This window comes from Actinomadura fibrosa (genome assembly GCF_900659615.1).
Lineage (GTDB): Bacteria > Actinomycetota > Actinomycetes > Streptosporangiales > Streptosporangiaceae > Spirillospora > Spirillospora fibrosa.
Window position 1 is genome coordinate 1 of the sequence record NZ_CAACUY010000011.1, and the last position, 100,306, is coordinate 100,306.

The 100,306-nt window shown below is 73.4% G+C and carries 87 protein-coding genes and 1 pseudogene; 50 read left to right on the forward strand and 38 right to left on the reverse strand.

Features of this window, described 5'->3' with window-relative positions; genetic code table 11:
• Both E1300_RS06645 and E1300_RS06650 read left to right on the forward strand, forming a co-directional pair.
• Positions 1 to 299, forward strand: a 299-nt coding sequence (locus E1300_RS06645) for a hypothetical protein (protein WP_370784475.1), incomplete at its 5' end; no start/stop codon positions are given.
• 124 nt (positions 300 to 423) lie between these two features.
• A complete protein-coding gene (locus E1300_RS06650) occupies positions 424 to 1,329 on the forward strand; it encodes a hypothetical protein (protein WP_131755994.1) in 906 nt (301 codons plus the stop codon).
• 19 nt (positions 1,330 to 1,348) lie between these two features.
• On the opposite strand, the gene E1300_RS06655 is transcribed toward E1300_RS06650, so the two are convergent.
• The 3 genes from E1300_RS06655 to E1300_RS06665 all read right to left on the reverse strand — a co-directional run bounded on the left by E1300_RS06655 (position 1,349) and on the right by E1300_RS06665 (position 7,462).
• Positions 1,349 to 3,463, reverse strand: a complete 2,115-nt coding sequence (locus tag E1300_RS06655; RefSeq protein ID WP_131755995.1) for a hypothetical protein — start codon at positions 3,461 to 3,463, stop codon at positions 1,349 to 1,351.
• A gap of 48 nt (positions 3,464 to 3,511) precedes the next feature.
• A complete protein-coding gene (locus E1300_RS06660; protein WP_242618975.1) occupies positions 3,512 to 4,396 on the reverse strand; it encodes a hypothetical protein in 885 nt (294 codons plus the stop codon).
• A 141-nt stretch (positions 4,397 to 4,537) separates the two neighbouring features.
• A complete protein-coding gene (locus tag E1300_RS06665) occupies positions 4,538 to 7,462 on the reverse strand; it encodes a SpoIIE family protein phosphatase (protein ID WP_131755996.1) in 2,925 nt (974 codons plus the stop codon).
• Positions 7,463 to 7,958: 496 nt separating this feature from the next.
• Here E1300_RS06665 and E1300_RS06670 point away from each other — a divergent pair, with 496 nt between their 5' ends.
• The 7 genes from E1300_RS06670 to E1300_RS06700 all read left to right on the forward strand — a co-directional run bounded on the left by E1300_RS06670 (position 7,959) and on the right by E1300_RS06700 (position 17,055).
• Entirely contained in the window at positions 7,959 to 11,060 is a 3,102-nt protein-coding gene (locus tag E1300_RS06670; protein WP_207399523.1) for a M14 family metallopeptidase, read from the forward strand.
• 552 nt (positions 11,061 to 11,612) lie between these two features.
• The gene (locus E1300_RS06675) at positions 11,613 to 12,254 is read left to right on the forward strand and encodes a sigma-70 family RNA polymerase sigma factor (RefSeq protein WP_131755998.1); all 642 of its coding nucleotides are present in this window, start codon (positions 11,613 to 11,615) and stop codon (positions 12,252 to 12,254) included.
• Between the two features lie 169 nt (positions 12,255 to 12,423).
• Positions 12,424 to 12,849: an SSI family serine proteinase inhibitor gene (locus E1300_RS06680; protein ID WP_131755999.1), complete on the forward strand. Its 426-nt coding sequence runs from the start codon at positions 12,424 to 12,426 to the stop codon at positions 12,847 to 12,849.
• A gap of 145 nt (positions 12,850 to 12,994) precedes the next feature.
• Positions 12,995 to 13,417: a CBS domain-containing protein gene (locus E1300_RS06685; RefSeq protein ID WP_131756000.1), complete on the forward strand. Its 423-nt coding sequence runs from the start codon at positions 12,995 to 12,997 to the stop codon at positions 13,415 to 13,417.
• 130 nt (positions 13,418 to 13,547) lie between these two features.
• Positions 13,548 to 14,378 carry an ANTAR domain-containing response regulator gene (locus E1300_RS06690; RefSeq protein WP_242618976.1) on the forward strand — a complete coding sequence of 277 codons (831 nt, stop codon included), beginning with the start codon at positions 13,548 to 13,550 and terminating at the stop codon, positions 14,376 to 14,378.
• A gap of 133 nt (positions 14,379 to 14,511) precedes the next feature.
• A complete protein-coding gene (locus tag E1300_RS06695) occupies positions 14,512 to 16,497 on the forward strand; it encodes a SpoIIE family protein phosphatase (RefSeq protein WP_131756001.1) in 1,986 nt (661 codons plus the stop codon).
• A 51-nt stretch (positions 16,498 to 16,548) separates the two neighbouring features.
• Complete coding sequence (locus E1300_RS06700; RefSeq protein ID WP_131756002.1) at positions 16,549 to 17,055, forward strand: DUF6328 family protein; 507 nt, start codon at positions 16,549 to 16,551, stop codon at positions 17,053 to 17,055.
• A gap of 40 nt (positions 17,056 to 17,095) precedes the next feature.
• Here the strand turns inward: E1300_RS06700 and proS are convergent, their stop codons facing one another.
• The gene (gene proS / locus E1300_RS06705; RefSeq protein WP_242618977.1) at positions 17,096 to 18,544 is read right to left on the reverse strand and encodes a proline--tRNA ligase; all 1,449 of its coding nucleotides are present in this window, start codon (positions 18,542 to 18,544) and stop codon (positions 17,096 to 17,098) included.
• Positions 18,545 to 18,676: 132 nt separating this feature from the next.
• Here proS and E1300_RS06710 point away from each other — a divergent pair, with 132 nt between their 5' ends.
• The 4 genes from E1300_RS06710 (at position 18,677) to E1300_RS06725 (ending at position 27,606) form a co-directional block, all read left to right on the forward strand.
• Positions 18,677 to 20,374, forward strand: a complete 1,698-nt coding sequence (locus tag E1300_RS06710; protein WP_131756003.1) for a proline--tRNA ligase — start codon at positions 18,677 to 18,679, stop codon at positions 20,372 to 20,374.
• A gap of 119 nt (positions 20,375 to 20,493) precedes the next feature.
• On the forward strand, positions 20,494 to 22,137 hold the full coding sequence (locus E1300_RS06715; RefSeq protein ID WP_131756004.1) for an ABC-F family ATP-binding cassette domain-containing protein: 1,644 nt from the start codon (positions 20,494 to 20,496) through the stop codon (positions 22,135 to 22,137).
• Positions 22,138 to 22,247: 110 nt separating this feature from the next.
• On the forward strand, positions 22,248 to 25,727 hold the full coding sequence (locus E1300_RS53325; RefSeq protein ID WP_131756005.1) for a phosphodiester glycosidase family protein: 3,480 nt from the start codon (positions 22,248 to 22,250) through the stop codon (positions 25,725 to 25,727).
• Positions 25,728 to 26,226: 499 nt separating this feature from the next.
• Positions 26,227 to 27,606 (forward strand): HNH endonuclease signature motif containing protein, encoded by a 1,380-nt coding sequence (locus E1300_RS06725; RefSeq protein ID WP_131756006.1) that lies wholly within the window; start codon positions 26,227 to 26,229, stop codon positions 27,604 to 27,606.
• A gap of 37 nt (positions 27,607 to 27,643) precedes the next feature.
• Here E1300_RS06725 and E1300_RS06730 read toward each other — a convergent pair whose 3' ends face one another.
• A complete protein-coding gene (locus tag E1300_RS06730) occupies positions 27,644 to 28,630 on the reverse strand; it encodes a CU044_5270 family protein (RefSeq protein ID WP_131756007.1) in 987 nt (328 codons plus the stop codon).
• A gap of 2 nt (positions 28,631 to 28,632) precedes the next feature.
• On the reverse strand, positions 28,633 to 29,175 hold the full coding sequence (locus E1300_RS06735; protein ID WP_165502708.1) for an RNA polymerase sigma factor: 543 nt from the start codon (positions 29,173 to 29,175) through the stop codon (positions 28,633 to 28,635).
• A 147-nt stretch (positions 29,176 to 29,322) separates the two neighbouring features.
• Between E1300_RS06735 and E1300_RS06740 the strand changes: the two genes are divergently transcribed.
• The 6 genes from E1300_RS06740 to E1300_RS06765 are packed head-to-tail and all read left to right on the forward strand — an operon-like array spanning position 29,323 to position 34,465.
• On the forward strand, positions 29,323 to 30,279 hold the full coding sequence (locus E1300_RS06740) for an NAD-dependent epimerase/dehydratase family protein (RefSeq protein ID WP_278045345.1): 957 nt from the start codon (positions 29,323 to 29,325) through the stop codon (positions 30,277 to 30,279).
• A complete protein-coding gene (locus E1300_RS06745) occupies positions 30,276 to 31,445 on the forward strand; it encodes a glycosyltransferase family 4 protein (protein ID WP_242618978.1) in 1,170 nt (389 codons plus the stop codon). Before E1300_RS06740 ends, E1300_RS06745 begins: the two co-directional genes overlap by 4 nt.
• 14 nt (positions 31,446 to 31,459) lie before the next feature.
• On the forward strand, positions 31,460 to 32,188 hold the full coding sequence (locus E1300_RS06750; RefSeq protein ID WP_131756010.1) for a hypothetical protein: 729 nt from the start codon (positions 31,460 to 31,462) through the stop codon (positions 32,186 to 32,188).
• Positions 32,185 to 32,547, forward strand: a complete 363-nt coding sequence (locus E1300_RS06755; RefSeq protein WP_242618979.1) for a hypothetical protein — start codon at positions 32,185 to 32,187, stop codon at positions 32,545 to 32,547. Before E1300_RS06750 ends, E1300_RS06755 begins: the two co-directional genes overlap by 4 nt.
• Positions 32,547 to 33,662: a glycosyltransferase family 4 protein gene (locus tag E1300_RS06760; protein ID WP_131756011.1), complete on the forward strand. Its 1,116-nt coding sequence runs from the start codon at positions 32,547 to 32,549 to the stop codon at positions 33,660 to 33,662. Before E1300_RS06755 ends, E1300_RS06760 begins: the two co-directional genes overlap by 1 nt.
• Entirely contained in the window at positions 33,659 to 34,465 is an 807-nt protein-coding gene (locus tag E1300_RS06765) for a hypothetical protein (protein ID WP_131756012.1), read from the forward strand. The genes E1300_RS06760 and E1300_RS06765 overlap by 4 nt, the downstream gene beginning before the upstream one ends.
• Here E1300_RS06765 and E1300_RS06770 read toward each other — a convergent pair.
• The 4 genes from E1300_RS06770 to E1300_RS06785 all read right to left on the reverse strand — a co-directional run bounded on the left by E1300_RS06770 (position 34,446) and on the right by E1300_RS06785 (position 37,634).
• Positions 34,446 to 35,729, reverse strand: coding sequence for a serine hydrolase domain-containing protein (locus tag E1300_RS06770; RefSeq protein ID WP_370784478.1), 1,284 nt, complete (start codon positions 35,727 to 35,729; stop codon positions 34,446 to 34,448). The genes E1300_RS06765 and E1300_RS06770 overlap by 20 nt on opposite strands.
• A 76-nt stretch (positions 35,730 to 35,805) precedes the next feature.
• Entirely contained in the window at positions 35,806 to 36,372 is a 567-nt protein-coding gene (locus E1300_RS06775) for a YceI family protein (protein ID WP_131756013.1), read from the reverse strand.
• A 21-nt stretch (positions 36,373 to 36,393) separates the two neighbouring features.
• Positions 36,394 to 37,266, reverse strand: a complete 873-nt coding sequence (locus E1300_RS06780; RefSeq protein WP_131756014.1) for a VanW family protein — start codon at positions 37,264 to 37,266, stop codon at positions 36,394 to 36,396.
• A 146-nt stretch (positions 37,267 to 37,412) separates the two neighbouring features.
• Positions 37,413 to 37,634, reverse strand: a complete 222-nt coding sequence (locus E1300_RS06785) for a DUF6158 family protein (protein ID WP_131756015.1) — start codon at positions 37,632 to 37,634, stop codon at positions 37,413 to 37,415.
• A 141-nt stretch (positions 37,635 to 37,775) separates the two neighbouring features.
• On the opposite strand from E1300_RS06785, the gene E1300_RS06790 reads away from it, so the two are divergent.
• Both E1300_RS06790 and E1300_RS06795 read left to right on the forward strand, forming a co-directional pair.
• Complete coding sequence (locus E1300_RS06790; RefSeq protein ID WP_131756016.1) at positions 37,776 to 38,219, forward strand: 2,4'-dihydroxyacetophenone dioxygenase family protein; 444 nt, start codon at positions 37,776 to 37,778, stop codon at positions 38,217 to 38,219.
• Positions 38,216 to 39,424, forward strand: coding sequence for a cytochrome P450 (locus E1300_RS06795; protein WP_131756017.1), 1,209 nt, complete (start codon positions 38,216 to 38,218; stop codon positions 39,422 to 39,424). Before E1300_RS06790 ends, E1300_RS06795 begins: the two co-directional genes overlap by 4 nt.
• 21 nt (positions 39,425 to 39,445) lie before the next feature.
• Here E1300_RS06795 and E1300_RS06800 read toward each other — a convergent pair whose 3' ends face one another.
• Positions 39,446 to 41,047 (reverse strand): bifunctional phosphatase PAP2/diacylglycerol kinase family protein, encoded by a 1,602-nt coding sequence (locus E1300_RS06800; RefSeq protein ID WP_242618981.1) that lies wholly within the window; start codon positions 41,045 to 41,047, stop codon positions 39,446 to 39,448.
• A gap of 152 nt (positions 41,048 to 41,199) precedes the next feature.
• Between E1300_RS06800 and E1300_RS06805 the strand changes: the two genes are divergently transcribed.
• The 7 genes from E1300_RS06805 to E1300_RS06835 all read left to right on the forward strand — a co-directional run bounded on the left by E1300_RS06805 (position 41,200) and on the right by E1300_RS06835 (position 48,041).
• Positions 41,200 to 42,174, forward strand: coding sequence for an ABC transporter permease (locus tag E1300_RS06805; protein ID WP_131756019.1), 975 nt, complete (start codon positions 41,200 to 41,202; stop codon positions 42,172 to 42,174).
• A complete protein-coding gene (locus E1300_RS06810; protein ID WP_242618982.1) occupies positions 42,167 to 42,958 on the forward strand; it encodes an ABC transporter ATP-binding protein in 792 nt (263 codons plus the stop codon). The genes E1300_RS06805 and E1300_RS06810 overlap by 8 nt, the downstream gene beginning before the upstream one ends.
• Positions 42,959 to 43,103: 145 nt before the next feature.
• Positions 43,104 to 44,504, forward strand: a complete 1,401-nt coding sequence (locus E1300_RS06815) for an ABC transporter substrate-binding protein (protein ID WP_131756020.1) — start codon at positions 43,104 to 43,106, stop codon at positions 44,502 to 44,504.
• A 52-nt stretch (positions 44,505 to 44,556) separates the two neighbouring features.
• Entirely contained in the window at positions 44,557 to 45,624 is a 1,068-nt protein-coding gene (locus tag E1300_RS06820; RefSeq protein ID WP_242618983.1) for an ABC transporter ATP-binding protein, read from the forward strand.
• Positions 45,621 to 46,556 (forward strand): carbohydrate ABC transporter permease, encoded by a 936-nt coding sequence (locus E1300_RS06825; RefSeq protein WP_207399525.1) that lies wholly within the window; start codon positions 45,621 to 45,623, stop codon positions 46,554 to 46,556. Before E1300_RS06820 ends, E1300_RS06825 begins: the two co-directional genes overlap by 4 nt.
• Positions 46,553 to 47,446: a carbohydrate ABC transporter permease gene (locus tag E1300_RS06830; protein ID WP_207399526.1), complete on the forward strand. Its 894-nt coding sequence runs from the start codon at positions 46,553 to 46,555 to the stop codon at positions 47,444 to 47,446. The genes E1300_RS06825 and E1300_RS06830 overlap by 4 nt, the downstream gene beginning before the upstream one ends.
• A 73-nt stretch (positions 47,447 to 47,519) precedes the next feature.
• Positions 47,520 to 48,041 carry a YbhB/YbcL family Raf kinase inhibitor-like protein gene (locus E1300_RS06835; RefSeq protein ID WP_131756022.1) on the forward strand — a complete coding sequence of 174 codons (522 nt, stop codon included), beginning with the start codon at positions 47,520 to 47,522 and terminating at the stop codon, positions 48,039 to 48,041.
• A 50-nt stretch (positions 48,042 to 48,091) separates the two neighbouring features.
• Here E1300_RS06835 and E1300_RS06840 read toward each other — a convergent pair whose 3' ends face one another.
• Positions 48,092 to 48,769, reverse strand: coding sequence for an ArsR/SmtB family transcription factor (locus E1300_RS06840; RefSeq protein WP_131756023.1), 678 nt, complete (start codon positions 48,767 to 48,769; stop codon positions 48,092 to 48,094).
• 107 nt (positions 48,770 to 48,876) lie between these two features.
• Between E1300_RS06840 and E1300_RS06845 the strand changes: the two genes are divergently transcribed.
• Together E1300_RS06845 and E1300_RS06850 are read left to right on the forward strand one after the other, a co-directional pair.
• Positions 48,877 to 49,482, forward strand: coding sequence for an MFS transporter (locus tag E1300_RS06845; protein WP_131756024.1), 606 nt, complete (start codon positions 48,877 to 48,879; stop codon positions 49,480 to 49,482).
• Entirely contained in the window at positions 49,469 to 49,753 is a 285-nt protein-coding gene (locus tag E1300_RS06850; RefSeq protein WP_131756025.1) for a hypothetical protein, read from the forward strand. The genes E1300_RS06845 and E1300_RS06850 overlap by 14 nt, the downstream gene beginning before the upstream one ends.
• On the opposite strand, the gene E1300_RS06855 is transcribed toward E1300_RS06850, so the two are convergent.
• Entirely contained in the window at positions 49,743 to 50,180 is a 438-nt protein-coding gene (locus E1300_RS06855; protein WP_131756026.1) for an ATP-binding protein, read from the reverse strand. The two genes, E1300_RS06850 and E1300_RS06855, sit on opposite strands and share 11 nt — an antisense overlap.
• 348 nt (positions 50,181 to 50,528) lie before the next feature.
• Here E1300_RS06855 and E1300_RS06860 point away from each other — a divergent pair, with 348 nt between their 5' ends.
• Positions 50,529 to 51,122, forward strand: a complete 594-nt coding sequence (locus E1300_RS06860; protein WP_242618984.1) for a DUF5919 domain-containing protein — start codon at positions 50,529 to 50,531, stop codon at positions 51,120 to 51,122.
• A gap of 62 nt (positions 51,123 to 51,184) precedes the next feature.
• Here E1300_RS06860 and E1300_RS06865 read toward each other — a convergent pair whose 3' ends face one another.
• Positions 51,185 to 52,501, reverse strand: a complete 1,317-nt coding sequence (locus E1300_RS06865) for a KamA family radical SAM protein (RefSeq protein ID WP_131756028.1) — start codon at positions 52,499 to 52,501, stop codon at positions 51,185 to 51,187.
• 383 nt (positions 52,502 to 52,884) lie between these two features.
• On the opposite strand from E1300_RS06865, the gene E1300_RS06870 reads away from it, so the two are divergent.
• From E1300_RS06870 to argS, 6 genes are all read left to right on the forward strand, one after another.
• On the forward strand, positions 52,885 to 53,613 hold the full coding sequence (locus tag E1300_RS06870) for a DUF998 domain-containing protein (protein WP_242618985.1): 729 nt from the start codon (positions 52,885 to 52,887) through the stop codon (positions 53,611 to 53,613).
• On the forward strand, positions 53,610 to 54,554 hold the full coding sequence (locus E1300_RS06875) for an alpha/beta fold hydrolase (RefSeq protein WP_131756029.1): 945 nt from the start codon (positions 53,610 to 53,612) through the stop codon (positions 54,552 to 54,554). Before E1300_RS06870 ends, E1300_RS06875 begins: the two co-directional genes overlap by 4 nt.
• Positions 54,551 to 54,907, forward strand: coding sequence for a hypothetical protein (locus tag E1300_RS06880; protein WP_131756030.1), 357 nt, complete (start codon positions 54,551 to 54,553; stop codon positions 54,905 to 54,907). The genes E1300_RS06875 and E1300_RS06880 overlap by 4 nt, the downstream gene beginning before the upstream one ends.
• Before the next feature lie 80 nt (positions 54,908 to 54,987).
• Positions 54,988 to 55,398, forward strand: coding sequence for a hypothetical protein (locus tag E1300_RS06885; RefSeq protein WP_131756031.1), 411 nt, complete (start codon positions 54,988 to 54,990; stop codon positions 55,396 to 55,398).
• 291 nt (positions 55,399 to 55,689) lie between these two features.
• Positions 55,690 to 56,838 (forward strand): phosphate acyltransferase PlsX, encoded by a 1,149-nt coding sequence (gene plsX / locus E1300_RS06890; RefSeq protein WP_242618990.1) that lies wholly within the window; start codon positions 55,690 to 55,692, stop codon positions 56,836 to 56,838.
• Between the two features lie 89 nt (positions 56,839 to 56,927).
• Positions 56,928 to 58,673 carry an arginine--tRNA ligase gene (gene argS, locus E1300_RS06895; protein ID WP_131756033.1) on the forward strand — a complete coding sequence of 582 codons (1,746 nt, stop codon included), beginning with the start codon at positions 56,928 to 56,930 and terminating at the stop codon, positions 58,671 to 58,673.
• Between the two features lie 11 nt (positions 58,674 to 58,684).
• Here argS and E1300_RS06900 read toward each other — a convergent pair whose 3' ends face one another.
• The 4 genes from E1300_RS06900 to E1300_RS06915 form a co-directional block, all read right to left on the reverse strand.
• Positions 58,685 to 59,056 (reverse strand): hypothetical protein, encoded by a 372-nt coding sequence (locus E1300_RS06900; protein ID WP_131756034.1) that lies wholly within the window; start codon positions 59,054 to 59,056, stop codon positions 58,685 to 58,687.
• A 512-nt stretch (positions 59,057 to 59,568) separates the two neighbouring features.
• On the reverse strand, positions 59,569 to 60,024 hold the full coding sequence (locus E1300_RS06905) for a peptidase inhibitor family I36 protein (protein ID WP_131756035.1): 456 nt from the start codon (positions 60,022 to 60,024) through the stop codon (positions 59,569 to 59,571).
• 182 nt (positions 60,025 to 60,206) lie between these two features.
• A complete protein-coding gene (locus E1300_RS06910; RefSeq protein WP_242618986.1) occupies positions 60,207 to 61,115 on the reverse strand; it encodes an LLM class flavin-dependent oxidoreductase in 909 nt (302 codons plus the stop codon).
• Positions 61,112 to 61,357: a DUF2630 family protein gene (locus E1300_RS06915; protein WP_131756036.1), complete on the reverse strand. Its 246-nt coding sequence runs from the start codon at positions 61,355 to 61,357 to the stop codon at positions 61,112 to 61,114. Before E1300_RS06915 ends, E1300_RS06910 begins: the two co-directional genes overlap by 4 nt.
• Positions 61,358 to 61,428: 71 nt before the next feature.
• Here E1300_RS06915 and E1300_RS06920 point away from each other — a divergent pair, with 71 nt between their 5' ends.
• The gene (locus tag E1300_RS06920) at positions 61,429 to 62,631 is read left to right on the forward strand and encodes a hypothetical protein (RefSeq protein ID WP_131756037.1); all 1,203 of its coding nucleotides are present in this window, start codon (positions 61,429 to 61,431) and stop codon (positions 62,629 to 62,631) included.
• Positions 62,632 to 62,698: 67 nt separating this feature from the next.
• Here the strand turns inward: E1300_RS06920 and E1300_RS06925 are convergent, their stop codons facing one another.
• The 7 genes from E1300_RS06925 to E1300_RS06955 all read right to left on the reverse strand — a co-directional run bounded on the left by E1300_RS06925 (position 62,699) and on the right by E1300_RS06955 (position 69,212).
• On the reverse strand, positions 62,699 to 63,586 hold the full coding sequence (locus E1300_RS06925; RefSeq protein ID WP_131756038.1) for an aldehyde dehydrogenase family protein: 888 nt from the start codon (positions 63,584 to 63,586) through the stop codon (positions 62,699 to 62,701).
• Entirely contained in the window at positions 63,579 to 65,009 is a 1,431-nt protein-coding gene (locus tag E1300_RS06930) for an aldehyde dehydrogenase family protein (protein WP_131756039.1), read from the reverse strand. The genes E1300_RS06925 and E1300_RS06930 overlap by 8 nt, the downstream gene beginning before the upstream one ends.
• Positions 65,010 to 65,011: 2 nt before the next feature.
• Complete coding sequence (gene deoC, locus E1300_RS06935; RefSeq protein WP_131756040.1) at positions 65,012 to 65,941, reverse strand: deoxyribose-phosphate aldolase; 930 nt, start codon at positions 65,939 to 65,941, stop codon at positions 65,012 to 65,014.
• Between the two features lie 50 nt (positions 65,942 to 65,991).
• Positions 65,992 to 67,059: a hypothetical protein gene (locus tag E1300_RS06940; RefSeq protein ID WP_131756041.1), complete on the reverse strand. Its 1,068-nt coding sequence runs from the start codon at positions 67,057 to 67,059 to the stop codon at positions 65,992 to 65,994.
• On the reverse strand, positions 67,047 to 67,559 hold the full coding sequence (locus E1300_RS06945) for a SigE family RNA polymerase sigma factor (RefSeq protein ID WP_131756042.1): 513 nt from the start codon (positions 67,557 to 67,559) through the stop codon (positions 67,047 to 67,049). The genes E1300_RS06940 and E1300_RS06945 overlap by 13 nt, the downstream gene beginning before the upstream one ends.
• An 84-nt stretch (positions 67,560 to 67,643) precedes the next feature.
• A complete protein-coding gene (locus E1300_RS06950) occupies positions 67,644 to 68,603 on the reverse strand; it encodes a DUF1152 domain-containing protein (RefSeq protein ID WP_131756043.1) in 960 nt (319 codons plus the stop codon).
• Positions 68,604 to 68,642: 39 nt separating this feature from the next.
• A complete protein-coding gene (locus E1300_RS06955; RefSeq protein WP_131756044.1) occupies positions 68,643 to 69,212 on the reverse strand; it encodes a TetR/AcrR family transcriptional regulator in 570 nt (189 codons plus the stop codon).
• Positions 69,213 to 69,274: 62 nt separating this feature from the next.
• On the opposite strand from E1300_RS06955, the gene E1300_RS06960 reads away from it, so the two are divergent.
• Positions 69,275 to 70,204, forward strand: coding sequence for an SDR family NAD(P)-dependent oxidoreductase (locus E1300_RS06960; protein WP_131756045.1), 930 nt, complete (start codon positions 69,275 to 69,277; stop codon positions 70,202 to 70,204).
• Here the strand turns inward: E1300_RS06960 and E1300_RS06965 are convergent.
• A complete protein-coding gene (locus E1300_RS06965; protein WP_131756046.1) occupies positions 70,201 to 71,919 on the reverse strand; it encodes an LLM class flavin-dependent oxidoreductase in 1,719 nt (572 codons plus the stop codon). The two genes, E1300_RS06960 and E1300_RS06965, sit on opposite strands and share 4 nt — an antisense overlap.
• A 184-nt stretch (positions 71,920 to 72,103) precedes the next feature.
• On the opposite strand from E1300_RS06965, the gene E1300_RS06970 reads away from it, so the two are divergent.
• Both E1300_RS06970 and E1300_RS53330 read left to right on the forward strand, forming a co-directional pair.
• Complete coding sequence (locus E1300_RS06970) at positions 72,104 to 73,147, forward strand: CaiB/BaiF CoA transferase family protein (RefSeq protein ID WP_131756047.1); 1,044 nt, start codon at positions 72,104 to 72,106, stop codon at positions 73,145 to 73,147.
• 57 nt (positions 73,148 to 73,204) lie between these two features.
• Complete coding sequence (locus tag E1300_RS53330) at positions 73,205 to 76,132, forward strand: helix-turn-helix transcriptional regulator (RefSeq protein ID WP_131756048.1); 2,928 nt, start codon at positions 73,205 to 73,207, stop codon at positions 76,130 to 76,132.
• A 517-nt stretch (positions 76,133 to 76,649) separates the two neighbouring features.
• On the opposite strand, the gene E1300_RS06980 is transcribed toward E1300_RS53330, so the two are convergent.
• Together E1300_RS06980 and E1300_RS06985 are read right to left on the reverse strand one after the other, a co-directional pair.
• Positions 76,650 to 77,468: a class I SAM-dependent methyltransferase gene (locus E1300_RS06980; RefSeq protein WP_131756049.1), complete on the reverse strand. Its 819-nt coding sequence runs from the start codon at positions 77,466 to 77,468 to the stop codon at positions 76,650 to 76,652.
• Between the two features lie 159 nt (positions 77,469 to 77,627).
• Positions 77,628 to 79,628: an acyl-CoA dehydrogenase family protein gene (locus E1300_RS06985; RefSeq protein WP_131756050.1), complete on the reverse strand. Its 2,001-nt coding sequence runs from the start codon at positions 79,626 to 79,628 to the stop codon at positions 77,628 to 77,630.
• A gap of 206 nt (positions 79,629 to 79,834) precedes the next feature.
• Here E1300_RS06985 and E1300_RS06990 point away from each other — a divergent pair, with 206 nt between their 5' ends.
• A complete protein-coding gene (locus E1300_RS06990; protein ID WP_131756051.1) occupies positions 79,835 to 80,590 on the forward strand; it encodes an IclR family transcriptional regulator in 756 nt (251 codons plus the stop codon).
• A gap of 35 nt (positions 80,591 to 80,625) precedes the next feature.
• On the opposite strand, the gene E1300_RS06995 is transcribed toward E1300_RS06990, so the two are convergent.
• The 4 genes from E1300_RS06995 to E1300_RS07010 form a co-directional block, all read right to left on the reverse strand.
• The gene (locus E1300_RS06995) at positions 80,626 to 81,420 is read right to left on the reverse strand and encodes an enoyl-CoA hydratase/isomerase family protein (RefSeq protein WP_131756052.1); all 795 of its coding nucleotides are present in this window, start codon (positions 81,418 to 81,420) and stop codon (positions 80,626 to 80,628) included.
• A gap of 101 nt (positions 81,421 to 81,521) precedes the next feature.
• Positions 81,522 to 82,667: an acetyl-CoA C-acetyltransferase gene (locus E1300_RS07000; protein WP_131756053.1), complete on the reverse strand. Its 1,146-nt coding sequence runs from the start codon at positions 82,665 to 82,667 to the stop codon at positions 81,522 to 81,524.
• A 199-nt stretch (positions 82,668 to 82,866) separates the two neighbouring features.
• Positions 82,867 to 84,909 (reverse strand): DHA2 family efflux MFS transporter permease subunit, encoded by a 2,043-nt coding sequence (locus E1300_RS07005; protein ID WP_131756054.1) that lies wholly within the window; start codon positions 84,907 to 84,909, stop codon positions 82,867 to 82,869.
• Between the two features lie 95 nt (positions 84,910 to 85,004).
• On the reverse strand, positions 85,005 to 85,403 hold the full coding sequence (locus tag E1300_RS07010; RefSeq protein ID WP_242618987.1) for a hypothetical protein: 399 nt from the start codon (positions 85,401 to 85,403) through the stop codon (positions 85,005 to 85,007).
• Between the two features lie 109 nt (positions 85,404 to 85,512).
• On the opposite strand from E1300_RS07010, the gene E1300_RS49845 reads away from it, so the two are divergent.
• Together E1300_RS49845 and E1300_RS07015 are read left to right on the forward strand one after the other, a co-directional pair.
• Positions 85,513 to 85,674: a hypothetical protein gene (locus E1300_RS49845; protein WP_165502710.1), complete on the forward strand. Its 162-nt coding sequence runs from the start codon at positions 85,513 to 85,515 to the stop codon at positions 85,672 to 85,674.
• A 192-nt stretch (positions 85,675 to 85,866) separates the two neighbouring features.
• On the forward strand, positions 85,867 to 86,718 hold the full coding sequence (locus E1300_RS07015) for a class I SAM-dependent methyltransferase (protein ID WP_131756055.1): 852 nt from the start codon (positions 85,867 to 85,869) through the stop codon (positions 86,716 to 86,718).
• An 82-nt stretch (positions 86,719 to 86,800) separates the two neighbouring features.
• On the opposite strand, the gene E1300_RS07020 is transcribed toward E1300_RS07015, so the two are convergent.
• The 3 genes from E1300_RS07020 to E1300_RS07030 form a co-directional block, all read right to left on the reverse strand.
• Positions 86,801 to 87,796, reverse strand: coding sequence for a zinc-dependent alcohol dehydrogenase family protein (locus E1300_RS07020; RefSeq protein ID WP_131756056.1), 996 nt, complete (start codon positions 87,794 to 87,796; stop codon positions 86,801 to 86,803).
• 2 nt (positions 87,797 to 87,798) lie between these two features.
• Positions 87,799 to 90,144, reverse strand: a complete 2,346-nt coding sequence (locus tag E1300_RS07025) for an ATP-binding SpoIIE family protein phosphatase (protein ID WP_131756057.1) — start codon at positions 90,142 to 90,144, stop codon at positions 87,799 to 87,801.
• 234 nt (positions 90,145 to 90,378) lie between these two features.
• A complete protein-coding gene (locus E1300_RS07030; protein WP_131756058.1) occupies positions 90,379 to 91,080 on the reverse strand; it encodes an iron-dependent transcriptional repressor DtxR in 702 nt (233 codons plus the stop codon).
• A gap of 99 nt (positions 91,081 to 91,179) precedes the next feature.
• On the opposite strand from E1300_RS07030, the gene E1300_RS07035 reads away from it, so the two are divergent.
• A complete protein-coding gene (locus E1300_RS07035; protein WP_131756059.1) occupies positions 91,180 to 91,896 on the forward strand; it encodes a UdgX family uracil-DNA binding protein in 717 nt (238 codons plus the stop codon).
• A 30-nt stretch (positions 91,897 to 91,926) separates the two neighbouring features.
• Here the strand turns inward: E1300_RS07035 and E1300_RS07040 are convergent, their stop codons facing one another.
• Both E1300_RS07040 and pdxH read right to left on the reverse strand, forming a co-directional pair.
• On the reverse strand, positions 91,927 to 93,327 hold the full coding sequence (locus E1300_RS07040) for an MFS transporter (RefSeq protein ID WP_131756060.1): 1,401 nt from the start codon (positions 93,325 to 93,327) through the stop codon (positions 91,927 to 91,929).
• On the reverse strand, positions 93,324 to 94,070 hold the full coding sequence (gene pdxH, locus E1300_RS07045; RefSeq protein ID WP_242618988.1) for a pyridoxamine 5'-phosphate oxidase: 747 nt from the start codon (positions 94,068 to 94,070) through the stop codon (positions 93,324 to 93,326). The genes E1300_RS07040 and pdxH overlap by 4 nt, the downstream gene beginning before the upstream one ends.
• Positions 94,071 to 94,191: 121 nt before the next feature.
• Here pdxH and E1300_RS07050 point away from each other — a divergent pair, with 121 nt between their 5' ends.
• From E1300_RS07050 to serC, 3 genes are all read left to right on the forward strand, one after another.
• Positions 94,192 to 95,304, forward strand: a complete 1,113-nt coding sequence (locus tag E1300_RS07050) for a citrate synthase 2 (RefSeq protein WP_131756062.1) — start codon at positions 94,192 to 94,194, stop codon at positions 95,302 to 95,304.
• Between the two features lie 113 nt (positions 95,305 to 95,417).
• Positions 95,418 to 95,801 (forward strand): hypothetical protein, encoded by a 384-nt coding sequence (locus E1300_RS07055; RefSeq protein ID WP_131756063.1) that lies wholly within the window; start codon positions 95,418 to 95,420, stop codon positions 95,799 to 95,801.
• Positions 95,802 to 95,915: 114 nt separating this feature from the next.
• Positions 95,916 to 97,052 carry a phosphoserine transaminase gene (gene serC, locus E1300_RS07060; protein WP_131756064.1) on the forward strand — a complete coding sequence of 379 codons (1,137 nt, stop codon included), beginning with the start codon at positions 95,916 to 95,918 and terminating at the stop codon, positions 97,050 to 97,052.
• 66 nt (positions 97,053 to 97,118) lie between these two features.
• Here the strand turns inward: serC and E1300_RS07065 are convergent, their stop codons facing one another.
• Positions 97,119 to 98,003, reverse strand: a complete 885-nt coding sequence (locus tag E1300_RS07065; RefSeq protein ID WP_165502711.1) for a class II glutamine amidotransferase — start codon at positions 98,001 to 98,003, stop codon at positions 97,119 to 97,121.
• A gap of 295 nt (positions 98,004 to 98,298) precedes the next feature.
• On the opposite strand from E1300_RS07065, the gene E1300_RS51350 reads away from it, so the two are divergent.
• Together E1300_RS51350 and E1300_RS07075 are read left to right on the forward strand one after the other, a co-directional pair.
• A complete protein-coding gene (locus E1300_RS51350) occupies positions 98,299 to 99,354 on the forward strand; it encodes a hypothetical protein (protein ID WP_207399527.1) in 1,056 nt (351 codons plus the stop codon).
• A gap of 122 nt (positions 99,355 to 99,476) precedes the next feature.
• A pseudogene (locus E1300_RS07075) lies at positions 99,477 to 100,306 on the forward strand (hypothetical protein); the annotation flags it as partial.

Consider the following 100,306-nt stretch of genomic DNA (forward strand, 5'->3'; position numbering starts at 1 on the left):
CCGGCGGCGCCGCCGCGGGCATCGCCGGAGGCATGGCCGTCGGCGCGATGGGCGACGCGGCCGTCGGCGCGGCGGGCTTCGCGCAGAACGTCGCCGGATACGCCGCGGGCGTCCCCGTGGACGCGTTCGGCAACGCCGTCGCCGGCTACGCCGGGCAGGTCGCGGGCAACGTGGCGGGCAACGTCGTCGCGGACGCGGCCGGCGGCGTGCTCGGGGACGTGGCGGGCGACGTGGCCGGGGAGATCGCGGGCGGCGCCGCGGAGATCCTCGGCGGCCTCCTCGGCGGGCTGTTCGGCTGACCGGTCCGCCGCACCGGAACGGCAGGAAAATGCCGGGCCATTCGGACGTTATCCGCCGCCCTCTCGGCCAATCCGGCCCGGCATGGTTAAGGTCGGAAGCGCAGACCGCCTCCCGAGGAGCCACATGACCACCGTCATCCTGGTCCTGCTGTGCCTTGCGATCGCCGGCCGCGAGCTGTACCTGGCGTCCGACAAACGGCTCCCCCAAGCCCAGGCGGAACTGCGGCAGCTGCGCAGCCAGGTCGCCGAGCTGTCCAAGCGGCACGAGGCGCTCAGGGCCGAGGTCGCCGCCGCCGCGAGCGAGCCGTCCGGCATCCCCATCCCGCAGCCGCAGCCGCCCGCGCAGCCGGACGGCGTGCCCGTCCAGGCCCTCGACCGGCTGGAGGCCGTCGGCGGCAAGGTGGAGCGGCTGGAGAAGGAGATCGGCGAGATGACCGCCGAGCTGGCCGGGCTCGACCTCGAACGGAACGCCCAGCGCGCCCTCGCCCGCTCGCTCGACGCCGTCGAGCAGGACGTCACCGAGCTGCACCGCGAGATGCTCGACCGCCTCGACCGCGAGGAGGGCGTCGTCACCGGCGTCCTGCTGAGCGAGGAGGGCGAGGCCGAGGCGCTGCTCGCGGAGGCCTACGAGCGCTGCGCCGCCGAGTACGGGCTCCGCGTCCGCGTCCGCGACCAGCGCTCCGCCCGGACGGCGAACGGCTCCTACTGGGGCACGGTCTACTACCTGTCGGGACGGCGCCAGGAGGCCCTCGCGGAGGAGCTGTTCTCCTACGTCCGCGGCCTCTACGACCCGCAGGACCCGTCCGCCGTGAGCGCGCTGCTGACCGAGCTCGCGAACCTGCGCGGCGGCGGCGTCGCCCGGTTCGGGCCGTTCACCGCCGTCCGCACGTCCACCTCGCTGATCTGCGGACTGCTCCCGGACGCCGACGAGCGGCTCGTGCCGTCCGAACCGTGGGAGCTCGCGGCCCATCTCCGCGAGCTCCCCGACGAGCACCAGTGCGACCTGTCCTGGCTGCGCTCCGAGGACTGACGAGCGCCTTAGGGCACGGTCAGGGGCGGACGAACCGCGGCGTGGCCGTGTCCGCCCGGTCCACGCCGAACGCCAGCAGGCATCGCGGCGCGCGCTCCGCGTCGAGTTGCAGGCACAGGCCGAGGCCCAGCTCGGGGTCGACGAGCACGACCCGCCGCAGGGCCCGCAGCGCGCGCCGGGCGCGGGCGCGGGTCTCCGGGCGCGCCGGCTCGTGCAGCGTCGCCGTGACCACGCGCCCGGCGTAGCGCCACAGCGCCGCCGAGTCGAGCACGCGCACGCCCGCCGACGCCAGCGTCGCGACGATCACGACGCCGCTGTCGCCGTCCTCGCCCACCCCGGCCTGCGGAATCGGCAGGGCGCCCTCCCCCGGCAGGTCGCGCGGCGCGAGCGGCCCGCCCACGGCCCGGTGGTAGCGCAGCGGATCGAGCGTGTCGATCACGAACGCCCCCGCGTACGGCCTGGACGCGCGCGGCGGCACCGAACGCGCCCGCAGCGGACGCGACACGCTCCGCGCGTCCAGGTGCGCGCTGAGATCGAAGACCATCCCGGCGTCGTCCAGCCACGCGGGCAGGCCGAGCCTTGCGGCGGCCTTCCGGTCCAGCGGGTCCATGGTGCGCCAGAGCTCGTCCGTCCGCCGCGCGAGCGTCGAGGCCATCCCCAGGCCGGGGAACGCCCCCTCCAGGACGGCCAGCGTCGCACGCCAGGTGGAGCTGCCCACGAACTCGGCGACGAACGCGTCCGCCATGGCCTTGCGGCGCTCGGGGTCCGCCATGGGCCCGGGCCTGGGCGGCGGCGGTTCCGCCGAAAGCCCGTTCCCCGGAGGGTGCGGACTCCACGGCTCCTGCCGTTCGTACCGGTCCTGGCTGTCCTGCTGGTCTCGTTGCTCCGGCCGGTCCTGCCGCCCGCCCGGGGGTTCGGCGGCCAGTGCCTTGCGCGGCACGAACGGCTCGTCCACCGGAACCGCACTCGCGGGATCAGGCGTGGTGACCCCCGGGTCCGGGACGGTGTCCGCCGGATCGAACGCCGCGCCGCCCGGCTCGGCTCCCCCGGTCGGCGGAACCGGGTCGCTGGGCGTCGGCTCCGGCTCGGCGGCCATGCCGAGCGGATCGTCGGCCCGCTGGTGCCGTCCGGGCGAGGACGGACGCGACGGCAGCCAGGCAGGCCGCCGCACCCCCTCCTCCGGCGGCTCCCCGAACGACCGCGGCTCCGGGGCCGGCCCCGGCGGGTCCGACAGCGGATCGACGGCCTGTTCCTTCGGCGGCTCCTCACGCGGAGGCGGCGTCCCGTAGGACGACGTCCCATAGGCGGACGACGACCCATACGACGACGCCCCGGAGCCGAAGGACTCGGACGGACGCTCCGGCGACGGCGCCGAGTCGCCCGCAGGAGGCGGCTCGTACGACTGCGGCTCGTACGACTGCTCCGACCGCGACGGCTGCCCCGTAGCGAACCCGCCGTACGAACCGAACCCCTCAGGCGGCTGCGCAGGCGGCGACGACTCCCCGAACGACGACCCCCCGTACGGCTCACCCGACGGGGAGGTCCCATAAGGCTCACCAGACGGCGACGTCCCGTACGAGCCACCAGACGGAGCCGCTCCATACGGCTCACCGGACGGCGAGGTCCCATACGGTTCGCCGGACGGAGGCGCCCCGGACGACTCGCCAGGCGGCGTTGTCCCGTAGGGGGTGCCGGGCGGGGGCGTTTCATAGGACGTGCCCGAGGCGGGTGGCTCGTACGCCTGATCCTGAGGCTGCCACTGCGGTGTTTTGGGGGGTTGCGCGGCCTCGGAGTAGGGCGTCCAGGCGGCGGACGGCGAGGGGGGCTCTGAGCCGCTCTCCGGGGCGGGACGCGGGTCGGGGCGCTGGGTCGCCTGGACGTGCACCCAGTCGGACGCGGCCGGTGCCGCGTCGTTCTCGGGCGGCTGGGGTTCGGGCGGTTCGGTGGGGGGTGGTTCGGCGGGGGGCGGTCCGGCGGCGGTGGCGGCCCCGGAGGCTCCGGCGACGTGGACGTCGCCGGGGTAGGGGCCTGGACGCGGCCGGGTGGGTGCGTCCTTCGGGGCCGGAGGTCCGGGCTCCGGGGAGCCGGAATCCTCGGGTTCAGGGCTGGAGCGGTCGCGCGGGCCGAATCTCACGTTCCCGATCCTGCGTCCAAACAAGATCATCGGCAAGGCGAACGGCGATCATCGTCCGTGGCTGGGGGTGCCGAAGAGGGCGGCGCAGAGCGCCTCGAAGCCGCCGGGGCCGTCGGCGGCGGCGCGGACGGTGAGGACGGGCTCGCCGGACGCGTCGAGGCGCAGCCGCACCGGGACCTCGCGGCGCATCGGGTCCTCGGCGCCCTGAGCGGCGGCGATGTCGTGCAGGCCGACGGAGACCGTCTCCGGGAGGTCCACGGCGACGGGGAGGCCGCCGGTGCGGAGCGCCTCCAGCCACAGGTCGAGGAGGCGGCGGGCGAGGCCGTTGAGGAGGCGGCCCCACGGTTCCACGAGGGCGGGCGGGACGTTCTCCGTCTGGAGTTCGGGCAGGCCGAACCGGGCCAGGCCCTTCGTGGTGAACCAGAAGCCGTTCGGGCGGGAGGTGTGCGGGAGCAGCATCCAGTCGGTGAGCCGGATGGTGTTGTCGGGGCCGGGGAGGGAGCGGCGGAGCCTGGCCTGGTCGAGGACCTGCGGGGTGAACACGTCGATGACGGGCGCGGACAGCGCGGCGCCGACGGCCCCGGCGATCGCGCGGGCCGCCCACTCGTGCGCGGGCGGCCAGCCGGGCCGGTAGGTGGCGCGCACCGCCAGCAGGTGCGACGCCGCGGAGATCGACGCGAGGTCGCCGGACGGCGCGCCGTAGGCGGCGAGGAGCCCGGCGGGCAGCGGCGGGAACCCGGACGCCGGACGCTGGTCGAGGGTGACCATCGGGCTGTCGAGCATGCCGAGCACGAGGCCGCGCAGCGGCGGTTCGACCCGCCGGGTGACCTCCTCGCGGGCCAGCTCGCCCGGGTCCGCGATCGGGGCGGCGCAGGCGACCGCGTAGGTGCCGTACAGCGTCTCCGGGACCGGCAGCGTCAGATCCTCACCCAACTCGTCCCCCGGGGCTCGATACGTGTCGACACCCTCGATCTGAACGGAGGAGGCGTTGGAAAGAATCTGTCGCAGGGGGGACAGTTACCTCCCACGTCCGCGAGCAAGGCTTGCGACCACCGGATCAGCGGTGCCCGGGCCTCACCGCGCGGACGCGCGGGGCAGCGTGTGCTCGAACCAGACCACCTTCCCGTGCTCGGTGCGGTGGGTGCCCCAGCGCTCGGCGAGGTGGCTGACGAGCTGGAGGCCGCGTCCCGATTCGTCGGTGGCCTCCGCGTGGCGGAGGTGCGGCAGTTCCTGGCCGTCGTCGTAGACCTCGCCGAGCAGGGTGTCGCCCCTGATCAGCCGGAGGCCGATGAGGCCGGCGCCGTGCACGAGGGCGTTGGTGACGAGCTCGCTGACGAGCAGCTCGACGGTGTCGGTGACGCCGTCGAGGCCCCAGTCGGCGAGCCTGGCGGCGACCTCCGCGCGCGCCTCCGGGACCATGCTCGGCTCGGGGTCGAGCTCCCAGGAGGCGACGTCGCCGGCGGGGATGCCGTCGAGGCCGACGACCACGATCGCGACGTCGTCGGCGGGCGGGCTGCTTCCGAGCCCGTCGAGGAGGGCGTCGCAGGTGCCGTCGAGGGGACGCGAGACGCCGGCGAGCCGGACGCGCATCTCCTCCAGGCCCTGGTCGATGTCGCGGTCGCGGCGTTCGAGCAGGCCGTCGGTGCACAGGACGAGCTGCGCCCCGTCCTCGACGGCCAGCTCCGTCGTCTCGAACGGCTCGCCGCCGACGCCGATCGGGACGCCCGCCGGGACGGTCAGCACGCGGGAGTCGCCGTCCGGCGCGATCAGCACCGGCGGGACGTGCCCGGCGTTCGCGAAGTGGCAGGTGCGGGCGATCGGGTCGTACACCGCGTACAGGCAGGTGGCGAGGTAGCCCTCGCCGAGCCGGCGGGCGAGGCCGTCGAGCTGGCGGAGCAGCCGGTCGGGCCGCATGTCCTCGGCGGCGAGGGTGCGGACCGCGGTGCGCAGCTGGCCCATGATCGCGGCGGACGTCAGGCCGTGGCCCATGACGTCGCCGACCACGATGCCGAGCCGGCAGCCGGGCAGCGGGATGGCGTCGAACCAGTCGCCGCCGACCTGGGCGGCCTGCCCGGCGGGGCGGTAGCGGTAGCGGACGCGGGCGCCCGCGACCTCCGGCGGGTCGTCGGGGAGCATGCTGCGCTGGAGCTCCTGGGCGACCTGGACCTCCCGCCGGTAGAGCCGCCCGTTGTCGATGCACAGCGCCGCGCGGCGCCCCAGCTCGTCGATCATCGCGAGGTCGAGCCCGTCGAAGCCGGGCCGGTCGGGCTTGCGCAGCAGCTTGAACGTGCCGAGCACCCGGCCCCGCGCGATGAGCGGGACGACCAGCAGCGCCCGGCCGGCGAACAGGGCGCGGAGGTCCCGTCCGCAGGAGGCCGAGAGCTGCTCGGCGCGCTCGGCGGTGACCCGCGGGATGTGGACGGTGCGGCCCGTCCTCATCGCCTGGACGAACGGGGTGCGCTCGGAGAGCGACAGCTTCTCGTCCTCGGGGACGACGTCCTCCCACGACCCGGGCTCGTCGTTGTGGACGACGGCGACGCGGCGCATGAGCGTGGTCGCGTCGACGACGGCGGCGGGCGGCGCGGAGTCGGCGACGACGCCTTCGAGCAGCTCGACGGCGGCGAGGTCGGCCAGCCGCGGCACGAGCACCTCGGCGAGCGTCCGGGCGGCCTGAAGGTGGTCGAGCGAACTCCCGATCTGCTGTCCGGCTTCGCCGAGGAAGGACAGGGGCTCCCTCACGGCCATCGTCTCCAATACCTGCTCAGGGCGCGGATCGGACCCGCCGGGCGGGCGCCCGGAGGTATCGGCGGACGCGTTCCCGGCGAACGCGCCGCCGGGGAAGGCGACGTCGGAGAAGACGGCGTCAGGGAACACGGCCCCACCGCCCGCGCCGCCGGGAAGCGCGGAAACGGTGAACGCGACGTCACCCCCGACCGCCGCGACATCGTCAAGGGCCACGAACTCGCCCGCAGCCGCGGAGCCTCCGGCCAGCACGACATCACGGCAGGGCACGGCACCACCGGCAGTCGCGAGACCGCCGACGATCGCGGAGCCGCCGGCCGGCGCGGTGTTGCCCGCCAGGACGGCATCGCCAGTGCGCGCGGCGGCGCCTGCCACGAGGGCGTCGGTGGTGAGCGCGGTGCGGCCTGCGGGTACGAGATCGTCGCGGTGCGGGACGACGGGTAGGCGGATGCGCAGGCTCAGCGCGATGGCGGGGCAGCCGAGGTCGAGGACTCGCGCGGTGATCGGACCGGTCGACGCCAGCTCGGGGGGCAGCAGGTCGGTGAGGAGCCGGGCCAGTGCCCGGGGCGCCGGGGCCGGATCGCCCGGGACGCCGAAACCGTCGGGGTCGTCGGGGTCGTCGATGGCGCATGGCGGCGCGAGGGCGGGTTCGACTCGCAGGAGCCGTACCCCGGCGCCGCGGCGTGCCTCGCCGTCCGGGCGGGCGACGAGCGCGTCGCCCAGCATGAGGCCCGGGCCGTCCTCGCGGAGGGCGCGCATGTCGGCGGCGAGCGCGAGGACCCGGACGCCGCCGTCCCCGGCGAGGTCCTCGGGGCCGCCGAGACGGCCGATGGGGTAGACCCACCAGCCGATCTCGGCGAGTTCGCCGGTGTCGGCGCGGGGGACGCGGCAGACGTCGCACCAGACGTGCCCGAACGCCTCGGGCTCGAAGGAGCCGCGGTACTCCTGGGGGAGCCGCAGGACGCAGGCGACGGGGCGGCCGATGGCCTGGGACGGGGCGATGCCGAACAGGTCGGCCGCGGCGTCGTTCCAGTGGCCGACGCGTCCCTGGCCGTTCAGGGTGACGGCCGCCAGCCGCGCCACGCCGAGGAGGTGCTGCCCCAGGAAGAGCGGGGTGTGCGTGTCGGCACCGGACGCGCCGGGCGCGGCTCCGGCCGCGGCGCCGGGCGCGGCATCGGCCGCGACACCAAGGGATGGTGCGCCCGATGGCGGCGCGCCCTCCGCGACCGGTGGCGGTTCGTCTCTGGCAGTGCTCACGCGGACCCCTCCCCCGAGGCGATGTCGCTCGGACCGATCCGACAACCCGCGGTGAAGGGGACGTTACCTCGCGTGATGATCGCACGCTGGGGATCTGCCGGAAATCCTCTGGGAGCGCTCACGCGCGGGCCGGACGGGCGGCGGAAACAGGCACATCGGCCACCCCGGCGCCAACCCCTTTGGACGGTCCAGGAGTGGCCAGGACCGTGACGAGCCCGCGTGGCCCCCCACTCGCGAACCCGCCGTGCCGCCCGCCACGGCGGGTGCACTCAGCCTCGACGCGGCCGCCCGCGCCGATCGGACACCGGCGGCACGGTCACCACGAACTGGCCGAATCCGGCAAATGACGCTGATGCCACATTGACACCCCTCGTCCCTCGGCAGACGATCACGCAACCCCCGTTGTGATCCAGGCCAGGGAGGCGCGATGAGGCGCACGCCGTTCGGGCGCGGCAGAGGCCGTCGCAGGAGACTCGCACACCGACTCACCCCCGTCGTGGCCGCCGCGGCGCTCCTGATCGGAACGGTCGCGGCCGCGCCGGCGGGCGCGACCCCGAAGGCGCCCGCGCCGGGCGGCGCCGTCGACGTCTACAGCGGCGAGCTGACCACCGACCAGGTGACGCTGCTGAACCGGTCCGGCGTGGACCGAGAGGACGTCGCCTTCGGCAAGGGCAAGGGCGACCTCGTGCACGTCGAGGCGGTCCTGAACACCAGCGAGGTCGCCGCCCTCACCAAGCAGGGCCTGCGGCTGACCCTGAAGAAGACCGGCGGCAAGGACCTCAAGGCGCGCACCGCGGCGGCGCCCACGGTGTTCCGCCCGTACAGCGGCGCCGGGAACATCCACGAGGAGCTCCTGCGGGTCGCCGCCGACCATCCGTCCATCGCCAAGGCCGTCGACATCGGCACGAGCATCCAGGGCAAGCCGATCACCGCGGTGCGGGTCAGCAAGGGCGTGGCGACGCTCCGGGACCGCACCCGGCCCGTCGTGATCTACCAGGCGACGCAGCACGCGCGCGAGTGGATCACTCCGGAGATGGTGCGGCGGCTGCTGCACCACTACGTCGAGGGCTACGGCACCGACCCCGAGCTCACCAGGATCGTCGACACGACGGACCTGTGGTTCATCCCCGTCGTGAACGTGGACGGCTACGACCTCACGTTCCAGGACGGGTTCCGGCTCTGGCGCAAGAACGCGCACGACAACAACGGCGACGGCCGGATCACCGCGGGCGACGGCGTGGACCTCAACCGCAACTTCACCTACAAGTGGGGCTACGACAACGAGGGCTCGTCGCCGAACCCGGCGGGCGAGACCTACCGCGGCACCGCGGCGGCGTCCGAACCGGAGACGAAGGCGCAGATCGCGCTCTACCGGCGGCTCCGCCCCACCTACCTGATCAACTACCACTCGGCGGCCGAGCTGCTGCTGCACGGCGTCGGGTGGCAGGCGCTCACCCGCAGCCCCGACGACGTGATCCACGACGCGCTGCTCGGCGACATCGACCACTCCGCGGTGCCCGGGTACACGCCCGAGCTGGGCGCCCAGCTCTACACGACCAACGGCGACACCGACGGCGAGGCCGACAACAAGCACGGCGCCCTGTCGATCACGCCGGAGATGGCGACCTGCGTGACCGCGGCGAACACGTTCCCGGACGACGCGTGGGAGCCCGGCGACTGCGGCAGCATCTTCGAGTTCCCGGACGACGAGCGGCTGATCGCCAACGAGTTCCGCAAGAACCTGCCGTTCGCGCTGTCGGTCGGCAAGTCCGCGCACACCCCCGACAACCCCGTCTCGGCCGTCGGGCGCACCGCCGCCGACTTCGAGCCGGACGCGTTCGCCACGTCCTACGGGTCCACGCAGGAGGCGGCCTCCTACATCCGCCGTTCGCTGCGCGGCAAGGAGCTCAACTACCGGATCAACGGCGGGCGGGTCCGCCACGCGGACGTCCGCGAATGGCGCGGCGGCGAGCGGTACGGCGACGAGAACCACCTCTACTACGGCGAGTACCGCGGCAAGGTCAGGGGGCAGCGGCCCGGTGACAGGGTCGAGGTCTGGTTCACCGGGTCCAAGGGGCGGACGCGGGTCGAGAGCAGGCACTTCACCTACACCGTCCGCGACCAGGGCAGGGCGGACGTCCTGGTGGTCGCCGACGAGGACTACAAGGGCGTCAACCCGACCTACCCGGCCGGGACGAACGCGCCCAGGTACGGGCAGCAGTACGCCGACCTCGTCAAGGCGGCCGGGCACCGGGCCCTCGTCTGGGACATCGACAAGGACGGCGTCCCGCACGACCTCGGCGTGCTGAAGCACTTCAAGGCCGTCGTCTGGTACCTGGGCGACAACCGCCTCACCCAGGACGCGGCGGACGACCCCGTCCGGACCTACCTCGGCAACGCCCCGGACTCGCAGGTGGCCGACCGGGCGAAGGACCTGGTGCTGTCCGTCCGCTCGTACCTCAACGAGGGCGGGAAGCTGCTCCACACCGGTGAGACGACCGGCTACAACGGTCCGCTGTCCCGGCTGAACGGCGGCGGGATCTACTTCGGGCTGAAGGGCCATCCGGAGCGCCCGTGCGTGGTCAGCGGCAACTTCCGCGACGACTGCGAGCTGCTGTCGGACGACTTCTTCCAGTACTACCTGGGCGCCTACGACCGGCAGCGGGTGGGCGCGCCGACCCGGTTCACCGGGGCGGGCAGGCCGTTCGACGGCGTCAACGCGTCCCTGAGCGGCACCGCCTCCAACCCGCTGAACGAGGCGGGCGGGTTCCAGGTGACCTCCACGGTCCTGCCGAAGGCGACGTTCCCGCAGTTCGACAGCTGGAAGGCCGGCGACTACCAGGGCGCCGCGGCGCCCACCGAGCCGATCGAGGGCCAGTGGTACGTGGCGGGCCCGCACCAGGACGCCCTGTACCGGCGGCTGACCCGGACCGTCGACCTGTCCTCGGTCACGGCCGCGCAGGCCCCGGCCCTCCAGGCGCAGCTGTCCTACAGCACCGAGACGGGCTTCGACAACGTGATCCTCGAAGCGCACACCGTCGGAGCCGACGACTGGACGACCCTGCCCGACAAGGGCGGGCGGACCACCACCGCCGTACCGACCGAGTGCGAGCAGGGTTACCTCCTCGCCATGCACCCCTTCCTGACGCACTACCTCACGGGCGGGAACCCCTGCCGGAACACCGGGTCGTCCGGCCAGTGGAACGCCCTGACGGGCAACTCCAACGGCTGGGTGCCCGTGAGCTACGACCTGTCGGCCTACGCGGGCAAGCGGGTCGAGGTGTCGATCAGCTACGTGAGCGACCCCGGCACCGGCGGGACCGGGCTGTTCATCGACGACACCAAGGTCACCACGACCGGCGGGCAGATCGACGCGGAGGGCTTCGAGACCGGGCTCGGCCCCTGGGCCGTCCAGGGCGCCCCGGCCGGGAGCCCCGGCAACGCCTCGGAGTACGTCCGATCCCAGGCGCTGATCGACTCCGTCTCGTCGGTCGCCACCCGGGACACCGTCCTGCTCGGCTTCGGCGTCGAGCAGGCGGCGACGCCGGCCGAGCAGCGGACCCTGGTCGCCAGGGCCCTGAAGCACCTGCTCGGCTGACCTGAAGGGAGCGGAAAGCTCCCGCAAGCGGAAGGCCCCGGCTGCCTCCACCGGCCGGGGCCTTCATCATGCGTCCGCCGGCCCGGGTGCCCGTGCCTCGAACCCGGCACCGGTCCGGCACGTGTACGTGTCACCAGGGGGCCACGACTTGGGGATCTGTTGGTGATGTGATTGACGCCACGCAACCTTTAGACCGTTCCCATACGTCTTACTTGACGGGAACACCACTGACGAGTGGCAGCGCCTGATCGGGGAGGCCCGCGACGTCCCGGGCCGCCGGGGTGCGCTCCGGCGCCGCCGACCCGCGCGATCCTCTCGGCCCCACGTATCGCGAGGCCGAGTCCCTCATGATGCCGGCGCTCCTCCGGGAGCGGCGCGATGCCGCGGAACGCCTTCCGCCCCACCGCACCCCGAAGGCCGGCTCCGAACCCGTCGGGAACGGTGGCACGTACCACTGGCACGGGGGGCGGTTCGTCCGCCCGGTCCGCGCGCGCCCCCGAACGCGCGCCAGAAGACAGGCCCGTCACGGGTCCTGACATACGGGGAGCGATGATGACCGCCGCAACGAGGCCCGTCGGCCGGAACGCCGGCGACACGAGAAGCACCGGCACGGCGAAGGTCGGCGCCGGGAGCGCCCGCCGGGCGGGGAGCGCCGAGCGCTACGAGCGCGACGTGCTCCCGCTCGCCGACCCGCTGTACGCCAGCGCCGTGCGGATGACCCGCAACCCCGCCGACGCCGAGGACCTGGTGCAGGAGACGCTGGCCAAGGCCTACGTCAACTTCCACCAGTTCCAGGAGGGCACGAACCTCAAGGCGTGGCTGCACCGGATCCTCACCAACAACTTCATCAACACCTACCGCAAGAAGCAGCGGGAGCCCCAGCGCGCCGGCTCCGAGGAGCTGGAGGAGTGGCAGATCGCCCAGGCCGAGTCCAGCTCGGAGGGGTTCAGGTCCGCCGAGGCCGAGGCCCTGGACCGCATCCCCGACTCCGGCGTCGTGGACGCGCTGCGGGCCCTGCCGAAGGAGTTCCGGGACGCGGTGTACCTCGCCGACGTCGAGGGCTACGCCTACAAGGAGATCGCCGAGATGATGGGTACCCCCATCGGCACGGTGATGTCCCGGCTGCACCGGGGCCGCAAGCAGCTCCGCGAGGCGCTCGCCGACCACCGCCGGTCCCACGTCCTGGCCGCCTGAGCCGGCGTCCCGGTCCTGAAGCCGATCCCGCGGTTACCCCGTGACCGCGGGATCGCTGTTCTCTCCCCGGCCACCCGCGCGCCGAGGATCGCGGCTCCCTTTCCCAGCACTTGACGTGGCGGCTCGGCTACCCTGAGCGACCGTTCGTTCCGATCGCCGGGAGTGTTCCATGCCGCACCTCGCCGCCAGAGCCCTCGCGGGCACCGCGCTCGCCGCCGGGGCCTTCACGGGCGCCGCCCTGCCGGGCACCGCGTCCGCCGAGCCCGCGGCCGCGTCCGCCCAACCGGCGCCCGGGACGTCGCTGCGCCTCACCCTCACCTATCCGGGACGTAACACTTCCGGGACGCGGAGTGTGACTCTTCAGTGCGCGCCGACCGGCGGGAGCCATCCGAGCGCCGCGCGCGCCTGCGCCGAGCTCGCCGCCTCGCACGGCGCGATCGACCGCTCGCCCGACGGCCGGATCTGCCTCGCCGTCTACGCGCCGGTGGTCGCCCGGGCCGAGGGAAGGCTGCGCGGTGCGCCCGTCTCGTTCCGCACCCGGTACGGGAACGACTGCGTGATGCGATCGCGCACCGGATCGGTCTTCGACTTCTGACCTGCGGCGGCTCGTCCCGGTGGACCAATCCGATCATCCCGGTCCGCGCGAACCCGCGTTCCCGCCCGCATAGACGCCCATGTCGTGGGTAAGGCGCGCTCACGGGCCGCGCGGGCCGCCGGCGAATCGGGAGGATGAGCACGCGATGCCACGACGGGTGAGCGACGTCATGACCTCGGCCCCACAGACCCTTCCGCTGGACGCGACGCTGTACGAGGCGGCGCGGATCATGCGCGACGAGGGCATCGGGAACGTCCTGGTCACCTACGCGGGACGGCTGTGCGGGGTGGTCACCGATCGCGACATCGTCGTCCGCGCGGTCGCCGAGAGCCGGGACACGACGCTCACCCCGCTCGGCGACGTGTGCACGGCCGAGCTGACCACGGTGCGTCCCGAGGACGACACCGCGACCGCGGCGCGGCTGATGAGCGAGCAGGCCGTCCGGCGGCTGCCGGTGGTCGACGCCATGCACCGCCCGGTCGGCATCGTGAGCCTCGGGGACCTGGCGGTGTCGGGCGGCGGCGGCGGGCCGCTGCCCGCGATCAGCAAGGCCCCGCCGAACAACTGAGGCGGGACGAGCGGCGACGGGTCTGGGGCGGTCGGTGAGCAGGATGGACGGGCAGCACGGCGGCAGGAAGGCGGGCGCGGCGTCGCTCCGCGCGTACCGGCAGGTCGTCGCGCAGGATAACGTCGGAAGCGTGACGCCGACCGAAACGGTCCTGACCGACCAGCTCGCGCTGGAGATCGCCCGGCTGGGCGTGGTCGGGGAGTCCTCCGACGTGGGCACCCTGCACCGGATCACCGAGCTCGCCTCCCGCGCGGTGCCGGGCTGCGCGGGCGCGGCGAGCGTCCGCTGGGCGCTGCCGAAGACGCCCGGGGTCGATCCGGGAACGGTCCCGGGCCTGCCGCCGGACTCCGCCCGGGACTCCCTGCCCGCGGCGATGGAGGCGGACATGATCGCCGACATCGACGCGGACGCGGAGCGGCCCGAGCCGCTGGCGGCCGCGGCCAGCCATCCCGACCTCGCCGAGGTGACCGACCGGCAGCTGTCCCGCGGCAGCGGCCCGATCTTCGACGTGGTGCTCGACCGCAGGCCGCTGGGCTCGGAGGACATCCTCGCCGAGACGCGCTGGCCCGACGCGATGGCCGACATGCTGCGCCGGGGCGTCCGGTGCTTCACGACGACCCCGCACCTGAACCCGCCCGTCCTCGTGACGCTGACGCTGTACGGGGTGACGCCGAAGGCGCTCGGGCCCGGCCAGCACGGGCTCGCGTCGCTGCTGCTGGCGCAGGGCAGTGCGGCGGTGTCGAACTCGCAGCAGTACGATGATGTGCATCGGACCGCGGTACAGCTCCAGGAGGCGGTCGAGGCCCGCGCCATCGTCGACCAGGCCAAGGGCATCCTGATGCACGCGCTCGGCTGCGACGCCGACGAGGCCTTCGCCGAGATGCGTCGCATCTCACAGACGCGGCATGTCAAGCTGACCGCGCTGGCCCAGCGCATCGTCGGTGACCAGGGACTCTCTTAGGTCACGAACGGGGACGCGCGCGCGGAACCGGAATAGGCTGCGCACAGCGGCCCCACAAGATCGCGGGTATGTCCGGCCGGGGGGCATGGGCCGTTCCGGACCGACCGCACTTCGCGGACACTTTGAGGGAGACATGCACGATCAGCCCGACCAGCTCGAACCGGAGACCCTGCTCAGGGAGATCTCCGACCTCGAGGGGCGCATCGGCGAGCTGCGCCAGGCCGCCGGCATGCCCGCGCCCGACCTGCGGGCCACCCTGGACGCCGCGCTGGTCGAGCTCGAATTCGCGCTGACGGCGCTGCGGACGATGGGCGCCGAGCAGAGCATCGAGCCGGGCGCGTCGAACGCGGCGGAGAACGAGCGGCGCGTCCTGCGCACCGTGTTCCAGGACGCGCCCGTCCCGCTGTTCCTGCTGGACCGCAACACCAGCGTCCGCCGGGTCAACCGGCAGGCCGCCGCGCTGCTCGCCACGTCCTCCGGGTACGTGTCGGGCAAGCAGTTCACGGCGTTCTGCGACCTGGCGACGCGGGCGGCGGTGCGCTCGCAGCTCGCGGCGGTCGTCCGGACGGGGCGGCGGCGCCGCGTCCAGGTCCGCTTCCTCGGCCGGGACCATCCGATCGACGCGGTGGTGACGCTCGCCCGGGTCTGGATCCGCGGCGAGCCCGACCCGATGGTCGTGGTGGCCGCCGGCCCCACGAACACCCCGGTCGAGGACGCCGCGGCGGCCGGCCGGAAGGGATCGGCGAAGCCGGCCCGCGCGCCCCAGGCCGCGCCGGCGGGGTCGGGCGACAACGAGACCGTCGCGACGATCGTCCACCGGATGGACGTCCTCGCCACGGCGAGCGAGCTGCTGCTGGACGAGCCCGTCTTCAACGAGACCGTCGCCGTCCGGCGGTGCGCCCGGCTGCTGGCCGCGGAGCTGGCCGACTGGGCGTTCATCGACCTCACCGGGCCGAACGACGGCGCGAAGCCGGGCGGTCCGGGCGGCCCGCACGGGCCGGGCGCGGCGCCGGCGCTGCGCCGCCAGGTCGTCATGGGCCCCGAGGACGAGCACTCCGTCGAGGCCATGGGCATGCTGGAGCGGGTCGAGCCGGCGCCGGGGACGCTGTCGCACACCGTGTTCGTCACCCGGCAGAGCGCGCTGCGCCCGCACATCGAGAACCTCGACGTGCTCGGGATCTGCCCGGACGGCCAGCCGGTCTGCGGCAAGATCGGCGCGACGTCGGTGCTGTGCGTGCCGGTGGAGGACGGCGACCGCTGCATCGGCACGATCACGCTCGCGGCCAGCGGCGAGTACGGCCCGTTCGACCTGATGGACCTCGGCGTCGTGCAGCGGCTCGGCCGCTACCTGGCGCTGGTGATCCGCGCGGCCCGGCTGTACCGGCGCCGCGCCGAGGTGGCCGAGACGCTCCAGGCGGGGCTGCTGCCGAAGGCGCTGCCGTCGATCCCCGGCGTGAGCGTCGCGGCGCGGTACATGACGGCGACGCGGGGCGCGGAGGTCGGCGGCGACTTCTACGACGTGTTCCGCATCCAGAACGAGGGCTGGGGCCTCGTGCTCGGCGACGTGTGCGGCAAGGGCGAGGACGCCGCGGCCGTCACCGCGGCCGCCCGGCACTGCGTCCGGCTGGCGTCGCGGTGGAAGTCCCGTCCCGCGGAGATCCTCGCGATGGTCAACGAGGCGCTGCTCGACGAGGACCGGTTCGTCACCGCGGTCATGGCCGGCCTGGAGCTGGAGACCGAGCGGGTCACGGTCTCGCTCAGCACCGCCGGGCATCCGCCCGCCCTCGTGATCCGCGCCGACGGCGTGATCAGGTCGGCGTCGCGGGGCGGCGTGCCGCTCGGCCTGTTCGAGGACTTCGAGGCCGGGCTCGACACCATCGACCTCGGCGTCGGCGACACCCTCGTCCTGCACTCGGACGGGGTGCTGGAGGCCTGCGACCTCCAGCGCCAGGAGTTCGGGCAGGAGCGGCTGCTGGAGACGCTCGCCGCCCACGCGTCCGAACCGCTGGAGACCATGCTCGGCGCCGTGGAGCAGACGCTGCTGAGCTTCTGCGACGGCGACCTCCGCGACGACGTCTCGATCCTCGCGCTGCGCGTGGACGAGGCGACCCTCGACTGAAGCGTCCGGGAACGCCCGGTTCGCCGGATATTCGCAGGGTAAAAGCGGATCATGAGCGTTGATCCCGCCGCGAAGCCCCGGAACGAGACCGAGCACGAGCGCCTCGATCGGCAGCTGATGGAGCTGCTCCAGGGGTTCCGGGTGGCGGTCACCGGCGTGCAGGTGCTGTTCGCGTTCCTGCTCACCGTCCCCTACGCCGCCGGGTTCAAGGACGTCGACGACTCCGGCAGGGCCCTGTTCTACGTCGCCCTGTTCGGGGCCGCGCTCGCCTCGATCTGCTTCATCGCGCCGGTGTTCCAGCACCGGATCCTCTTCCAGCAGGGGCAGAAGAAGCTGCTCATCCGGCGCGCCAACCGGTTCGGCATCACCGCGGCGTTCGCGCTGGCGATCTCGATCACTGCGGCCACCACCCTGATCATCGAGACGATGGCCACCGAGACGGCCGCCGTCATCGTCGCGGTGGTCGTGGCGCTGCTGTGCTCCTGGGCGTGGTTCGTCCAGCCCTACCTGTCCCGGATCAAGGCGAACGGCCGCGCGAAGGACGGGGAGATCCTCTGACCCGTCCGACCGCGCGGCCGCCGATGCGAACCGTTCCGGCTCAGTACGCCTTGCCGAAGATCACGCGCTTGCCGTAGGCGGACGGCTCGCCGCACCGCACGCAGGTGCCGGTCTCCGCAGGCGCGTCCGCCGCGATGACACGGGGCGTCGCCGCGGTCTCGGCCTTGATCTCGTCCTCGCAGGACGTGCGGCCGCAGTGGAAGGCGCGGGCCCAGCCGCCCGACACCTGCGCGCCGAACGCGTCCCAGGAGTCGACGACGGCGGTGTGCTCCTCGCGGAACGCCTCCGCGCGCGCCAGCAGGAACGACTGGAAGTCGGCGAGGATGCCGGGCAGCAGCTCCGGCACCTTCTCCAGCGGGATCTGCTCCTTGCCCTGCCCCTCCACGGTCGGGAGCCGCCGGACGAGGGTCGCGACGCCGCCCTCGATGTCGCGCTTGCCGAGCTCGATCCGGACGGGGACGCCGCGCATCTCCCACTCGTTGAACTTGAAGCCCGGCGAGAGCTGCGGGCGGTTGTCGTCCACGTGGACGCGGATGCCCATCGACTTGATCGCGGCGCCCAGTCGGCGGGCCTCCGCGGCGGCCTGCTCGCCCTGCTCCTTGCGCCCGATCGGGACGATCACGACCTGGTAGGGCGCCAGCCGCGGCGGCAGCACCAGGCCCTTGTCGTCGCCGTGCGTCATGATCACGCCGCCGATCATGCGGGTGCTCATGCCCCAGGACGTGGTGTGGGCGAGCGTGAGCTTGCCGTCCTCGTCCTGGTACTGGATCTCGAACGCCTTCGCGAAGTTCGTGCCGAGGTAGTGCGAGGTGCCGGACTGGAGGGCCCGGCCGTCCCGCATCATGCCCTCGATCGTGTACGTGCGGACGGCCCCGGCGAACCGCTCGCCGGGCGTCTTCTCCCCCGCGACCACGGGGATCGCCGCGAGCTCGCGCGCCACGCCCGCGTAGGCGTCCAGCGCCCACATGGTCTCGCGCATCGCGTCGTCCTCGTCGACGTGGGCGGTGTGGCCCTCCTGCCAGAGGAACTCGGTGGTGCGCAGGAACATCCGGGGCCGCATCTCCCAGCGGACCACGTTCGCCCACTGGTTCAGCAGCAGCGGCAGGTCGCGGTGCGAGTCGATCCACTTGGCCATGTACTCGCCGATGACGGTCTCGGAGGTCGGCCGCACGACCAGCGGCTCCTCCAGCTCCTTGCCGCCCGCGATCGTGACGACCGCGAGCTCCGGGGAGAAGCCCTCGACGTGCTCGGCCTCGCGCTTGAGGTAGGACTCCGGGATGAACATCGGGAAGCAGGCGTTGTCGTGCCCCGCGTCCTTGATCCGCCGGTCCAGGTCGGCCTGGAGCAGCTCCCACACCCGGTAGCCGTACGGGCGGATGACCATCGTGCCGCGCACCGGACCGCGGTCGACGAGCTGCGCCTTGACGACGAGCTCGTTGTACCAGGCGGAGAAATCCTCGCTCTGCGGCGTCACACCTTCTCGACTCACGGCACTCAGAGTACTGACTGGCGGCGCGTCACATCGACGCATTAGCCGCTGAGCCGCTCCATGAGCCGCTCCGTGAGGCGCCCGCCGGGCCGCTCGCCGGGCACGCGCCCGGGCCGCTGTTAGGCTCGCCCGATGCGCTGGTCCCAGCTGTTCGTGCCCACACTCCGGGACGATCCGGCCGAAGCGGACGCCCCGAGCCACCGCCTCCTGCTCCGCGCCGGCTACGTGCGGCAGCTCGCCACCGGTCACTACTCGCTGCTGCCGCTCGCGGTCCGCGTCCGGGCGAGGATCATCGGGATCGTCCGGGCGGAGATGGAGCGGATCGGGGCGCAGGAGATGCTGCTCCCGGCGCTGCACCCGGCCGAGCCGTGGCGGCGCTCGGGCCGCTGGGAGCTGATGGGCCGGGAGATGTTCCGGCTCCGCGACCGCCGCGGCGCCGACCTCGCGCTCGGCATGACGCACGAGGAGATCTTCGCGACCGTCGCCCGCGAGCTCGGCTCCTGCCGGCGGCTGCCGCAGCAGTGGTACCAGTTCCAGACCAAGTTCCGGGACGAGCCGCGCCCCAAGGGCGGCCTGCTGCGCACGCGCGAGTTCACGATGAAGGACGCCTACAGCTTCGACCTCGACCGCGCGGGCCTGGACGCGTCCTACGCGACCTACCACGGCGCCTACACGCGGATCTTCGAGCGGCTCGGCGTCCCCGCGCTGCCGGTCGAGGCGTCCAGCGGCACGATGGGCGGCTCCGACTCCACCGAGTTCATGTGCCCGGCCGACGCCGGCGAGGACCTCGTCGTCCGCTGCCCGGCCTGCGGCTACGCCGCCAACGTCGAGCGGGCCACGTCCCGCCTCCCCGCGGTGTCCGACGGTCCCGGGCTCCCGGCGCCCGAGCGGTTCGACACCCCCGGCGTCCGCACCATCGACGACCTCCGCGCCTACGGAGCGCCTCCGGAACGGCAGATCAAGACCCTCGTGTACGTGGTGGACGGCACGCAGACGCTCGTCCTGCTGCGCGGCGACCACGCTTTCAGCGAGGAGAAGCTCGCGGTCGCGACGGGCGCGGCCGACCTGCGGCCCGCGCATCCCGACGAGATCCGCGACGCGCTCGGCGCCTCCCCCGGCAGCCTCGGCGCGGTCGGCGTCACCGGCCCGCCCGTGTACGCGGACGAGGCGCTGCGCGGCCGCCGGGCCATGTTCACCGGCGCGAACACCGACGGCGTCCACCTGCGCGGCGTGGACGTCGACCGCGACATCGCCGCCGGGACCTGGGCCGACCTGCGCGAGGCCGCGGCGGGCGAGCCCTGCCCCCGCTGCGGCGGGCCGCTGCTGGTCGAGCGCGCCATCGAGGTCGGCCACATCTTCAAGCTCGGCGACCGGTACGCGCGGGCCCTCGGCGCCGAGGTCCTCGCCCCGGACGGCGGCCGCGTCCCGGTCGTCATGGGCAGCTACGGGATCGGCGTGGAACGGGCGATGGCCGCGATCGTCGAGGTCCACCACGACGACCGCGGGATCGTCTGGCCGCTCGCCGTGGCCCCGTTCCAGGTCGCCGTCGTGGCCGTCCAGCCGGACGACGCGGACGTCGCCAAGGCCGCCGAGGACGTCTACGCGGCCCTGGCCGCGCGCGGCGCCGACGTCGTGATCGACGACCGTCCCGAGCGGGCCGGGGTCAAGTTCCGCGACGTCGAGCTGACCGGCATCCCGTTCCGGGTCACGGTCGGGCGCCGCGGCCTCGCCGAGGGCACCGTCGAGGTCACGCCCCGCGCCACGGGCACGACCGTCACGATTCCCCTGGACGCCGTCGTCCCGCACGTCAGCGGGTTGATCGGCCTGTGAGCGGGCGCGGGCGGAAATTGGATTGACGGGTCCGCCGGGTCTTCCGGAGACTCGACGGCGGAGCCCGGACGTCCCGGCGCGGTACGTCACGGATGTCGCGGAAATTAGGGGGAAGCGCCGTGGGGCACGTGGAGGTCGGCCATGTCGGCCATGCGCTGCCGGACGGCCGCGTCCTGCTCGACGACGTCTCGTTCCGGGTCGGCGACGGCGTCACGGCCGCCCTCGTCGGCCCGAACGGCGCCGGGAAGACCACCCTGCTCCGCTTGATCGCGGGAGATCTCGCCCCGCAGGAGGGCACCGTCGCGCACAGCGGCGGGCTCGGCGTGATGCGGCAGTTCGTCGGCAACGTCCGGGACGAGTCGTCCGTCCACGACCTGCTGCTGTCCACCGCGCCGCCCCGCGTCCGCGAGGCCGCCGCGGCCGTCGAGGCCGCCGAGCTCGCGATGATGGAGCGCGACGACGAGCCGACCCAGCTCCGGTACGCGAACGCGCTGGCCGGATGGGGCGACGCGGGCGGCTACGAGACCGAGGTCCTCTGGGACGCGTGCTGCGTCGCCGCGCTCGGCGTCCCCTACGACTCCTGCCGCTGGCGGGAGGTCCGGACCCTGTCGGGCGGCGAGCAGAAACGGCTCGTCCTGGAGGCGCTGCTCCGCGGACCCGACCAGGTCCTCCTGCTCGACGAGCCCGACAACTACCTGGACGTGCCGGGCAAGCGGTGGCTGGAGGAGCGGCTCCGCGAGACGTCCAAGACGGTCCTGCTCGTGTCACACGACCGCGAGCTGCTCGACCGCGCCGCCGACCGCATCATCACCGTCGAGGCCGGACGGGTGTGGGTGCACGGCGGCCGCTTCGCCACCTACGCCGCCGCGCGCCGCGACCGCAACGAGCGCCTGGAGGAGCTGCGCCGCCGCTGGGACGAGGAGCACGCCAAGCTGAAGCAGCTCGTCAACACGCTGAAGAACAAGGCGGCCTACAACGACGGGCTGGCGTCCCGCTACCAGGCGGCGCAGACCCGGCTCCGCAAGTTCGAGGAGGCCGGGCCGCCGGAGGTCCCGCCGCGCGACCAGAGCCTGAAGATGCGGCTGCGCGGCGGCCGCACCGGCAAGCGCGCCGTGATCTGCGAGGGGCTGGAGCTGACCGGCCTGATGCGGCCGTTCGACGCGGAGGTCTGGTACGGCGAGCGCGTCGCGGTCCTGGGGTCCAATGGCTCCGGCAAGTCGCACTTCCTGCGACTCCTCGCCGCCGTCGCCGAGACGCTGCCGCGCGGCGCCGTCCCGGTCGAGCCCGTCGCGCACACCGGCACCGCCCGGCTCGGCGCCCGCGTCGTCCCCGGGCTGTTCGCGCAGACCCACGCCCGTCCCGACCTCGCCGGACGCACCCCCTGCGAGATCGTCATGACCGAGCACGCGCGGCTGCGGAACGACGCCATGAACGCGCTCGCCCGCTACGAGCTCCAGCACTGCGCGGAGCAGCCGTTCGAGACGCTGTCGGGCGGTCAGCAGGCCCGCCTCCAGATCCTGCTGCTGGAACTGGGCGGCGCGACCCTCCTGCTGCTGGACGAGCCGACCGACAACCTCGACCTCGCCAGCGCCGAAGCCCTCCAGGAGGGGCTGGAGTCCTACGAGGGCACCGTCCTCGCGGTCACGCACGACCGCTGGTTCGCGCGGTCCTTCGACCGGTTCCTCGTGTTCCGCTCCGACGGCATCGTCGACGCCGCCTCCGAGCCCGTCTGGGACGAGACCCGCGTCGCCCGTCCCCGCTGAGGTTTTCCTCGTTCAGCTTCGTGTCATCGTCCGGCCGGGACCGCTTACCATGATCGACTTCCGGCGGGCCTACGGTCCTCCGGGAGTCGGGCAGGGGAGATGAGCGAGCTATGCGGAGAACCGCGCTGGCGGCGGCCGTCCTGGTCGGCGGCCTCGGATTCCAGGCGCCACCGGCGTGGGCGGACCCGGCGCACCCGGCGGGCGCCGGTCCGCGGTTCGCCGTCCCGGGATACCAGACCGCCGTCCCCGGCGAGTCGGTCGAGGCCGGGCGCGTCGACCGGGTCGTCGCCCCCGGCATCGTCCGGACGACGTTCGACACCTTCGGCCGCTCCGGCTGGACGCGCGCGCACGTCCTCAACGCAGCCCTTGGCGGGAAGGTCCGCGCCGGGCTCCTCGGCGGCAAGGTCACCGAGACGCGGAAGCTGTCCGAGGCGGCGGACCGCGAGGGCGCCGTCGCCGGCATCAACGGCGACTTCTACGACATCAACGAGACCAACGCCGCCATCGGCCCCGAGATCAAGGACGGCGTCCCGCGCAAGGGCACCGACCAGCGGTCCACCGTCGCCACGATCGGCGAGGACGGCGCCGCGCGGCTGGCGGACGTCCTGCTGGAGGGCAAGGTCACGCTCGCCGGCGCCGTCCACAAGATCAACGCGCTCAACGCCGCGACCGCCGCCGCGGACGGCATCACCGTCTACACCGACCAGTGGGGACCCGGCCTCCGCACGCTCGGCGCGGCCACCGGCCCCTACACCGAGCTCGTCGTGTCCGGCAGCAAGGTCACGGCGGTCCATGGCGAACTGACCACCACGCCCGTCCCCGACGGCGGACTCGTGATCGTCGGACGCGGCACGGCCGCGGCCACGCTCGCCGCAGCCGCCAAGCCGGGCGACGCCGCCTCCCTCGACTTCGGCCTCCGCACTGAAGTCACTTCTCGGGCGAAAGCCCCGGGGGTCCGGGGGTCCGCCCCCGGGAGAGACACTGACTCCCCCGTCAAGCCGCGGACGGCGCTCGGCAGCAACGCGGTCCTCGTCCGCGACGGCAAGGCCATCGACCTGCCGCCGTCCACCGGCAACGACGCGCTCAAGCCCCGCACCGCGATCGGCTGGGCGGAGGGCGGCAAGCGGCTCCTCCTCGTCACCGTCGACGGCTCCGCCAACTTCTCCGCCGGGGTCACCTACGACGACATGGCCCTGCTCATGGCGCGGCTCGGCGCCCACGAGGCGTTCATGCTGGACGGCGGCGGCTCGTCCGACCTCGTCGCCCGCACCCCCGGCGACCGCGGCGTCAGCGTCGTCAACACCCCGTCCGACGGGTCCGAGCGCCCCATCCCGAACGGCGTCGGCCTGTTCACCGCCAAGGGCTCCGGCACCCTCCAGGGCCTCGACGTCCGGCTCGGCGCCGCCCGCGCGTTCCCCGGCCTCACCGTGGACGCCACCGCCGCCGGACACGACGAGACCTACGCCGCCGTCGACGTGCCCGCCCGCGCGGTCACCTGGAACGCCGGGCGCGTCGGCACCGTCCGCGACGGCGTCCTCCGCGCCACCCGGCCCGGCACGGCGGACGTCACCGCCCGCGTCCGGTCCGTCTCCGCCCGCTCCGCCTCCGGTCGCTCCGCCTCCGGTCGCGCCTCGCTGCGCGTCCTCGGCCCGCTGCGCTCGATGGCGTTCGGCACCCCCACCCTGACCCTGGACGCCGGAGGCTCGTCCACCGTCCGTGTCACCGGCCGCGACGCCGAAGGCTTCACCGCCCCCATCGCGCCGCGCGACCTGTCCCTGTCCTACGACTCGTCCGTGCTGGACGTCGCCCCGCAACCCGACGGCACCCTCAAGGTGACCGGGAAGGCCGGCGCCGACGGCACCGCCACCGACCTCACCGCCACCGTCCAGGGACACACCGCCAAACTGCCGGTCTCGGTCGGCCTCCAGCGCAAGCCCCTCGCCGAGTTCGGCTCCGGCGAGACCTGGGTGGCGTCCGCCGCTCGCGGCACCGCCTCCGTCGCCACCGTCGACGGCTCCGGACGGCCCGGCGCCCCCGACGGCAACCAGGCGCTCAAGCTGAGCTACGACTTCACCGGGACGTCCGGCACGTCCGCCGGATACGCCACCATCAAGCCCGACCCCATCACCCTGCCCGCCGGGACCAGGCGCATCGGCCTCTGGGTCAACGGCGACGGCAAGAGGCACTGGCTCCGCGCGACGCTCCGCTCCCAGGGCACCACCAACGTCCCGTTCACCTTCGCGCAGACCGTCGACTGGACCGGCTGGCGCTGGGTCGAAGGCACCCTCCCCGACGGCTTCTCCGACCCCGTCACCCTGCTCAACATCTACATCGTCGAGACGTCCAACGCCGCCAAGGACTCCGGCGAACTCGGCTTCGACGCGCTCACCGCCCTCGTCGGCCGGGACACCTCCGACACGTCCGCTCCCGAAGCCGACCCCTTCGTGCTCCAGCAGGAGACCATCGGGCGAGGCCGCTCCCGCTTCGCCGTCCTTTCCGACCTGCACGTCAGCGCGTCCGGCGGCGCCTCCTCCTTCGCCGCCAAGCAGGCGAAACAGGCGCTCTCCGAGGCCGTCGCCGCCAAACCGGACTTCATCGTCATCAACGGCGACTTCGTCGACACCAACACCCCGGCCGACTTCACCTTCGCCGAATCCCTGCTGAAGGAGACCGTTCCCGCGTCCATTCCCGTCCACTGGGTGCCCGGCAACCACGAGTCCGGCGCCACCGCCACAGGGACGCTCACCAACTTCACCCAGGTCACCGGGCGCCCCACCCACGAGACCTTCGACCACGACGGAACCCGCTACATCACCCTCAACACCACCCTCGGCGGGCTGCGCACCTCGGACTGGTCCCAGGTACCCGCCTTCAAGGACGCCCTGGACAAGGCGTCCCGCGACCGATCCGTCCGATCCGTGGTCGTCTTCCTCCACCATCCCCTGCGCGACCCGTCCGGCGCCGGAGCCTCCCAGTTCTCCGACCAGCTCGAAGCCGGACTCGTCGAACGCTGGCTCACCGGCTTCCGCGAAACCTCCGGCAAGCCCATCGCCCTCTTCACCGGCCACGCCCACACCGCCTACGCCGGACGCGCCGACGGCGTCCTCGAAGTCAACACCCCCGCCGTCGGCAAGACCCCCTACAGCTCACCCGAGAAGGGCGGCTTCTTCGGCTGGATGCTCGTCGGAGCCTCTCCCCGGCCGGGTCTCGTGCTGCCGGGCCGTCCCAACCCCCGGACGCTCGACTGGCTCGTCGCCCGCTCCAACCCGGTGATCGACCGCATCACCCCGTCCGTCCCCGCCACTCTGGCCGTCGGCGCCTCGGCCTCGGTGAGCGCCACCGGCACCAGCAGCGGCTTCGGCCTCACTTTCCCGCTCCGCTACCCCGCCAGCGTCACCTGGACCGGCGGCCGCGGACTCGCCATCGCCACATCCGCCGCCCAGGCCCGGAAGCTCGCCTTGGTTCCTGGAGTGATCGCCGTCCTGGACGTCTCGACCGGACATCTCACCGCCGTCCGACCCGGCTCCACGTCCTTGACCGTCACTTCTGGCTCCCAGTCCGCCAGCGTGCCCTTGACAGTCACGCGATAACCGCTCGTTTCCCGTCCCTGCTGGCTTGGCCTTTGTTCTCCGCTCCTTCTGCCTGGCCTCTTCCTTGCTGCTTTCTTGCTGGCTGATCTCCTGTTTTTCTCGTTTTTGTGTGATTGCTGCCAGTGGACAGTTGCGCCGACCCCTTTCCGCCGTGCGCGAATCGCCCAGTCCCTGTGATCATTGCTGTCACGTTGCTTGCTGTAGCCGGTTTTGGATGGGTGTCTCGCTGACGGTCTGTGCACCCCGCGGCATCCGCCCGTCACCCGATCACCTCCCTCCATCTACCAGCGCAACCAACGTGACCTTCGCTGGCAGCGTGCGGCGGGGCCGCGCCGACCCGCAGGGGCCACCGCAACCACCCACCTACATCAGCCACGCTTTATCGAGAGAAGATCACCCCAGCCCGAGCAGTGCAAAAAAGGCGCACCAACCTTGAGAAAAGACCGGCGAACGATCACACTCCGCGATATTATGAGAACATACCGAGAAGGGAGGGGAGATGAACGCCGAGCTCGCGGAAGTCACGGCCGCAATGCGTGGTCGGGGAGAATGGGAGCATCGGCGCTTCTTTCCTCCCGGTCCTAAGCTGGCCCTTTGTCTGTCCGGTGGAGACGGCACCCTTGCTGGTCTGTCCGAGACCGAACTGGTTGAGGTCGCGGCGGCGGCGCGGCGGCAGACTGCTTGGGCGCAGGCCCGTGAGTTGGCCGCGATCGCCGAGCTGGCCCGTCGCCGCGCCCGTGACGAGCAGGACGACCACCCCGATTATCGGATTCTGTCGGCCCATGAGTCGGTCGTCGAAGAGGTTGCCGCCGCCCTGTCGCTCACTAGCGAGTCCGCCGCCACTCAGGTCCATCTGGCCGAGCGCTTACACACCGATCTTCCCGAGACGCGGTGCGCCCTGGAAGCCGGTCAGATCGACTTGCCGAAGGTTCGTGCGATCAGTGACCTCACCGATCGTCTTCCCGCCGAGGTCACGGCCTCGGTCGAAGGCGCGGTCATCGGGGATGCCCCGCATCAGACCACGGGCCAACTGCGTCGCCGTATTCGGCGCATCGTTCAGCGGCTGGCGCCCGAGCAGCTTGAGCGGCGCAAGCGTGAGGCGATCGCCGGGCGTCGGCTGGAGGTCTGGGAGACCCCGGACGGTACCGCTGACCTGTCTCTGCGTGATTTGGCCGCCGCTGACGCGCATGCCATCCACAACAAGATCACCGCGATGGCGCACACCCTGCGGCAGGACGGCGACGTCCGGTCTCTGGATCAGCTTCGCGCCGACCTGGCCCAGCGACTTCTACGCGGTACTTCTCTTCCCGAGGTTGTCCGGGCCGTCCAGGTTGAGCACACCGAGCCATCCGCCACGGCTCCTGAGTCCGCCACGACGGTGTCCGGGCCGGAGGAGCGCGACACGGCCTCGGTGCTCGCGGACGTCGTCGACGCGCGCCTGACGCAGGTCGCCGAGCGCGCCAGGATGCAGGGGCGGCTCAACGGGCTCGGCGCCCGCCTCCAGCTCGCCGTCCGCGAGATCGAGGGCCAGGTCGCCGCTGTCCGCGATGCGCTCTGTGCAGCCGCCGACCACGGACACTCCGGTTACCGGCCGCCGGTCGCGATGCGCCAAGCGGTCGAGGCCCGGCACCCGGTCTGCGTGTTTCCGAGCTGCAACCGCCGGTCCGGCCGCTGCGACCTCGACCACACGATCCCCTGGCACCCACGGGGTGGGCCAGGTCGCACGTGTCCGTGCAACCTGGCCCCGCTGTGCCGCCGACATCACCGGACGAAACAGACGCCAGGATGGGCGCTGCACCAGCCATGGCCCGGCCTGCTGGTCTGGATCACGCCTGCCGGGACGTGGCGCATCGTCCGTCCCGAGCGGCTCCGGGAGTGAGTCGGCGGACGAGCGTCCGTCGAGCCTCCCTGCTTGGTCAGCGTTGGCCCGGGCGGTCGACGATGGCGGACGCCAGGCGCACCGAGCTGCTCTCCACGGCGCCCTTCTTGAAGGTGCCGCCCTCCTCGAACGTGTGGTCCCTGACGACGACGTCGCGGTGGCCGCGGTAGGTGTAGGTGGACGGGTCGATGAGGATCTCCTCACGGACCCAGCCCTCGACGACCATGGAGACCGCGAACGCGCGCCGCCCCTGGTCGTCACTGGCCGTCCTGTCGAGCCGGACGCCGGGGATGGCCGCGAGGGCGCGGTAGGCGGCGGCGGTCTGCGCGGGCGGCATCGCGGCGTTGTTCAGCAGCAGGGACGACAGGTTCTGGAACGCGGACGCGTCGCGGCCGCCGGCGACCGGTGAGCGGTTCGCGCGAGCCCAGGCCAGCATGCCGGACGGGTCGCGGGGCAGCTTGGAGACCGAGGCGTAGTCGACGGGCGGGAATCCCCCACCGGTCGCGGACGTCTCCAGCTTGCCCTTGTTCAGGGTGGCGAGCTTCGTTCCGTCGGCGCGGATCCACTGCCGGTCGATGACGGTCTTCAGCGGTGAGCCGGGTGCCACGACCTGGCCGCGGGCGGGAACGCCGCTGCGGCGGTAGCGGGTCTCAGTGAAGACCCACTGGGTCGGTGCGGGGGCCTTGAAGGGGCGGGTCTGGGCGGTGTCCGCCGCCTTGTAGAGGACCTCCTGCGCGTTGGCGACGGAGCCGCCCGGCAGCCGCGGCCTGCCCTGCCCGTCGACGCCGCCGCTCTGCGCGACGGTGATCCCGGCGGCGGTCGCGACCGCGAGGCCGCCGACCGCGGCGAGCCGCAGGGCCGTGCGGCGGGACGGGGTGCGTCGGGGGGTGGTCGCGGGGGCGGCGGCGGTGATGCGGGCGTAGGCGGCGCGGCCGGTCTCGTCGTGGGCGGCGCCGGTGCGGTGGCCGGGCGGGCACGGGTTGGCCGGGGCGAGCAGCCGGCGGGTCTCCTGGACGTCGTTCATGGTCAGACGCTCCTCTGCAGTGACGGGACGGGCGCCGGGCGGTCCTCGGCGTCCAGTTCGGCGAGCACGGCCGCGAGGCGTTTGCGGGCCCGGTGCAGGCGCACCGAGAACGCCTTGGCCGAGCAGCCCGCGACGATCGCCGCGTCCCGGGGGTCGAGCTCCTCCCAGCCGATGAGCTGGAGGACCTCGCGGTCGCGCGGGGAGAGGCGGCGGAGGGCGGTGATGATGCGGCCGCCCTCGGTGAGGCCCGTGGCGATGTCCGCGACGGGTTCGGCGGTGGCGCGGTCGCCGCGCAGCCGTCCCCGCAGCCGGCCGCGGCGCCGGTCGCCGCGGGCCTCGTTCGCGAGCACGTTGCGGGCCACGTGCAGCAGCCACGGGAACGGGCGGTCGGCGGGGACGTCGTCGCGGCGCCGCCAGGCGATCAGGAAGGTCTCCGCCGCCACGTCGCGGGCCGTCTCGTGGTCGGTGCGGCGGAGCGCGTAGCCGAGCACGTCGTCGTAGTGCGCGTCCCAGAGGCGGGCGAAGCCTTCGTCGGGGTCCGGCACGCGGGCTCCCTTCGGTCGGTGGTGTGTCGTCCCGAGATGTCCGTCGGCGCGCCCATGTCTACAGCCCGATGTGTCCCGGCTGGTCAGGGACTTTTGGCCCTGTCCAATGTCGGGGCCGGTGGGTAGGGTGCCCGGGTGCGGGTGGTTGTGACGGGGGCGGCGGGGTTCATCGGGAGCCATATGGTCGATGCGCTCGGTGCGGCGGGGCACGAGGTGCTCGCCGTGGACGCGCCTGCGCGTTCGCTGGCGCCGGACGTGGCGTGGCGGAACTGGGGCGGGGTGCGGACGGCGCCCGGGGTGACGGCCGTGGAGGCCGACCTGGCGGTGGACGATCTGGAGCCCCTCGCCGCGGCGGACGTCGTCGTCCATCTCGCGGGGCGGCCGAGCGTGCGGACGTCGTGGGGGGCGGGGCGCGCGGTGGCGGAGCGGGACAACGTGCGGGCGACGGGGCGGCTGCTCGCGGCGTGTGCGCGGCGGCCCGCGGGGCGGCGGCCGAAAGTGGTCATCGCGTCGAGTTCGTCGGTGTACGGGTCGGCGGGGAACAGGCCTAACCGTGAGGACGATCCCCTGCATCCGGCGAGCCCGTACGCGGCGAGCAAGGTGGAGGTCGAACGGCTGGCCGTGTTGGCCGCGGACGATGGGGTGCGCACGGTGCTGCTGCGGTACTTCTCGGTGTACGGGCCTCGGCAGCGGCCGGACATGGCGTTCCACCGGTTCGTCGAGGCGGCCTTGGACGGCAGGCCGCTGCCGGTGTTCGGGGACGGGCGGCGGTCGCGGTCGTTCACGCACGTCCGGGACGTGGTCGGGGCGACGCTCGCGGCGGCCGGGGCGGACCTGCCGTCCGGGATCGCGATCAACGTCGGCCATCACGAGCCGGTGGCGGTGCGGGCGGCGATCGGGATGCTGACGGACGTGCTGGGGGTGCGGCCGGAGATCAGGCGGGAGGAGCCCGTGGCGGGCGACGCGCGGCGGACGTGGGCGGACACCGGGCGGGCGGCGCGGCTGCTCGGCTGGACGGCGGGGGTCGGTCCGGCGGAGGGGCTCGCCGACCAGATCGCCTGGCACCGGTCGCTGCGGGTGCGGGAGGGGGTGCGCGTCGGGTGAGGCATCGGGCGGCGTATCTGGCGTTCGACCGGTTCCCTTCCAGCAAGGGGTCGGCGGTCCATATCGCGCAGATGGCGGACGAGCTGTTCGGGTTCTTCGGCGGCGGCCTGCTGGGCGTGCTCGGCGGCGGGGACCTGCCGCGGTACCAGCGGGAGGGCGATCGGGAGGTGGCCCGGTTCGACGCGCGGATCCCGAACCTGCTGGACCGGGCGGAGGCGTTCTCGGGGTGGGCGGCCGATCATCTGGATCCGCATCTCGGGACGCTGGAGGTCGTGCACGTCCGGGATCCGTGGAGCGCGCTGCCCGCGGTGACCGCTCCGGGGCGGCGGCACCGGGTGGTGTACGAGGTCAACGGGCTGCCGTCGATCGAGATGGGCCATACGTGGCCGTGGGCGTCGCCGGCGACGCTCGGCAAGGTCCGTGAGCTGGAGCGCTTCTGCCTGGAGCGCAGCGACGCGGTGGTGGTGCCGTCCCGGGTGATCGGCGGCGCGGTCCGCGGGCTCGGGGTGCCGGAGGGCAAGATCCATCTGGTGCCGAACGGCGCTGACGTACCGGACCGGCCCGCACGGCCGGAAGGCGCCCCTGAGCGCTACCTCATCTACGTGGGCGCGTTCCAGCCGTGGCAGGGGCTGGACGTGCTGATGCGGGCGTTCGCGCGGCTCGCCGATCTCGACGGGCTGCGGCTGGTGGTCTGCGGGTCCGTTCCGGAGCGGCGCGCGAAGCCGGTGCGGCGGCTGGCGGAGCGGCTCGGCGTCGCGGAGCGGGTCGACTGGCGGTTCACGCTGCCGCACGCGGAGGTCGCGGCGTGGCTCGCGCACGCCGAGGTGTCGGTGGCGCCGCTGACGGGGTGCGCCCGCAACCTCGACCAGGGCTGCGCGCCGCTGAAGGTGATCGAGTCGATGGCGGCGGGCGTGCCGGTGGTCGCCTCGGACCTTCCGGCGGTGCGGGAGCTGATGGCGGACGGGGAGCACGGGCGGCTCGTCCCGGCGGACCGTCCCGCCGAGCTGGCCCGCGCCGTGCGGATCCTGCTGGAGTACCCGGACGAGGCCGCCGCGATGGGCGGCCGGGCGCGGCGCCGGATCGAGGACGGGCTGACCTGGGCGCGGTCCCGGGCGGGGCTGTCCGCCGTCTACCGTGCCCTCTACCCTGCCAGCGCAGCCCGATAGGTGGTGGTGTCGTCATGTTCTGGCGCAAGCAGCGCGCGGCGATCGAGAGGTTCCATCCGCTGCACCGGGCGCTCGTCCTGGAGGGCGGGTTCTCGGTGTCGCTGCGGCGGGACGACTGGGAGCCGGTGATCCAGAGCCTCGCCGGGCACGCGCAGCACGTGCGGCGGCGCAAGTGGGCACTGCCGGTCCGGGCGCAGCGGGTGATGGTGCCGCTGCTGCGGGTCCTCGCGGCGGACATGCGGCGGGACGGCGTGCTGTCGGTCGCGGCGGACATGCGCGGGCCGGACGCCCCCGGCAAGGCGGGGCCGCAGCACGACCTGCCCGCCCGGCGCCCGGTCCTGTCGGTGAAGCAGTGGTACACGGTCGACCCGTGGCTGCGGATGCGGGCGGAGCTGCGCGACGGCAGCGTGCTGGAGCTGTCGGTCACCGAGCGGCGGCGGAACCGGCGGATCCGCAAGAGGAACCCGCGCGGCAAGATCAAGATCAAGCAGAAGTCGAAGTCGGTGCAGGTCGTGCAGGTGGTGCGGCGGCTGCCGAAGGACGCGGCCGTCCGCCGGCCGGGCTCGCCGCCGCCGCCGTGGGTGCGGGTGCGGGTGAAGCAGGGGTCGCGGCTGGTGATCCGCGCGACCGCGAAGGTGGCCGGGGAGCAGGCCGAGGAGCAGCTCACCGAGGGCATCCTGCACGTGACGACCGAGCCGTTCCGGTGGACGCCGCCGGGCGCGGCCGTGAGGGGGGCCCAGTGACGAGCCAGGTGAACCGCTGCACCGTGACCACCGGGTTCTTCGTGCTCGGGCGCTGCGGGCGGGCGGCGGTGGCCGCCTGCGGGCAGTGCGGGCGGCCCGTCTGCGCCGAGCACGCCACCGGGGCGCTCTGCCCGGAGTGCGCGCTCGCGCAGGGGTACGCGCCGCAGGACCCGCACGACCCGGCGTGGGTCCGCGGGTACCGGCGGCGGCACTACGAGCGCAGCTCGCAGACCTACAACGACGCCTACTGGTACTCGTCGTTCGACGAGTACGACCGCGGCGCGTTCAACCCCGGCGACGAGTACTCCTACGGCGGCGGCGACTTCGACGACGACGGCATGGACTTCGTGGACAGCTGATGGCGCGCGTCCTGTGGATCACCGAGCACTATCCGCCGAGCCAGGGCGGGATGGCGCAGTCGTGCGACCGGATCGTCCGGGGGCTGCGCGGCGCCGGGGCGGAGGTGGACGTCGCGCACCTGACCCGGCGGGCCCGGCCGTGGGGCGTGGCGCGCGAGCACGGCGGGCGGCTGGTCACCGCGCCGCTCGGCGACGACTCGGAGCACGCGCTGCGCCGGCTCTGGACGGCGCTCACCGCGGAGGGCCTCACCGCGGGGACCTACAGCCATGTGGTCGCGTTCGGCGGCACGTACGCGATGCTCGCGGCGCCCGTCCTCGCGCGGCTGCTGCGGGCGCCGCTGGTCACGCTGCTGCGCGGCAACGACATCGACGTCGGCGCGTTCTCGCTGCGGCGGCGCGGCGTGCTGGTGGACGCCCTGCGCGCGTCCGCCCGCGTGTGCGTCGTCGCCCGGTCGCACGCGCCGCTGGTGACCGCGCTGGTCCCGGAGGCGGAGACCGTGTTCGTGGCGAACGGCATCGACACGTCGCGGTGGCGGGTGCTGCCGTCCGAGCGGGAGCGGGCCCGCGCGTGGCGGGCCGCGAACGTCGCGCCGGGACGCCGGACGATCGGGCTGATCGGCCAGCTCAAGACGAAGAAGGGCGTGGGGTTCCTCCTGGACGCGCTCGCGGCGTCCGGGCACGCCGAGGCGTTCCACCTGCTGCTCGTCGGGGAGGTCGAGGAGGCCGTCACGGCCCGGCTGCCCGCCGTGGCGCACTCGCTCGTCCCGTTCCTTGAGCGGTACGACCTGCCCGCGGTGTACGCGTCCTGCGATCTGGTGGCGCTGCCGTCGTTCTACGACGGGATGCCGAACGTGGCGCTGGAGGCGGCGGCGCTCGGCGTGCCGCTGCTCGCGTCGGACGCGGGCGGGCTCGCCGACCTCGCGGACGACGAGATCGGCTTCACCTTCCCCGCGGGGGACGCGCACGCGTGCCGGGCCGCGATCGACCGGGCCGCGCGGGCGGGCGAGGAGGAGCTCGCGAAGCTGGGCGCGGCGGGCGCCGAGCGGATCGCCCGCGACTTCACCCCGGACGCGGAGACGGCCGGGTACCTCGCCGTCCTCGACGCCGTCACGTGATCCTCTGCTACGCGCGGGGTGACGGGCTCGGGCACCTCACCCGGCTCCGGGCGGTCCTCCACACGCTGGGGCGGGACGGTGAGGTCGCCGTCGTCACGGGTTCGCCGTTCGCCGCCGATCCCCGGGTCGCGGACGGCTGGCTCGTCCGAGACGACCTTTCCCGGGCGCTCGCGGAGCTGGAGCCCGACGAGCTGATCGTGGACGCGTTCCCCGCCGGTCTCAAGGGCGAGCTGGGGGCGCTGCCCGCCGTGCCGTCCGGGACCCGCGTCACGCACCTGGCGCGGCTGCTCCGCTGGGACGCCTACCGCCCGCTGCTGTCCGCCGTCCGGCCGCGCTTCGACCGGACGTTCGTCCTCGAACCCCTCGATCCGGCGCACGAGGCGTACCTGCGCGCCGTCTCGGACGAGGTCGCGCCGCTCGCGCTCACCGACCCGCCGTCCGAGCCGCTCGACGCCGAGGGCTGGATCATCGTGCACGGCGGACCGGACGCCGAGATCCGCGAGCTGGTCGCCTACGCCGCGGACATGGCCGCCGCGGAGCGCGCCCGCCCGCCGATGACACTGGTCGCGCCGCGCCGCCCGGACGGCCTGCCCGCCGGGATCGCGCACCTCGACGCCTACCCGGCCTGCCCGCCCGGCTCGCGCGTCGAGCGGATCGTCACGGCGGCCGGGTTCAACTCCGTCCGGCAGTACGGGCCGTGGCGCGACCTCCACCGGATGCTGCCGTTCCCCCGCAGCCTCGACGACCAGTTCGCACGCGCTCGCCGGGCTCGGTCCGCCGCTGCTAGAAGTACGTCGAGGTGAGGTCGCCGGTCGGCCAGGTCCGCACCGCGTTGGCCGCCTTGTGGAGGGCGGCGTCGATGTCGCTGTAGCTCGGCGCGCTGCCCTCCTGCCGCTGGTCGAACAGGGCGGCCCAGGTCAGGCCGTCATACCGGCGGACGAGCAGGGTGCTGGTCCCGGCGAGGCTCCCGTCGTGCCAGGTGTTCCTGCCGCCCGTCACCGGGCGGACCAGCCAGCCGCAGCCGTAGTAGTAGCCGTCGGCGTTGATCCCCGTCGCGGGCTTGGCGAACGCCCGGCTGATCGACGCCGCGTTCAGGACGCTCGTCCCGCCGTCGTAGATCCCGGCGAAGCGGGTCAGGTCCATCGCCGTGCCGAGCCAGCCGCCGTGGGCGTCCATGTTCTCCAGGTTGAACGCCCCGTACGGGAAGGGGACCTTCTTGCCGGAGTTGTCGAACACGGTCGTGCCCGTGGCGGTCGAGTAGTACGGGACCTCGCCGGTCGCCTTCGTCAGCGTGCGGCCGAGCTTCATCCGCTTCACACCGCGCGGCCCCAGGACCTTCTGCTGGACGTAGGCGGCGTAGCTCAGGCCGCTGGCCTTCTCGATGATCCGGCCGAGCAGCATGTACCCGTAGTTGGAGTAGGCGTACGCCGTCCCGGGGGCGTGGTCGAGCTTCCGCCCCGACGCGTACTTCATGATGTTCGCCTGCTTGATCGGCAGCGGGACGCCGAGCGCCTTCGCGATCACGGCGTCCTGGAACATGAGGTCGGGCGACAGGTCCCGGTCCCAGCCGCCGAGGTGCTGGAGCAGCCGCAGGACGGTGACGTCCTTCAGCCGCGGGTCGGCGGTGGTCGACAGCCCGAGCAGCGTCGCGGCCCGGTCGGTGAGCTTCAGCTTCCCGTCCTGGACGAGCCGCAGCACGGCCGTCGCGGTGATCGGCTTCGACAGGCTCGCGATCCGGAACAGCGAGGTCGGCTGCGCGGTCAGCGTCGCCTGGTCGCTCCAGGTATAGCCGCGCGACAGCAGCAGCTTGCCCTTGCGGACGACCGCGAGCTGCCCGCAGGGCACGTTGCGCGCCTGCATGAAGCTCTTCATCGTCGCGTCGAAGCCGGACAGGCCCGCGAGCGCCTTGCCGGTCACCTTCCAGGTGCGCGCCGCCGCGGCCGCGCCGGCCGCCTGGACCCGCTCCGGCGAACCGGACGAGCAGCCCGCCAGCAGCGCGGGCGCCGCCGCGCCGGCCCCGGCCAGCCCGGCCGCCCTGCCGAAGTCCCTCCTGCTCAATGGCCGCACGAAGTCCCCCCACGGATCGGATGGCCGGAGCGCGATCGTGCGCCCCGGTCCCGGAATTCTAGGGGCGAAATGATCATCAACGGGACGGAAGGCGGAGATCGAAGGCCACCTCGACGTCGTCGGCGAGCCGCAGCGCACCGAAGAACGCCGAGTACGGCTTGATGCCCCAGCGGCTCTGCCGGAGCACCACCTCGCCGCGCAGCCGGACGTCCCCGCCCTCCGCGCCCGCCAGGATGGCGTCGATGCGCACCGGCTTCGTCCGCCCCATGATCGTCAGGTCTCCCTCGACGGCGCCCCGGCCCTCCCCGCCCGTCTCCTCGATTCGGTCGGAGCGGAAGGTGATCACCGGGTACCGGCGCGCGTCCAGGACCGTCCGGAGGTTCTTCCCGATCTCGGCGCGGTCCTGGTCGGTCAGCGGCTTCACACCGCCGGTGCCCTCGCGGACCTCCAGCCCCTCCACCTCGACCGTCACCTCGACGGACGACTCCGCCGGAGTCGCCCCCGCCGTGACCGCCGCCGTCCAGCGCGCCGCCTCGATCGTCAGGTCGTGGCCCGCCCGGCGGCCGAGCCCGCTGCGGCCCGTCCTGACCAGCAGCCGCCCGTCGTCCGGCCCGAGCTCATGGGTTCCCTCGCGTACCGCCATGCCCCCACCCTGCCACCGGGGTCACGCGCACTCCACCCTGGGCTGCGGCTGGTACCGGGTGTGGAAGCGCTCGCGGCGGACGGGACGGCCGTCCTCCAGCAGCGTCCGCCACACGTCGATCGCGAACCCCCTGCGCCCGGCCATGGGCACGCAGCGGTGCCCGCGTCCCGTGCCGGCGCCGTGCGGGGCGAAGGCGTAGCGGCCCGACGACCGCGACCGCACGTCGAACCGGCGCCGCCCCCACAGGCTGACCGTCAGCGTCGAGCGCGTGTACGAGGTCCGGATCACGACCGGGTGCCCGGAGTCGTTCCGCCACGTGAAGTCCAGGCCCGGGTAGGCGACGGCCGCCTCCCGGCCCTGCGGGTACTCGGGCATGTAGAGGCTGTGCGCCCGCACCCGGCGGATGTCGAGCCCCGCCTGGAACACCGCGTTGAACAGCGTCGTCGACACCTGGCAGATCCCGCCGCCCACGTCCTTGCGCAGCCGCGTGCCGACGATCGCGGGCGCGGGCACGTACCCGCGGCTCCTCGTCCGCGGCCCGACGGCCCTGTTGAACGAGAACGTCGCGCCGGGCCGCACGGTCCGGCCGTCCAGGATTCGCGCGGCGATCTCGATGTTGCGGACGCGCGGCTCGCCCGGCTTGAAGCGGGTCGTGTAGCGGCTGATCCGCCGCTCCCCCGCACCCGGACGCGCCGAGGGCGCCGAGGGCGCCGGGCTCGCGGCCGGACGGGACGCGGACCCCGCCCTCGCCGCCGCCTGCGCGCCCGGGTCCCGGGCGACGCCGAGATACTCGCCCAGCAGAAAGCCCGTCACCACCAGCGTTCCCGCCGCCACCGGCCACAGGAGCAGAGCCCCGCACCGCCGCACTCCGCCGTCCCACCGCGTCCATCGCACCGCCGAACCATGCCAGCGGCCCGGGGCCGTCGCGCGCCGCTTTGCCCGACCGTCCCGCTTCGTTTGCCCGCCGAGGCCGTACCTTGACCGGGACCGTGCACGACGAGGCCGCGCCCGCCATCGGACGCGGCCTTCGGGGGGTGCGGTCAGCGGGCGCGGGCGCCCTCCCGCAGCCGGTTCGGGTCGATCTCCCGGCCCGGGCGTCTGCGCAGGTACTCGGCCTCCAGTTCGTTCATGCGGCGGGTGTGCTCGCCGTACGCCTGGTCGGCGGCGTGGCGCAGCGCTTCCAGCCGCGTCTCGTACAGGTGGCCCAGCTCGCGGAACAGATCGTCGTCGCTCAGCTCACCAGGGTCGATTCCCGTGGTCATGTGCGCATCCCTCCAAGCGGCGTCACGGCCGGCTCTCTCTCCTGGGTCCATGCCGCCCCTCCCCTACCCGGTCGGCGCCCCCCGAACCGCGCGGCGGGCGGAGGGCTTGCGCACCCGCCGCAACCTACCTAGCGTTTGCTCATGAGCGAAGCGAGCGGCCCGCCGGTCGGCCACGTCCACTCGGACGATCTCCCCTGGGTCAACGCCGGACCCGTGGGCCTCCAGGTACTCCGAGTCTCCCCCGACACCTGGGTCGTCCGGAACCGTTTCCAGGCGGGATTCCAGCTGCCCACGCACAAGCACACCGGCGGCGTCCACGCCTACACGTTCTCCGGACGCTGGCGCTACAAGGAGTACGGGGTCGACTACGTCGCCGGGACGTTCATCCACGAGCCGCCGGGATCGATCCACACGCTCACCATCGAGGAGGACAGCGACATCCTCTTCGTCATCGAGGGCGCGTTCATCGAATACGACGCCAACGGGAACATCAGCGGCATCGTGGACGGCGAGTCCACGCTCAACGCCTACTACGCGCTGTGCGACGCGGCGGGCGTCCCGCGGCCCACGGGCATCCTGACGTGATCCCGGCCGACTTCCCGGACGGCTCCTTCGCCCACGGCCATCCGCACGCCCTCTACGAGCGGATCCGCGCGGCGGGCGGGGTCGTCCGGCACCCGTCGCTGCCGCTGTGGGTGACGGGGACGCACGCCGAGGTGCGCGCCGTGGCGGGCGACCCGGCCGCCTACCGGTCCGGCGACGGCATCCTGATCCCCGAGATCGGGCACCCGTACGACGCGCCGCCGACGATCATGCACACGGATCCGCCGGAGCACGCCCGCTACCGCGGCTACATCGCCCCGGCGTTCCGCCCGTCGGTGATGCGGCGGCTGGAAGGCGCGATCCGGGACCGGATCCGCGCGCTGCTCGCCCCCGCGGAACCGGGGCGCCCGTTCGACGTGGTCGGAGGGCTGGCCGTCCCGCTGCCCCTCCAGGTGATCGGGCTGCTGCTCGGCATCCCCGAGGACGACTGGCCGCGCTTCTTCCGCTGGTCGGAGGCGTTCGTCCCGGGCGCCGCGGACCTGCCCGCGGCCGAGCGGGACGCGCTGCGGCTGGAGTGCGGCGCCTACCTGGTCGGGATCGCGCACGAGCGGCGCGCGGACCCCCGCGACGACGTGATCACCCTGCTCGCCCTGGCCAGGCCCGGCGGGCAGCCGCTCACGGACCTCGAACTGGTGATGTACCTCGTCCAGCTCCTCGTCGCGGGCAACGAGACGACCCGGCACGCGATCTCCGGCGGCCTGCTGGCGCTCGCCGAGCACCCCGCCCAGTGGGCCGCGCTGCGCGAACGCCCCGACGGGCTGCCCGCGGCGGTCGAGGAGATCCTGCGCTGGACGTCTCCGGTCGTGTACTTCCTGCGCACCGCCACGCGCCCGATGGAGCTCGGCGGACGGAAGATCGCGGCGGGCGAGCACGTCATGCTGCTCTACGGCGCCGCCAACCGCGACCCGGACGCGTTCGGCCCGGACGCCGACCGCTTCGACACCACCCGCTTCGACACGGCCCGCTCCGGCGCCGCCCGGGACGCGGCCGGCCTGGCCTTCGGGTACGGGCCGCACTTCTGCCTCGGCGCGGCGCTGGCACGGCTGGAGATCCGGCTGCTGCTGGAGGAGCTCATGTCCCGCCACGAGCACGTGACCGTCGCGGGAACGCCCGCCTACAACGGCTCCCCGGTCGTCATCGGGCTCCGCCACTGCGAGCTCGCGTTCGCCGGAGTGACGCGCGACTGAAGATCGAGTGAACGCTTCCCCTCACTTCCCCGGCGGGCAGAACACCGCCAGCCCGCCCGCCTCCTTGCCGAAGCGGACACCGGCCGGCAGGGACGACACCTCTCCGTCACGGGCGAGGCGGATGCTCCCTTCCGGCGACACGAGCTCCAGGCCGCCCGGCCGCCACGCACGGTAACCGGGCGTGATGTGCAGGTGCCCCGCCAGGATCGCGGCGACGGCGCGGACGCGCGGGACGCGGCTCCCCGTCGTGATCATGCGGATGTCGAGCCGGCCGTCGTCCAGGTGCTCCCGCCAGGTGGGCGCGGGGCCGCGCGACCCGTAGACGCAGTTGCCGATGAACGCCATCCACACCCGCCGGCGGCGCCCGTCCACGTACAGGTCGACCGGCTCGGAGCGCCGCAGCGTCCGGACCGCGGCGACCGCCAGCGCGGGCCACTTCCCGAGCCGCTTCTCCAGCCGCTCCCGCTCGTCGACCAGCTCGGTGTAGGCGCCGAAACTGGCCGTGTTCAGGAAGTACAGCCGCTCGTCCTCGCCCGCCCCGGCGGTCGTCGGCGCCACGTAGGCGACGTCCACGCGGCCGAGGCACCCCCTGCGGTAGGACGCGATCGCCTCGGCGGCCGTCTCGACGCCCAGGGCGCGGGCGAAGTGGTCGAACGTCCCGCCGGGGATCACCAGCAGCGGCAGGTCGTGCTCCAGCGCGGCCCGCGCGCCCGCGTTCACGGTGCCGTCACCGCCGATCACGGCCAGCACGTCGGCGCGCCCGGCCGCCTCGTTGAGCACCTTCTCCACGTCCTGGTCGGGCTCGATCTGGACGACCTCCGCGGCGGGCAGCTCCTTGCGCAGCAGCCCGACCGCCATGTCGGTGCCGCCCGGCAGGATCCCCCGGGTGACGTCGCCGGACCCCGAACCCGGGTTCACGACCGCGACCACCCCGCGCCCGTCATCGGTGACCTGGACGTTCTCGCCCTTGGCCCGGATCACGCGGGCGACCGGAGGGCGCGCGGGCCACACCAGCCGCGTCCCGAGGCCCGCCGCGGCGCCGATCCCCAGCCCGGCCAGCACGTCCCCCGGATAGTGGGCGCCGGTGTAGACGCGGGAGAACGCGACCGCGGCCGCCGTCGCCGCCACCGGGGCCGCGACGGCGGCGGGCGCCTCCAGGGCCACCCCGGCGGCGAACGCGGCGGCCGACGCCGAATGGCCGGACGGGAAGGCGTGCGAGGTCGGCAGCTTCCAGCGGATCCGCCGCGGCGGCACCAGGTCCACGATCGGGCGCTTGCGGCGGAACGCGTGCTTGCCGAGGATGTTGACCGCGGGGCTCGCCACCGCGATCCCGATGGCCCCGCGGAGCGCGGCGCGCCGCAGCCGGGCCCGGCGGCTCAGCGCCAGCGCGCCCGCCGTGGTGAACCACAGCACCCCGTGGTCGGCGAAGCGCGACAGCCGCGGCAGCACGTACTCAAGGCCCGGCAGCCGGGCCGCCGCGACCCGGTCGAACGCCCAGCGGTCGGCCCGCCCGAGCCTGCGGAGCAGGACCGGACGGCTCCTCGACCTGGACTCGGAGGCCGGACGGCGCCTCCGCCGCGGCGCGGGACGGCTCCGCGCGTGCGGTGCGGGACGGGTCAGCACGGACAGTGACCGGAAACCCGGCTCTCGATGATTGGCGCGCATGTCCCGGGTATCCCCTGGAGCGACGACATGATTCCGTAAAGATCTCAAATCGGGGGTCACATGCGGGCGAACGTCACTCACACATCGCCGACTGCAATAGGCTTCGCCGCATGAGTCACCCGGAACGGCTCGGTTCTCCGGGTGGCGAGTCGGTCGGCACGATCGCGGAGCCTCCTCACGTGAACGAGAAGCTGTCCGACTACGCCGCTCGGTATGGGCTGAAGCAGAGCGCGGCGCGCCCCCCGCTGCGCAAGTACATCCAGGATGTGTGGGCTCGGCGCAACTTCATCTGGGCGTTCGCGTCGGCCAAGAACATCTCGATGTACACCGAATCGCGGCTGGGCCAGCTCTGGCAGCTGCTGACCCCGCTGCTCAACGTCGCGGTCTACTTCCTGATCTTCGGTGTGCTGCTGAACACCAAGCGCGGTGTCCCGGACTTCATCCCGTTCCTGGTCACCGGCGTCTTCATGTTCGGCTTCACGCAGCGGTCGATCACCTCGGGCTCCAAGTCCGTCGGCGACAACCTCTCGCTGATCCGGGCGCTGCACTTCCCGCGGGCCACGCTCCCGCTGGCGATCGCGGTCGTGGAGCTCCAGCAGCTGCTGCTCTCGCTGGTCGTGCTGCTCGCCATCGTGCTCGCCTGGGGCGAGCCGATCACCCCCCACATGCTGCTGTTCGTCCCGGTCGTCGTGCTCCAGCTGATGTTCAACGTCGGCGCGAGCCTGATCGTGGCGCGGCTCGGCGCGTTCAACCGCGACATCACCCAGCTGCTGCCCTTCGTCATGCGGACCTGGCTGTACCTCTCCGGTGTGATCTTCAGCCTGCCGTCGCTGATGAAGGCGGGCTCCAAGCTCGACCAGCACCCCTGGGCCGCCGAGCTGCTGAAGGCCAACCCCGGCTACGTGTACGTCGAGCTGAGCCGGCACGTCATGCTCGGCAAGTACCGCGACTACGTGCACAGCGAGCCGGGCGTCCCGCACTCGACGACCCAGCTCTGGCTCTACGCGTTCGCCTGGGCCGGGGTCGCGCTGGTCGCCGGATTCATGTTCTTCTACCGTGCCGAGGAGCGTTACGGCCGTGGCTGACACCAAGGTCCGCGGGGCCGTGGAGATCGACCCCACCCGGGAGCCGATCGTCGTCGTCGACGACCTGCACATCATCTACCGGGTGTTCGGGGCCGGCGGGAAGGGCAACGCCGCCAGCGCCTTCTCCCGCGTCCTCCGCCGCCAGAACCGCCCGTCGATGACCGAGGTCCACGCGATCAAGGGCCTGTCCTTCGTCGCCTACCGCGGCGAGGCCGTCGGGATCATCGGCACCAACGGCTCCGGCAAGTCGACGCTGCTGAAGGCGATCGCCGGGCTGCTGCCCCCGCACAGCGGCGGCGTCTACACCGACGGCCAGCCGTCGCTGCTCGGCGTCAACGCGGCCCTGATGAAGGACCTCACCGGCGAGCGCAACATCGTCCTCGGCTGCCTCGCGATGGGCATGTCCCCGCAGGAGACCAAGGCGAAGTACAAGGAGATCGTCGACTTCGCCGGGCTCAAGGAGGGGTTCATCCAGTACCCCATGCGGACCTACTCGTCCGGCATGGGCGCCCGGCTCCGGTTCGCGATCGCCGCGGCGAAGACCCACGACGTGCTGCTGATCGACGAGGCCCTCGCCACCGGCGACGCCAAGTTCAAGGTCAAGAGCAAGCGCCGGATCGAGGAGCTGCGCCGCGAGGCGGGCGCCGTGTTCCTCGTCGCCCACCAGCTCGACGTGGTCAAGGAGACCTGCGACCGCGTCATCTGGATCGACGAGGGCCGCATGCACATGGACGGCGACCCCGACGAGGTCATCGCCGCCTACATCGAGGCCACCGGCAAGTAGCCCGCCGCGCCCGGAGAACCGGGACGCGTGTGGCCGTGGAGACACACGTTACTGCGGTTACCCAGAGTGACTCGATCGGCTCTGGATGTCACGCTCGCTCCGATCTACCTTGAGGGAGACCCTTAGCGGCGAGGGAGAGCTCCCCATGGCCGAGCGGCTGACCAGACGCGGCTTCCTGTCCTCCACGGCGCTCGCGGCGGGCGCCACCGGCCTGCTGGCCGGATGCGCCAGCGAGAGCAGCGGCCCGCAGGCGAAGACCTCCGGGAACGCGCCGAAGGAGGTGTTCACCTCCCCCACGAGGAAGCTCGGCGGCTCGCTGAGCATCCTCATGTGGAGCCATTTCGTCCCGCGCCACGACAAGTGGTTCGATAAATTCGTATCAGAATGGGGCAAAAAGGTCGGCGTCGAGGTGCGGGTCGACCACATCAACACCGTGGACGTGCCCCGCCGCGCCGCTTCGGAGATCCAGGCGGGACGCGGCCACGACGTCATCCAGCACATCGCGCCGTTCTCGCAGTACGAACCGTCCGTGCTGGACATGTCCGACCTCGTCCAGGAGGCGACGCGGCGCTGGGGGCGGCAGCTCGAACTGTGCCGCAAGTCCAGCTACAACCCGAACACCAAGCGGTTCTACGCCTACTGCCCCGGCTGGTCGCCCGACCCCGGCGACTACCGCAAGAGCATGTGGCAGAAGGTCGGCCTCCCCAACGGCCCCGCGAGCTGGGACGACCTGCTCCGCGGCGCGTCCGAGATCAAGCGGTCCACCGGCGTGCCCTGCGGCATCGGCCTATCGCCGGAGACCGACTCCAACATGGCGGCCCGCGCGCTGCTGTGGTCGTTCGGCGGGTCCGAGCAGGACGCGAACGAGCGGGTCGTGATCGACTCCGACGCCACCGTCGCGGCCGTGGACTTCATGACCCGGCTGTGGAAGGGCGCGGAGACCAGCGAGGTCTTCTCCTGGGTGCCCGCGTCCAACAACCAGGCGCTCATCGCCGGCAGGTCGTCCTACATCCTCAACTCGATCTCGGCGTGGCGCACCGCGATGGGCACCAACCGCACGATCGGCGACGACATCTTCTTCACCCCCGCGCTGCGCGGCCCGAAGGCCGCGCTGGCGGCGCAGCACGTCATCCAGCAGTGGATCATCCCGAAGCACGCGGCGAACGCCGACGCCGCCAAGGAGTTCCTGCTGCACTACACGGCGAACTTCCCCGCCGTCACCTACAACTCCGAGCTGTACGACCTGCCCGGCTGGCCGTCGCTCGTCCCGCAGCTCAACGGCTGGCTGGACGCCGACCCGTTCGGCGCGCGGCCCGCGAACAAGCTGGCCCTGCTGAAGACGGCCACCTCCTGGAGCACCAACATCGGCTACCCGGGCCCGTCCAACCCGGCCATCGGCGAGATCTTCAGCACCAACGTCCTGCCGACCATGTTCGGCCGCGCCGCCCGCGGCCAGGTCTCGGCGAAGCAGGCCGTCGCGGACGCCGCGAAGCAGATCGACTCGATCTTCAAGAACTGGCGCTCCCGCGGCCTCGTCGGCGGCTGAGCCGAACCCGCCGAGCGGAGGCGAGGCAATGCATACAGTTCAGGTTCAGGGGTTGGTCAAGACGTTTGACGGGCACGTGCGGGCGCGGCGGCGGGGGCGGGGGGACCGCGTGCGGGCGCTGGACGGGGTCGACCTCGCCGCCGAGCCCGGCGAGTACCTGGTGCTGCTCGGGCCGTCCGGGTGCGGCAAGACGACGCTGCTGCGGACGATCGCGGGGCTGGAGCAGCCCACGGAGGGCGAGGTGCTGATCGGCGGGCACGTCGTGAACGGGCTGCCGCCGCGGGTCCGGCAGGTCGCGATGGTGTTCCAGTCGTACGCCCTCTACCCGCACAAGACGGTCAGGGACAACATCGTCTTCCCGCTGCGCGCCGAGCGGATGGCGCGGGACGAGCGGGAGCGCAAGGCGGCCTGGGCCGCGGACCTGCTGGACATCGGGCCGCTCATGGGGCGCAAGCCGCGCCAGCTCTCGGGCGGCGAGCGGCAGCGGGTCGCGCTGGCGCGGGCGCTGGTCCGCGAGCCGGCGGTGTTCCTGCTGGACGAGCCGCTGTCCAACCTCGACGCGAAGATGCGCGCGACCGCCCGGGACGAGCTGAAGCGGTTCCAGGAGCGCGTCGGCACCACGACGATCTACGTGACGCATGACCAGGCCGAGGCGATGGGGCTCGGCGACCGGATCGCGGTGCTGGAGCGCGGCCGGGTCCGGCAGGTCGGGACGCCGCAGGAGGTCTACGACGACCCGGCGGACACGTTCGTCGCCACGTTCATCGGGTCGCCGCCGATGAACCTCGTCCGCCGGGACGATCTGCTCGTGGGGTTCCGCCCGGAGCACCTGCTGCCGGAGGAGGTCGTCCCGTCCGGCGAGCGGGTGGCGATGCCGCTGCGGGTCGAGCGGATGGAGTACCTGTCCGGCGACCGGCACGTGTACGGGACGGTGTCGGGGATCGGCGAGGAGACCCGCGTGATCGCGCGGCTGCCCGCCACGGTGACGACGCCCCTGGTGGCCGGGGAGGAGCACCGGTTCGCCGTGGAGCCGCACCGGCTCCGGTTCTTCGACGCCGAGGAGGGGACGCGGGCGCCGGCGGTGCCGGTGGACGGCGGCCCGATCGGCGGTGCGCGGTGACGAGCACGCGGACCGAGGCCGCGACGGCCGCTCCGGACGTCCGGGGGAAGGCGCGGCTCGCCGACCGCGAGGGCTTCCTGGCCTGGGCGATGCTGCTGCCGTCGGTGGTCTACATCGTCGCGCTGGTGGGCGTGCCGTTCCTGCTGGCGATCGCGTTCGCGTTCTCGGACGTGACGACCGGCGACCCGTCCTTCGACTTCGTCGGGTTCGACAACTTCAGGGCCGTGTTCGACGACGGCGTGTTCTGGCGGGCGCTCCGCAACACGCTCGTGTTCACGCTGGCGAGCATGGTGCTGATCGTCGTGTTCGGGAAGATCCTCGCCAACATCCTGGTCGCCGACTTCCACGGCAAGTGGTTCGTCCGGTTCCTGGTGCTGCTGCCGTGGACGACGCCGGTGGCGCTGTCCACGATCTCGTGGCTGTGGTTCCTCGACTCGATCTACTCGCCGGTCGACTGGGTGCTCCGCCACCTCGGCCTCATCGACGGGAACGTGGTGTGGCTGGGCCGCCCGGGCACGGCGATGGCGTCGGTGGTCGCCGTGCAGGCGTGGCGGCTCACCCCGCTCGCCGCGGTGATCGTGATGGCCGGGCTGGTGGCGATCCCCCGCGACATCGACGAGGCGGCCCGCATCGACGGCGCCGGGTTCTGGCGCCGCATGGTCGAGGTGACGATCCCGCTGACCCTGCCGGTGATCGCGGTCGCCGCCCTGTTCGGCGCGATCATGACGTTCACCGACATGACGGTGTCCTACGTCCTCACCCGCGGCGGCCCGACGCACGCCACGGACGTCCTCGCCTCGTGGGCCTACTTCCGCGGCATCGAGGGCGGCGACGTCGGGCAGGGCGCCGCGATCGCGCTGTTCCTGTTCCCCCTGCTGCTCGCCGGCGCGATCGCGATCCTGCGGGCCGTCCGCCGCCTGGAGGCCGGATGACCACTCCGGTGCGGACGGGCGGCGACATGGACGCCCTGCGCCGCCGCTACGCGCTGCGGCACCTGGCGGCCCGCTGCGGCGTGTACGGCGCGGCCGTCCTGGCGGCGCTGGTGTGCGCGCTCCCGTTCCTGTGGAGCCTCGTCAGCGCGTTCAAGCAGAACCGCGACCTCTACAACCCGCAGAGCAACCCGTTCGCGTTCAACGAGCCCGCGACCCCGGACCATGTGACGTTCCTGTTCACCGACACGCCGTTCCTGACGTTCGTGGGCAACACGCTGCTCGTCGGCGCGCTGGTCGTGGCGGTCACGCTGCTGCTCGCGCTGCCCGCCGCCTACTCGCTCGCGCGGCTCGACCGCCCGTGGGGCACCCCGATGGGCATCGCGATTTTCATGGTGTACCTGGTGCCGCCGTCGCTGCTGTTCCTGTCGCTGACCCGCGTCGTCGTCACCCTCGGCCTGGAGGACTCCCTCTGGTCCATGGTCGTCGTCTACCCGACGATCACCGTCCCGGTGTCGGTCTGGCTGCTCATCGGCTTCCTCAAGGCCGTCCCGAAGGACGTGGAGGAGCAGGCCATGGTGGACGGCTACAGCCGGATCGGCGCGTTCCTGCGGGCCGTCCTGCCGCTCCTGTTCCCCGGCGTCGTCGCCGTCGTCGTGTTCAGCTTCACGCTCACGGCCAGCGAGTTCGTGTACGCGCTGGCGTTCGTGTCGGCGAGCCCCGAGATGGTCGTCAGCACCGGCGTGCCGACCCAGCTCGTCCGCGGCGACGTGTTCTTCTGGCAGTCGCTCCAGGCCGCCACCGTGCTCACCGCGGTGCCGATCGCGTTCGTGTTCAACCTGTTCCTCGACCGGTTCGTCACCGGCTTCACGATGGGGGCCGTCAAGACCTGACCCCCGCTCCCGGGAGCCGGAGGGCCTGATAGAGATGGGGGCGACAGCTGATCCCCGAGACGAGGAGGTCGCCATGGCCGGCAAGCCGCCGCTCCCGCACGAGCACCTGCCGCAGGTCCCGTCGTTCACCGTCACCAGCGACGACATCGCCGAAGGCGAGCGCCTGGCCGACAGGCACGTGTTCGACGACTGGGGCTTCAGCGGCGGGAACGAGTCCCCGCACCTGCGCTGGTCCGGGTTCCCCGCCGAGACCAAGAGCTTCGCGGTGACCTGCTACGACCCCGACGCGCCCACCGGCAGCGGGTTCTGGCACTGGAGCCTGTTCGACATCCCCGCCGAGGTGACCGAGCTGCCCCGCGGCGCGGGCGGCCCCGACTCGAAGCTCGGCATCCACGCCCGCAACGACTACGGGACGAAGGCGTTCGGCGGCGCGGCCCCGCCCCCCGGCGACCCGCACCGCTACGTGTTCACCGTCCACGCGCTGGACGTCGAGACGCTCGGCGTCGACTCCGACGCGTCCCCCGCCGTCGTGGGCTTCAACATCACCGCCCACACCCTGGCCCGCGCGACGATCGTCCCCGAGTACGGCACCTGAGACGCCGCCTCCGAGGCCGCTCCGCACCGCGCTGGAGCGGCCTCGGCGCGTCAGCTCGCGCCGACGAGCACGTCCCCGGCCGCCGTGCGGCGATAGAGGACCGACCGTCCGCTGCGCTCGCGCGTGACGAGCCCGGCCGCCCGCAGCACCGCGAGGTGGTCGCCGACCCCGCCGAGGCTGAGCCGCAGCCGCGCGCACAGCCAGGACGTGGTGGCGGGCTCGGCGAGCGTCCTGAGCAGGTCCGCTCTGGTGCGGCCGAGCAGCCGCGCGAGAGCGTCCCCGTCCGGCTTCAGCAGCGCCCGCCACGCGGTCTCCAGCCCATCGGCGAGGCGGCCGGCGACGTCCGGGGCGCCGAGCACCTCCCGGACCGCCGGGGCGGGCTCGGGAAGCCCCTCCAGGTTCCGGGCGATCTCCTCGCGCGCCTGGGCGAGCGGCGTGGCCCGCACCGTCTCCAGTTGCTCGGCGACCGTCAGGTTCGGGCGGGCGGGCGGCGGCTGGATGAAGTCGGCCATGTACGCGTGGCGCCGCCGCAGGAAGGCCAGCGCCCGGACGGCCGGGTCGTCCGCGATGTCCCGGTACGCGGGACGGGCCCGCTCCACCCACGGCCGCAGCGGCCCGGCGGGCGCGCGGCCCGCCACCAGTCCCAGCGCGGTGAGCGTCTCCAGCAGCGGCGCCACCCCGAAGCGACTGGCCGCCAGATCCCGCGGCCCGGTCTCGATCCGGTACATCCGCCTCCCCACCCCGGGACCCGCGGCTGCACGCTCCCCGCACGAACGGTTTCGTTCCTGGACGAAACATTAGTCGCGGATGCGCGGCGCGCTGGAGGGTCGCCGCCATGACCGCCGCCTCCTCCTCACGGCCCGGCCCGCGTCCGCGGGTTCGCTACCGCGACGCCTTCGCCCTGCCCGAGTTCCGGGTCCTGTTCGCTCTCCAGGCGCTCCAGGTCGGGGGCGACGCGGTCCGCATGCTCGCCCTGTCGGTCCAGGTCTTCGAGCGGACGGGCTCCGCGCTCGCGTCGGCACTGGCGTTCGGCGCGGGCTTGCTCCCGTACGTGCTGGGCGGCGCGCTGCTGCTGGCGCTCGCGGACCGCGTCCCGGCGCGGCGGCTCTTGGCCGGGACGCACCTGCTGCGCCTCGTGGTCACGGCCGTGCTGGCGCTGGACGGGACGCCCGTCCCGGCGGCGATCGCGCTGGTCGCCGCGCTGGGCCTGGCCGCGCCGGTGGGGGCGGCGGCCGTGCAGGCGCGGCTCGCGGCGCTGCTGCCCGGGGACGGGCTCGTGCTCGGCCGCTCGCTGTTCCTCATGACCGCCGCGGGCGCGCAGATCGCGGGCCAGGCGGCGGGCGGCCTGCTGCTGGCGGCCGTCGCCCCGTCCGGTGCCCTCTGGCTGGCCGCGGCGGGTGGCTCGGGAGTCCTGGCGGGTCAACCGGATGCTTCTCGGTGACCGCCGTGTCCGCGGGCTGCTGCTGGCCGGGTGGTTGCCGATCTCCCTGTCGGTGGGGGCCGAGGGCGCGCTCGTGCCGTACGCGGCGGGGCTCGGGCGGCCCGGGACGGCGGGGTTGATGCTCGGGGCCGGGGTCATGACGGGCCAGGCGGCCGGCATCGCGGCGGGCGGTGCTCTCGCCGGGTTCGCGGGGGCCGGGCCTGCCGTCGCGCTCTGCGGCGGGGCGGCCGTGGCATCCTGCCTGGCTCTGGGCCGCCACCTCAGGACTTGACGCGGGCCCAGACCCACTTGCCGTGCGGTTCGGTCGGGTGCACGCCGCACTCGGACGAGAGGGCCTGGACGATCGGCAGGCCCCAGCCGCCCGTCCCGTCGTCGTGCCCGGGATCGAGGGCGTGCGGGTCCGGGACGATGTCGTCCAGGGTGAGCTCGGCGACGGGACGGGCGACGGGCATCTCGTCGGAGCCGTCCCAGACCCACAGCAGGATCGAATCGGGCTCGCGGACGACCCGGATCCGGATCTCGCCGTCGGGCGTGCTCCGCACCGCGTTCGCGATCAGCTCGCCGACGATCAGGTGGACGTCGTGGGCGACATGGAGCATCCGCCAGTGCCTGAGCCGAAAGTCGATCATCATGCGCGCCTGGCCCGACGCCGAGCGCGCGGCGAGACATGAGATCTCCAGATCATCCGGGTTCGTCACGTCGGTGCCCACTCCGTTCGCATTGGTCCCGCGCTCACCGCCGTCCAGCCGACCGCACCCCTAAGGATGCGTGACCCTGCGTGACGTCTTCACCGGTTTTCAAGGACGTCTGGGACGTTCATTGGCTACGTTGAGTAAACACTTCATCTGTCCGGGACCCGAGGGGGCACAGTGGCCAATGACGCGCTTCGGCAGGCCATGACCGGTGCGAGACTGACAGAGCAGGAACTCGCAAAAGCGTGTCAAGTGGACGTGAAGACCGTCGTCCGGTGGGTGAGCGACGAGGGCCGTATGCCCCATCCCCGACATCGGTGGGCCGCGTCCGAGGTCCTGGGGGTTGATGAGACCGTGCTGTGGCCAGACTCCATCCGCAAGAACGTGAAGACGGGGGTCGACCGCGAGGTCGTCGCGGTGTACCCGTACCGGTCCGCCTGCCCGAAGTCGGTGTGGCGCCGCCTCATCGCGGACGCCGAGAAGGATCTGACGTTCGCCGGCTATACCAACTACTTCCTGTGGCTGGAGATCCCCAACCTGCGGGGCGCGCTGCGGCGCAAGGCCGAGGCGGGCTGCCGGGTGCGGTTCCTCGTCGGCGACCCGACCAGCGAGGTCACGCGGCGCCGCGAGGAGCTGGAGGACGTGCCGCTCACCGTCGGCACCCGCATCAAGATCACGCTGGACGAGCTGGCGAAGCTGGCGGACGTCCCCGCCGTCGAGGCGCGGTACGGGGACGACCACATCGCCATGAGCGTGTTCGTGTTCGACGACGAGATGCTGGTCACGCCGCATCTCGCGCACCTGGTCGGGCACGACTCGCCGATGTTCCACGTCCGGCGCTGCCAGCCGGACGGGCTGTTCGACCGCTTCGAGTACCACGTGACCCGGCTGTGGGAGACGGGCCGGCCGATCCCGGCGCTGCACGCCACCGGACGGCCGGCGGACTGATCCCAGCGGGTTGCGGCATCACCGTGGCGCCACGATGCCGCAACCCGGCCCAGGGCGCGCGGCTACTTCTCGAAGGGGAAGCGGTCCGCGAAGGCGGGCTTCAGATCGTCCAGCCAGACCGCGTCCGGGTCGTACTTGGCGAAGAACGGCCTGCCCACGAGCTCGGCGTCCCGGCACTGGATGAAGTGCAGGGCGAACACCTTCTCGCCGAGGAGGTCGACGACGCCGTCCACGCAGACCTTGCCGGGCGTGGCGGACATGGACGGGCCCCGGACGGTGCGGGAGAGGCCGGAGACGTTCTTGTAGGCGTCCCGGAAGATCTCGTACGCGCGGCCGAGGGGCACGGCGAAGTAGTCCTGCGGTCCCGTGTCGCGCTCGACGAACATGTAGTAGGGGACGAGGCCCATGCGGGTCTGCGTCCGCCACATGCTCTCCCAGGCGGCGGGGTCGTCGTTGATCGTCCGGATCAGCGGGGCCTGGGTCCGGATGACGGCCCCGGTGTCGCGGATGCGCCGGCAGGCCTCGGTGACCATGAGCGGTTCGAGCTCGCGCGGATGGCTGAAGTGGGCCATGAAGGCGAGGTTCTTGCCGGACTCGACGACCTGCTCGAAGAGCCGGAGCATGGCGTCGGCGTCGGGGTCGGTGACGAACTTCTGCGGCCAGTACGCGAGCGACTTCGTCCCGATGCGGATGGACTCCAGCTGCTCCAGGTCCAGCAGCGGCTCGATGTAGCGGCGCAGCACCGGCTCACCCATGATCATCGCGTCGCCGCCGGTGAACAGGACGCTGGTCACCTCGGGGTGGGAGACCAGGTAGTCGCGCAGCGCGGTGACGTCGTCGCCCGCCATCTTGAGGTCGGCCTCGCCGACGAACTGGGCCCAGCGGAAGCAGTACGTGCAGTAGGCGTGGCATGTCTGCCCCTGTTTGGGGAAGTACAGCACGGTCTCGTCGTACTTGTGCTGCATACCAGGGATCTTGCCATCGCCGAAGCTCGGAACGTTCAGCTCCAGCTGCCCGGCGGGGTGCGGGTTCAGCCTCATCCGCACCGCGTGCGCGGCGGCCTCGACCTCCGCCTTGGGGGCCTCGCGCCGCAGGAGGTCGGACAGGTGCGCGACGTCCCGCGCGGGGAGCATGTCCGGCTGCGGGAAGACGAGGCGGTAGATCGGGTCGTCGGGGGCCGCCGACCAGTCGATGAGCTCGTCGACCACGTACGCGTTGGTCCGGAACGGCAGGACCGTGGCCACCGCGCGGGTGGCGAGCTGCTGTTCGGGCGACAGTCCGGCGCGAGCGGTGAGCTCGTCGAGGTGCTTCGCCGTGAAGGCGCGGAACTTGCGACCAGTGGATCGCACTGCGGGCGCCGCGTCGTTCACCAGTGTCACGTGTTGGTACTCCTTGGAGTCAGCGGGGAAGACGCACCCCGGCACTTCGTCACGGACCGTGATCAGAAAGCCGCAGGCCACCCCCATTGAACAGTTTCGGATGGGTCCATGCCGAATTGATACCCCTTCCCTTCGGCGAAGAAGCTGGTCAAGCCCGATCCAGGCGAATCGCCCCGACATCATCGTGGACGGTCCGGCGCTTGTACAACGACTACGTCACGTCAACTTCTCCGTCGGGACGGGTCGGGTTTCCGGTCGGGACGCGCCCGGCGCCTCCCGTCCCGCGGATCTCCCGGAAAACGCGCCCCGCGTCATCGACTGACACGATGTTCGTCGATACTTGCTGGGGGGCGGGCAGGGCCAGGCGTGGTGAGGGGGCCTGAGTGGACCTTGACAGGGTGGACGCCGGACCGGGCGTCGTACCGGCATGGGTGGTCGTCCTGGCCGCCGTCGCGGCGGTCTCCTACGCGACGTTCTTCCTGGAGCACCTGCTCAGCCCCGACCTCGACGTCGTCAACGGGTACGTGAGCGAGCTGTCGGCGGTCGACCAGCCGTTCCACAACGTCTACAGCGGCGGCGACCTGATCACCGGAGTCCTGTCGATCATCGTCGCGGCCGGGACGCTGCGCAGGTTGCGGCGCCGCCCTCTCGCGACCGCCGGGTGGACGTTCCTCGGCCTGTTCGGGGTGTGCGCGATCGGCGACGCCACGTTCCCGCTGGACTGCGCGCCCAGCCTGGAGACGTGGTGCGCGCTCCGGGAGCGGTCGGAGCAGGTGTCGTTCTCCCACGAGTTCCACTCGGTGACCAGCAGCGCCGTGATCGTCTGCGGTGTGGTGGCGCTGTTCACGCTGTCGATGGCGGCCCGCCGCTACGGGTGGTGGCCCGCGCTCGCCCGCTGGGGCTGGCCGCTCGCCCTCGCCGAGTCGGTGTTCGCGCTCGGCACGCTGCTGGCGATGTACCTCGGCCGCTGGCTCGGCATCATCCAGCGGATCCAGATCGGCATCCTCTGCCTCGGCCTGCTCACCATCGCCTGGGCGCTGTACGCCGACCGGAGAAACGCGGGGCGCACCGGCCCCGGCCTCCCGCCCGTACGAGAGAAGACCCCCCTATGACCGAACCCGAGACCGGCGGGCCCGAGCACGCCGCCCCCGCCGGCACCGCCCCCGCCGGTGAGATCGTCAACGTCGGACGCGAGCAGGTGCACGTCGTCGAAGAAGGGCCCGCCGACGGATCCCCGGTGCTGCTGAGCTCCGGGCTCGGCGGGGCCTGGTTCGACTGGCGGCCCGTCGCGGACCTGCTGCGCGACCGCGCCCGGGTGATCGCCTTCGACCGTCCCGGCCTCGGGCTGAGCCCGGCCGCGCACGCCGCGCCGACGCTGCGCCGCGACGCGGACGTGCTCGCCGGACTCGCCGAGCGGGCCGGGCGGCCGGTGACCGTCGTCGCGCACTCGATGGCCGCGTTCCACGCCGAGGCCCTCGCGCGGCTGCGCCCCGAACTCGTCCACGGCCTGGTCCTCGTGGATCCGAGCTACGAGCGCGACCCGCACGCGCGCGTCCGGTACGCGGCGGCGGTGACGCCCGCCGCGACGGCCCTGGGAGCGCTCCTCGGCGCGACCCGGCTGGCGCGGTGCGTCGGCCCCGCCGGCCGGAGGATCGTCCTCAAGCGGACGAGCAGGCGGGAGGAGCCGGTGCCGCCCGCCGTCGTCCGGTCGGTCTACGGGCGCGGGACCGTCCTCGGCACCGTCCTCGCCGAGGACCTCGCCTACCGGGAGATGGCCGTCGACCTCGCGCGGCTCCGCGAGCGGCGCCCGTTCCCGCCCGTCCCGCTCGTGGTGATCACCGCGCTCGGCGACGTCGAGGACCCCGGCAAGGCCCGGGAATGGGCGGCGGACCACGCGCGGCTCGCCGCGATCAGCCCGCACGGCTCCCAGGTCGAGCTGCCCGACTCCCTGCACATGGTGCAGCTCGACCGCCCCGACGCCGTCGCGGACGCGGTCGCGACCGTCCTCGGCCACCCCGCCGGGCGGAACGGCGTCCGCGAGGGAACGGCGTGAGGCGGCTGCCCGCCGTCCTGCTGGCCGGGCTCCTCGTCCTGTCCGTCTCCGGCTGCAAGGTCATGCAGAGGATCTCGGACGGGTCGTACAACAACGCCGTGACGGACGGCGTCGTCAAGGAGCTGGACGAGCGGAACATCCGGCTGGAGAAGCGACCCTCCTGCAAGACCCGCGACTCCGGCTCCGCGTCCGTCCATGTGGAGTGCACGGCCACCACGCGCGAAGGCCAGCCGGTCGTCGTGACGGGCGTCGCGGAGGAGGCCGACACCGACCATCCCCGGGAGCTGTACGAGGTGACCGTCGGCGGGCAGGAGGTGCTCCGCCAGAACTGCCTCGGCCTGGGCTGCCACTGACGCGTCACGAGTCCGCATGAATCGGGAAAGGCCTCGCCGCGTCCCGCATGCGAGCCGACACGCCCGGTGACGTACCCGGTGTGGAGATCAATCGCAGGAGAGCACTGACCATCGGTTCCGCCGCGTTCCTCGTCCTCGCCCTGGCGGCCGGCGGCGCCATCGCCTACCTGGTCCTGTCGGGCGACGACGGCCTGCGGTACCGGAGCCAGGCGGCGCTGCGGGCGGCGCTGCCGGTGCGCGCCGCGGCGGAGCTGAGCTCCCGCGGGCTGACCCTCCAGTCCCCGCTGGACTGCGAGGACCTGCCCGGCTGGACGAAGCTGAAGATGCGCGCGTCCTGCACCGGCATGACCACCGACAAGCGGGACGTCCAGGTGATCGGCACCGCCGAGCTGGAGACGGACCGGAGCTTCTACACGATCCTCGTCGGCGGCCATCCGATCGTGGAGAACGCGCCGTGCCTGGGCGGCGACTGCCGGAAGGGCGACGGATAGCCGTGGCGGCCGTTCGGGGGGCGCCGCCCGGAGGGTGACGAGCGCCACCCTCCTCCGGGCGCAGTCAAGGCAGGTGAAGGAACGTCCTACGATGCGATGAGCTGCGTTTCCTGCGGCGCGAGCATCCTTCCCACCCTCCTTGGAGCCCCCATGACCGGCAAAGGCGAGCCGTCGCGCCCGGCGACGGCCCGCCCGGCGACGGCCCGCCCGGTGACCCTCCGTCCGCCGGTGGTCCGGCCCGGGACGGCCCGCCCGGCGGTGATCCGGCCGCTGCCCATCGCCGTCGACACGATGGGCGGCGACCACGCCCCCGCCGAGATCATCGAGGGGGCGGTGGAGGCGGTCCGCCGGCACGGCGTCCGGCTCGTCCTCGTGGGGCAGGCGCCGCGGATCCGCCGCGAGCTGGAGCGGCACGGCGTCATGGGGCAGATCCCGATCGTGCACGCCGAGGAGGCGCTCGACATGGGCGAGGGCGCGCTCGCGAGCTGGCGCAAGCCCCGCTCGTCCATCGCGATCGCCTGCCACCTGATCAAGCAGGGGCGGGCTTCCGCGCTCGTGTCGGCGGGCAGCACGGCCGGGGTCGTGGCCACGTCCCGGCTGCGGCTGAAGGGCCAGCAGGGCGTGATGCGGCCCGCGATCGCCGTGACGCTGCCGACCCGTCCGCGCCCGACGGTCCTGCTGGACGCGGGCGCCACCGCCGACATCAAGCCCGAGGGGCTCGTGCAGTTCGCCGCGCTCGGCACCGCGTACGCGCAGATCCTGCTGGAGGTGGAGCGCCCCCGGGTCGGGCTGCTCACCATCGGCGCCGAGCCGGGCAAGGGCAACAAGCTGACCAAGCGCGCCCACGAGCTGCTCGCGGGCGGCACCCACGGCATCGAGTTCGCGGGGAACGTGGAGGGGCACGACCTCCTGCGCGGCGACGTCGAGGTCATCGTGACCGACGGGTTCACCGGCAACGTCGCGCTCAAGACGATGGAGGGCACGATCCGGACGGCGTTCTCCGAGATCCGGACCGCGATGACGTCCAGCCCGCCCGCCCGGATGGGCGCGCTGCTGCAACGCCGCCGCCTCCAGGAGCTCCGCGCCCGCCTCGACCCCGACACCTACGGCGGCGGCGTCCTGCTCGGCCTGAACGGGACGGTCGTGATCGCGCACGGCGCCGCCCGGGCCCGCGCGATCACCGCGGCCTGCGACCTCGCGCACCGGCTCGCCGCGGGCCGCATCGTCGAGCGGATCCGCGACCAGGTCGCCGCGACCCGCACGTCCCGGTTCGGCCGCTGGACGCACGGCGAGCGCGACGGCGGCGACCGGCAGGAGGGCGACCAGCCCGCAGCGGCCACGGTCCCGGCCCCCGCCCCGGCCGCGCGGGAGGGCGCCGGAACGGAGCGGACCGAGCCCCGGCCCCAGGTCAAGGGCGCCGAACCGCCCGCGTCCGGCTGAACGCTCCACGCCACCGGCGGTACCGCTCGCCGCTCCGATGGGGAAAACGGGTTGCGAGGAGACCGCCCCGGCGCCGATAACCTTGAGGCATGCCCGATCCGCAACACGTACTCGCCGCCCGGGTCCAGGCCGCGCTCGCCGCCGCCTTCGGACCGTCGTACGCGGACGCCGACCCGGTCATCCGGCCGTCGCAGTTCGCCGACCTTCAGGCCAACGTGGCACTGCCGCTGGCCAAGAAGCTGGGCCGCAAGCCGCGAGACGTGGCGGACGAGATCGTCGCGCACCTCGACGTCGCGAACCTGGTGTCGGACGTCCAGGTCAGCGGGCCCGGCTTCATCAACCTGACGCTGAGCGACGCGTGGATCGCCGCCGAGGCGCAGCGGACGCTGGAGGACGAGCGGCTCGCCGTCCCCGCCGTCGAGAAGCCGCAGAAGATCGTCGTCGAGTACTCCTCGCCCAACGTGGCCAAGGAGATGCACGTCGGGCACCTGCGGACCACGATCGTCGGCGACGCCATCGCCCGGATCCTCGCGTTCCTCGGCCACGAGGTGGTCCGCGACAACCACGTCGGGGACTGGGGCACCCCCTTCGGCATGCTGATCGAGCACCTGCTCGACATCGGCGAGGACGCCGCCGCCCGCGGCGACTCCTCGGTCAGTGACCTGACCGCCTTCTACCGGGCCGCGCGGAGCAAGTTCGACGGCGACCCGGAGTTCGCCGACCGGGCGCGGCGGCGGGTCGTCGCGCTCCAGGCGGGCGACCCCGAGACGCTGCGGCTCTGGCAGGTCCTCGTGGACGTGTCCAAGCGGTACTTCAACTCGGTGTACGAGCGGCTCGGCGTCACGCTCACCGACGACGACATCAAGGGCGAGAGCTTCTACAACGACCTGCTGGCCCCGACCGTCCAGGAGCTGGTGGACAAGGGCATCGCGGTCGTCAGCGACGGCGCGCTGTGCGCGTTCCCGCCCGGGTTCACCGGCCGGGAGGGCGACCCCCTCCCGGTGATCATCCGGAAGAGCGACGGCGGCTACAACTACTCGACGACCGACCTCGCGACCATCCGGTACCGGGTCGACACCGAGCACGTCGACCGGATGGTCTACGTGGTCGGCGCGCCGCAGTCCCTGCACTTCGAGATGGTGTTCGCCGTCGCCCGGATGGCGGGCTGGCTCGGCGACGGCGTCCGGGCCGAGCACGCCAAGATCGGCAACGTGCTGGGCACCGACGGCAAGATCCTCAAGACCCGGGCCGGCGACACGCCGCGGCTCGCCGGGCTCGTGGACGACGCCGTCGAGCGGGCCGGCGCCGCGTTCGACGAGATGCAGCACGACGAGGAGTTCGACAAGGCGACCCGCGCCGCGATCGTCGAGGCCGTCGGCGTCGGGGCGATCAAGTACGCCGACCTGTCGGTCGCGCTCGACAGCGAGTACGTCTTCGACCTCGACCGGATGACCTCGTTCCACGGCAAGACCGGCCCGTACCTCCAGTACGCCACCGTCCGGATCCGGTCGATCTTCCGCAGGGGCGGGATCGACCCCGGCACGGCGACCGGCCCGATCGCCATCGGCCACGAGGCGGAGCGGGCGCTCGCGCTGAAGCTGCTCGACTTCGGCGCCGTCGTCGCGCAGGCGGGCGAGACGTGCGAGCCGCACCGGCTCGCCGGCTACCTGTTCGAGCTGGCCCAGGCGTTCACGGCGTTCTTCGAGAACTGCCCCGTCCTGAAGGCCCCGGACGAGGAGACGAGGGCGTCCCGGCTGGCGCTGTCGGCGGCGACGCTCCGCACGCTCGTCACCGGCCTCGACCTGCTCGGAGTGCCCATCCCCGAGCGCATGTAGCACCCGGGGGGTCAGGGGGCGCCGCGCAGGTCCCGTGCTCTCGCCAGGCGGTACTCGTTCATCTCCGCGATCTTGGTCAGGTCGCGGAGATGAGCGCGGATCAGCTCCCGCTGGCGGGCCGCCTCCACCGCGGACCAGACGCCGACCAGCCGGGTGGCGGCCTTGCACCGGACGTCGGCGACCGCCACGGCCCGCTCCGCGCCGGACGGAGCGCCCCGGAAGCGGGGGTCGTCCGGCGGATCGAGCGGGCCCGCGTACCTGAAGCCTTCGCGGCGCATGCACCGCGACCACCGGGCGAAGGCGGTGCGCACCCGGGCGTCCTTCCGGGACTCCTCGAAGCTCTCCCGCGACAGCGACTGGGCCAGGCTCTGGTCCGCGCGCACCGGGCCGTCGCCGTTCAGCGTCCTGTCCGCCTGTCCCGCGCAACCACCTGTCGGAATTCGCCGCCCATCGGACGCGGTTTCCCGGCTTCCTGTCAGGACGACCTGCTGTTCCGGCGTGGGAACGGCCTGCGGGGCGCCTTTCCCGAAAGAGGGCACGCGATATCCGCTGCTCCTCGCCTGATCCAGGTCGGTGATGCCGTAACGGCGCTCGTTCCAGCTTCTCAATGGCGTTTCGGTCGGCTTGCTCGGCGGCGGGAAAACGAATCCGAATCCGCGCATGCATTGCCGCAGCGCCTGCCGGTAAGCCTCGGTGACGAGACTCGTCTCAGGGGGCGAGAGGAGGTAGTCGTCCAGCGGAAGCCTCGGCGCCGCGGCTGCGGCGTCCGGCCGGTTCGGCTGGGATGGCGCGCTCGCACGGGGGCCCGGCCGGGCGGACTGGCCGGAACACCCCGCGGCGGAGGTCCCGAGCAGCGCGAGCACCACGGCCAGGCGCCCGACCGTCCCGTTGATGATCAGCTCCAGTAGAGCGACTCGACGTTGCCGCGGTAGGTGACGCTGTAGGCGCCGCCGCTGTTGGGGAAGGTGCCGGCGCAGCTGCCGGTGTAGTTGGGGCTCGTGCAGATGACGACGGTGCGGGCCGCGTCGTGGTTCCAGCCGAACTTGGCGGTGTTCGCGACCACCGTGCCCTGCCCGATCCCCGGCGAGGTGTAGACGTTGTTGGCCAGGTTGGGGTCGTCCACGGAGAAGTCGGAGAAGCTCTGCGTGCCGGCGATGTTCTGGTACATGCAGTACTCACCGCCGGTACAGACGCCGTCCTGGTTGGCGTAGACGGCCGGGAGCGCGGCCGTCGCGGAGCCTCCGGCGGCCTCCGCCGAGACCGGCACGGCGAGCGCCATGGCGGCCCCCGCGCCGAACACCATGGCGACCGACCTGCGCGCCCATCGGCCGTTCCTGGAATGACTGGACATGGCTACCGGCCCTTTCTGGTGACAGTGGAAGGGAACTGGCACGCAGAACAATGGCATGCGCCATGGCCGGGAATCTTCGTGAGAAATGATCGAACGCCGCGCCCGGGCGGGGCCGGAACTGCGAAAGTCCGCAAACAGTTGATGATCACTGAAAGGCGGCCGCGGGGCGGTCGGCCGCCGGGTCAGGAACGGTGCTTGACGGCGGTCACGGCGCGCTCGCGGGCGACCTGCTCGCGGACCGCCGGGACGACCTCCAGCGCGAACGCGGGGAGCTGGTCGGGGTGCCCGCCGAACAGAAACGCGTCGACGCCGTGGCCGACCGCGAGCTCGGTCAGCTCGTAGATCCACTGGCGCGGCGGGCCGTGCAGGAAGCCCCGCGACCCGCGGCCGTCGATCGAGCCCTCCAGGACGTACACCCGCCGGATGTCGAACGGGTTCCGGCCCGCCGACGCCGCCGCCTCGTCGATCCGCCGCTGCCCCTCCGCCAGCCGCTTCGGCGGGACGCGCGACGACGGCGCGATCCACCCGTCCGCGACGCGGGCGGCGACGCGCAGGCTCTCCGGCCCCGTGACGCCCAGCCAGATCGGGATCTGGCCCGCGGGCGCCGGGCCGGCCTGCGACGCGGCCGTCCGGTAGTGCTCGCCCTGGAACCGCAGCCCGTGCTGGTCGCTCCAGTGCAGCCGGATGACCTGCACCGCCTCCTCCAGGGCCCGCCGGGCGCCGCCGGGCGCGAGCCGCACCCCGCCGTAGGTCTCGATGCCGTCCCAGGACGTGCCCGCGCCGAGCCCGAGCGCGACGCGGCCGCCGCTGGAGCGGTCCATCGTCGCGATCGCCTTCGCGAGGACCGCGGGCGGCCGCAGCGGCAGGCACGCCACCGCGGGCAGCACCCGGATCCGCGTGGTGGCGGCCAGCACGGTCGCCATCAGCGTCGGCGTGTCCGCGGTGCCCCGCTGGTACGGGTGGTCGCGGATGCCGAGGTAGTCGAGCCCGTACCGGTCCGCGTCCTGCGCGATCCTGACCAGCGGCGCGGCCGCGTCCGGGGCGAGGGACAGGCCGAAGCGCAGCTGCCGCCGGTACCGGATCGCGGTCACTGCAGGTAGCCTTCGACCTCGTCCGGCGGACGCGGCCGCGCGCCCTCCGGGTCGAGCCCCGCCTCCTGGCGGGCCCGGCGGCGGCGCAGCAGGTCCCAGCACTGGTCGAGTGCCACCTCCAGCCGCTCCAGCCGCCGGCGCTCCTCCTCCCGCCCGAGCTCGTCGCGCCGGTGGAGCTCCCGCAGCCGCTGCTCCTCGCCGACGTACTCGTCGATGCGCGCCAGGATCTCCTTCTCGTCCATGGTTCCCTCAGTCCGTGGGCTCTCGTGGGCCGGGCGCGGGCGGTCAGCGTCCCCGCTCGGCGGCGTTCGCCATGCCGGTCAGGAGCCCGTTCCCGGTGCCCGCCGACCGCTCCGGCGGGCCGCCGTTCGTCTTCGGTTCCACCATCGGCCCCTCCGGCGGGCCCGCCGCGCCCATCGCGGCCGCCGCCGTGCCCTGCGGGCGCGCCGAGGACTCCCCGGGGCCCGCCCGGGACGGGCCGGAGTCCCCGGATCCGCCGGACGAGGAGCCGTTGCCGCCCGACCCGGACCGCGCGCTCGCGGTCGTCCGGGACGAGGACGCGCTCGACCGGCGGGCCGAGGACGCCCGCGGCTTGGCCGCCGTCGAGGACGTCCGGCGCGTCGTCGTGGACGGCTTCGCCCGCGAGGACGCCGACGTGGACCGGCTCGCGGGCCTGCTCGCCGCCGACCGGCTGGACGTCGAACGGCTCGACGTGGACCGGCTGGACGTGGAACGGCTCGCCGCGGGCTTGCGCGACGTCGACGACGAGCCGGTCGAGGCCGAGGTCGTCGACCTCGACCGGCTCGCGGCCGGCGTCGCCCTTCGGGTCGTCGTCCCCGAGCGGCTGCTCGTGCTCCGGCTCGACGACGTGCCGCCGCTCCGGCTGGACGACGTACCGGACCGCGAGGTGCTGCTCCGCGTTCCGGTACTCCGCGTGCCGGTGCTCCGTGAACTCGTACTGCGCGTGCCCGTGCTGCGCGTGCCCGTGCTGCGCGTGCCCGTGCCCGTGCTGCGCGACGACGTGCTGCGCGAGGACGTGCTCCGCGAGCCGGAGGACGTGCTCTTGGCCGTGGTCGTGATGACCTTCGCCGCCGCGTCCATCGCCTTGGCGGCGTCGGTCATCGCCTTGGTGGCGGTCGTCATCGCCTTCGTCATGGCCGTCATGGCCTTCGCCGACGTGGACGCCTTGGTCGCCACCGACTTCATCTGCGTCGCGGCGGCCTTGGCCTGCGTGGCGGCCTTGGTGACGCGCGTCGCCGCCGACGACGAGCGGCTGGACGCGGCGCTCGTGCGCGACGACGATCCGCTCGATGCCCTCCTCGTGGTGCTCCCGCCCGCCGACGACCGGCTCGACGACGTCTTGGACGCCGACGAGCGCGCCGCCGACGTGCGGCTCGTGGCCGGCTTGCGCGCGGCCGTGGACGTGCTGCCTGCTGTGCTCCTCGCGCGACCGGCCGTCCCTCGGCCCGCCGTCGTTCGCGATGCGGTGTTGGTAGCCACTGATCCCCCCCAGTGATGATCAGTTACGGGGAGATCTATTCCACACTTAGTGACGCTCTACACACACTCCGCAATCGCAACGTTCAGACACCGACCGGATGCCACACCGTCTTGGTCTCCAGGAAGGCGGTCATGCGGGCCGTGCCGGGGTCGCCCGTCCAGTCGCCGTCGCCGGGCCGCAGGACGCGCTTGAGGTTGCCGGCGGCGGCCTCTTCGAGCGCCGCGACGTCACCGCCACCGGCCCCGGCCAGGTCGATGGCGTTCACGTCCATGTGCGAGGCGAGCCAGGGCGCGAGCTCGGCGCGGTCGCCGGTGAGGATGTTGACGACGCCCGCGGGCAGGTCGCTCGTCGCGAGCACCTCGGCGAGCGTGACGGCGGGCAGCGGCGCGGACGGCGCCGCGACGACCACCGCGGTGTTGCCGGACACGATCACCGGCGCGACGACCGAGACGAGGCCGAGCAGCGGCGAGTCGGGCGCGATGACGGCGACGACGCCGGTGGGCTCGGGGGTCGAGAAGTTGAAGAAGGGCCCCGCGACGGGGTTCGCCGACCCGAGGACCGCGGCGAGCTTGTCGGCCCAGCCCGCGTACCAGACCCACCGGTCGATCGCGGCGTCCACCTCGGCGGACGCGGCGGACTTCGGCAGCCCGGTCGCGCGCAGCTCCGCGGTGAACTGGGCGTGCCTGCCCTCCAGCATCTCAGCGATCCGGTAGAGGATCTGCCCGCGGTTGTAGGGGGTGCGCCCCGACCAGCCGCCGAACGCCTTGCGCGCGGCGGCCACGGCGTCGCGGGCGTCCTTGCGGGACGCCTTGGCGGCGTTGGCGAGGAAGGTGCCGTCGGCGTCGTTCACCTGGTACGTCCTGCCGGATTCCGAGCGCGGGAACGCCCCGCCGATGAACAGCTTGTAGGTCTTGCGGACCGGCAGCCGCACCGGCTCCTTGGCGTGCGGCTTCGGCTGCTGCTTAGGCATCGAGGTAGGCCTCCAGTCCGTGGCGTCCGCCCTCGCGGCCGAACCCCGATTCCTTGTAGCCGCCGAACGGGGAGGCGGGGTCGAACTTGTTGAAGGTGTTGGCCCACACGACGCCGGCGCGCAGCCGCTCCGCCGTCCAGAGGATCAGGGAGCCCTTCTCCGTCCAGATCCCGGCGGACAGCCCGTAGGGCGTGTTGTTGGCCTTGGTGACGGCCTCGTCGGGGGTGCGGAAGGTCAGCACCGACAGCACCGGCCCGAAGATCTCCTCGCGGGCGATGCGGTGCGACTGCGCGACGCCCGTGAACACCGTCGGCGCGAACCAGTAGCCCTCGCCCGGCAGCTCGCAGGCGGGCGACCAGCGCTCGGCGCCCTCGGCCTCGCCCGCGTCCGCCAGCTCCCGGATCCTCGCGAGCTGCGCGGCCGAGTTGATCGCGCCGACGTCGGTGTTCTTGTCGAGGGGGTCGCCGACCCGCAGCGTCGCCATCCGCGCCTTGAGCCGCTCCAGCAGCTCGTCCGCGGCGGACTCCTGGACGAGCAGCCGCGACCCGGCGCAGCACACGTGCCCCTGGTTGAAGAAGATGCCGTTCACGATGCCCTCGACCGCCTGGTCGAGCGGGGCGTCCGCGTAGACGATGTTGGCCGCCTTGCCGCCGAGCTCCAGCGTGAGCCGCTTGGACGTGCCCGCGACCGACCGGGCGATCTGGCGGCCCACCTCGGTGGAGCCGGTGAACGCGACCTTGTCGATCCCCGGGTGCTCGACCAGCGCCTGCCCGGTGGCGCCCGCCCCGGTGACGATGTTGACGACGCCCGGCGGCAGCTCGGCCTGCCGGCAGATCTCGGCGAACAGCAGCGCGGTCAGCGGCGTCGTCTCGGCGGGCTTGAGGACGACCGTGTTGCCGCAGGCCAGCGCGGGCGCGATCTTCCAGGCCAGCATGAGCAGCGGGAAGTTCCAGGGGATCACCTGGCCCGCCACGCCCACCGGCCGCGGGTCCGGCCCGAACCCGGCGTGGCCGAGCTTGTCGGCCCATCCGGCGTAGTAGAAGAAGTGCGCGGCGACGAGCGGCACGTCCACGTCCCGCGACTCGCGGATCGGCTTGCCGTTGTCGATCGACTCCAGCACCGCCAGCTCCCGGGACCGCTCCTGGACGATCCGCGCGATCCGGTACAGGTACTTGGCCCGCTCCGCCCCGGGCATCGGCCCCCACACCGTGTCGAACGCGGCGCGGGCGGCGGCGACGGCCCGGTCGACGTCCGCGGCGTCGGCGCAGGCGATCTCGGCCAGCGGCGACTCGTCCGCCGGGTTGACGGTCTTGAACGGCTCGCCGTGCCCGTCGGTGAACTCGCCGCCGACGAACAGCCCGTAGGAGGGCCGGATGTCGACGATCGCCGCGGACTCCGGTGCCGGCGCGTACTCGAAAACCATGATCAGTCCAGCGTGAAGTAGTCGGGACCGGAGTACACCCCGGTGGCGAGCTTGCGGCGCTGCATCAGCAGGTCGTTCAGCACGCTGGACGCGCCGAGCCGGAACATGTCCGGGGTCAGCCAGTCGGGCCCGGCGGTCTCGTTGACCAGCACCAGGTACTTGATCGCGTCCTTCGTCGTGCGGATCCCGCCGGCCGGCTTGACGCCGACCCGCCGTCCGGTGGCGGCCCGGTAGTCGCGGACCGCCTCCAGCATGACCAGCGTCACCGGCAGCGTCGCCGCCGGCGCGACCTTGCCGGTCGAGGTCTTGATGAAGTCGGCGCCGGCCCGCATCGCGAGCCACGACGCCCGCCGCACGTTGTCGTAGGTGGCGAGCTCGCCGGTCTCCAGGATGACCTTGAGGTGGGCGTCCCCGCAGGCCTCCTTCGTCGCGACGATCTCGTCGTGCACCTTCATGAGGTCCCCGGCGAGGAACGCGCCCCGGTCGATCACCATGTCGATCTCGGCGGCGCCCGCCGCGACCGCCGCCTCGGTGTCGGCCAGCTTCGCCGCGAGCGGCGCCCGCCCGGACGGGAACGCCGTCGCCACCGACGCCACCTTGACCGGCGTCCCGGCGACCGCGGCCACGGCCGTCTCCACCATGTCGGGGTACACGCACACGGCGGCCACCCGCGGCACCGACGGATCGGACGGGTCGGGGCGGGCGGCCTTGGCGCACAGCGCCCGGACCTTGCCGGCCGTGTCCGCCCCCTCCAGGGTCGTCAGGTCGACCATCGAGATGGCGAGATCGATCGCCGCGGCCTTCGCCGTCGTCTTGATCGACCGGGACGCGAGCCGCGCGGCCCGCTCCTCGGCGCCCACCCGGTCGACGCCGGGCAGGCCGTTCAGGAACGCGCGCAACTCGGCGGCGCTGGTCAGAGTCTCCGTTGACACGCCCCCAGCATCGCCGAAGTCCGCCACCGGCACAAAACGGCGGTCCCCGCTCAGGCGAGCGGCCTGGTCGTCCACTTGCCGGGGTCGGAGCCGAGGAAGGTGATCCGGCGGTAGAGCCCGGCGAGCCCCCCGGCGGCCTGGAGGCGCTCCAACGTCCTGCCCGCCGCCTCGATGCGGACGCGCCGTCCCTCCGCGTCGAAGACGATGAGCCTCTGCCCGCCCCCGTCGACGTCGAGGTCGGGACCGGAATGCGGCAACCGGCTGTCCTGCGCGGGGTCGCCGTCCACGGTGGTGTTGGTTCCGTAGAACCTCCTGTCGCCGGCGTCGGCGGGGCGGATCTCCAAGCGCAGGTAGTCGTTCGGCATCCGCGGGTCGCCCGGGGTGGTGCGATGCCCGAGATCGAACTCCACGCCCTGCGGACGCCGCGTCACCGAGGCACCCAGGACCTCAAGCCCTCCCGGGACCCCGGTGACGCGCACCGGGAACGCCGCCGGTTCGTCCTGGAACCGCACCCCCGCCGCGATGCGCAGGACGGTCGCGCTGTCGGCGATCCCGCGGTCGCCGATCGACAGCACCACCCAGCGCCCCTGCCGGTTCTGCCAGCTGAGCTCCGCTGCGTCCTCCCCGGAACCGCCCGGCTCGACCGTCCAGTACGCGACGCGGCCGTCGACGAGCTCCACCGACCGCCAGCCCTTCTTCGGGACCTTCGGCATCGCCTCGGTCCCCGGTGCGTACAGGGTGAGCTCCACGGCCTTGGGCTTCCGGTCGGTTCCGGCCTTCAGCAGGAAGACGGGCTCGGTCTCCCCATCGTCGCCCCCGCTGGCCCCCGTCTGCCCGTAGCCCCGGGGCAGCCAGCCGAACGCCGCCTCCGCGGTCAGCGGGCTGGGATAGCCCGTGGCCTGCACCACACCGTTCTCGCCTCCGCCGCCGGGAAGGACCGCCGCCGCGGCTCCCGTGCCGACGGCCGCCGCCACGATCACCGCTGCCGCCGACCTCCGCGCCCGCCGGACACGCCGTCCCCTGCGCACGGCCGCCGCGGCGTCCACCGTGGTCGCCGGACTGCCCGCCGCGGCGATCCGCTCCAGCCCGTCCCGCAGCTCGTCCTTCAGGTCGTCCATGTCTGGGCCTCCTCACTCGGCTCGGGCCGCAGCGCGCGGCGGAGCGCGTCCAGGCCGCGCGCGGTCTGGCTCTTCACGGTCCCCGTGGAGCAGTGGAGGACGTCGGCCGCCTGCTCCACCGACAGATCGCAGTAGAAGCGCAGGACGACGGCCGCGCGCTGGCGGGGCGGCAGCGCCGCGAGCGCGGACCGCAGGTCCAGCCCGGCGGCGTGGTCGGCGCCCTCGTCCACCGCGTCCGGCACCGCCTGCCCGACGCGGACGCGCCGCCACCAGCCCCCGCGCTGCTCGGCCAGGTACACCCGGACCAGCACCGTCCGGGCGTACCCGTCGACGTTCTCGGCCGCCGACGCCCGCCGCCAATGGACGTACAAGCGCGTGACGGCGGTCTGGACGAGATCGTCCGCCCGGTGCCAGTCCTGGCACAGCAGGTACGCCACCCGCCTCAGCCAGGGCGTCCGCGCCGCCACGTAAGCCGTGAACTCCTCGTCCCTCGTCACCATGGACGGCGACCCTCTCCTCGGCGACTCCACACCCCCTTGATGCGTCCGGCACCCCCGGAGGTTGCACGCCCGAGCCTGCGGCGGTCAGTGGGGGTACTGGCGCGGTGGGCGGGGACGGCCGGCTCCCGCGCGGAAGTCCTCGATGCGGGAGCTGATCTGCCGGATGACCCGGGTGTCCTCGATGCGGTCGAGATAGAGGTTGTGCCGGGCCAGGCCGTCCAGGTCGACGGCGAAGTACACGGCCATGAGGGGATTGATGAACAGTTCGCTGCCGCGCGTCCGCTCGGTGAAGCGGACATCACCGAAGGCGCCCCGCAGCGCGGCGGCGATCGAGCCGTTCACGATGCTCGGATACGCGGGCGTCGCCTCCCGCGCGTACTCGACCGCGTCCAGATAGAGGGCGCCCTCGCGACTGCCGGACGGAATGGACAGCGCCCCCAGGTAGGCGCCGTCGCGCTCCAGGGCGGCGAGGTTCTCCAGGACGTGAGCGTGGCTGACGCCGTGGTAGGCGTCCACGCCGAACCCGAGCGAGACCACGACCTTCTCAGGCACGTCGAGGCCGTGGACGGCGCCGAGGCTCGCCATGTCCTCCTCGGGGGTGCCGAGTCCGTGTTCGTCACCGCGCAAGAGGATGTCGGTCCCGCCGTCCACCAGGACGATCGCGTCGATCCCCAGCCGCCCGACCAGAAATCTGTAGGCGGCACGGAGCGGCTGGACGCCGAGCTTAGGAAAGGCATGGACGGTGGACGGCAGGCCGTGGAGATCGAGCCAGCGCGCGAGAGCGCCTTCAGGGAAGTAGTCGTCGAGGCTTCGGCAGTCCGGCGTGATGGCGGCGACGTCGATGTCCAGCCATGTGTCGGAGGGAAGGCCGTAGAGGTTGCTGAACGACAGGTTGGCCAGGTGGACGTCCTTGCCTTCGTCCATCAGCGCGAGTGCCAGGGGCAGGCCCGCGTAGACGTCGAAGCCGCCTCCCGCGCCCGCGATCAGGATGGAGCGCGCCTTCTTCAGGCACGTGAACAGGGGTGGTTCCCGGAGCGAGAACATCCCGCGAACATACCGGGGCTTGGGGCGGTCGGCGGTGTGTCAGCGGGGGCGGAGGCCGTCCATGAGGAGGTCGAGGATTCGTCCGGCCTGCGGATCGGGCGCGGTGACGGTCTGCGTGATGCCGGCGAGGGCGACGAGGACGTCCGACGGATCGGCGTCCGGGCGGAGCGTCCCGGCGGCGGCGCCCGCGCTGAGGAGGTCGTTGAGCGCGGCCGCCATCCGGTCGCGGCTCTCGGCGAACGGGTCGCCGCCCGAGGCGATGACCTGCCGCAGCGCCTCGGCCATGTCGCGCTTGGTGGACATGTAGGCGACGAAGCGGTCCATCCACGCCCGCAGCGCCTGGTCGGGCGGCAGCTCGTCCAGCAGTTCGGCGGCCGCGTCGCAGAGCCGCCCGAGCTCGTTGCGGTAGGCGGCCTCCACCAGCGCCTCGCGGGTCGGGAAGTGCCGGTACAGGGTGCCGATGCCGACGCCCGCGTCCTTGGCGATCGCCTCCAGGGTCGCCTCGGAGCCCTCCGCGAAGGCCCGGACGGCCGCCTGGAGCACCCGCTCGCGGTTGCGCCGGGCGTCGGCGCGCAGGGGCCGTGCGGAAGTCCTCGGTTCGGACGGCATAGATCTCCTCGGCGCGGCGTTATCCGGAGGACCCTCCGAATATCCGAAGGAGCTCCACTTCCATGACATCACTCATCAGCACGCCGTTCGACGCCCGGTCCACCGCGGCCGAGGTCATCGACGGCGTCGACCTGACCGGACGGCGGGCCGTCGTCACCGGCGGCGCGTCCGGGATCGGGGTCGAGACCGCGCGTGCCCTCGCGGGGGCGGGCGCGGAGGTCACGCTGGCCGTCCGCGACGTCGCGGCGGGCGAGCGGACCGCCGCGGAGATCGCCGAGGGGACCGGCGGGCCGGTCCTGGTCGCGCCGCTGGACCTCGCCGACCGGGCGTCCGTGGGCGCGTTCACCGCCGCCTGGGACGGTCCGCTGCACATCCTCGTCAACAACGCGGGCGTCATGGCCGCGCCCGAGAGCCGCACGTCCGAGGGGTGGGAGCTCCAGTTCGCCACCAACCACCTCGGCCACTTCGCGCTGGCCACCGGCCTGCACGGCGCGCTCGCCGCGGAGGGCGCCCGCGTCGTCTCGGTCAGCTCCAGCGCCCACCTGCGCTCGCCCGTGGTGTTCGAGGACGTCCACTTCGAGCGGCGGCCCTACGACCCGTGGCTCGCCTACGGGCAGTCCAAGACCGCCAACGTCCTGTTCGCGGTCGAGGTGACCCGCCGCTGGGCCGGGGACGGCATCGCGACCAACGCGCTGATGCCCGGCGGGATCCGCACCCGGCTCCAGCGCCACGTCACCGACGAGGAACTGGCGCGCCTGCGCGCCCAGGCCGGGGCCGGCGCCCCGGACTGGAAGACCCCCGAGCAGGGCGCCGCGACGTCCGTCCTGGTGGCCGCGTCGCCGCTGCTGGACGGGGTGAGCGGCCGCTACTTCGAGGACTGCGCCGAGGCCGCCCCGAACGAGCCGGGCAGCCCGCGCGGCGTGGCCGCGTACGCGCTCGACCCGGAGGCCGCCGAACGCCTGTGGGACCTCTCCGTCGAGACCCTGGCCTAGTAGGGGGACGGGCCGCCGAACATCTCGCTGAGGCGCGGCGCCAGCTCGAAGTCGCCGCGGAGCTTGAGGCGGCCGTCCATGAGGAGGGACGCGGGGTTGGCGTCACCGGCGAGGATCCGGAGGAAGTCGGCGGCCCCCACGATGAGGGTGAGGGCGGCGTCGTCGGCCCGGCCCGGCTTCGCCCGCGCCCGGCGGTCGCCGACCTCGACCGTCCAGGCGGTCGCCGGACGGCCGTCGCGGGTGAGGCGGAACTCCAGCTCGCCCCGGAAGCCGCCCGAGGCGGACGGGTCGTAGGCGCGGGCCATCCCGGCGAAGAGGACCCGCTGGGCGCCCGGCCCGAAACGGCGCTCGATCTGCGCGTCCGAGCGGCCATGGACGAGCCGGTAGAAGCCCTGCGCGGCGCGCTTGCGCCCGGCCGCGCGGACCTCGTCGCGCAACGGCCGCCGCGGCCTCGACGACCGGGACCCGCGCAGCGCCCGCGACACCTCGGCGTCCTCGTCGATGCGGTAGCCGGGCGGCAGCGTGCGGGCGGGCCTGCGGCGGGCGAGGGCGGCCTCGATCGCCGGGGCCAGCCGCTCGGCCTTCGCTGCCTCGCGCTCCTCGCGTCCCTCGGTGAAGCGCGGCAGGATCGCCTTGCCGAACAGTTCGAGGCTCTCGCAGATGTGCTCGTGCCGGTTCGGGCCCGCCTGGAGGACGAACGACACCTGGTCGACCCCGGCGGACTCGTAGCGGCGGATCAGGTCGGCGACCTGGTCGGGGGTGCCGACGGCGCCGCGGAGGGAGCCGACGTTGACGTTGAGCGCCTCGGCGTTCGCGATGATCTGGTCGCGGTCGAAACCGCGGGCGGCCCGGCGCTCCTCGAACTCGCGCCAGACGTCCGTCCGCCCCGGGTCGTGCGGCGTCGTCCCGTAGTAGTGGGCGAGCGCGAACCCGAAGAAGTGGGCGCCGTCGATGCCCCGGTCGATCGCCGTGGCCTCGTCCTCGTGCAGCATCATCGGCAGGACGACGGTCACGTTGGGGTTCACCGCGAAGCCCGCGGGGACGCACTCGTCCGAGGCGATGATGCGGTAGTACTCGTCCACCCACCTGCCCGCGTCCTCGGGTTCGACGAAGGAGAACGACAGGGCGCCGATGCCGTTCCTGGCGGCGAAGTGGATGGTCTCCCGGCGCGAGCACGCCACCCAGAGCGGCGGATGCGGCTTCTGGACGGGCTTGGGGATGACGTTGCGCGGCGGCATCCGGAAGTGCGGCGAGCTCCACCCGGCAAAGGGCTCCTCCACGAACATGCGGGTGACGGCGTCGATCGCGTCCTGCCACTGGGCCCGCTTGTCCGTCCGCCGGACCCCGAAGCCGCCCAGCTCGGCACTCGAACTGGCCTCCCCCGTCCCGAAGTCGACGCGCCCGTTCGACACGAGATCGAGCGTGGCGATCCGCTCGGCGATCCGGGCGGGATGGTTGATCGCGGGCGGCAGCTGGACGATGCCGTGGCCCAGCCGTATCCGCTTCGTCCGCTGCGACGCCGCCGCGAGGAACACCTCCGGCGCGGACGAGTGGCTGTACTCCTCCAGGAAGTGGTGCTCGACCTCCCAGACATAGTCGAAGCCGATCCGGTCGGCGATCTCGACCTGCTCCAGCGCGTCCTGGTAGAGCCGCAGCTCCTGCCCGTCCGCCCAAGGACGCGGCAACTGGTGCTCATAGAAGAGTGAGAAGCGCAACTGCGGGACCTCCTGGGCTTGTGGCCTGCGCGAACGCCGTTTGGAGCGGCCGCACCGGGCCTTCATCGCCACACTTCACCGAGTTGGACGCCGCGTCAACAGGGGTGTTGTGACCAAGCGCTCGCTTGACTGAGGCTCGGGTCGCGCGGGAACGTGGGGGTGATCACGGACGGGAGGGAGAGCGATGGCGCCGCTCGACGGGCTGCGGGTTCTCGACCTGACCATGTGGCGGCCCGGGCCGTACACGACGCAGCTGCTCGGCCAGCTCGGCGCGGACGTGATCAAGGTGGAGCCGCCGGGCGGCGAGCCGATGCGGATGTTCCGCGGCCACTTCGACCTGCTCAACCGGCACAAGCGGAGCGTCGCGCTGGACCTGAAGTCGCCGGACGGGCTGGCGCGCTGCCGGGAGCTCGCGGCGGGCGCCGAGGTGTTCGTCGAGGGCTTCCGGCCCGGGGTCGCCGAGCGGCTCGGGGTCGGGCACGAGGCGCTGCGCGCGGCGAACCCGGCGCTCGTGTACTGCTCGATCTCCGGGTACGGGGCGGAGGGGCCGCTCGCCGACGTCCCCGGGCACGACGTCAACTACCGCGCCTACGCCGCCGCGCTGCCGCCCGACGCGGGCTCCCCCGCCGCCGACGAGCTGCCACTCGCGGACATGGCGGCGGCCACCATGGCCGCGTTCGCGATCACCGCGGCGTGCCTGAAGGCCCGCGCGACCGGGATCGGCGACCGCGTCGACCTCGGCATGGCGGACGTGCTGGCCCACTGGATGGGCACCGTCCCCGAGGCGGCCGCGCGGTCCGCCGGCGGGCCCGTGCCCGGCTACGGCGTCTACCCCGCCAAGGACGGGCGGAGGATCACGCTCGGGGTCGTCTCGGAGCAGCGGCTCTGGGCCTCGACGTGCCGCGCCCTCGACCTGGACGACCTCGCCGGCGTCCCGTTCGCCGAGCGTCTCCGCCGCGTCGGGGAGCTGGACGGGGCCGTCGCCGCCGCCGTCGCGCGGCTGCCCGCGGACGAGGCCGTCGAGCGGCTCACGGCGGCCGGGGCGCCCGTCGCGCCGATCCTCGACCGCGCCCGGATGCTGGACCTCGACCACTTCCGCGTCCGCGACGTCCAGGGCTCGGGACCGGTGCGGACGGCCGTCCATCCGCCGCTCGCGGGCGGGACGGTCGCCGAGCTGGACGAGCACCGCGGGCAGGACTGGCGGGCCCGGGACGATCTCACGGACTGAAATACGGGTGGGAATGTCGTATCCGTTTGGCATGCTGGTGGCGTGACTGCGCGTGCGATGAGTCCTCTGCTGGTCGGCAGGGCGGCCGAGCTCCGCGAGCTGGAGGACGCGCTCGCCGCGGCCCCCGGGGCGGTGCTCGTCGGGGGCGAGGCGGGCCTCGGCAAGACACGCCTCATCCGCGAGTTCGGTGCCGCGCTGGCCGAGCCCGCGATGCCGGGCGGGGCGCCGCGTGCCCGGCTGCTCGTGGGCGGCTGCCTGGAGCTCGGCTCCGACGGCCTGCCCTTCGCCCCGTTCACGACCGTGCTGCGCGGGCTCGTCCGCGACATCGGCATCGACGGCGTCGCCGGGCTCGTCCCGCGCGGCGACACCGCGTGCCTCGCCCGGCTGCTGCCCGAGTTCGGGGAGCCGGAGTCCGACGCCGCCTCGGGCGAGGAGCGCGCCCGCCTGTTCGAGGTTGTGCTGACCCTGCTGGAGCGGCTGGCCGAGCAGGGCCCGGTCGTCCTCGTCATCGAGGACGCGCACTGGGCCGACCGCTCCACTCGCGACCTGCTGACGTTCCTCATCCGCAACGTGAGCGCGGCGCCGCTGCTCATCGTCGCGACGTACCGGGCCGACGAGCTGCACCGCGCCCATCCGCTGCGGCCCGTGCTCGCCGGGCTGGAGCGCGTCGACCGCGTCCGGCGGCTGGAGCTCACCCGGCTGTCGCGCGCCGACGTCGCCGCGCTCGTCGCCGGCACGCTCGGCCACGCGCCGCCGCCCGGCCTCGTCGACCGGATCGCGGCGCGCAGCGAGGGCAACCCGCTGTTCATCGAGGCGCTCCTGGACGACGACGGCACCCTCGCCTGCGAGCTGCCCGAGTCCCTGCGCGACCTGCTGCTCGCCGGCGTCCAGCGGCTGCCCGAGGAGACCCAGGACGTCCTGCGCGACGCCAGCGGCGGCGGCACCCGCATCGAGCACGCGCTGCTGGCCGCCGTGTCCGGGCTCGACGACGCCGCGCTGACCCGGGTGCTGCGCCCCGCCGTCGCGGCGAACGTCCTCGTGGTGGACGGCGACGGCTACGCGTTCCGGCACGCCCTCATCCGCGAGGCCGTCCACGACGACCTCCTGCCCGGCGAGCACACGCGCCTCCACACCCGCTACGCGGAGGCCCTGGAGAACGACCCCGGGCTCGTCCCGTCCGGGCGGCTGTGGGTGGAGCTCAGCCACCACTGGAACGCCGCGCACGACTCGACCTGGGCGCTCGTCGCGTCCTGGCGCGCCGCCGCCGACGCCCGCAAGGCCCTCGCCTACGCCGAGTGCCTCACGATGCTGTCGCGCGTCCTCGAACTGTGGGACCGGGTGCCGGACGCGGCGGAGCGCATCGGCGCCGACCACGTCAAGGTGCTGGAGGACGCCGCCACCGCGGCCGACTTCGCCGGCGAGTACGACCGCGGCATCAAGCTCGTCACCGCCGCGCTCGACGAGGTGGAGCGCGGCGGGGCCCGCGACACGGCCCGCTGGGCGTCGCTGCTGGAGCTGCGCGGCCGCATGTCCCACCAGATGGCCCGCCCCGGCTTCGTCGAGGACCTGCGCGCCGCCGCGGCGGCGCTCCCGGCCGACCCGCCGACCGTGCTGCGCGCGCGGGTGCTGGCGACGCTCGCCCAGTACGTCCGCCTGACGACCGACATCGACGGCGCCCGCGCGGCCGCCGAGGAGTCGCTCGCCATCGCCCGCCGGCTGGAGGACCCCCTCGCCGAGGCGCAGGCGCTCATCACGCTCTTCTGCGTCGACATCGACTACGAGAAGGACGCCACGCGGATCACCGAGGTCAGGGACGTCGCGGAGCGCAGCGGCGACCACCGCGCCATCCTCCGCCGCAGCGTCATCGAGTCCCACTTCCTGGAGGGCGCGGGACGGCACGAGGAGGCCGCCGCCGTCGCCGCGCGCGGCAGGGAGCTCGCCCGCGAGTACGGCGTCACGCGCACGCAGGGCACGTTCCTGTCCATCAACCAGACCGAGCCGCTGGTGTCGCTCGGCCGCTGGGACGAGGCGCTCACCGTCCTGCGCAACGCCATGGACCAGGAGCCGTCCGTCACGATCCGCACCTCGCTCCTCGTGCTGTGGGGCATGGTGACGCTCGCGCGCGGCGACGTGGAGGGCACCCGGGAGCCGCTGACGGCCGCCCGGGAGATCGTGGCCCTCAAGATGAACTGGCTCAAGACCCAGGACTACTTCGCCACGCTGCGCCTGGAGGGGCTGGTCGCGCTGGCCGAGGGCCGCCCCGCCGACGCGGTCGCGGCGGCGCGCGAGGTCGTCAAGCGGCCGGGCCTGCCCGACGACGCCCGCTACGCCTGGCCCGTCCTGGTGATCGGCGCGGCGGCCTGCGCCGAGCTCGCCGCCGCCGGGCAGGACGCCTCCGACGACCTCGCGCGGATGGAGGAGCGCGCCGCCCAGGTGCACGTCCAGGGCCCGTTGCAGGGCGCGTACGCGCTGACGTTCGCGGCCGAGGCGGCGCGGGCCCGCGGCGTCCTCGACCGGGACGCGTGGGACACGGCCGCCGCCGCGTGGGAGGCGCTCGGCAACCCGTTCCACCGCGCCGAGGCGCTCACCCGCGCCGCCGAGGCCGCGTTACTGGACGGCGACCACGAGGCCGCCGCCGACCGGCTGTGCGTCGCCGCCGCCCTCGCCGCCGGCCTGCGCGCCGAGCCGCTCGCCGCGCGGATCGACGACCTGCGCCGCCGCACCCGCGGGCCGCGCCGGAACGGCGCCGACGACGCCGTCCCGCTCGGCCTGACCCCGCGCGAGTACGAGGTGCTGCGCCTCGTGGCGGAGGGCCGCAGCAACCGCGACATCGCCGCGGCGCTGTTCATCTCGGTGAAGACGGCGAGCGTCCACGTCTCGAACATCCTCGGCAAGCTGGAGGTGGCGAGCCGCGGCGAGGCGGCGGCGACCGCGCACCGCCTGGCCCTGTTCCCCGGCCAGAACCGGCAGCCCGCCCGCCGCTGAACCCGGTCGGGGGCGCCGTCACGGCCTGTGGACTTGCCTGGGTCCGGTGGCGGGGGCCTCCCCTCCCCGGCTCCCGCCACCGGACCGTCGGGCCACACGGGAACTTCAGTGGCTGGCCTTCGGGGTCGCGGTCCGGGGAAGCAACCGGTGCTTCTCCGCTCGGAGGAGCGGCCCGCGGTCCGTCCGGCCACTGTCCAGTCTGCTGGGCGGACGCCCGCCGCGCATCGGGAGACATCCCGATATCCGCATACCTAGAGAGCGCGCCGACCCCGCATCACCGCCGAAATCGGGGCCCACCGGACCGTGGGACGACCGAAGCGGAGAACACCGGCGAGCCGCATCGAGCCGGGTGTACGGGCCTCCACTGAGCCGACCCGGCGACCGGAGCGCGAAGAGAGGGCGAAGAGAGGGCGGAGCGAACGGGCGCCGCGGGAACGCGAAGGGGACGGGGCGCCTCGGATAACGCGAAAGGGACGGGCGCCGAGTGGCGGGCCCGTCCCCTTCGGAACGTCGTGTGTCAGCGCGGGACGCGCGCCACGCAGAACACCGTCTGGCCGAACGGCGGCCGGACGAGCCGCTCGATGCCGCGGGTGAGCGGCACGACCGTCCGGTCGTAGATCTTGACGAGCCGCGGGTCGGGGTAGCCGGCGCCGCCGCGGCGGACCGCGAACCACCAGGCGATGCCGCCGAGGAAGTTGATCGGCTTCAGCACCTCGGGGACCAGCCCCGCCGCGCGCACCGACGCCTCCAGCGTCGCCGGCGTGTACCGGGTCACGTGCCCGACCTTGCGGTCGAAGTCGCCGTAGAGCTGCATGTAGCCGGGGACCCAGATGACGATCCGGCCGCCGGGCAGCGTGACGGCGCCGAGGTCGCGCAGCGCCTGGACGTCGTCCTTGATGTGCTCCAGGACGTTCATCATCACGACGGTGTCGACCTTCTGCCGGATCTCCACCTCGGCCGGCAGCTCCAGGTCGAGGACCTCGACGTCGTCGTCCTGGTCGTAGCGCTTGCGGAGCTGCTCCACGCAGTACGGGTCGTTGTCGCTGACGGCGAGGTAGTCGAGCCGCCCCGCGAACTGCTCGGAGAAGTGCCCGAGCCCGGAGCCGATCTCCAGCAGCGAGCGTCCCACGTACGGGGCGACGGTGTCGTACTCGTACTTGCGGTAGTTGCGGGCCTCGTCGCCGCCCAGGTGGTTTTCGAGCGCTCCCTCGCCCGCCGCGGGCTGGACGACCTCGCCGTCGCCCGCGGTCCTGATCACGGTTCCGGGTTTCGGCCTGGTGCCGAGGAAGTTGAGGAGGGTGCCTGCGATGGAGTTCTTCTGACCTGGTGGCTGCATACTTCCCGCTCGCTGGGTGCGTGGGCGTTCGGATGTCTTCGCCGGATCGAGGAGTCCTGTCCCCCCGGGACGGTCCGATCTCAGGCGCAAGGTCGGGACAGTCTACCCATCCGTACGAGCCGCCGACGCAGAGCGTTCAGTTTCGCGCGTGGCCTGGGCTTATCCGATGGTCCGGTGCACGGTCTCCAGGGTGCTCGGGCCCGGTTCGGACGGTGCGATCCACGGGCCGGGGATGGACGGGTCGAGGACGCCGTCCTCCACCCAGGCGAAGTCGCCCGCGAGGACGGCCCGCGCGAGCCTCGCGTCCGTCGCGTCCGTGTTGCGCCACAGTCCCTCGAAGAGCTCCTCCACGCGGACGCGGGCCTGCCGGCAGAACGCGTCCGCGAGCAGCACCGCGGACGGGCCAGGCTCCGTGGGCGTTCCGGATTCCACGGACGCTTCAGATTCAGCGGACGTTCCGGGCTCCGTGCGCGGTCCGGCGATCGGGCCCTCCGGTGACGCGTCGGCGTGCGCGCGGACGCACACGGCGCTCATCGCGTACAGCTCGGCGCCGATGTCGACCATGCGGCCGAGGAAGCCCTGCCGGTACTCCAGGCCGCCCTGCCAGCGTCCGGCCGCGTAGAAGATGGACCGCGCGAGCTTGCGGGACGCGCGCTCGACGTAGCGCAGGTGCTTGCCCAGCGGGCCGAACTCCGCGTACGAGTTCGGGCGCTGCCCGGCGCCGGTGACGAGCGTCGGGAACCAGCGCGCGTAGAAGCCGCCCGCCCGCGCCGCCGCCCGCGCCTTCTGCCCGGCGGAGGCGTCGGGGTCGATGACGTCCCCGGCGACCGACAGGTGCGCGTCCACCGCCTCGCGGGCGATGAGCAGGTGCATGATCTCGCTGGAGCCCTCGAAGATCCGGTTGATGCGCAGGTCGCGCAGCACCTGCTCGGCGGGCACGCCGCGCTCGCCGCGGGCCGCGAGCGACGCGGCCGTCTCGTAGCCGCGGCCGCCGCGCAGCTGCACCAGCTCGTCGGCGACGCGGCAGGCCATCTCCGACGACCACAGCTTGGCGAGCGCCGCCTCGATCCGGATGTCGTTGCGCTCGTCGTCGGCGAGCTGCCCGGACAGGTCGAGCACGGCCTCCATCGCGTAGGCGGTGGCGGTGATGAACGCGATCTTCTTGGAGACGGCCTCGTGCTCGCCGACGGGACGGCCCCACTGGACCCGCTCCCGGGACCACTCGCGGGCGATCTTCACGGCCCACTTGCCGGCCGCGGCGCAGGTGGCGGGCAGCGACAGCCGTCCCGTGTTCAGCGTGGTCAGCGCGATCTTCAGGCCCGCGCCCTCCGTGCCGATGAGGTTCGCGGCGGGGACGCGGACGTCGGCGAAGCGGGTGACGCCGTTCTCGATGCCGCGCAGCCCCATGAACGCGTTGCGGTGCTCGACGGTGATCCCGTCGGACGCCATGTCGACGATGAACGCGGAGATGCCGCCGCGGTGCCCGTCCGACTTCGGGACGCGCGCCATCACGACGACGAGGTCGGCGACCACGCCGTTCGTCGTCCACAGCTTGACGCCGTTCAGCACGTAGGAGTCGCCGTCGGGGACGGCCGTCGCGCGGAGCCGCGCCGGGTCGGAGCCGACGTCGGGCTCGGTGAGCAGGAACGCGCTGATCTCGCGGGCGCAGCGCGGCAGCCACGTCTCCTTCTGCTCGTCGGTGCCGAACAGCTTGACGGGCTGCGGGACGCCGATGGACTGGTGCGCCGACAGCAGCGCGCCGAGCGCCGGGCTGACGGAGCCGACGACCATGAGCGCCCGCCCGTAGTAGTACTGGCTGAGCCCGAGCCCGCCGTACCGCTCGGGGACCTTCATGCCGAGCGCGCCGAGCGCCCGCAGGCCCTTGACGACCTCGTCGGGGATGCGGGACTCGCGCTCGATCAGCGCCGGATCGATCCTGGTGGCGCAGAACTCGGTGAGCCGGGCGAGGAACTCCTCGCCCTTGCGGCGCGCCTCGTCCTCGGGACGGGGGTGCGGGTGCAGGAGGTCGAGGCGGAAGTCGCCCAGGAAGAGCTGCTTTCCGAAGCTGGGCAGCCGCCATTCGGTCTCGCGCGCCTCTTCGGCGACCTTCCGGGCGGTCCGCTCGTCGACGGGACTCGGGCTGCGACTCGGCTGGCTCATGCCGGCTCCTTCGAAGCGACTTCCCTGTGCCCTGAAGTTACTCTCCGGTTGTACCTATGAGTAGTCCCGCGCGGCATTCTGGCGTGGCGTATGCGATTCCGAGAGGTTCCGGAAAATCGCCCCAGACGGGCACGGAAAGTGGTCCAATGGTGCGGATATCGCCGACGGCCTTGACCCGACCGGGCCAGAGGGGTTCGCTGTGCGTGATGGACGAGACACGCAGACCCACCCTCATCGCCTCAGTGCAGCGCGCACTGCGGCTGATGGAGGTCGTCGCGTCGCATCCGAGCGGGGCTCCCGCCAAGCAGCTCGCCCGCGAGGCGGGCCTCCCCCTCGCCACCGCCTACCACCTGCTGCGCACGCTCGCCCATGAGGGCTACGCGACGCGGCTGTCCGACGGCGTGTGGGTGCTCGGCGAGCGCGTCCAGGAACTGCACGGCCGCAGCCGGGCGCAGCAGCTGCTCGCCGCCGTCCGGCCGACGCTGTCCGCCCTGCGGGACGAGCTCGGCGTCGCGGTGTACTTCGGCATGCGGATCGACGGTGAGATCCGCGTCATCGACATCGCCGACGGCCCGCGCACCCCGCGCGTCGACCTCGGCGTCGGGTTCGAGGACGCCGCGCACGCGACCGCGCTCGGCAAGTGCGTGCTCAGCCAGCTCGACGACGACCACCGCCGCGACCACCTGGCCCGGCACCCGCTCGTCGACCTGACCCCGCACACCATCACCGAGCCGCGCCGCCTGCTGCGGGCGCTCAGCACGCCCGGCGGCCTCTCGCTCGACCACGAGGAGTACGCCCTCGGCACCGGCTGCGCCGCCGTCCCGGTCACCGACGCGACCGGCGCCGTCGGCGCGCTGGCGATCTCCTGCCGGCCGGGCCGGCTGCCGCGCATCCAGGCGTCCGCGCACCGGCTCCGCGACACCGCCGAACGGATCCAGCGCACCCTGGCGCTCGCCACCTGACGGCCGGCGGCTGATCCGCCCTTTCCGACGGGCGCCTAACGGCCCTGGAACTCGGGGTCGCGTCCTTCCAGGAAGGCCGTGATGCCCTCCTTGGCGTCCTCGGTGGCGGCGAGCTCCACCAGTTCCGAGAGCAGGTGGGCGACCTGGTCCTCCAGCGGGAGGCCCTCGATCGCGAAGAACGCGTCCCGCCCGCGCCGCAGCCCGAGCGGGCTCTTGGACGCGATGGCGCGGGCCAGCTCGTCGACCCGGGCGTCCAGTTCGGCGCGCGGGACGACCTCGGTGACGAGCCCGATCTCGCGTCCCTCGGCGGCCGTGATCCGCGTCCCCGTGTAGTAGAGCTTGAACGCCTGCTTGGGCGGCACGTTCCGGTTGATGATGGCCATGATCATCATGGGCCAGAGCCCGACGTTGACCTCCGGCGTGCCGAGCGTGACGTCGTCGGCCGCGATCACGAGGTCGCAGGCGGCCGCGAGCCCGAGCCCGCCCGCGACGGCGTGCCCGGCGAGCCGCGCGATGATCGGCTTGCCCAGCTTCGGGAACGCGGTGAACAGCCGGAACGGGGCGCTGGCGCGGATCGCGCCGGCGTCCGCCACCGACCGGCCGCCGGCCTGCGCGGCGCCGAGCCCGCCGAGGTCGGCCCCGGCACAGAAGGCCCGCTCACCGGCGCCGGTGAGCACCGCGACCCGCACGCCGTCGTCGGCCTTCAGCCGCTCGAACGCGTCGAGCAGCTCGTCGATCATCTGGTCGCTGAGCGCGTTGCGCGCCGCGGGACGGTCCAGCGTGATCCGCGCGACCCGGTCGGCGACCTCGTAGCGGATCGTCTCGTACATGGTGCGGCCACCTTCCCCGGGCGCGCTCCGCGCCCGGCCGTCCGGCACGACCTGGCCCCCGGTGCGCGGCACCGGGGGCCGGATTCACGGGAGTGGCTCCGTCAGAGCCGCTCGATGATCGTCGCGTTGGCCTGGCCGCCGCCCTCGCACATGGTCTGGAGGCCGTAGCGGCCGCCGGTGCGCTCCAGCTCGTGGAGGAGCTTGGTCATGAGGACGCCGCCGGTGGCGCCCAGCGGGTGGCCGAGCGCGATGGCGCCGCCGTTCGGGTTGGTCTTCTCCAGCGACGCGCCGGTGTCCTTGGCCCAGGCCATGGGCACCGGGGCGAACGCCTCGTTCACCTCGAAGACGTCGATGTCGTCGATCTTCAGGCCGCTGCGGGACAGCGCCTTCTCGGTCGCCGGGATCGGGCCGGTCAGCATGTAGACCGGGTCCGAGCCGCAGATCGCGAGCGTGTGGATGCGGGCCCGCGGGGTGAGGTTGTACCGCTTGACGGCCTCCTCGGAGGCGATCATCACGGCGGACGCGCCGACGGAGATCTGCGAGGCGACGGCGGCGGTGAGGTCCCAGCCCTCGCGCAGCGGCTTGAGCTCCGCCATCTTCTCCAGCGAGGTGTCGGGACGGGCGCCCTCGTCCTGGCTCAGCCCGGCGATGGGCGCGATCTCCCGGTCGAAGTAGCCGGCCTCGATGGCCTTGCTCGCGCGCTGGTGGCTCGCGAGCGCGAACTCCTCCAGGTCCTGGCGCTTGAACCCCCACTTCTCGGCCATGAGCTGGGCGCCGCGGAACTGGGAGATCTCCTGCATGCCGTAGCGCTCGGCCCAGCCCTCGCCGTACGGGAAGGGCATGCCCTTCTCCAGGGCCATGGCGACGGACGACCCCATGGGGACGATCGCCATCTGCTCCACGCCGGAGGCGACGACGAGGTCCTGGGTGCCGGACAGCACGCCCTGCGCGGCGAAGTGGATCGCCTGCTGGGACGAGCCGCACTGGCGGTCGATGGTCACGCCGGGCACGCTCTCGGGGAGGCCGGCGGACAGCCACGCCGTGCGCGCGATGTCGAGGGACTGCGGGCCGACCTGCATGACGCAGCCCATGATGACGTCCTCGACCGCGGACGGGTCGGCGCCCGTGCGGTTCACGAGTTCCTTGAGCACGTGCGCCCCGAGGTCGGCGGGGTGCACGTCCTTGAGGGCGCCCTTCTTCGTACCGACGGGGGTACGGACCGCGCCGACGATGTACGCCTCGGCCACTACGCCTCCAAAAGCTGGGGTCTGGGTTCCGTCCCGAAACCGAGTGAGATTCGGTCAGTCAGTATGAGATTACATCGCCCACGGCGCAACGCCATGTGAGCTGGGTCTCGGGAAACCCCTGCGGGCACGGTAGCCCACGCCCCGGGCCGAGCGGTTTATCCACGCTCGGCGGGACGGCGCTCGGCAGCCGCCGGGCGGTCTAGCTGCGCTGGGAGCCGCCGGCCGGTTCGGCGTGGACCTCGCGGCCGTCCGCCTCGTCGCCGAGGGAGGCGCGGGCCAGCCGGGCCAGCACGTCCGCGAGCTCCGGGTGCTCGCCGGGCGACCAGCCGTCCAGGTGCTCGGCGAGGCCCTCGCGCCGGGCCGTGAACAGCCGCTCGGCGGCCTCCTCGCCGGTGTCGGTGATGGTGAGCGTCCCGTCGTGCCGGACGACGAACCCCGCGTGGACGAGCCGGTCCACGTAGGGCCGCCCCTGCTCGACGGGCACGCCCGCGCGCTCGGCGAGGACGTCCCCGCGGACGCTGCCGTCCTTGGCGATGCGGCACAGCGCCCACATGCTGCCCGCGGGCAGGTTCACGCCGGACACCGCGCCGAGCCGCTCGTACAGCTCCAGCGCGCCCGCGTCCCTGCGCATGAGCTCGCTGAGGGCCCGCTCGATCTCGTGCCGGGACGAGCGGACCGTGGGCGCCCCGCCGAACCCCTCGCCGTAGTCGGGCGCGCTGGAGGTCGCCCGGAGCGGCACCTCGCGCAGGAACCACGTCAGCACGAACGCGACCGCGGCCACCGGAACGGCCCACAGGAACACCGTGTCGATGGACTGGGCGTAGGCGTGCAGCACGCCGTCCTTGACCTGCCCCGGGTATCTGTCGAGCAGCTTGGGGTTGCCCTGGACGGCGGCGGGATCGAACCCGGGCGGCAGCATCCGGTCCTTGGCGAGGTCCTCGACGTGGGCGGCGAGCCGGTTGCTGAAGACCGACCCGAACACCGCGACGCCGAACGAGCCGCCGATCTGCCGGAAGAACGTCACGCCGGACGTGGCGGACCCGAGGTCGCCGTACGAGACGGTGTTCTGCACGGCGATGACGAGGACCTGCATCACCAGGCCGAGCCCGAAGCCGAGCAGCGCGAACCGCAGGCTCATCGACAGCGTGGAGGAGTCCTCGTCGAGCCGCGAGCACAGGAACAGCGCCGCCGCGATGATCGGGGTGCCGACCAGGGGATAGACCTTGTAGCGGCCGAACTTGCTGATGAGCTGGCCGGACGCGATCGAGCTGGCCAGCATGCCGAGCATCATCGGGAGCAGGTGGACGCCCGACAGGGTCGGCGACACCCCGTGCACGACCTGGAGGAAGATCGGCAGGAACGTCAGCGCGCCGAACATCGCGAAGCCGACGACGAAGCTGATCGCGGAGCTCAGCGAGAACACCGAGCTCGCGAACAGCCGCGGCGGCATGATCGGCTCGGCGGCGCGCTGCTCCACGGCGATCCACACCGCGATCAGCACGACCGAGCCGGCGCCGAGCGCGATGATCTGCGGGGAGATCCAGTCGTAGGTCGTCCCGCCCCAGGTGGTCATCAGCACCAGGCCGACCGCCCAGCCGACGATCAGCAGCGTGCCGAGGTAGTCGATGCGGTGCCGCTCGCGCTCGCCGGCGGTGTGCAGCACGGCGGCGATCACGATCAGCGCGAGGATCCCGATCGGCACGTTGATGTAGAACACCCAGCGCCACGACAGGTTGTCGACGAACCAGCCGCCGAGCAGCGGCCCGCACACGCTCGCCACGCCGAACACGGCGCCGAACAGGCCCTGGAAGCGGCCCCGCTCGCGCGGCGGGACGACGTCCCCGACGATCGCGACGACCAGCACCATGAGCCCGCCGCCGCCGAGGCCCTGGAGCGCCCGGAACATGATCAGCTCGCTCATGCCCTGGGCGAGGCCGCACAGCGCCGAGCCGATCAGGAAGATGACGATCGAGGTCTGGAACAGCCGCTTGCGGCCGTACTGGTCGCCGAGCTTGCCCCACAGCGGCGTCGAGGCCGTCGAGGCCAGCAGGTACGCGGTGACGACCCACGACAGGTGGTTGAGGCCGCCGAGGTCGCTGACGATCGTCGGCAGGGCGGTGGAGACGATCGTCTGGTCCAGCGCGGCGAGCAGCATCGCCAGCATGAGCGCGCCGAGGATGACGTACAGGTCCCTGCCCTTCGGCATGGCCCGCTCGTCCCGCGCCGCCGTGTCCGCCGTCATCGTCCGCCCCCTCACCCCGTCCGCACCGGGGGGAGGCCTACCCAGGACCCGGGCGAGATCACCGCGAGCGCGGCGCGGTCTCGCCCGGGCGATGATCAGCGGACGACGTCCTTGGCGACCTTGGCCGCGCCGAGGGCGGCCGCGCCGCCCGCGACGCCGACGGCCCCGGCCGACACCCAGATCGGCAGGCCGGCGCGGGTGCGGACGCCGCTGACGGTGTCGAGGCCGTCCACGGCGAGGCCGATCCGGGCCCACAGGCGGCGCCCGGACGGGTCGCTGAGCAGGTATCCGGCGCCGAGCGCGATCTCCCGCGCCGCGAACATGCGGGTCACGTAGTCGCGGCCGGTGTCGGCGCCGCGGCCGAGCCCGAGGAGCCGGACGGTCAGCTTCGGCGCGGCGAGCGCCGCGAGCCCGAGCGCGACCCGTCCGCGGGCCAGGTTGAGCATGAGGTCGTCCAGCCGGTCACGGCCGCCTGTTTCCTTCGCGTCTGCCACATCCGGGAGCGTAGCGGGACTCCCCCCGCCGGGCGGCACGGGGGTAACCCGGGCCTTACCCGTCTATGGTTCAGGGAGGCGGCACTCCTCCCTCGGAACGAAGGTGGCCATGGAAGGCATCCTCAGCCTCATCGTCGTGTCACTTCTCGCCGCGTTCTGCGTGCGCTGGGCCGCGATCCGGCTGCGGATCCCCGCGCCGACCCGGGTCGCGGTGATCACGGTGTTCGTGCTGGTCGTCGGCGCCCTCTACGGCCAGCACCTCAACGCCTGAGCCCCCGCGCACGGCGCGGGCACGGCGCCGGCACGGCGCCCGGCGCGGCGCGGGCACGGCGCAGGCACGGCGCCCGGCGCGGACCGTCCCAGCGTCCCGGCTGAGATTTTCCGGCGCCGGGAACCGAACTTCCTCCCTCCAGGGGGAGTCATATCTGGCGAAACCGGCCTCACGCCCCGAGGGAGTGCCCCCGTGCCGCATCCGGCGACCGCGATCCAGGAGACGGGCGCCGCGACCGCCCCGCATCTGAGGCGGCTGCTGGAGTTCGTCGAACCCGACCGCGACGACGTCTGCCTGGACGTCGCGCGCGGCACCGGCCCCATGCCCGCCGCGCTCGGCCCCCAGGTCCGCCACGTGACCGCCGTCGACGCGACGCCCGCGCCGTCCGGGCGCCGGGACGGCCGCATGTCCACGGTGACGTTCGGGACGGGCCCGGTGCGGATCGCGCAGGACATCGACCTTCCCCCCGGAGCCACCCGCGAGGACGTCCTCCCGGCCGAACCCCGGCGCCGCGGACCCGGGACGGACGCCCCGCGCGCCGGCGGCCCCGACGGCATGACCGTCCGCGCCGACGCGACCGCGCTGCCCTACAGGGACGACGCGTTCTCCCTGGTGACGGCCCGTTTCTCCCTCTACAACCTCGGCGACCCCGAGCACGTCCTGCGCGAGCTGCTGCGGGTGTGCCGGCCCGGCGGACGGCTGATCATCGCCGACCTCGTCCGCGGCAACCTCGCCGGCCCCGACCGCGACCGGATCGAGCGGCTGCGCGACCCCGACCACCCCGGCACCCCGTCCATCGCCCGGCTCACCGAGATGATCACCTCGGCGGGCGCCAGCATCCGCCGCCTCGACGTGTTCACCGTCGAGCGGCCCGTGGAGCCCTGGCTCGCGGGCGCGGCGGACCCGGCCGCGGCCGAGCGGATCCGCGAGGCCCTCACCGACGAGGTGGACGGCGGCCCGCGCACCGGCGCCAAGCCCCGCATCATCGGCGGCGAACTCTGGTTCACCCAATCCTGGGCCCACGTAGCCGCGGAACCCATTTGATGCACTCACGGCCCACGGCACGCGCCTGGCGGCTCGTGCCGTGACCGCTCCTGGGCGAACTCCAGGCCCGCGGCACTCGCCGTTATGGGACTAGGACGGCGGCCCCCGTGAAGTTGTCGGCGGCCAGGTCGGCGAGGGCGCGGTCCGCCTCGTCCAGCGGGTAGGGACGGGTGGTGACCGCCACGTCGAGCCGCGCCGCGAGGCGGAGGAACTCCTCGCCGTCCGCGCGGGTGTTCGCGGTGACCGACCGGACCTCGCGCTCCTGGAACAGGTGCCGCTGGTAGTCGAGCGGCGGCACGTCGCTCAGGTGAATGCCGGCGATGGCGAGCGTCCCGCCGCGGTCCAAGCGCTCCAGCGCGGCGGGCACCAGCCCGCCGGCGGGCGCGAACGTGATCGCCGCGTCGAGCGGCGCGGGGTTCGCGTCGAACGAGTCGCCCGCCCAGGACGCGCCGAGCTCGCGGGCCAGCTCCCGGGCGGCCGGGCTGCGGGTGAAGACGTGCACGTCGGCGCCCTCGGCGACCGCGATCTGGACGGCGAGGTGCGCCGAGCCGCCGAAGCCCCACACGCCGAGGCGGCCGCCGGGCGGCAGGGCGGCGCGGCGCAGCGCCCGGTAGCCGATGATGCCCGCGCACAGCAGCGGCGCGGCGCGGACGTCGTCCAGCCCGGCGGGCAGGTCGTAGGCGAACGCGTCGACGGCGAGCGCGAACTCCGCGTAGCCGCCGTGCGCGTCCCAGCCGGTGTAGACCGACGACGGGCAGAGGTTCTCCGCGCCGCGGCGGCAGAAGCGGCACGCGCCGCAGGTGCCGCGCAGCCACGCCACGCCGACCCGGTCGCCGGGGCCGCGCAGCGCGCCGGGACCGGCCTCGACGACCTCGCCGACGATCTCGTGGCCGGGCGTCACCCCGGGCAGGTGGACGGGCAGGTCGCCCTCCGCGACGTGCAGGTCCGTCCGGCACACGCCGCAGGCGAGGACGCGCACCAGCAGTTCCCCCGGCCCCGGGGACGGGACGTCGCGGGCGGTGCGGCGCAGCGGTCCCGACGCGATCGGGGCCGGGGCGTCCACCGTCCAGGCGAGCACGGCTACGGGGTGAGCGGCAGCTCGAACCAGACGGCCTTGCCGTCGGAGGTCGGGCGGGCGCCCCACCGGCTGGCGAGCTGGTCGACGAGGTACAGGCCGCGGCCGCCCTCGTCGGTCTCGCCCGCGCTGCGGATGCGCGGCAGCCGCATGTCGGAGTCGAACACCTCGACCCAGATCGCGTCGGCGCCGCGCCGCAGCCGGAGCCGGAACTCCTTGGTGGGCGGCTCGCGGCGGCCGAGGTCGGCGCCGAGGTTCCAGTCGTCCTCGTCGAACGCGCCGCCGTCGAACGCGCCGCTCTCGAAGCCGCCGTTCTCGAACGGGGCGGACGCGAACTGCGCGGGCGTGTTGAACTGGACGGGCGTCGGCGCGGCGAGCGGTTCGCCGCCGCCGCGGCCCGCGATCACCGGGACGACCGCCTCGCGGCGCGGGGCGGGCGTGGTGGTGGCGTGCAGGACGACGTTGGTGACGACCTCGGAGACGAGGAGGCAGGCGAGCTCGGCCTGCTCGTCGAGCATCCCCCAGGACGCGAACGCGTCCGCGGCCATCCGGCGCGCCTCCGACACCATGATCGGCTCGGCCGGGAACGTGCGCTCCTCGACGGCCAGCTCGTCCGGCGCGGTGCGGATCACCACGATGGCGACGTCGTCGTCGATGTCGCCCGGCACCGCGTCGTAGGCGGCGTTCGCGATCGCCTCGACGCCGCCGCGGGCCACCTCGGCGACGGCCGCGCGGACCAGCTCCCGGGACTCCTCGCGGGTGTAGTAGTCGCCGCCGTCCTTCGGCCGCCGGTCGATGAGCCCGTCGGTGTACAGGACGAGCGTGGCGCCCGGCTTCAGCTCGCAGGTCTCCTCGTTGAAGAGGATCTCGCCGCCCATGCCGGGACCGCGGACGCCGAGCATCGCGCCCTCGCTCTCGAACGACAGCTCGCTGACCTCGCCGTCCACGACCAGCAGGGGCGGGTGGTGCCCGGCGTTGGCGAACTCCAGGACCCGCGACCACGCGTCGTACACGAAGTACGTGCACGAGACGAGCGGCGGGCGGACGAGGTCGTCGCCGTTCCAGCCGGACCGCATCCGCTCCGGGCGGGTCATCGTGCGGACCCACTCGTCGAGCTTGCGGAGGATGTCGGCGGGCGGCTTGTCGTCCTGCGCGAAGGCGCGGAGCGCGGCGCGGAGCTGGCCCATCACGGCGGCGGCGCGGGCGCCGCGGCCCTCCACGTCACCGATCACGACGCCGACGCGGCCCGCCGACAGCGGGATCACGTCGTACCAGTCGCCGCCGACCTGGGTCTGGATGCCGTGCCCGTGCGACTCCAGCGGGCGGGCGGGCTCGTACCGCCAGGCGATCTGGAGGCCGTCCAGGCGCGGCGGCCGGTCGCCGGGCAGCAGGTGCTTCTGGAAGGCGAGCGCGGTCTCGCGCTCCTCCTCGAACAGCAGCGCGTTGTCGACGGCGATCGCGACGCGGCCGGCGATCGCGCCGAGCAGGTCGCGGTCGAAGCCGTCGTAGTGCGGGTCGGGCCGCTTGGACAGGTTCGACAGCGCGAGGCTCATCACGCCGAGCAGCTCGCCGCGCACGAGCAGCGGCGCCGAGATCACCGACGTGATCCCCATGGCGTCGCCGAGGCGCTTGGACGACTCCGTCGGCGCGGAGAACCGGTGCTGGATCATGTCCTCGACGAGGACGGCGTCGCGGCGGGCCATGGCCTTGGCGCTGAAGTGGCCGGGCGGGTAGGAGACGGGCTCGCCGACCTCCGCCCACGTGCCGGGCGGCGGCTCCCAGTCGCCCGCGTGCCGGGACACCCGCCGGTACAGCCGGTCGCCGCTGAACAGGTCGATGAAGCAGTGGTCGGCGAACTGCGGGACGAGCGTGTCGGCCACCCGGCGCAGCGTGCTCTCCAGCTCCAGCGAGCCCGCGAGCCGCTCGCCGATGCGCTCCAGCAGGCCGTAGCGGTCCTGCTCGCGCTGGTTGGAGCGCAGCGCCTCGCGCGCGAAGATCACCACGCCGTCGACCGCGCCGGACGGGTGCCGCAGGGGGACGGCGTGCGCGCGCGTGTAGACGGTGGTGCCGTCGGCGCGGAGGTTGCAGAAGGTGCCCTCCCACACGCCGCCCTTGAGGACGTGCTTCGCCAGCTCGGTCGCCTGCTCGTGGTCCTCCTCGGCGATGCCGAGGGAGAGGATCGAATGGCCGATGATCTCGTCGCCGCCGAAGCCGAAGAGCTGCCGCGCGAACGCGTTGCCGTAGATGACGTTGCTGAAGCGGTCGCAGACGATGACCGCCATCTCCATCTGGCTGAGGACGGTCTCGGGCGGCAGATGCGCCTCAAGAGGCGCTTCCCCCCAACGATTCATCTCCCCATCCCGCTCACAGAAGCCGGCCCGCGCGGAACCGCTCTCTCCCGGCGCGGCATCCCGCCGGCGTCCGGCCTGATGATCACCGGGCGTCGCGGCGCGGGTGCCGCGCGTACCTCTTCCGTCGTATTGAACGACGAAGCCGCCGTCGGGATACGCCCGAAAGGCGCGAAGCCATGAAGATCTTCGGTATAGACCGGTGGGGCGGAGCGGGGGGACGGCACGCGCGGCCGGTCAGCGCCTGCTGACGAACACGTGCTCGGCGATGTCGCGCGGCAGCTCCGTCTCAGGACCGTCGGCCTCGTCGTCACAGGTCACCCGCACCCCGTCATCGGTCGCCCGAAGAGTCACCTCTCGTCCCGGTTGTATCCCTATCTGCTTGAGTCTAAGCATCAGGTCGCTGTCGCTCTGCACCTGTTCGCTGATCCGCCGGATCACGGCGCCCGCGCCCGCGGGGCTGGCGACGGCCGTCATCACCGCGAGCGGCGCGGAGTCGGCGTCGTCGGCCTGCCCGCCGAGCTCGGCGAGGCCGGGGATCGGGTTGCCGTGCGGGCAGGTCGTGGGGTTGTCGAGCAGCGCGACCAGGCGGCGCTCGACCTCCTCCGACATCACGTGCTCCCAGCGGCACGCCTCGATGTGGACGTCCTCCCAGGGCAGCCCGATGACGTTGACCAGCAGGCATTCGGCGAGGCGGTGCTTGCGCATCACGCGCGTCGCGAGGCCGCGACCGCTATCGGTCAGCTCGAGGTGCCGATCGCCTTCGACCCGGAGCAGCCCGTCGCGCTCCATGCGCGCGACCGTCTGGCTCACCGTCGGACCGCTCTGCGAGAGCCGTTCGGCGATGCGCGCGCGAAGGGGGATGATCCCCTCTTCCTCAAGCTCGAAAACCGTCCGGAGGTACATCTCCGTGGTATCGATCAGGCCGTGTGAGGTCACAGCTCCCTCCAGTCTTATGTGAAGGAGTCTACTTGCTCGGGCCCCGTGCCGCCGGGGCCGGCGAATATCCCCCTGGTGGCGGGTAGGAAGCAACGCACGATGAACGCGAGAACTTCCCGTGACGCCGAGCCGTTCCTCCCGGACGATCCGCGCGCACGCCGCGATCTCGACGCCCTCCGGCGCGCCGCGGCCCGCTGCGAGGGCTGCGACCTCCACGAGAACGCCACGCAGACCGTCTTCGGGACGGGTTCCGCCGGTGCGCGCGTCGTCCTCGTCGGCGAGCAGCCCGGCGACCAGGAGGACCGGCGGGGCGAGCCGTTCGTGGGCCCCGCCGGGCGCCTGCTCGACCGGGCGCTGGAGGAGGCGGGGATCGAGCGCGGCGACGTGTACGTGACCAACGCCGTCAAGCACTTCAAGTTCAAGCGGCAGGAGGGCGGCAAGCGGCGCATCCACGAGTCGCCGAACGCGGGCGAGATGCGCGCGTGCCGCCCCTGGCTGCTGGCCGAGCTGCGCACCCTGGAGCCGGACGTGGTCGTCGTCCTCGGCGCCACGGCGGGCAAGGCGCTGCTGGGGTCGTCGTTCCGGGTGACGAAGCAGCGCGGGCGGCTCCTCCCCCTGCCCGACCTGGAGACCATCGGCACGCCGTCCGCCGGGAAGTCGATCGCCGAGGAGACTTCCGGCGAGACACCGGATGGGGCCGGGGCCCGGCTGCTCGCGACGATCCACCCGTCCGCGGTGCTGCGCGCCGACGACCGCGACGCCGCCTACGCCGGGCTGGTCGACGACCTCCGGGTCGCCGCCCGCGCCCTGGCCTGACGCGCTCCGGGGGCCTCTCCAGGAGCGGACCTAGGGGGAACGTTCCGCCGTGCGGGTGTCGTAGCGGAGCAGGGCCGGGACGGCGAGGGCCACGACGACGACCAGGGCGGCGCAGGCGAGGCCGCCGCCCACCCAGGACGCTCCGGCGCCCACGACCCCGGCGACGGCACCGGCGCGCAGGTCGCCCAGCCTGGGGCCGCCGGCGACGACGACGGTGAAGACTCCCTGGAGGCGCCCGCGCAGCTCGTCCGGCGCGTAGGTCTGGAGCATCGTCTGGCGGAAGACCGACGAGACCAGGTCGGCCGCGCCCCCGATCGCGAGCAGGACCACCGCGAGCCAGAGCCGGTGGGCCAGCCCGGCGGCGGCGACGGCCAGGCCCCAGACCACGATGGACGCGACCAGGGCGATCCCCTGCCGGTGGATCCGCCCGATCCAGCCGGACGACAGCCCGCCGAGGAACGCGCCCACGGCGATCGAGGCGAACAGCCAGCCGACCGCGCCCTCCCCGCCGAACCGCGTCTCGGCCAGCTCGGGGAACAACGCGCGCGGCATCGCCACGCCCATCGCGATGATGTCGACGACGAACGACATCATCAGCACCGGCTGGGTGGCGAGGTACCGCAGCCCGTCGAACACCGAGCGGAGGCCGGGCGTCCCGGTGATGTCGCCGAGCGGCGGGATGGACGGCAGGCGCACCGCCGCGTACAGCCCCACCGTGAACAGGACGGCGTCGAGCCCGTACGCCGCCGCGTAGCTCCAGCGGGCGAGGATCACCCCCGCGAACAGCGGCCCGGCGAGGGACCCGACCGTGCTGGCGGTGAAGTTGAGGGTGTTGGCCGCCGGGACGAGCGGCCGCTCGACCAGCCGCGGGATGATCGCGCTGCGGGTCGGCGAGGACACCGCGAAGCCGATCGCCTGCACGGCCACCACCACCATGATCAGCGCCAGGCTGTCCACGCCGAGCAGCGCCTGCGCCAGCAGGAGCAGGGTCGAGCCCCACGTCACGCAGGACGAGACGAGCAGCAGCCTGCGCCGGTCCATGTGGTCGGCGACGGCGCCGCCCCACAGCCCGAACACGATCAGCGGGACGAGGTTGACCAGGCCGAGCGCGCCCACCCAGAACGACGACTTCGTCATGTCGTAGACCTGGACGGGCACGGCCACGGCGGTGACCTGGAAGCCGACGAACGAGACGCCCTGCCCGAGCCAGAGCCTGCGGTAGGCGGGATGGCGGAGCGGGCGGGTGTCGATCGCCAGCCGCCGCAACCCGAGCAGCCGCCGGGCGCGCGCGGTCGGCCCGGCCGACGCCGTCGGCTCGGTCAGTCCGGTCGCCGCGGTCGGTACGGAGTCGTCCGGCGGCGCCGCTTCGTCGGGGTCGTCGTCCTCGCCGTCAGGAGCGTGGGTGGGGGGTGGCTCATGTTCCGACGTCACGGGGACAGTCTCTCGGTCTCCCATTCGTGAGCCGCGTCCGGGTCCGTCCCGGTTCCTTCCGTGGACGTCTTGCGGCGGTAGCGGATGCGGTCGTGGAGCCGGTCGCGGCGTCCCTGCCAGAACTCGATCGAGTCCGGGACGACGCGGTAGCCGCCCCAGAAGTCCGGCAGCGGGACGGCCTCGCCCTCCCCCGCGGGCTCTGATCCGGCCACGGGCTCTGATCCGGCCGTGGACAACGGGTCGGGCCAGCGTTCGGCGAGCTCCGCGTACCGGCGCTCCAGGACGTCCCGGCCGGGGATGACGCCCGACTGGCGCTCGCTGGCCCACGCCCCGATCCGCGACCCGTACGGGCGCGTCCGGAAGTACGCCTCCGACTCCTCCCGCGGCAGCTCGACGACGGACCCCGTGACGCGCACCTGCCGGTGCATCGGATGCCACGGGAAGACGAGCGCCGCCCGCGGGTTCTCGGCGAGCTGGCGCCCCTTCGCCGACCGCAGGTTCGTGAAGAAGCGGAAGCCGTGCGGCCCGTACCCCTTGAGGAGGACGGTCCGGGCGTCCGGGACGCCGTCGGCGGTGGCCGTGGCGAGCACCATGGCGTTCGGTTCGGGCAGGCCGAAGGCGTGCACGTCGGCGAACCACGCGGCGAACAGGGCGAGCGGATCGGCGGGGAGCGCCCGTTCCGCCAGTTCGCCGCCCTCGTAGGATCTGCGGAGCCGTGCGGGGTCGGGCGTTGGGGAATCCACAGCGTTCGAGCCTCTCACCTGGGCATTGTGCATCTCACATGGACCTGGGTACTGGTCAGTAAGGCGGACAGGGTTCAATGGCACGGCACCGCCTTATCACTGGGACGAAAGGCAGGACGACATGTCCGACTTCAAACCCGGCCTCGAGGGGGTCGTAGCCTTCGAGACCGAGATCGCCGAACCGGACAAGGAGGGCGGCGCCCTCCGCTACCGGGGCGTGGACATCGAGGAGCTCGTCGGCCGCGTCTCCTTCGGTGACGCCTGGGGCCTGCTCGTGGACGACAGCTTCGATCCCGGACTGGCCCCCGCCGACCCCCACGTCCTGCCGGTCACCTCCGGCGACGTGCGCGTCGACGTGCAGAGCGCCCTCCCGACGCTGGCCCCGGCGTACGGGATGCGGCCGCTGCTGGACATCTCCGACGAGGAGGCCCGCGCGGACCTCGCCCGCGTGTCGGCGACGGCGCTGTCGTTCGTCGCGCAGTCCGCCCGCGGCATCGGCGTCCCGATGGTCCCGCAGCACCGCATCGACGAGGCGAGGACCATCACCGAGCGGTTCATGGTCCGCTGGCGCGGTGAGCCGGACCCGAAGCACGTCCAGGCCATCGACGCGTACTGGGTCTCCGCCGCCGAGCACGGCATGAACGCCTCCACGTTCACGGCCCGCGTGATCGCCTCCACCGGGGCGGACGTCGCGGCGAGCATCTCCGGCGCGATCGGCGCCATGTCCGGCCCGCTGCACGGCGGCGCCCCCGCCCGCGTCCTGCCGATGATCGAGAAGGTCGAGCAGATCGGCGACGCCCGCAAGGTCGTCACCGACATCCTCGACTCCGGCGAGCGGCTGATGGGCTTCGGCCACCGCGTCTACCGCGCCGAGGACCCGCGCGCCCGCGTCCTGCGCCGCACCGCCAAGGAGCTGAACGCGCCGCGCTTCGAGGCCGCCAAGTCCCTGGAGGACGCGGCCCTCGCCGAGCTGCGCGAGCGCCGTCCGGACCGTCCCATCGAGACGAACGTCGAGTTCTGGGCCGCGGTCATCCTGGACTTCGCCGAGGTCCCGACCGCGATGATGCCCGCCATGTTCACCTGCGGCCGCACCGCGGGCTGGGCGGCGCACATCCTGGAGCAGAAGCGCACCGGCCGCCTCGTCCGGCCGAGCGCGCGGTACACCGGTCCCGGCAGCCGTTCCATCAAGGACGTGGCCGGAGCGGCGGAGGTCCTCAAGCGCACCGCCGGCTGATCCGGCCGGTCCCGCCCCCTCCCGAAGCGCGCTAGAGGCCCCCGGCACGGCCGGGGGCCTTGCCCGTTCCCAGCCCGTTCCGCCCCTCTCCCGCCCTTGCCAGACTGGACACCGTGATCGACGACCCGGACGAGCCACTCGAAGGCGACATCGGCCCCGCCGCGACGGGCCGTCCCGCCGGGACCCGCGACGCGGACCCGGCCTCCGCGCACAATGCCTCCGCCGCCCCGGCAGACCCCGCGGAGGAGCTCAGGCGGTACGAGGCGGAGCGCGAGGAGCGGCGCCGCCGCGTCAACGCCGCGTCCGGACGCGTCGCGCTGGCGCTGGCCGCCGCGCTGCTGGCCTTCCTCGTCTACGACTCCGCCCACACGGCCGTGGAGGCGCACTCCAAGGGCGACGACTGGGTCTACCCGCCCGCCGTGGTCGGCGGGATCTGCGCGCTCGCGCTGGTCGTCCTGCTGGTCTGGGCCGCCCGGCGCCGCTCCCGCCGCCGCTGATCTCCGCGGACGGCCCCGGACGCCCCGCGCAAGGCCCGTCCCGCGGGATCTGCGCCGTCTCGGCATGTGAACCCGGACCGCGATCTTCGACGCAGGTCAAGTAGCCTTCTGCGGGTGACCGAAAGCGCGAATCCCGCCATAGCCATCCCTGCCGACATCAAGCCCGCCGACGGCCGTTTCGGATGCGGTCCGTCCAAGGTGCGCCCCGAGCAGCTCGCCGCGCTCGCCGAGTCGGGGTCGACCTACATGGGGACGTCGCACCGGCAGAAGCCGGTCAAGTCCCTGGTCGGCCGCGTCCGCGCCGGCCTGGCCGAGCTGTTCTCCCTCCCCGAGGGGTACGAGGTCCTGCTCAGCAACGGCGGCACGACCGCCTTCTGGGACGCCGCGTCGTTCGGCCTCGTCCGGCAGCGGTCGCAGCACCTGACGTTCGGCGAGTTCTCCAGCAAGTTCGCCAAGGTCACCACGGGCGCGCCGTGGCTGGGGAACCCGACCGTCATCTCCAGCCCGCCCGGCACCCACCCGGAGGCGTCCGCCGAGGAGGACGTGGACGTCTACGCCCTCACCCACAACGAGACCTCGACCGGCGTCGCGATGCCCATCAAGCGCCCGGCGGGCACGACCCCCTCGGACGGGCTCGTGCTGGTGGACGCCACGTCCGGCGCGGGCGGCCTGCCCGTGGACGTCACCGAGACCGACGTCTACTACTTCGCCCCGCAGAAGTCCTTCGCCGCCGACGGCGGCCTGTGGGTGGCCCTCGCCTCGCCCGCGGCGCTGGCGCGGATCGACGAGATCGCCTCGTCCGACCGGTACGTGCCGGAGTTCTTCAACCTGAAGACGGTCGTCGACAACTCCGCCAAGGACCAGACGTACAACACCCCCGCCGTGGCCACGCTGCTGCTCCTCGCCGAGCAGATCGAGTGGATGAACGGGCAGGGCGGCCTGGCCTGGACGACGTCCCGCACGGCCGACTCGTCGCAGCGCCTGTACACCTGGGCCGAGAAGACCTCGTACACGACGCCGTTCGTGACGGACCCGGCGCAGCGCTCGCAGGTCGTCGGCACGATCGACTTCTCCGACGAAGTGGACGCGGCCGCCGTGGCGAAGGTCCTGCGCGCCAACGGCATCGTCGACACCGAGCCGTACCGGAAGCTGGGCCGCAACCAGCTGCGCATCGGCATGTTCCCGGCGATCGACCCGGCGGACGTCGAGGCCCTCACGGCGAGCATCGACTACGTCGTCGAGCGCCTCTAGCGGCACCGCCTGAGAAGCACCGCCAGACCCCGGGGACGCACCATCGCGCCCCGGGGTCTCGCTATCTCAGGCGCAGGTGGCGAACTCCCCGTCGCCGCCGGTGGCCGGAGCCTCCAGCGTGTTGTGGAACAGGCCGGCGCGGTCACGAGCCTCGTCCATCGGGGTGAAGCCCGTCCAGACGCGGTCGTCGAAGTCGGAGGCGCGCGCGGTCGGCACGAAGGCGGCGCGGTCGAGGATCCGGGGGCGTGACAGGCCGCCGGATGCCCCCGGCTCTCCCGTCCCGATCCGCAGGTAGGTGCCCTCGCGGAGCATCACGGCCGTGGCGAACCGGACGCGGGTGTGGCGCTCGATGTCCCGGAACCAGCGCGGGTTGGACCCCCAGTAGAAGTTCTGCTCCATGTCCACGGCGACGGTCAGGGGACTCAGCGACGCGCGCGCCAGGTGCACCTCGCACGGACGGTCGCGGTCGACCCAGGCCAGCGCGGCGCGTCCGACGACGGCGGACAGGACGGCCGTCACGTCGGCGGTGTCCCGGCAGCCCGCCAGCAGCTGGAAGACCGGCTCGCTGTCGGTGGTGCCGGTCGCGGGCGGCGTCGCGAACCGCTCCCGCAGCGCCGCGGCGTCGATGTCGCCGTTGTGCGTGGCCACCACCCCCGCCGCCGGGACGGGCTCGCCGTGCGCGAACGCCGCCGCGGAACCGGGCACCACGAGCGGACTGGCGTTGGCCGGGTCGAGCGTCGTGCCCTGCGTCGCCCACCGGGTGTGGCCGAGCGCGACGGGCGCGGCGTCGAGGTCGGCGAGCAGCCCCGGACGCCAGACCTCGGAGAAGCCGCCCCGTCCCGTCACGACCCGCCAGCCGGACCGGCCCGTGCCGGGGCCGCGCCCCCGCAGGGCCACGCCGGCCGAGTCCCGCCCGCGCTCCTCCGCCAGCGTCCCCAGCGCCACGAACACGTCCGACGCCGGACCGGGATCTGTGGCAAGGGGGGAGCGCAGCACCCCGAACAATCCGCACATGCCAGATGAGACGCAGATCTCCGACGGGCGGTTCGACGGGGGCGCGGGTCCGCATAAGCTCGGAGGGTGAACCGCGCGCCCCAATGGCTGCTTCCCACCGTGCTGACCGCGCTCGTCCTGGCCGTGGTCATCGGCGCACTGCTGAACTGAGCGCCGGATGAGCGCGATGACGGGCACCGGGGCGGCCGCGCGGGCGCGCGACGGGGAAGGGCGTGACGGGGAAGGGTCGGCCATGTCACAGGGTCCGTCCCGGCGGGGGCGAGCGGCCCGCGCCGGCGCCGCCGTCGCCCTCCTCGGCACCACCTCCGGCTTACCGCTCGTCGTCCCCGCGGCCCCGGCCGCCGCTTCGCCCGCCGCGGCCTCCGCCGCCGCGCGCGGCACCGACGTCGCCTTCAAGATCACTGATCGGCGGATCTCCGAGTCCAGCGGGCTCGCCGCGAGCGTCCGCCATCCCGGCGTGGTCTACACCCACAACGACTCCGGCGGCGTCGCGCAGATCTTCGCGCTCGGCCCCGGCGGCGCCGTCCGCGCCGTGCTGACGCTGGCCGGGGCGGGCGCCCGCGACTGGGAGGGCATGGCGCTCGGCAAGGACGACCAGGGCCGTCCCGCGATCTACGTGGCGGACATCGGCGACAACCTCGGCGGGGCGTGGCCGTACGTCACCGTCTACCGGATTCCCGAGCCCGCGCAGATCCGCACGCAGACGCTGCGCGCCACGGCGTTCCGGCTGAAGTACGCCGACGGGCCGCGCAACGCCGAGACCGTGATGATCAACCCGCGGACGAACCGGCTGTACATCGCGAGCAAGCTGTTCAACGGCGCCGTCTACGAGGGGCCGCCGCGGCTGCGCACCGGGGGCTTCAACACCATGCGGAAGGTCGGGAGCGCCTCGGCGATGGCCACCGACGGCGCCTACGCGCCCGACGGCAGCACCTGCGTCATCCGCACGTACTTCGGCGCCCGCCTCTACGCGGTGGGGGCCGACGGCCGTCCCGGCAAGTCGCTCGGCAGCGTGTCGCTGCCGTTCCAGTCGCAGGGCGAGTCCATCACCTACACGGCGGACGGGCGGTTCCTCCTGGCCGGGTCGGAGGGCCTCAACCAGCCCGTCTACCGGATCCCGGTACCGGGCAAGGCGAAGCCGTCCCAGTCCGCCTCGTCCAGTGCCGCGAAGGGGCAGGACGACGGAGACCAGGGCCACCGGGACGCGAACGGCACCCGCGCCGGGCTGTTCCTGGCCCTGGCCATCGCGGGGGTGGTCGGGTTCGGGCTGGTGCGGAGGCGCAGGTGACGGCCCGGCCGGGAGGGATCGCCCGCCCGACCTGACCGGCGCGCTGCAAGTCGGTTCCGTCGGACGTAAGGATCGCGGAAGGAGGCGACGGGTCCCCCGAGGCCCGTGTGAGGATGCGGACTGTGGAGCATGAGCTGGTGGGCCTCGCGGGTCCCGGCGGGCGGTGGCGTCCCGTCGCGGCGGGGCCGTTCGCCCTGCTGGCGGTCGCGCTCGCGCTGCTGCCGATCCGCCCGGTCTGGCTCTGGGCGGCGCTGATCGGCGCCGTGGCCGCGATCCCGTGGCTGCTGGGCGCGGCCCCCGAGGCGCGGCGGCGGCGTCCGAGACCCTACTGGCGGCTGTCGGCGGACGGCCTGGAGCGGATCGGCCCGGGCGGGCTCACCCTGGTCCGCTACGAGCGGTCCCGGATCGAGGGCCTGGCCATCACCACCGGCGACGAGATGCTGACCGTGTTCCACCGGTTCGGGCGCACCGCGGTCGGCGGGCTGACCTCGATGGGGTTCGAGCCCCTGACCGTCTTCGTGACCGCGCGCAGGCTCGGCATCCCGATGCACGTGCTGGACGGCGAGGCGTCCGACCTGCTCGATCCCGCCCTGGACGAGGCGCTCCGCGTCCCGGGCCTCGACGCGGACGTCCCGGGCAACGGCCCCCTCCCGCGTGACAACGCGGCGGAGAAGCGCCTGCTCGACCAGGAGGCGGCGCTGCTGTCCGCCGCGCACGAGCCTCCGCGCGCCGAAGAGGCCGAGAAGACCGCGGAACCGGCCTCCGAGGACCGGAAGCCGGTGCGGCTCGACACTCCGGCGCCCCTTCCGAGCCGCCGCCGGATCGCGCTCCTGGGCACGCTGACGGGGCTGCTCGGCGCGGGCATGGTCGCCCGCATCGCCGCCGAGGGGGCGGGCGGCTTCGGCGCCCGGCTCGCGGCGGGCTGCTGGGCGCTGGCCGCGATCGCCGGGGT

Bases quoted from the DNA above. Each gene is read 5' to 3' on its own strand.
- E1300_RS06685 (WP_131756000.1), top strand. From the start codon at position 12,995: ATGCCACGACGGGTGAGCGACGTCATGACCTCGGCCCCACAGACCCTT.
- E1300_RS06850 (WP_131756025.1), top strand. From the start codon at position 49,469: ATGCTTCTCGGTGACCGCCGTGTCCGCGGGCTGCTGCTGGCCGGGTGG.
- E1300_RS06710 (WP_131756003.1), top strand. From the start codon at position 18,677: ATGCGCTGGTCCCAGCTGTTCGTGCCCACACTCCGGGACGATCCGGCC.
- E1300_RS06875 (WP_131756029.1), top strand. From the start codon at position 53,610: ATGACCGAACCCGAGACCGGCGGGCCCGAGCACGCCGCCCCCGCCGGC.
- E1300_RS06845 (WP_131756024.1), top strand. From the start codon at position 48,877: ATGACCGCCGCCTCCTCCTCACGGCCCGGCCCGCGTCCGCGGGTTCGC.
- E1300_RS06985 (WP_131756050.1), bottom strand. From the start codon at position 79,628: ATGAGCCAGCCGAGTCGCAGCCCGAGTCCCGTCGACGAGCGGACCGCC.
- E1300_RS06960 (WP_131756045.1), top strand. From the start codon at position 69,275: ATGACATCACTCATCAGCACGCCGTTCGACGCCCGGTCCACCGCGGCC.
- E1300_RS53330 (WP_131756048.1), top strand. From the start codon at position 73,205: ATGAGTCCTCTGCTGGTCGGCAGGGCGGCCGAGCTCCGCGAGCTGGAG.
- E1300_RS06990 (WP_131756051.1), top strand. From the start codon at position 79,835: ATGGACGAGACACGCAGACCCACCCTCATCGCCTCAGTGCAGCGCGCA.
- E1300_RS06675 (WP_131755998.1), top strand. From the start codon at position 11,613: ATGACCGCCGCAACGAGGCCCGTCGGCCGGAACGCCGGCGACACGAGA.
- E1300_RS06750 (WP_131756010.1), top strand. From the start codon at position 31,460: ATGTTCTGGCGCAAGCAGCGCGCGGCGATCGAGAGGTTCCATCCGCTG.
- E1300_RS06995 (WP_131756052.1), bottom strand. From the start codon at position 81,420: ATGTACGAGACGATCCGCTACGAGGTCGCCGACCGGGTCGCGCGGATC.
- E1300_RS06805 (WP_131756019.1), top strand. From the start codon at position 41,200: ATGAGTCACCCGGAACGGCTCGGTTCTCCGGGTGGCGAGTCGGTCGGC.
- E1300_RS06830 (WP_207399526.1), top strand. From the start codon at position 46,553: ATGACCACTCCGGTGCGGACGGGCGGCGACATGGACGCCCTGCGCCGC.
- E1300_RS06930 (WP_131756039.1), bottom strand. From the start codon at position 65,009: ATGGTTTTCGAGTACGCGCCGGCACCGGAGTCCGCGGCGATCGTCGAC.
- E1300_RS51350 (WP_207399527.1), top strand. From the start codon at position 98,299: ATGTCACAGGGTCCGTCCCGGCGGGGGCGAGCGGCCCGCGCCGGCGCC.
- argS (WP_131756033.1), top strand. From the start codon at position 56,928: ATGCCCGATCCGCAACACGTACTCGCCGCCCGGGTCCAGGCCGCGCTC.
- plsX (WP_242618990.1), top strand. From the start codon at position 55,690: ATGGGCGGCGACCACGCCCCCGCCGAGATCATCGAGGGGGCGGTGGAG.
- E1300_RS53325 (WP_131756005.1), top strand. From the start codon at position 22,248: ATGCGGAGAACCGCGCTGGCGGCGGCCGTCCTGGTCGGCGGCCTCGGA.
- E1300_RS06955 (WP_131756044.1), bottom strand. From the start codon at position 69,212: ATGCCGTCCGAACCGAGGACTTCCGCACGGCCCCTGCGCGCCGACGCC.
- E1300_RS07050 (WP_131756062.1), top strand. From the start codon at position 94,192: ATGTCCGACTTCAAACCCGGCCTCGAGGGGGTCGTAGCCTTCGAGACC.
- E1300_RS06695 (WP_131756001.1), top strand. From the start codon at position 14,512: ATGCACGATCAGCCCGACCAGCTCGAACCGGAGACCCTGCTCAGGGAG.
- E1300_RS06790 (WP_131756016.1), top strand. From the start codon at position 37,776: ATGAGCGAAGCGAGCGGCCCGCCGGTCGGCCACGTCCACTCGGACGAT.
- E1300_RS06700 (WP_131756002.1), top strand. From the start codon at position 16,549: ATGAGCGTTGATCCCGCCGCGAAGCCCCGGAACGAGACCGAGCACGAG.
- E1300_RS06785 (WP_131756015.1), bottom strand. From the start codon at position 37,634: ATGACCACGGGAATCGACCCTGGTGAGCTGAGCGACGACGATCTGTTC.
- E1300_RS06915 (WP_131756036.1), bottom strand. From the start codon at position 61,357: ATGGACGAGAAGGAGATCCTGGCGCGCATCGACGAGTACGTCGGCGAG.
- E1300_RS06905 (WP_131756035.1), bottom strand. From the start codon at position 60,024: ATGTCCAGTCATTCCAGGAACGGCCGATGGGCGCGCAGGTCGGTCGCC.
- E1300_RS06775 (WP_131756013.1), bottom strand. From the start codon at position 36,372: ATGGCGGTACGCGAGGGAACCCATGAGCTCGGGCCGGACGACGGGCGG.
- E1300_RS06925 (WP_131756038.1), bottom strand. From the start codon at position 63,586: ATGCCTAAGCAGCAGCCGAAGCCGCACGCCAAGGAGCCGGTGCGGCTG.
- E1300_RS07005 (WP_131756054.1), bottom strand. From the start codon at position 84,909: ATGACGGCGGACACGGCGGCGCGGGACGAGCGGGCCATGCCGAAGGGC.
- E1300_RS06950 (WP_131756043.1), bottom strand. From the start codon at position 68,603: ATGTTCTCGCTCCGGGAACCACCCCTGTTCACGTGCCTGAAGAAGGCG.
- E1300_RS49845 (WP_165502710.1), top strand. From the start codon at position 85,513: ATGGAAGGCATCCTCAGCCTCATCGTCGTGTCACTTCTCGCCGCGTTC.
- E1300_RS06970 (WP_131756047.1), top strand. From the start codon at position 72,104: ATGGCGCCGCTCGACGGGCTGCGGGTTCTCGACCTGACCATGTGGCGG.
- E1300_RS06680 (WP_131755999.1), top strand. From the start codon at position 12,424: ATGCCGCACCTCGCCGCCAGAGCCCTCGCGGGCACCGCGCTCGCCGCC.
- E1300_RS06815 (WP_131756020.1), top strand. From the start codon at position 43,104: ATGGCCGAGCGGCTGACCAGACGCGGCTTCCTGTCCTCCACGGCGCTC.
- E1300_RS07035 (WP_131756059.1), top strand. From the start codon at position 91,180: ATGAACGCGAGAACTTCCCGTGACGCCGAGCCGTTCCTCCCGGACGAT.
- E1300_RS07025 (WP_131756057.1), bottom strand. From the start codon at position 90,144: ATGAATCGTTGGGGGGAAGCGCCTCTTGAGGCGCATCTGCCGCCCGAG.
- E1300_RS06945 (WP_131756042.1), bottom strand. From the start codon at position 67,559: ATGGTGACGAGGGACGAGGAGTTCACGGCTTACGTGGCGGCGCGGACG.
- E1300_RS06940 (WP_131756041.1), bottom strand. From the start codon at position 67,059: ATGGACGACCTGAAGGACGAGCTGCGGGACGGGCTGGAGCGGATCGCC.
- E1300_RS06650 (WP_131755994.1), top strand. From the start codon at position 424: ATGACCACCGTCATCCTGGTCCTGCTGTGCCTTGCGATCGCCGGCCGC.
- E1300_RS06835 (WP_131756022.1), top strand. From the start codon at position 47,520: ATGGCCGGCAAGCCGCCGCTCCCGCACGAGCACCTGCCGCAGGTCCCG.
- E1300_RS06760 (WP_131756011.1), top strand. From the start codon at position 32,547: ATGGCGCGCGTCCTGTGGATCACCGAGCACTATCCGCCGAGCCAGGGC.
- E1300_RS06840 (WP_131756023.1), bottom strand. From the start codon at position 48,769: ATGTACCGGATCGAGACCGGGCCGCGGGATCTGGCGGCCAGTCGCTTC.
- E1300_RS06920 (WP_131756037.1), top strand. From the start codon at position 61,429: ATGCCGGTCAGGAGCCCGTTCCCGGTGCCCGCCGACCGCTCCGGCGGG.
- E1300_RS06980 (WP_131756049.1), bottom strand. From the start codon at position 77,468: ATGCAGCCACCAGGTCAGAAGAACTCCATCGCAGGCACCCTCCTCAAC.
- E1300_RS06730 (WP_131756007.1), bottom strand. From the start codon at position 28,630: ATGAACGACGTCCAGGAGACCCGCCGGCTGCTCGCCCCGGCCAACCCG.
- E1300_RS06725 (WP_131756006.1), top strand. From the start codon at position 26,227: ATGAACGCCGAGCTCGCGGAAGTCACGGCCGCAATGCGTGGTCGGGGA.